115 protein-coding genes, 1 tRNA gene and 1 other RNA gene (2 of these 117 only partly in view) are annotated in these 111,317 nt (G+C 61.1%); 46 read left to right on the forward strand and 71 right to left on the reverse strand.

All coding sequences use genetic code 11. The annotated features are described in order from the left end of the window. From NCHU2750_RS13270 to galE, 12 genes are all read right to left on the reverse strand, one after another. Window positions 1–506 carry the 5' portion of a YceI family protein gene (locus NCHU2750_RS13270; RefSeq protein ID WP_119940929.1) on the reverse strand. It extends 124 nt beyond the left edge of the window, so only the first 506 of its 630 coding nucleotides appear in the window; its start codon is at window positions 504–506; its stop codon lies beyond the left edge, outside the window. A gap of 115 nt (window positions 507–621) precedes the next feature. Further along, on the reverse strand, window positions 622–2,538 hold the full coding sequence (locus NCHU2750_RS13275) for a diguanylate cyclase (protein ID WP_119940930.1): 1,917 nt from the start codon (window positions 2,536–2,538) through the stop codon (window positions 622–624). Between the two features lie 139 nt (window positions 2,539–2,677). Beyond that, window positions 2,678–3,070, reverse strand: a complete 393-nt coding sequence (locus tag NCHU2750_RS13280) for a RidA family protein (RefSeq protein WP_119940931.1) — start codon at window positions 3,068–3,070, stop codon at window positions 2,678–2,680. After that, window positions 3,060–4,484: an aldehyde dehydrogenase family protein gene (locus NCHU2750_RS13285; protein WP_119940932.1), complete on the reverse strand. Its 1,425-nt coding sequence runs from the start codon at window positions 4,482–4,484 to the stop codon at window positions 3,060–3,062. Before NCHU2750_RS13285 ends, NCHU2750_RS13280 begins: the two co-directional genes overlap by 11 nt. A gap of 124 nt (window positions 4,485–4,608) precedes the next feature. After that, the gene (locus tag NCHU2750_RS13290; protein ID WP_119940933.1) at window positions 4,609–6,138 is read right to left on the reverse strand and encodes a DHA2 family efflux MFS transporter permease subunit; all 1,530 of its coding nucleotides are present in this window, start codon (window positions 6,136–6,138) and stop codon (window positions 4,609–4,611) included. Window positions 6,139–6,156: 18 nt separating this feature from the next. After that, the gene (locus NCHU2750_RS13295; RefSeq protein WP_119940934.1) at window positions 6,157–7,326 is read right to left on the reverse strand and encodes an HlyD family secretion protein; all 1,170 of its coding nucleotides are present in this window, start codon (window positions 7,324–7,326) and stop codon (window positions 6,157–6,159) included. A 6-nt stretch (window positions 7,327–7,332) separates the two neighbouring features. Further along, a complete protein-coding gene (locus tag NCHU2750_RS13300; RefSeq protein ID WP_119940935.1) occupies window positions 7,333–7,785 on the reverse strand; it encodes a MarR family winged helix-turn-helix transcriptional regulator in 453 nt (150 codons plus the stop codon). A gap of 157 nt (window positions 7,786–7,942) precedes the next feature. Then, window positions 7,943–8,557, reverse strand: coding sequence for an alpha/beta hydrolase (locus tag NCHU2750_RS13305; protein ID WP_119940936.1), 615 nt, complete (start codon window positions 8,555–8,557; stop codon window positions 7,943–7,945). 168 nt (window positions 8,558–8,725) lie between these two features. Beyond that, complete coding sequence (locus tag NCHU2750_RS13310; RefSeq protein WP_119940937.1) at window positions 8,726–9,655, reverse strand: VOC family protein; 930 nt, start codon at window positions 9,653–9,655, stop codon at window positions 8,726–8,728. A gap of 148 nt (window positions 9,656–9,803) precedes the next feature. Further along, a complete protein-coding gene (gene ung, locus NCHU2750_RS13315; protein ID WP_119940938.1) occupies window positions 9,804–10,496 on the reverse strand; it encodes a uracil-DNA glycosylase in 693 nt (230 codons plus the stop codon). A 12-nt stretch (window positions 10,497–10,508) separates the two neighbouring features. Then, window positions 10,509–10,904: a VOC family protein gene (locus NCHU2750_RS13320; RefSeq protein ID WP_119940939.1), complete on the reverse strand. Its 396-nt coding sequence runs from the start codon at window positions 10,902–10,904 to the stop codon at window positions 10,509–10,511. Window positions 10,905–10,916: 12 nt separating this feature from the next. Beyond that, complete coding sequence (gene galE, locus NCHU2750_RS13325; protein WP_119940940.1) at window positions 10,917–11,906, reverse strand: UDP-glucose 4-epimerase GalE; 990 nt, start codon at window positions 11,904–11,906, stop codon at window positions 10,917–10,919. A 189-nt stretch (window positions 11,907–12,095) separates the two neighbouring features. Here galE and NCHU2750_RS13330 point away from each other — a divergent pair, with 189 nt between their 5' ends. Then, window positions 12,096–12,452, forward strand: coding sequence for a YbaN family protein (locus tag NCHU2750_RS13330; RefSeq protein ID WP_119940941.1), 357 nt, complete (start codon window positions 12,096–12,098; stop codon window positions 12,450–12,452). Between the two features lie 62 nt (window positions 12,453–12,514). On the opposite strand, the gene NCHU2750_RS13335 is transcribed toward NCHU2750_RS13330, so the two are convergent. The 3 genes from NCHU2750_RS13335 to NCHU2750_RS13345 are packed head-to-tail and all read right to left on the reverse strand — an operon-like array spanning window position 12,515 to window position 15,302. Beyond that, complete coding sequence (locus NCHU2750_RS13335) at window positions 12,515–13,297, reverse strand: heme ABC transporter ATP-binding protein (protein WP_119943332.1); 783 nt, start codon at window positions 13,295–13,297, stop codon at window positions 12,515–12,517. A 32-nt stretch (window positions 13,298–13,329) separates the two neighbouring features. Then, on the reverse strand, window positions 13,330–14,400 hold the full coding sequence (locus NCHU2750_RS13340) for a FecCD family ABC transporter permease (RefSeq protein WP_245480244.1): 1,071 nt from the start codon (window positions 14,398–14,400) through the stop codon (window positions 13,330–13,332). Between the two features lie 17 nt (window positions 14,401–14,417). Then, window positions 14,418–15,302 (reverse strand): heme/hemin ABC transporter substrate-binding protein, encoded by an 885-nt coding sequence (locus tag NCHU2750_RS13345; protein ID WP_119940943.1) that lies wholly within the window; start codon window positions 15,300–15,302, stop codon window positions 14,418–14,420. A 166-nt stretch (window positions 15,303–15,468) separates the two neighbouring features. Between NCHU2750_RS13345 and hmuQ the strand changes: the two genes are divergently transcribed. Both hmuQ and hutX read left to right on the forward strand, forming a co-directional pair. After that, window positions 15,469–15,816: a heme-degrading protein HmuQ gene (gene hmuQ / locus NCHU2750_RS13350; protein ID WP_119940944.1), complete on the forward strand. Its 348-nt coding sequence runs from the start codon at window positions 15,469–15,471 to the stop codon at window positions 15,814–15,816. Between the two features lie 9 nt (window positions 15,817–15,825). Further along, window positions 15,826–16,356 (forward strand): heme utilization cystosolic carrier protein HutX, encoded by a 531-nt coding sequence (hutX, locus tag NCHU2750_RS13355; protein ID WP_119940945.1) that lies wholly within the window; start codon window positions 15,826–15,828, stop codon window positions 16,354–16,356. 108 nt (window positions 16,357–16,464) lie between these two features. On the opposite strand, the gene NCHU2750_RS13360 is transcribed toward hutX, so the two are convergent. Further along, complete coding sequence (locus tag NCHU2750_RS13360; RefSeq protein WP_119940946.1) at window positions 16,465–16,653, reverse strand: DUF3008 family protein; 189 nt, start codon at window positions 16,651–16,653, stop codon at window positions 16,465–16,467. Between NCHU2750_RS13360 and NCHU2750_RS13365 the strand changes: the two genes are divergently transcribed. The 5 genes from NCHU2750_RS13365 (at window position 16,652) to treY (ending at window position 23,509) form a co-directional block, all read left to right on the forward strand. Further along, window positions 16,652–17,029 (forward strand): hypothetical protein, encoded by a 378-nt coding sequence (locus tag NCHU2750_RS13365; RefSeq protein WP_119940947.1) that lies wholly within the window; start codon window positions 16,652–16,654, stop codon window positions 17,027–17,029. The genes NCHU2750_RS13360 and NCHU2750_RS13365 overlap by 2 nt on opposite strands. A gap of 204 nt (window positions 17,030–17,233) precedes the next feature. Continuing rightward, complete coding sequence (locus NCHU2750_RS13370; protein ID WP_119943335.1) at window positions 17,234–18,025, forward strand: nucleotidyltransferase family protein; 792 nt, start codon at window positions 17,234–17,236, stop codon at window positions 18,023–18,025. Beyond that, entirely contained in the window at window positions 18,025–18,810 is a 786-nt protein-coding gene (locus NCHU2750_RS13375; RefSeq protein WP_119940948.1) for a metallophosphoesterase family protein, read from the forward strand. Before NCHU2750_RS13370 ends, NCHU2750_RS13375 begins: the two co-directional genes overlap by 1 nt. 334 nt (window positions 18,811–19,144) lie before the next feature. Further along, window positions 19,145–20,956 carry a malto-oligosyltrehalose trehalohydrolase gene (gene treZ, locus NCHU2750_RS13380; RefSeq protein WP_119940949.1) on the forward strand — a complete coding sequence of 604 codons (1,812 nt, stop codon included), beginning with the start codon at window positions 19,145–19,147 and terminating at the stop codon, window positions 20,954–20,956. 6 nt (window positions 20,957–20,962) lie between these two features. Further along, window positions 20,963–23,509 carry a malto-oligosyltrehalose synthase gene (treY, locus tag NCHU2750_RS13385; protein WP_119940950.1) on the forward strand — a complete coding sequence of 849 codons (2,547 nt, stop codon included), beginning with the start codon at window positions 20,963–20,965 and terminating at the stop codon, window positions 23,507–23,509. Window positions 23,510–23,937: 428 nt separating this feature from the next. On the opposite strand, the gene NCHU2750_RS13390 is transcribed toward treY, so the two are convergent. Next, window positions 23,938–24,342, reverse strand: a complete 405-nt coding sequence (locus NCHU2750_RS13390; RefSeq protein ID WP_119940951.1) for a DUF983 domain-containing protein — start codon at window positions 24,340–24,342, stop codon at window positions 23,938–23,940. A 138-nt stretch (window positions 24,343–24,480) separates the two neighbouring features. Further along, window positions 24,481–24,756, reverse strand: a complete 276-nt coding sequence (locus tag NCHU2750_RS13395; protein ID WP_119943337.1) for a hypothetical protein — start codon at window positions 24,754–24,756, stop codon at window positions 24,481–24,483. Window positions 24,757–24,937: 181 nt separating this feature from the next. Between NCHU2750_RS13395 and NCHU2750_RS13400 the strand changes: the two genes are divergently transcribed. From NCHU2750_RS13400 to NCHU2750_RS13425, 5 genes are all read left to right on the forward strand, one after another. Then, entirely contained in the window at window positions 24,938–26,278 is a 1,341-nt protein-coding gene (locus NCHU2750_RS13400) for an amidase (RefSeq protein ID WP_119940952.1), read from the forward strand. A gap of 140 nt (window positions 26,279–26,418) precedes the next feature. Further along, on the forward strand, window positions 26,419–26,928 hold the full coding sequence (locus NCHU2750_RS13405) for a hypothetical protein (RefSeq protein WP_119940953.1): 510 nt from the start codon (window positions 26,419–26,421) through the stop codon (window positions 26,926–26,928). Between the two features lie 427 nt (window positions 26,929–27,355). Next, the gene (locus NCHU2750_RS13415) at window positions 27,356–28,186 is read left to right on the forward strand and encodes a hypothetical protein (protein ID WP_162939617.1); all 831 of its coding nucleotides are present in this window, start codon (window positions 27,356–27,358) and stop codon (window positions 28,184–28,186) included. Then, window positions 28,170–28,748 (forward strand): type II toxin-antitoxin system VapC family toxin, encoded by a 579-nt coding sequence (locus NCHU2750_RS13420; RefSeq protein ID WP_162939618.1) that lies wholly within the window; start codon window positions 28,170–28,172, stop codon window positions 28,746–28,748. Before NCHU2750_RS13415 ends, NCHU2750_RS13420 begins: the two co-directional genes overlap by 17 nt. 92 nt (window positions 28,749–28,840) lie before the next feature. Continuing rightward, window positions 28,841–29,368 (forward strand): hypothetical protein, encoded by a 528-nt coding sequence (locus NCHU2750_RS13425; RefSeq protein WP_162939619.1) that lies wholly within the window; start codon window positions 28,841–28,843, stop codon window positions 29,366–29,368. Between the two features lie 114 nt (window positions 29,369–29,482). Here NCHU2750_RS13425 and NCHU2750_RS13430 read toward each other — a convergent pair whose 3' ends face one another. From NCHU2750_RS13430 to NCHU2750_RS13445, 4 genes are all read right to left on the reverse strand, one after another. Further along, window positions 29,483–29,665 (reverse strand): hypothetical protein, encoded by a 183-nt coding sequence (locus NCHU2750_RS13430; RefSeq protein WP_119940958.1) that lies wholly within the window; start codon window positions 29,663–29,665, stop codon window positions 29,483–29,485. Between the two features lie 427 nt (window positions 29,666–30,092). Further along, window positions 30,093–30,169, reverse strand: a tRNA-Met gene (locus tag NCHU2750_RS13435). A gap of 233 nt (window positions 30,170–30,402) precedes the next feature. Next, window positions 30,403–31,599, reverse strand: coding sequence for a tRNA 2-thiouridine(34) synthase MnmA (gene mnmA, locus NCHU2750_RS13440; RefSeq protein ID WP_119940959.1), 1,197 nt, complete (start codon window positions 31,597–31,599; stop codon window positions 30,403–30,405). Between the two features lie 377 nt (window positions 31,600–31,976). After that, window positions 31,977–33,101 carry a mechanosensitive ion channel family protein gene (locus NCHU2750_RS13445; RefSeq protein ID WP_119943339.1) on the reverse strand — a complete coding sequence of 375 codons (1,125 nt, stop codon included), beginning with the start codon at window positions 33,099–33,101 and terminating at the stop codon, window positions 31,977–31,979. A 97-nt stretch (window positions 33,102–33,198) separates the two neighbouring features. Between NCHU2750_RS13445 and NCHU2750_RS13450 the strand changes: the two genes are divergently transcribed. After that, entirely contained in the window at window positions 33,199–33,633 is a 435-nt protein-coding gene (locus tag NCHU2750_RS13450) for a DUF1810 domain-containing protein (protein WP_119940960.1), read from the forward strand. On the opposite strand, the gene NCHU2750_RS13455 is transcribed toward NCHU2750_RS13450, so the two are convergent. The 4 genes from NCHU2750_RS13455 to NCHU2750_RS13470 all read right to left on the reverse strand — a co-directional run bounded on the left by NCHU2750_RS13455 (window position 33,630) and on the right by NCHU2750_RS13470 (window position 38,856). Then, a complete protein-coding gene (locus tag NCHU2750_RS13455; protein WP_119940961.1) occupies window positions 33,630–34,691 on the reverse strand; it encodes a Tim44 domain-containing protein in 1,062 nt (353 codons plus the stop codon). The genes NCHU2750_RS13450 and NCHU2750_RS13455 overlap by 4 nt on opposite strands. A gap of 263 nt (window positions 34,692–34,954) precedes the next feature. Further along, complete coding sequence (serA, locus tag NCHU2750_RS13460; protein ID WP_119940962.1) at window positions 34,955–36,550, reverse strand: phosphoglycerate dehydrogenase; 1,596 nt, start codon at window positions 36,548–36,550, stop codon at window positions 34,955–34,957. Window positions 36,551–36,641: 91 nt separating this feature from the next. Continuing rightward, on the reverse strand, window positions 36,642–37,823 hold the full coding sequence (locus NCHU2750_RS13465; RefSeq protein ID WP_119940963.1) for a phosphoserine transaminase: 1,182 nt from the start codon (window positions 37,821–37,823) through the stop codon (window positions 36,642–36,644). 205 nt (window positions 37,824–38,028) lie between these two features. Continuing rightward, window positions 38,029–38,856 carry an outer membrane protein gene (locus NCHU2750_RS13470; RefSeq protein ID WP_119940964.1) on the reverse strand — a complete coding sequence of 276 codons (828 nt, stop codon included), beginning with the start codon at window positions 38,854–38,856 and terminating at the stop codon, window positions 38,029–38,031. 231 nt (window positions 38,857–39,087) lie between these two features. On the opposite strand from NCHU2750_RS13470, the gene NCHU2750_RS13475 reads away from it, so the two are divergent. After that, window positions 39,088–40,923 carry a glycoside hydrolase family 15 protein gene (locus tag NCHU2750_RS13475; RefSeq protein ID WP_245480246.1) on the forward strand — a complete coding sequence of 612 codons (1,836 nt, stop codon included), beginning with the start codon at window positions 39,088–39,090 and terminating at the stop codon, window positions 40,921–40,923. Between the two features lie 213 nt (window positions 40,924–41,136). Here the strand turns inward: NCHU2750_RS13475 and glmM are convergent, their stop codons facing one another. The 10 genes from glmM to ybgC all read right to left on the reverse strand — a co-directional run bounded on the left by glmM (window position 41,137) and on the right by ybgC (window position 52,727). Then, the gene (gene glmM / locus NCHU2750_RS13480) at window positions 41,137–42,492 is read right to left on the reverse strand and encodes a phosphoglucosamine mutase (protein WP_119940965.1); all 1,356 of its coding nucleotides are present in this window, start codon (window positions 42,490–42,492) and stop codon (window positions 41,137–41,139) included. A 235-nt stretch (window positions 42,493–42,727) separates the two neighbouring features. Beyond that, the gene (gene ftsH, locus NCHU2750_RS13485) at window positions 42,728–44,662 is read right to left on the reverse strand and encodes an ATP-dependent zinc metalloprotease FtsH (RefSeq protein WP_119940966.1); all 1,935 of its coding nucleotides are present in this window, start codon (window positions 44,660–44,662) and stop codon (window positions 42,728–42,730) included. 102 nt (window positions 44,663–44,764) lie between these two features. Further along, a complete protein-coding gene (gene tilS / locus NCHU2750_RS13490; RefSeq protein WP_119940967.1) occupies window positions 44,765–46,114 on the reverse strand; it encodes a tRNA lysidine(34) synthetase TilS in 1,350 nt (449 codons plus the stop codon). Between the two features lie 15 nt (window positions 46,115–46,129). Continuing rightward, window positions 46,130–47,173, reverse strand: coding sequence for a tol-pal system protein YbgF (gene ybgF, locus NCHU2750_RS13495; protein ID WP_119940968.1), 1,044 nt, complete (start codon window positions 47,171–47,173; stop codon window positions 46,130–46,132). A gap of 297 nt (window positions 47,174–47,470) precedes the next feature. Then, window positions 47,471–48,004 carry a peptidoglycan-associated lipoprotein Pal gene (pal, locus tag NCHU2750_RS13500; RefSeq protein WP_119940969.1) on the reverse strand — a complete coding sequence of 178 codons (534 nt, stop codon included), beginning with the start codon at window positions 48,002–48,004 and terminating at the stop codon, window positions 47,471–47,473. A gap of 185 nt (window positions 48,005–48,189) precedes the next feature. Beyond that, window positions 48,190–49,497, reverse strand: coding sequence for a Tol-Pal system beta propeller repeat protein TolB (gene tolB / locus NCHU2750_RS13505; protein ID WP_119940970.1), 1,308 nt, complete (start codon window positions 49,495–49,497; stop codon window positions 48,190–48,192). A gap of 30 nt (window positions 49,498–49,527) precedes the next feature. Further along, a complete protein-coding gene (tolA, locus tag NCHU2750_RS13510; RefSeq protein WP_119940971.1) occupies window positions 49,528–50,715 on the reverse strand; it encodes a cell envelope integrity protein TolA in 1,188 nt (395 codons plus the stop codon). Between the two features lie 9 nt (window positions 50,716–50,724). Then, complete coding sequence (gene tolR / locus NCHU2750_RS13515) at window positions 50,725–51,186, reverse strand: protein TolR (protein WP_119940972.1); 462 nt, start codon at window positions 51,184–51,186, stop codon at window positions 50,725–50,727. Between the two features lie 29 nt (window positions 51,187–51,215). Continuing rightward, window positions 51,216–51,935, reverse strand: a complete 720-nt coding sequence (tolQ, locus tag NCHU2750_RS13520; RefSeq protein ID WP_119940973.1) for a protein TolQ — start codon at window positions 51,933–51,935, stop codon at window positions 51,216–51,218. A 342-nt stretch (window positions 51,936–52,277) separates the two neighbouring features. Further along, window positions 52,278–52,727: a tol-pal system-associated acyl-CoA thioesterase gene (ybgC, locus tag NCHU2750_RS13525; protein ID WP_119940974.1), complete on the reverse strand. Its 450-nt coding sequence runs from the start codon at window positions 52,725–52,727 to the stop codon at window positions 52,278–52,280. A 122-nt stretch (window positions 52,728–52,849) separates the two neighbouring features. Here ybgC and NCHU2750_RS13530 point away from each other — a divergent pair, with 122 nt between their 5' ends. The 3 genes from NCHU2750_RS13530 (at window position 52,850) to NCHU2750_RS13540 (ending at window position 55,941) form a co-directional block, all read left to right on the forward strand. After that, window positions 52,850–54,070 (forward strand): NAD-dependent epimerase/dehydratase family protein, encoded by a 1,221-nt coding sequence (locus NCHU2750_RS13530; protein WP_119940975.1) that lies wholly within the window; start codon window positions 52,850–52,852, stop codon window positions 54,068–54,070. A 165-nt stretch (window positions 54,071–54,235) separates the two neighbouring features. Beyond that, the gene (locus tag NCHU2750_RS13535) at window positions 54,236–55,063 is read left to right on the forward strand and encodes a glycosyltransferase (protein WP_119940976.1); all 828 of its coding nucleotides are present in this window, start codon (window positions 54,236–54,238) and stop codon (window positions 55,061–55,063) included. Beyond that, window positions 55,060–55,941, forward strand: a complete 882-nt coding sequence (locus tag NCHU2750_RS13540; protein WP_119940977.1) for an NAD-dependent epimerase/dehydratase family protein — start codon at window positions 55,060–55,062, stop codon at window positions 55,939–55,941. Before NCHU2750_RS13535 ends, NCHU2750_RS13540 begins: the two co-directional genes overlap by 4 nt. Here the strand turns inward: NCHU2750_RS13540 and NCHU2750_RS13545 are convergent. From NCHU2750_RS13545 to ruvC, 10 genes are all read right to left on the reverse strand, one after another. Continuing rightward, window positions 55,935–56,378, reverse strand: a complete 444-nt coding sequence (locus NCHU2750_RS13545; RefSeq protein WP_502703791.1) for a hypothetical protein — start codon at window positions 56,376–56,378, stop codon at window positions 55,935–55,937. The genes NCHU2750_RS13540 and NCHU2750_RS13545 overlap by 7 nt on opposite strands. Beyond that, entirely contained in the window at window positions 56,371–56,592 is a 222-nt protein-coding gene (locus NCHU2750_RS13550) for a hypervirulence associated TUDOR domain-containing protein (RefSeq protein ID WP_119940978.1), read from the reverse strand. The genes NCHU2750_RS13545 and NCHU2750_RS13550 overlap by 8 nt, the downstream gene beginning before the upstream one ends. A 315-nt stretch (window positions 56,593–56,907) precedes the next feature. Then, window positions 56,908–57,444: an NUDIX hydrolase gene (locus NCHU2750_RS13565; protein WP_119940979.1), complete on the reverse strand. Its 537-nt coding sequence runs from the start codon at window positions 57,442–57,444 to the stop codon at window positions 56,908–56,910. Further along, entirely contained in the window at window positions 57,437–58,477 is a 1,041-nt protein-coding gene (gene ruvB / locus NCHU2750_RS13570) for a Holliday junction branch migration DNA helicase RuvB (RefSeq protein ID WP_119940980.1), read from the reverse strand. Before ruvB ends, NCHU2750_RS13565 begins: the two co-directional genes overlap by 8 nt. Continuing rightward, window positions 58,474–58,869 (reverse strand): type II toxin-antitoxin system VapC family toxin, encoded by a 396-nt coding sequence (locus tag NCHU2750_RS13575; protein WP_119940981.1) that lies wholly within the window; start codon window positions 58,867–58,869, stop codon window positions 58,474–58,476. The genes ruvB and NCHU2750_RS13575 overlap by 4 nt, the downstream gene beginning before the upstream one ends. Then, a complete protein-coding gene (locus tag NCHU2750_RS13580) occupies window positions 58,866–59,150 on the reverse strand; it encodes an AbrB/MazE/SpoVT family DNA-binding domain-containing protein (RefSeq protein ID WP_119940982.1) in 285 nt (94 codons plus the stop codon). Before NCHU2750_RS13580 ends, NCHU2750_RS13575 begins: the two co-directional genes overlap by 4 nt. Before the next feature lie 60 nt (window positions 59,151–59,210). Then, window positions 59,211–59,825: a Holliday junction branch migration protein RuvA gene (ruvA, locus tag NCHU2750_RS13585; RefSeq protein ID WP_119940983.1), complete on the reverse strand. Its 615-nt coding sequence runs from the start codon at window positions 59,823–59,825 to the stop codon at window positions 59,211–59,213. After that, window positions 59,822–60,253, reverse strand: coding sequence for a type II toxin-antitoxin system VapC family toxin (locus NCHU2750_RS13590; RefSeq protein WP_119940984.1), 432 nt, complete (start codon window positions 60,251–60,253; stop codon window positions 59,822–59,824). Before NCHU2750_RS13590 ends, ruvA begins: the two co-directional genes overlap by 4 nt. Before the next feature lie 4 nt (window positions 60,254–60,257). Then, window positions 60,258–60,509, reverse strand: coding sequence for an AbrB/MazE/SpoVT family DNA-binding domain-containing protein (locus NCHU2750_RS13595; protein ID WP_119940985.1), 252 nt, complete (start codon window positions 60,507–60,509; stop codon window positions 60,258–60,260). A 69-nt stretch (window positions 60,510–60,578) separates the two neighbouring features. Continuing rightward, complete coding sequence (gene ruvC, locus NCHU2750_RS13600; protein WP_119940986.1) at window positions 60,579–61,088, reverse strand: crossover junction endodeoxyribonuclease RuvC; 510 nt, start codon at window positions 61,086–61,088, stop codon at window positions 60,579–60,581. A gap of 184 nt (window positions 61,089–61,272) precedes the next feature. Here ruvC and NCHU2750_RS13605 point away from each other — a divergent pair, with 184 nt between their 5' ends. The 3 genes from NCHU2750_RS13605 (at window position 61,273) to NCHU2750_RS13615 (ending at window position 65,530) form a co-directional block, all read left to right on the forward strand. Further along, complete coding sequence (locus NCHU2750_RS13605) at window positions 61,273–62,637, forward strand: methyl-accepting chemotaxis protein (RefSeq protein ID WP_119940987.1); 1,365 nt, start codon at window positions 61,273–61,275, stop codon at window positions 62,635–62,637. Window positions 62,638–62,772: 135 nt separating this feature from the next. Next, entirely contained in the window at window positions 62,773–63,780 is a 1,008-nt protein-coding gene (locus tag NCHU2750_RS13610) for an LLM class flavin-dependent oxidoreductase (RefSeq protein ID WP_119940988.1), read from the forward strand. 160 nt (window positions 63,781–63,940) lie between these two features. Beyond that, on the forward strand, window positions 63,941–65,530 hold the full coding sequence (locus NCHU2750_RS13615) for an inorganic phosphate transporter (RefSeq protein ID WP_245480407.1): 1,590 nt from the start codon (window positions 63,941–63,943) through the stop codon (window positions 65,528–65,530). 81 nt (window positions 65,531–65,611) lie between these two features. Here the strand turns inward: NCHU2750_RS13615 and NCHU2750_RS13620 are convergent, their stop codons facing one another. Continuing rightward, window positions 65,612–66,358, reverse strand: coding sequence for a YebC/PmpR family DNA-binding transcriptional regulator (locus NCHU2750_RS13620; protein ID WP_119940990.1), 747 nt, complete (start codon window positions 66,356–66,358; stop codon window positions 65,612–65,614). Window positions 66,359–66,538: 180 nt separating this feature from the next. Here NCHU2750_RS13620 and NCHU2750_RS13625 point away from each other — a divergent pair, with 180 nt between their 5' ends. Then, the gene (locus NCHU2750_RS13625; protein ID WP_119940991.1) at window positions 66,539–67,051 is read left to right on the forward strand and encodes a pyridoxamine 5'-phosphate oxidase family protein; all 513 of its coding nucleotides are present in this window, start codon (window positions 66,539–66,541) and stop codon (window positions 67,049–67,051) included. Between the two features lie 21 nt (window positions 67,052–67,072). Here NCHU2750_RS13625 and NCHU2750_RS13630 read toward each other — a convergent pair whose 3' ends face one another. From NCHU2750_RS13630 to NCHU2750_RS13680, 11 genes are all read right to left on the reverse strand, one after another. Continuing rightward, window positions 67,073–67,921, reverse strand: coding sequence for an MBL fold metallo-hydrolase (locus NCHU2750_RS13630; protein WP_119940992.1), 849 nt, complete (start codon window positions 67,919–67,921; stop codon window positions 67,073–67,075). 171 nt (window positions 67,922–68,092) lie between these two features. After that, window positions 68,093–68,458 carry a hypothetical protein gene (locus NCHU2750_RS13635; protein WP_119940993.1) on the reverse strand — a complete coding sequence of 122 codons (366 nt, stop codon included), beginning with the start codon at window positions 68,456–68,458 and terminating at the stop codon, window positions 68,093–68,095. Between the two features lie 92 nt (window positions 68,459–68,550). Then, window positions 68,551–69,375 carry a TIGR00282 family metallophosphoesterase gene (locus NCHU2750_RS13640; protein WP_119940994.1) on the reverse strand — a complete coding sequence of 275 codons (825 nt, stop codon included), beginning with the start codon at window positions 69,373–69,375 and terminating at the stop codon, window positions 68,551–68,553. A gap of 2 nt (window positions 69,376–69,377) precedes the next feature. After that, a complete protein-coding gene (locus NCHU2750_RS13645) occupies window positions 69,378–69,977 on the reverse strand; it encodes a 5-formyltetrahydrofolate cyclo-ligase (protein WP_119940995.1) in 600 nt (199 codons plus the stop codon). A gap of 4 nt (window positions 69,978–69,981) precedes the next feature. Next, on the reverse strand, window positions 69,982–71,253 hold the full coding sequence (locus NCHU2750_RS13650) for a hemolysin family protein (RefSeq protein ID WP_162939715.1): 1,272 nt from the start codon (window positions 71,251–71,253) through the stop codon (window positions 69,982–69,984). 224 nt (window positions 71,254–71,477) lie between these two features. Beyond that, on the reverse strand, window positions 71,478–72,509 hold the full coding sequence (locus NCHU2750_RS13655; RefSeq protein WP_119940997.1) for a sensor histidine kinase: 1,032 nt from the start codon (window positions 72,507–72,509) through the stop codon (window positions 71,478–71,480). 11 nt (window positions 72,510–72,520) lie between these two features. Further along, window positions 72,521–72,961, reverse strand: a complete 441-nt coding sequence (locus NCHU2750_RS13660) for a response regulator (RefSeq protein ID WP_119940998.1) — start codon at window positions 72,959–72,961, stop codon at window positions 72,521–72,523. Continuing rightward, entirely contained in the window at window positions 72,958–74,457 is a 1,500-nt protein-coding gene (locus tag NCHU2750_RS13665) for a sensor histidine kinase (protein ID WP_205583851.1), read from the reverse strand. The genes NCHU2750_RS13660 and NCHU2750_RS13665 overlap by 4 nt, the downstream gene beginning before the upstream one ends. A gap of 395 nt (window positions 74,458–74,852) precedes the next feature. Beyond that, window positions 74,853–75,012: non-coding RNA, 6S RNA (gene ssrS, locus NCHU2750_RS13670), on the reverse strand. A 98-nt stretch (window positions 75,013–75,110) separates the two neighbouring features. Continuing rightward, window positions 75,111–75,488 (reverse strand): cell division protein ZapA, encoded by a 378-nt coding sequence (locus tag NCHU2750_RS13675; RefSeq protein WP_119941000.1) that lies wholly within the window; start codon window positions 75,486–75,488, stop codon window positions 75,111–75,113. 13 nt (window positions 75,489–75,501) lie between these two features. Next, entirely contained in the window at window positions 75,502–75,774 is a 273-nt protein-coding gene (locus NCHU2750_RS13680; RefSeq protein ID WP_119941001.1) for a DUF4164 domain-containing protein, read from the reverse strand. 318 nt (window positions 75,775–76,092) lie between these two features. On the opposite strand from NCHU2750_RS13680, the gene tkt reads away from it, so the two are divergent. Together tkt and gap are read left to right on the forward strand one after the other, a co-directional pair. Beyond that, window positions 76,093–78,066 carry a transketolase gene (gene tkt / locus NCHU2750_RS13685; protein ID WP_119941002.1) on the forward strand — a complete coding sequence of 658 codons (1,974 nt, stop codon included), beginning with the start codon at window positions 76,093–76,095 and terminating at the stop codon, window positions 78,064–78,066. A gap of 185 nt (window positions 78,067–78,251) precedes the next feature. Then, the gene (gene gap, locus NCHU2750_RS13690) at window positions 78,252–79,262 is read left to right on the forward strand and encodes a type I glyceraldehyde-3-phosphate dehydrogenase (protein WP_119941003.1); all 1,011 of its coding nucleotides are present in this window, start codon (window positions 78,252–78,254) and stop codon (window positions 79,260–79,262) included. Window positions 79,263–79,392: 130 nt separating this feature from the next. On the opposite strand, the gene NCHU2750_RS13695 is transcribed toward gap, so the two are convergent. Further along, a complete protein-coding gene (locus NCHU2750_RS13695) occupies window positions 79,393–80,286 on the reverse strand; it encodes a LysR family transcriptional regulator (RefSeq protein ID WP_119941004.1) in 894 nt (297 codons plus the stop codon). A gap of 105 nt (window positions 80,287–80,391) precedes the next feature. On the opposite strand from NCHU2750_RS13695, the gene NCHU2750_RS13700 reads away from it, so the two are divergent. From NCHU2750_RS13700 to NCHU2750_RS13745, 9 genes are all read left to right on the forward strand, one after another. Further along, entirely contained in the window at window positions 80,392–81,018 is a 627-nt protein-coding gene (locus tag NCHU2750_RS13700) for an NADPH-dependent F420 reductase (RefSeq protein ID WP_119941005.1), read from the forward strand. A 360-nt stretch (window positions 81,019–81,378) separates the two neighbouring features. Beyond that, the gene (locus NCHU2750_RS13705; protein WP_119941006.1) at window positions 81,379–82,680 is read left to right on the forward strand and encodes a PQQ-dependent sugar dehydrogenase; all 1,302 of its coding nucleotides are present in this window, start codon (window positions 81,379–81,381) and stop codon (window positions 82,678–82,680) included. Between the two features lie 181 nt (window positions 82,681–82,861). Then, the gene (locus NCHU2750_RS13710) at window positions 82,862–83,860 is read left to right on the forward strand and encodes a LysR substrate-binding domain-containing protein (protein WP_162939620.1); all 999 of its coding nucleotides are present in this window, start codon (window positions 82,862–82,864) and stop codon (window positions 83,858–83,860) included. Between the two features lie 191 nt (window positions 83,861–84,051). Beyond that, entirely contained in the window at window positions 84,052–84,939 is an 888-nt protein-coding gene (locus NCHU2750_RS13715; RefSeq protein ID WP_119941008.1) for an MBL fold metallo-hydrolase, read from the forward strand. A gap of 534 nt (window positions 84,940–85,473) precedes the next feature. Next, on the forward strand, window positions 85,474–87,297 hold the full coding sequence (locus NCHU2750_RS13725) for a potassium/proton antiporter (protein WP_119943345.1): 1,824 nt from the start codon (window positions 85,474–85,476) through the stop codon (window positions 87,295–87,297). 134 nt (window positions 87,298–87,431) lie between these two features. Continuing rightward, on the forward strand, window positions 87,432–88,634 hold the full coding sequence (locus NCHU2750_RS13730; RefSeq protein WP_119941010.1) for a phosphoglycerate kinase: 1,203 nt from the start codon (window positions 87,432–87,434) through the stop codon (window positions 88,632–88,634). A gap of 16 nt (window positions 88,635–88,650) precedes the next feature. Next, window positions 88,651–88,920 carry a hypothetical protein gene (locus NCHU2750_RS13735; RefSeq protein ID WP_119941011.1) on the forward strand — a complete coding sequence of 90 codons (270 nt, stop codon included), beginning with the start codon at window positions 88,651–88,653 and terminating at the stop codon, window positions 88,918–88,920. Window positions 88,921–88,935: 15 nt separating this feature from the next. Further along, window positions 88,936–89,832 carry a fructose bisphosphate aldolase gene (locus tag NCHU2750_RS13740; protein ID WP_119941012.1) on the forward strand — a complete coding sequence of 299 codons (897 nt, stop codon included), beginning with the start codon at window positions 88,936–88,938 and terminating at the stop codon, window positions 89,830–89,832. A 412-nt stretch (window positions 89,833–90,244) separates the two neighbouring features. Then, complete coding sequence (locus NCHU2750_RS13745) at window positions 90,245–91,162, forward strand: PhzF family phenazine biosynthesis protein (RefSeq protein WP_119941013.1); 918 nt, start codon at window positions 90,245–90,247, stop codon at window positions 91,160–91,162. Here the strand turns inward: NCHU2750_RS13745 and NCHU2750_RS30515 are convergent, their stop codons facing one another. Beyond that, window positions 91,163–91,324, reverse strand: coding sequence for a hypothetical protein (locus NCHU2750_RS30515; RefSeq protein ID WP_162939621.1), 162 nt, complete (start codon window positions 91,322–91,324; stop codon window positions 91,163–91,165). 196 nt (window positions 91,325–91,520) lie between these two features. On the opposite strand from NCHU2750_RS30515, the gene NCHU2750_RS13750 reads away from it, so the two are divergent. The 3 genes from NCHU2750_RS13750 (at window position 91,521) to rcdA (ending at window position 93,949) form a co-directional block, all read left to right on the forward strand. Continuing rightward, the gene (locus NCHU2750_RS13750; protein WP_119941014.1) at window positions 91,521–92,792 is read left to right on the forward strand and encodes an MFS transporter; all 1,272 of its coding nucleotides are present in this window, start codon (window positions 91,521–91,523) and stop codon (window positions 92,790–92,792) included. A gap of 2 nt (window positions 92,793–92,794) precedes the next feature. Further along, on the forward strand, window positions 92,795–92,986 hold the full coding sequence (locus NCHU2750_RS13755) for a DUF1192 domain-containing protein (RefSeq protein WP_119943347.1): 192 nt from the start codon (window positions 92,795–92,797) through the stop codon (window positions 92,984–92,986). Between the two features lie 450 nt (window positions 92,987–93,436). After that, window positions 93,437–93,949 (forward strand): protease adaptor protein RcdA, encoded by a 513-nt coding sequence (rcdA, locus tag NCHU2750_RS13765; RefSeq protein WP_119941016.1) that lies wholly within the window; start codon window positions 93,437–93,439, stop codon window positions 93,947–93,949. Here the strand turns inward: rcdA and NCHU2750_RS13770 are convergent, their stop codons facing one another. Then, on the reverse strand, window positions 93,950–94,477 hold the full coding sequence (locus NCHU2750_RS13770) for a P-loop NTPase family protein (RefSeq protein WP_119941017.1): 528 nt from the start codon (window positions 94,475–94,477) through the stop codon (window positions 93,950–93,952). A gap of 123 nt (window positions 94,478–94,600) precedes the next feature. Next, window positions 94,601–94,822: a 50S ribosomal protein L31 gene (gene rpmE, locus NCHU2750_RS13775; protein ID WP_119941018.1), complete on the reverse strand. Its 222-nt coding sequence runs from the start codon at window positions 94,820–94,822 to the stop codon at window positions 94,601–94,603. Between the two features lie 277 nt (window positions 94,823–95,099). Here rpmE and NCHU2750_RS13780 point away from each other — a divergent pair, with 277 nt between their 5' ends. Together NCHU2750_RS13780 and NCHU2750_RS13785 are read left to right on the forward strand one after the other, a co-directional pair. Beyond that, complete coding sequence (locus NCHU2750_RS13780; protein WP_502703848.1) at window positions 95,100–96,887, forward strand: ABC transporter transmembrane domain-containing protein; 1,788 nt, start codon at window positions 95,100–95,102, stop codon at window positions 96,885–96,887. Between the two features lie 110 nt (window positions 96,888–96,997). Further along, complete coding sequence (locus NCHU2750_RS13785) at window positions 96,998–98,254, forward strand: glucoamylase family protein (protein ID WP_119941020.1); 1,257 nt, start codon at window positions 96,998–97,000, stop codon at window positions 98,252–98,254. A gap of 10 nt (window positions 98,255–98,264) precedes the next feature. On the opposite strand, the gene NCHU2750_RS13790 is transcribed toward NCHU2750_RS13785, so the two are convergent. The 4 genes from NCHU2750_RS13790 to NCHU2750_RS13805 all read right to left on the reverse strand — a co-directional run bounded on the left by NCHU2750_RS13790 (window position 98,265) and on the right by NCHU2750_RS13805 (window position 101,523). Next, window positions 98,265–98,483 carry a hypothetical protein gene (locus NCHU2750_RS13790; protein ID WP_119941021.1) on the reverse strand — a complete coding sequence of 73 codons (219 nt, stop codon included), beginning with the start codon at window positions 98,481–98,483 and terminating at the stop codon, window positions 98,265–98,267. A gap of 3 nt (window positions 98,484–98,486) precedes the next feature. Continuing rightward, window positions 98,487–99,518: a peptidoglycan -binding protein gene (locus NCHU2750_RS13795; protein ID WP_119941022.1), complete on the reverse strand. Its 1,032-nt coding sequence runs from the start codon at window positions 99,516–99,518 to the stop codon at window positions 98,487–98,489. A gap of 3 nt (window positions 99,519–99,521) precedes the next feature. Continuing rightward, window positions 99,522–100,592 (reverse strand): flagellar motor protein MotA, encoded by a 1,071-nt coding sequence (locus tag NCHU2750_RS13800; protein WP_119941023.1) that lies wholly within the window; start codon window positions 100,590–100,592, stop codon window positions 99,522–99,524. Window positions 100,593–100,722: 130 nt separating this feature from the next. Then, window positions 100,723–101,523, reverse strand: coding sequence for an inositol monophosphatase family protein (locus NCHU2750_RS13805; RefSeq protein ID WP_119941024.1), 801 nt, complete (start codon window positions 101,521–101,523; stop codon window positions 100,723–100,725). 393 nt (window positions 101,524–101,916) lie between these two features. Between NCHU2750_RS13805 and NCHU2750_RS13810 the strand changes: the two genes are divergently transcribed. Further along, window positions 101,917–102,213, forward strand: coding sequence for a hypothetical protein (locus tag NCHU2750_RS13810; protein WP_119941025.1), 297 nt, complete (start codon window positions 101,917–101,919; stop codon window positions 102,211–102,213). A 31-nt stretch (window positions 102,214–102,244) separates the two neighbouring features. On the opposite strand, the gene NCHU2750_RS13815 is transcribed toward NCHU2750_RS13810, so the two are convergent. From NCHU2750_RS13815 to NCHU2750_RS13825, 3 genes are all read right to left on the reverse strand, one after another. Beyond that, window positions 102,245–103,330, reverse strand: a complete 1,086-nt coding sequence (locus NCHU2750_RS13815) for a tetratricopeptide repeat protein (RefSeq protein WP_162939622.1) — start codon at window positions 103,328–103,330, stop codon at window positions 102,245–102,247. 8 nt (window positions 103,331–103,338) lie between these two features. Then, the gene (locus tag NCHU2750_RS13820; protein WP_119941027.1) at window positions 103,339–103,992 is read right to left on the reverse strand and encodes a thiamine phosphate synthase; all 654 of its coding nucleotides are present in this window, start codon (window positions 103,990–103,992) and stop codon (window positions 103,339–103,341) included. 384 nt (window positions 103,993–104,376) lie between these two features. Continuing rightward, complete coding sequence (locus tag NCHU2750_RS13825) at window positions 104,377–104,553, reverse strand: YdcH family protein (protein ID WP_119941028.1); 177 nt, start codon at window positions 104,551–104,553, stop codon at window positions 104,377–104,379. Window positions 104,554–104,781: 228 nt separating this feature from the next. Between NCHU2750_RS13825 and NCHU2750_RS13830 the strand changes: the two genes are divergently transcribed. From NCHU2750_RS13830 to NCHU2750_RS13855, 6 genes are all read left to right on the forward strand, one after another. Then, entirely contained in the window at window positions 104,782–104,985 is a 204-nt protein-coding gene (locus NCHU2750_RS13830; protein ID WP_119943349.1) for a YdcH family protein, read from the forward strand. A gap of 11 nt (window positions 104,986–104,996) precedes the next feature. After that, the gene (gene purE, locus NCHU2750_RS13835) at window positions 104,997–105,491 is read left to right on the forward strand and encodes a 5-(carboxyamino)imidazole ribonucleotide mutase (RefSeq protein WP_119941029.1); all 495 of its coding nucleotides are present in this window, start codon (window positions 104,997–104,999) and stop codon (window positions 105,489–105,491) included. Beyond that, window positions 105,488–106,567: a 5-(carboxyamino)imidazole ribonucleotide synthase gene (locus NCHU2750_RS13840; protein ID WP_119941030.1), complete on the forward strand. Its 1,080-nt coding sequence runs from the start codon at window positions 105,488–105,490 to the stop codon at window positions 106,565–106,567. Before purE ends, NCHU2750_RS13840 begins: the two co-directional genes overlap by 4 nt. A gap of 129 nt (window positions 106,568–106,696) precedes the next feature. Beyond that, entirely contained in the window at window positions 106,697–106,822 is a 126-nt protein-coding gene (gene ykgO / locus NCHU2750_RS13845; RefSeq protein ID WP_006726873.1) for a type B 50S ribosomal protein L36, read from the forward strand. Between the two features lie 90 nt (window positions 106,823–106,912). Beyond that, window positions 106,913–107,554 (forward strand): tetratricopeptide repeat protein, encoded by a 642-nt coding sequence (locus tag NCHU2750_RS13850; RefSeq protein WP_119941031.1) that lies wholly within the window; start codon window positions 106,913–106,915, stop codon window positions 107,552–107,554. 22 nt (window positions 107,555–107,576) lie between these two features. Next, window positions 107,577–108,617: an alpha/beta fold hydrolase gene (locus NCHU2750_RS13855; protein ID WP_119941032.1), complete on the forward strand. Its 1,041-nt coding sequence runs from the start codon at window positions 107,577–107,579 to the stop codon at window positions 108,615–108,617. A gap of 66 nt (window positions 108,618–108,683) precedes the next feature. Here NCHU2750_RS13855 and pyk read toward each other — a convergent pair whose 3' ends face one another. Beyond that, on the reverse strand, window positions 108,684–110,123 hold the full coding sequence (gene pyk / locus NCHU2750_RS13860; RefSeq protein WP_119941033.1) for a pyruvate kinase: 1,440 nt from the start codon (window positions 110,121–110,123) through the stop codon (window positions 108,684–108,686). Next, window positions 110,123–110,557 (reverse strand): DUF1036 domain-containing protein, encoded by a 435-nt coding sequence (locus NCHU2750_RS13865; RefSeq protein ID WP_502703849.1) that lies wholly within the window; start codon window positions 110,555–110,557, stop codon window positions 110,123–110,125. Before NCHU2750_RS13865 ends, pyk begins: the two co-directional genes overlap by 1 nt. Window positions 110,558–110,828: 271 nt before the next feature. On the opposite strand from NCHU2750_RS13865, the gene NCHU2750_RS13870 reads away from it, so the two are divergent. After that, window positions 110,829–111,317, forward strand: the 5' portion of a protein-coding gene (locus tag NCHU2750_RS13870; protein WP_119941034.1) for an N-formylglutamate amidohydrolase. The gene runs 315 nt beyond the window's last position; only the first 489 of its 804 coding nucleotides appear in the window; its start codon is at window positions 110,829–110,831; its stop codon lies beyond the right edge, outside the window.

A 111,317-nucleotide genomic window follows, 5' to 3' on the forward strand; every position in this document is an offset into this window, starting at 1 on the left:
AAGCCGATCTTCGGCGTCTTTTCCCGCGGCTGTTGGGCCATGGAACCGTTGAACGTTACCATCAGCGTTGCCGGATGGGTCTGCCCGCGCATCGTCAGGTCACCGCTGACTTCGCCATGCTTGTCGCCGGTTATCTTCACCGAGCGGGAGACGAAGCGGATCTCGTCGCCAGCCAAAAACCTTGCCGTCGTACCGATCTCCTTGTCGAAATCCTCCTTCTCGGGAAACGGATAGTTGGTCTGCACCGAGACCGGATCGATGACCGCCGTCACCTTGGAGCTTGCCGGGTCCTCGGCATTCCACACGAGCTCCGCCGACATTTTGGTGAACCGCGCGGTAAAGTTCGACAAGCCCAGATGGTTGACCTTCCAGAAGACGCTCGAATGGGCCGGATCGGACACATAGGTACCGGATGGCGCCGGGGCCGGTTTCTGTCCCGGCTTGTCGGCAGCGAAAGCAGGCGTTGCAATAAACGCGGCCAGGGAAAGAAGCTGCAGGTATTTCATAGGCTTGGATTCCTGAGTTGAATCGGCAGCCTATCCCTTAATGGCTTACGTCAATTTTGTCGCCCGCCCGAACCAGCATGGCAGCCTTTCGCCATAAACAATCATCCGTCACGGGTCAGGACCGGCCGGCATCCGAATGGACGATGCGTGGCCTGCTGGGTTCCCAGGTCTTCACGCAGTCGCGGCCATCCCGCTTGGCAGCGTAAAGTGCCTCGTCTGCCCGCGCGATCAGCCGCACGGCATCCGTGGCAACCGCACCGCGCCCGAGCGCCGCGACCCCGATACTCGCCGTCACCATGCCCTTGTCGCTGCCGCTATGGGGTATATGCAGCCCACGCAGCCTCTCGCAGAATTCTTCCGCAATGGCGAATGCAAGCTTCTCGTCCGTATCCGGCAGGATCAGCGCCATTTCTTCGCCGCCATAACGGGCTGCCCGGTCACCCGTCCTGCGGCCGGCCGCACGCAGGCAGTCGGCAACCATCTTCAGGCAGGCATCGCCCGCTCCGTGGCCATAGGTGTCGTTGAACCGCTTGAAATAATCGACATCGACCATCAGCAGCGCCAGCGAGCCCTCGCCGCGTTCGACCCGCTGGAATTCCTCTGCCATCACCGCATCGAACGCGCGGCGGTTGAGCAGGCCGGTCAGGCTGTCGGTTTCGGCCAGAACGGCAAGCCGGTCATTGAGGTCCTGCAGTTCGAGTTCGTGCCGCTTCGATTCGGTTATGTCCGAGCAGATGACGAAGCAAGCGCCTTCCGGTGTCGGCCGCGTACGCGATTCGATCCAGCGCCCGTCTGCCAGCGGAAACTGCACCGTACCGCCCTGTTTCAGCCGGCCAAGAGCCCCGTCCACCCATTGGGCGGCGATATCCGGCGAAATCCCGATCAGCTCTCCGCGTGCAATCGAGGCATAGAGTATCGCCGATGCCGGCGTGCCCGGCACGCGAAGATCCGCCGTGACCGAGAACATCGACCGGTAGCGCTCGTTGCAGAAAACAAGCGTCATCTCCTTGTCGAACATCACAAGCCCGTCCGAAATGCTCGACAAGGCTTCCGCCGCGCGCCGGTCGCTTTGCGTCAGCGCCGCTTCCAGAAGCTTCTTGTCGGTAATGTCACGGCTATGGGTGATCAGCCCGACACTGCGCCCGTCGATATCGTTGAACGGCGCCTTCAGGGTCGAAAGGTAAGACCTGCTGCCGTCCTGACGGGCGAGGACCTGTTCCTCGACGATGGCCGCCCCGCCTCGCATCGCCTTTTCCTCGTCGGCCCGAAAAGCCGCCGCCACGTCCTGACAGTAAAAGTCGAAATCCGTCTTGCCGATCAGTGCATCGGCATCCTTGGCATGCATCAGTGCTGCCGTTGCCGGATTGGCCATCACGAAACGCCCGTGACAATCCTTCACGTTCAGCGCTTCCGGCAGGCTGTCGATGACACGGCGATACATGTAATTGCGCTCTTCGGTATCGCGCCGGCGCAGCTCGTTGGCAAGTGCGGCGCAGGCCATCAGCGTCGCCATGAAGACCAGCGTCATGAACGGCAGCCGGATCTGTGGGCCGGTATCAATATTCTGCGACCATGCGATGATGAACGCCGGCGCCATGCTGCAAATGGCCATGACCAGAGAGAAGAGCAGGCTTTCCTTCAGCGCCGGGGCCCGTCCGTGCCTGAGACGGTATCCGACCATACCCGCGCAGCATGCGAGCCAGATGCCGACAAGCCCGACCAAGGCACCGCCCCCGCCGAGATAGAGGCGAAAGCCAGAGGCGATGACAGCCGTGATGATGCCGGCGAACGGGCCTCCGATAAAGGCCGACGTGCCGATCATCGTCATTCTGAGATCGATGAGAAAGCCTTCGCTCATCTGAAACGGCATCAGCATCACGCCGATCGCGCCAAGGCCGAAGAGAACACCAAAATCCCAGCCCTTGAGCGAGGCCCGTCGCTCGAATGCCGGCAGGCGGATGTTCGACCACAGCGAGATGATCAGCGCCACCACCGCCATATTGGCAAACAAACCGACCCAGAGACTGTTCAACACCTCAATCCTCGCGGCAATGACACATAAGCCGTATGTGGTTCACTGTACGGCTTTGGAGCAGGCATTGGATCAGCCAGAGGCCGAATCCGGCCCGAAAGCTAAATCCAAAGTTAACAATTTCTCTTCATCTGCCCGCTCAGAACACTTTGGCGGCCGTCACCTCAACCTCGACAAGAAATTCGGCACGGGTGAAGCCGCCGACCACGATCAGCGTCGAAACCGGCTTGGGCTCCAGAGTGAAGCGATCGCGCACCGCCATATAGGCCGGAAAATCCTCGCGGCTGGTGACGAAGCCGGAAATGCGGATGACATCCGCATAGGTCATGCCCGCGTCTTCCAGAATGGCACCGATCGCCTTGAAGCACAGTTCCGCCTGGCTCGTCACATCCGGTGGGATCCTGTCTTCCACCGAAATGCCGAGCTGACCCGAGGTGACGAGCAGGCTCGCCCCCGGAGGGACGAGCAGGCCGTGATTGTAGGAGCCGAACGGCTTGCGCACCGAGGCCGGATTGAAGGTCTTAATTGCCATAGCCGACGACGCTCTTGATCTCGAGGAAATCGTGGATGCCCCAGTCGGCATACTCGCGCCCGTTGCCGGACTGCTTGTAACCGCCGAAGGAGGAGAACAGATCCCAGTCGGGATAGTTGAGATAGACCGAGCCGGCCCGCAGGAACGGCGCGATCTTGCGAGCATGGTCCGGCTCACCCTGCACATAGGCCGCCAGCCCATAAGGCGTGTCGTTGGCGATCTCGATCGCCTGCTCCTCGCTGTCATAGGGCAGGATCGACAGGACCGGTCCGAAGATTTCCTCGCGCGCGATCGTCATGTCGTTGGTGACGTTACCGAACACGGTCGGGCGAATGTAATAGCCGCGATTGAGGTTTTCCGGCCGGCCAGGACCGCCGGTGACCAGCGTCGCACCCTCCGCAATACCCGCTTCGATCAGCCGCTGGATCTTGTCGAACTGCACCTTGCTGACGACGGGGCCAAGATCGATGCCGTCGGCCTGCGGATCGCCGGTCACGAGCTTTTCCGCAGCAGCCTTGGCCACCGCCAGCGCCTCGTCATGCCTCTCGCGCGGCACAAGCATGCGCGTCGGCGCATCGCAGGACTGCCCGGAATTGCCGAAGCATCCCGTCACGCCATCGGAAACCGCCTGGGAAAGATCGGCATCGGGCAGGATGATATTGGCCGACTTGCCGCCGAGTTCCTGCGCCACGCGTTTCACCGTATCGGCTGCCGTCTTGGCAACGATGATGCCGGCGCGCGTCGAGCCGGTGAACGACACCATGTCGACATCCGGATGCCCGGCCATCACCTGGCCGACATCCGGGCCGGTGCCGTTGACCATGTTGAACACGCCCTTCGGCACGCCGGCGGCCTCCATCACCTCGGCGAAGATGACGCCGGAGATCGGCGCGATCTCGGAGGGCTTGAGCACCATCGTGCAGCCGGTGGCGATCGCCGGACCGACCTTGCAGGTGATCTGGTTGAGCGGCCAGTTCCATGGCGTGATCAGTGCCACCACGCCGATCGGCTCTTTCACCACCCGCGTCGTGCCGCGGTCCTCGGAAAACTTGTAGGTTTCGAGCGCCGTGATCGTCGCGCTCAGATGCCCGTGACCGGCCGCGACCTGGCTATCGCGGGCAAAGCCGATCGGCGCGCCCATCTCCCGGCTGACAGCCTGGGCGATGTCTTCCGCCCGCTTTTCATATTCCGCCAGAATGCGTTTCAACAGCGCCAGCCGGTCGACCTGCGACCACTGCGAAAAGCTCTTGAATGCAGCCTTGGCAGCCGCCACTGCTTTGTCGACATCCGCCTTGGAACCGACCGCGATCTGCGTGAAGGCCTCTTCCGTCGATGGGTCGATGACATCGAGCGCCACGGGAACCACCGGCTCCACCCATTCGCCATTGATGAAGAATTTCAGATGATTGCTCATTCGCCTTCCCCTCTCGTCGGTTGAAACACCGGCACTATTGAGCACCGGTGCCCGGATCGCAAGACGCAAAACAAGGGGTAAGGATCAATGGACGCGAAGCGTAGGAAAAGGACCGCGCTCCACCTCAATCCATCGCGGCACTGTGGTCGACCGCAGGCTTGCTGCCCGGCGTGCGCAGGAGAAGGATGAGCGGCATCACCACCATGGCCATGATCATCAGCATCTTGAAATCGTCCATATAGGCGATGATCGTCGATTGCTGGGTGATGATCTGGTCGAGCGCCGCGCGCCCGACCGCCGTCGTGGGATCAAGGCTTTCGGCGGCCTTCGCCTTGAAGGCATGGTTGAACGGCGTCACGTAATTGACGATGTCGGCATGGTTCCGCTGGGTGTTTTCGACGAGCAGGGCAGATACGACTGCAATCCCGACGCTCGATCCGATATTACGCGACAGGTTGTAGATGCCCGTCCCTTCGCCGCGCATGGCAACCGGCAGCGTCGCGAAGGCAACCGTCGTCAGCGGCACGAACAGGAAGCCCAGTCCCGCCCCCTGGACGAAGCCGACCGAAATGATCGTCCATTGCGACACATCCGGCGTCCATCCGGTCATCGCATACATCGCCCAGGCCGTGATCGACAGCCCGCACATCAGCAGGATGCGCGTATCCACCTTGCCGATCAACCGGCCGACGATGAACATGCATAGCATCGTGCCGAGGCCGCGCGGGCCCATGACAAGGCCTGCGGTGATCACCGGATAGTCCATCAGCGTCTGCAGATAGGGCGTCATCAGTGCCAGCGAGGCGAAATAGGTGACGCCGACCACGAACATGAACAGCGCGCTGATGGTGAAATTCCTGTCGAGGAAAAGCCGCGGATTGACGAACGGCTTGTCCGACGTGAACGTATGGACGAGGAAGAGGTAGAAGGCACCGCCGCAGACGATCGCCTCGATAATGATCTCGCTCGAAGAGAACCAGTCGAGCTGCTCTCCACGATCGAGAAACAATTGCAGTGCCCCGATCGCCACCGACAGCATGCCGAAGCCGAGCCAGTCGAGCTTGGCGGCGACATTGACCGCCGTTTCCTTGACGAAGGTCGTGATGCCGAGGAAGGCGATGACACCGATCGGCACGTTGATATAGAACACCCAGCGCCAGCTGATATGGTCGGTCAGCCAGCCGCCGAGAACCGGGCCGAGCACCGGCCCGACCATCACCGACACGCCGAACAGCGCCATCGCGGAACCGCGCTCCTCCACCGTGTAGATGTCGAGCATGATGCCCTGCGACAGCGGCACCAGCGCTGCGCCGAAAAAGCCCTGCAGCAGGCGAAAACCGACGATCTGGTTGAGCGATTGCGCCAGTCCGCAGAGTACCGAGGCGACGACGAAGCCGAAGATTGCGGTCAGCAGCACCCGCTTGCGGCCGAACCGCGCCGACAGGAAGCCCGACGGCGGCGTCATGATGGCGGCTGCGACGATATAGGAGGTGAGCACCCAGTTGATCTGGTCCGACGATGCCGCGACGCTTCCCTGGATATAGGGCAGCGCCACGTTGGCGATCGTCGAATCGAGCGCCTGCATGATGACCGCGAGAATGACGCAGGCCGTGATGGCGCCACGGTTCTCGACCACGGCTGCGGTGTTACTCATGGACGTAACTCTCCAGCCTCAGTCTTGAGCGTTGGCCGAGGAAGGGCCGAAGAGCTTCTGGGCAAATTGCGGCAGGCCGCGCTTGTGGCCGGTATCGACGTCGAGGACCACGCTCATTCCGACGCGCAACGGCGGCTTGCCCTTGGCATCGGCGTCATCGATGTTCACGCGCATCGGAATGCGCTGCACCACCTTCACCCAGTTGCCCGACGTATTCTGCGACGGCAGCAATGCAAAGCTGGCGCCCGATGCCGGGCTGACGCTCGCCACGGTGCCCTTCCATTGCAGGTCGGGATAGGTATCGACCGTGATCGTCACCTCCTGGCCGGGCTTGATATAGGTAAGCTCGGTTTCCTTCGGATTGGCCGAAATCCACATGTTCTTGCTGGCGACCAGCGAGAAGCCCTGCTCGGCGGCATCGAGATAGCTGCCGACCTGCAGGCTGCTGACATTGGTGACGATCCCGTCGAAGGGCGCCCGCACGACGGTATCGTCAAGCTGACGCTGCGCGTCGTCGACGGCCGACTGCGCCGCCAGATAGGTCGGATTGCTCTCGATCGGCTGGTCGGCATTGCCGCCGAGTTCGGCAAGTGTCGCATCGGCCTCGGCCTTGGCTACTGTCACCTTTTCGCGCGCGGCATCGAGATTGTGCTTGGCGTCGTCGAAGGCAGTCTGGCTTGCTGCCGAGCCGGAGATCAGCTTCTGCTGCCGGTCCAGCACGGTTTCGTAATAGGGAATGTCGGTCTGCGCCTGCTGGATCTGCGCCAGCGCCTGCTTGTAGGAGGCCTGCAGGTTCAGAAGCTGGTTGCGCGCCTCGCCGAGCTTGGCCTTGGCGCCGTCCAGCGCGATACGGAAACTATCCTGCTTCAGCGTGAAGAGCACATCGCCCTTTTTCACCTGCTGGTTTTCGTGCACGTTGATGGACACGACGGTGCCGGCGACGTCGGTCGAAACCCCGACCATGTCCGCCTGGATATAGGCGTTGTCGGTGCTCATCACCTGACCGCCCTGAATATAATAGTAGCCGCCAACGACGACCGCGATCGGCAGGAGCGAGAAAAGCACCAGACGCTTGACGCTGCGCTGGCGGCGCATGCGCGTGGCCGGCGTTTCAGCCGCGGCCGGCGCTGCGGTTTCCAGAACGGTGACCTTGTTGTCGTCTAGTGCACGGGGAGACGTTTCGGACATGATTGGCTAATCTTCTTGTGCCTGCACCCGGCAGGCATCGACGAGGTTGATCTTCATTGTAGACAGCATTTCGTAGAGGAGGCCGCGATCGGCCTCGGATATCGTTTCCAGCGCCTCGGCACGGGTTGCCTCACCGATCTTGCGACCGTCGTCGAGCAGGGCGCGTGCCGCTTCGGTCGTATAGAGCAGCGTGACCCGCCGATCCGTTTCATGCGGGCGGCGCTCCACCAGTCCGCGCTCCGCCAGATTGTCGAGAACCCGCATCAGCGAGATCGGAGTGATTTCAAGAAGCTCGGCCAGCGCCTTCTGATGGATCCCCTCGCAATAGGCCAGATAGGCAATCGTCTGCCATTGAGCCCGCGTCAGCCCGATATGCCGTGCATTCTGCTCGAAACGCTTTCGAAGCAGGCGCGCAACATCATTCAGGAGAAAGCCGAGAGTGGGTGCCGGTTTTAGCATCGGGAAATAAATAACATGCTGATGGTTAGCATGTATATCATCGACATATGAATCGCAAGTGGCGCGGCATTGCTGCCGCGCCACAAATTCGAGAACCTGCCCTGCCGATCAGGCATGGGTTACGGGATTACAGCTCACCGCTTGGCAGCAAGACTGATCACGCCCCGTAAGGTGCCAGAAAGCCCTTGATCGCCTCGATCTCATTCGGCCGGATTTCATGGCCGCCCGCATGCCATTCGAGCGTCACCGTATCGCCCTGGCGCTTGAAATATTCAGCAAGATCCAGTGTCATCGGTACAGGGCAGATCGGATCACGCTCGCCTGCGGTGATCAGCACGTGGGCGCTGTCGCCTGCCGGGCGATCCGCCGGTGCAAACGGGATCAGCGGATGCATCAGCACACCGGCCTCAATCAGGCCGGGCTTCTCGATCATCAGATTGGCGAGGATGTTGGCACCGTTGGAAAAACCCAAGCCCAGCACGGTCGAGGATTCGTAACGGTCGCGATTGGCAGCGATGAACTCGGCCATCCGTTCGGTCGCACGCGCTAGGTCGTCACAATCGTAGACGCCTTCCGCCTTGCGCCGGAAGAAGCGGGCCGCCCCATGCTCGGAAACGTCGCCGCGCGGCGAAACGACTGTGGCGCCCGGCATCAGCCGGCTGCCGAAATCGAAGAACTGGTTCTCGTCGCCGCCCGTGCCATGAAAGGTGAACAGGATCGGCGATCCGGGCGCACCGGGGCGCACCCGGTGCAGATAACTGTCGTAACTCATGGAAATCTCCTCAAAGAAAGTCGGGCTGGCGAGGCAGGCTCAATGCCTCGCCGAAGGTCATCACGGCATAGAACAGTTCCAGCAAAAGTGCGTCGCGGTTTTGCGTCCGGAACTGTGTAAAATCAGAGGGATAGAGCGATTTCGCGTCTCGAAGAAAAGCGGAATACTCTAAGCGATCGGCTCCAGATTCTGTTCCAGCGCCTTGCGCAGGTGCTCATGCTGCTTCGGCAGCTTCAGCGCCTCGCCGAGATGGGCGGTATCCTCGTCGCGATCGAAACCGGGCTCGTTGGTGGCGATCTCGAACAGGACGCCACCCGGCGTACGGAAATAGATCGCCCAGAAATAGTCGCGGTCGATCACCGGCGTCACCTGGTAGCCGGTATCCATCAGCGCCTTGCGGACTTCGAGCTGCTTTTCGCGATTGTCGACCGCGAAGGCGATATGATGCACCGAGCCGGCGCCGAGGCGGGCGCTGTTGATGTTCGGCATCGTCTCGACATCGATGAAGTCGGCACCATTGCCTCCGGGCATGCCGCAGCGGATCACACCATCCTTCGCGTCGACCTGCTCATAGCCCATGAACTTGAGAAGCTCGCCGGTAGAACCTTCGTCGCGAAGCCGCAGGGACGCGGAGTGGAACCCACGGATCGCGTCATCGGCGCCGACGCCATTGCCGGTAAAAGGCGCACGATTGTCATCCCTGACTTCAACGAGCGCAAAACCGTCGCCGTCCGGACCGGCAAAATGCAACCGCTTCTCGCCGAAGGCTTCATCGGCCTTCAGCCCATCGGCACCGGCTTTGGTCAACCGGTCGGCCCAGTAACCGAGCGAGCCTTCCGGCACGGAAAACACGGTCGTGCCGACTTCGCCGGTACCCGGACGGCCCTGCGCGATATGCGGAAACGGGAAATAGGTCATCACCGATCCCGGCGTGCCGACTTCGTCGCCGTAATAGAGATGATAGACATCCGGAGCATCGAAATTGACGGTCTTCTTCACCCGGCGCAGGCCGAGCGTATCGGTGAAAAACCTGTTATTGGTGGAAGCACTCGCCGCCATCGACGTGACGTGATGCAGGCCTTTGATCTGGGTAAGCATGTCAAACCCCTTGGTCGTTTCGGGGGCCGCCCATGCGGCCCGCCGTTCATGGGGTGATATTTGGTCGATCGGGCCGGGATTGGATAGACGGACACATCCGAACGGATTGTTCAGAAAACGTTGACGTCAATCGAGCAGCGTTCACTGATCAGACATTTTCCGGCAGGCGCCAGTCGATCGCATCCTTGCCGATCGACTGGAGATATTCGTTGGTCTTGGAAAACGGCCGCGAGCCGAGAAAGCCGTTATGCGCCGACAGCGGCGACGGATGCGCCGATTTCAAGACCAGATGCCGCTCCTGATCGACGAACGCCGCCTTCTTCTGCGCATAGGAGCCCCAGAGAATGAAGACGATTCCGTCGCATTCGTCATTGACGGTGCGGATGACGGCATCGGTAAACCGCTCCCAGCCCTGCCCCTGATGCGCGGCCGCCCTGCCCTCTTCCACCGTCAGCACGCTGTTGAGCAACAGCACGCCCTGTTCCGCCCAGCTTTCGAGAAAGCCGTGCTTGGCGGGCGGAATGCCGAGATCAGCCTGCATTTCCTTGTAAATATTGACGAGCGACGGCGGCGTCTTCACGCCAGGCTGTACCGAGAAGCACAGCCCATGCGCCTGGCCAAAACCGTGATACGGATCCTGGCCGAGGATCACCACTTTCACCTCGTCGAGTGGGGTAAGGTCGAGCGCGCGAAAATACTCGGAACCCTTTGGGAAGATTCGTTTTCCCGCCTGCTTCTCGGCAACGAGAAAACGCTTGAGATCGGCCATGTAGGGATCCGCAAACTCACTTTCCAAAGCGAATTTCCAGCTCTCCTCCAGCTTGATCTCACCCTCTGCCATGCCATTCACCCTTTACTGGAACCTGCTGCCGCGCTGGATCACTTCCGTCTTGTAGCCGTCCGGATCGGTGACGAAGAAGAAATGCGCGAAAACCGCACCATCATGCTTCATCTCGACAAGCTTGCCGACAGTAAGCCCCAGATCGGTGAAACGCCTGTATTCCGCCCCGATATCATCGACCGTCACCGCCAGATGGCCGTAACCGTTGCCGAGGTCATAGGGCTCCGTGCGGCCGGCATTGACCGTCAGCTCCAGCTCGAACCCGGTTTCCGGGTTCGACAGGTAGATCAGCGTGAAGCCGTCGAACGGCACGCGGCTGGCAACCTTGAGGCCGAAAGCCTTGTCGTAGAAATCGACGGACCGAGCCTCGTCGAGGACGCGGATCATCGAATGCACCATCTTGGCCATCGACAAATTTCCTCAGCTCATCACGTGGTTTGAGCGCGAATGCCAGGCCCAGGCGGACTTGATGATATCGGCAAGCGTATATTGCGGCTCCCAGCCCAATACCTCACGCGCCTTGTCGTTATTGGCGACGAGCGAGGTGGAATCGCCCTCGCGGCGACCGACATATTCCACCGGGAACGGCTTGCCGGACACCTCGGAAATCGCCCCGAGCAATTCCTTCACCGTCGTGCCGGTGCCCGTGCCGAGATTGAGCTCGACCATATCGCCACCGGCGAGCAGGTAGTCGACGGCGCGCACATGCGCATCGGCAAGGTCGAGAACATGGATATAGTCGCGCACGCAGGTGCCGTCGCGTGTATCGTAATCGTCACCGAACACCTTGAAGCCCTGGCGGCGGCCAAGCGCTGCCTCGATCGCAAGCGGGATCGCATGGGTTTCCGGCGTATGCCACTCACCGATACGGCCCTCGAAATCGGCGCCGGCAGCATTGAAATAACGCAGCATCACCGACTTCAGGCCCATATACTGCCCGTAATCCTTCAGCGCCTGCTCGATAATGTATTTCGTGCGGCCATAGGGGTTGATCGGCGCTTGGCCATGCGTTTCGTCCATCGGCACCTGCATCGGCAGACCATAGGTCGCGCAGGTGGAGGAGAAGACGAAAGCCTTTACTCCGGCCTTCATCGCAGCCGACATCAGCGTCAGCGCGCCAACCACGTTGTTGTCGTAGAAACCGACCGGGTTCTTGACCGATTCCCCCACCTCGATGAGGGCTGCAAAATGCAGCACGGCTTCCGGCTTGTGCTTTTCGAACACTTCGTCGAGCCGGTCGTGGTCGCGGATATCACCCTGTTCCAGCTCGCCCCAGCGGACGAATTCCGCATGCCCATTCGAGAGATTGTCGAACACGACGGGCTCGTAGCCCTTCTCCGCCAGTACCAGACACGTATGGGACCCGATATAGCCGGCACCGCCCACGACAAGCACTTTCTTCTTCGACATCATGTCCTCAAGAATTGTTGAAGTCGGCGGCACTATAGCCGCCATGGATCAAATGGGAAGGGCGCATGCTGCACATGCACAGCAGCTTAAAATGGCATGCACCAATATGGGATTGCACGTTGACTTTGGGTATGAAGACACGGCATCGGAACTTGTCTATCTTGTTCAGGTTTTCGCCATAGGCCTTTCATGCGCTACGTTTTTCTCTGCCTCGGCTGGCTGTTCGTCGCGCTCGGCGTCATCGGCGCCTTCCTGCCCGTGATGCCGACGACGCCGTTTCTGCTTCTGGCGGTCGCCTGCTTTGCTAGGTCGTCACCGAGGCTCGAAGCCTGGCTGATGAACCACAAGACCTTCGGCCCGTCACTCAGGAACTGGCGCGAGCGCGGCGCGATTTCGAAGCGGGCGAAGATCATGGCGATCTCACTGATGAGCGTCAGTTATGTCGGCTTCTGGTTCGGCTCGCACCCGGCCCCATGGCTGGCGATCCTCGTCGCAGCCTGCATGATCGGCCCCGCCATCTTCATGCTGACAAGGCCGAGCGAGTAGAGCAGTTCCAGCAACAGTGCGTAACGGTTTTGCGCCCGGCACTGCGTCAATTCCTCTGAGGATTACCGGTGTCGCGACTGCGGCAACACGTAAGGAATATGCGCCGCCGGCACCCGCCCGACGGCACCGGCAATGCCATAGACCGAAGCGATGATATTGTCGTTGACCGTCTCGTGGCAGGCGCCCTCCGCCACCACCCGGCCACGATTGAGCACGACGAGATGATCGGCGAATTCCGCCGCAAGGTTGAGGTCGTGCAGGATGGCGAGAACCATGCCGCCGGCGGAGGCGAAGTCGCGGGCCGTCTCCAGCACCGAGATCTGGTGGCCGAGATCGAGGCTCGCCGTCGGCTCGTCGAGGAAGAGCGCCCGCGGCACGCCGTCGACCACCGGCTGCGGCACCTGCGCCAATGCGCGGGCAAACTGGACACGCTGCTGCTCGCCGCCGGACATGGATGGATAGGGCCGGCTTTCGAAACCGCGCAAGCCGACACGTGCAAGCGCCTTGCGGGCCTCTTCGGTCGGGTTGAGCGCCCCCTGCGCCACCGCGCCCATGCGGGCGATTTCGAGCGCCGAGAAGGGAAAGGCCAGCTGCGTCGCCTGCGGCAGCACCGCCCGGCGTCTGGCAAGATCGACCGGCTGGCAGAGATCGACATTCGTGCCGTAATAGGAAACGAGACCGCTATCCGGCTTCATCTCGCCCGACAGCACCTTCATCAGCGTCGACTTGCCGGCGCCGTTTGGCCCGATCACCACGGTGAACTGGCCCGCTTCAAGCCTGATATCGACACTGTCGATCAGCTTTCGTCCGGCCCGCACGACGCTCACATTGTCGGCGACGATCATCGTCTGGGTCATCGCCCCGGTCATCATTGCGCTCATGGCAGATCCCTTGCTCCGATACCGTTCTTGCCGATCAGCAGGAAGAGGAAGACCGGCGCCCCGAACAGCGCCGTGACGACGCCGATCGGCAATTCCGCAGGCGCTGCCACCGTGCGCGCCACACTGTCGGCGATCAGAAGCAGTGCCCCGCCACCAAGCGCCGAACCGGGCAGCAGGAAGCGGTGCGACGGCCCCATGGCGATCCTCAGAAGATGCGGCACGACGATGCCGACGAAGCCGATCGAGCCCGCGACCGCAACCGTCGAGCCGCAGGCCGCAGCGACCGCGATGATGACGATGCGCTTCAGCCGCTGCACCGGAATGCCCATATGGAAGGCCGCCGCATCGCCGAGCACCAGAGCATCGAGCCCGCGCGCGACGAAGGGAATGATCGCAAGCACCACCGCGATGAAGGGCAGGATCGACAGCACCCGCCCATAGGTCGCACCACCGAGCGAACCGAGGCTCCAGAAGGTGATATCGCGCAACTGCCGGTCATCAACCGTGGTGATCAGCAGACCCATCAGCGCCCCCGTCAATGCACCTATGGCAATGCCGCACAGGATCAGCGCCGTCGTCGACGTCCGCCCGTCACGGGTGGCGATCATGTAGAGAAGCCATGTATTGATCAGCCCGCCGAAAAACGCCATCAGCGGCAGAAACTGGCCGCCGAGCAGCATGGCGAGCGGAGCCAGAGCCGCATTGCCCCAGGCGATGGCAAGGACTGCGAAAAGCCCGGCACCGGACGTTACCCCGACAATGCCGGGATCGGCCAGCGGATTGCGGAACAGGCCCTGCATCATCGCACCCGATACGGCAAGCCCTGCCCCGACCAGAAGCCCGAGCGCCGTGCGCGGCAGGCGAACCGCCTCGAGAATGACCCGTTCCTGCGTCGTCAGCCGGTCGCCGTGTCCGGTCAGATAGTCCCACAGGTCGAAAAGCCCGACACCGGTCGGCCCGGCATGCAGGGAGATCAGACAGGCGGCCACAAGCAGGAGCGCAAGCAGGACGAGCACGATGACGCTCTGCCCGGTCCGGTCTCCCTCACGCGCTCTGATGAGCGGCATGGCGAGAGCCCGCAACATCAGTGGATCGCGTCCGGATAGAGCTTGGCTGCAAGCGCACGGGCCGCTTCCGGCGTGCGCGGGCCAAAGCCCAGAAGCAGGAGACCATCCATCGAGATCAGCGTCTTGTTGGCCGCAGCCGGGGTCGCCTGCATGGACGGAAGCGAGAACATCTGCTCCGGCGAAATGGCGTGCTCGCCGGCCTGCATGGTCAATACGGCATCGGGAGCGGCGGCAATCACCGCCTCGTCCGACATCGGCTTGTAACCGGTGACGGTCGGCGCCGCGTTGACGCCGCCGGCAAGCTCTATGATCGCGCCGGCTTCGGTATCAGCGCCCCCAGCTATCAGCCGGCCATTGGCAACCGACAGCACGAACAAAACCTTCTTCTTGTCGCCGGGGATTTTCGCCACATCGGCCTCGATCGCCTTCAGGCCATCGTCGGTCTTCTTGGCAAGCGCGTCGGCCTTGTCGGCAAGACCAACGGCGGCGCCGACGTCACGGATCTTCTGGCCGATCTTGTCGGCCTTCGGCGGCGTCGGAATGATGACGACCGGCACTTCGCTGGCCTTCAGGATATCCAGGACCTGCGGCGGGCCGGAGCCTTCCTCCATCAGGATCAGGTCCGGCTTCTGCGAGAGAACGCCCTCGGCGGAGAGCTGGCGCATATAGCCGACATTCGGCTTCGAATTGGCTTGCTCCGGATAGAAGCTCGTCGTGTCGCGCGCCACGATGCGGTCCTGCGCGCCGAGATCGTAGAGGATTTCGGTGATCGTGCCGCCGATGGAAACGATCCGCTTGGCTTCGGGATTGCCCCTGTCGGCAGCCGATGCACCACCGGCAACCAGAGACGCACCGACCACAACGACGGTGAAAATTTGCCGGAACCCGAACGAGGAAATCATGATGATCCATCCTTTTCGCCGCCGCGGCCCGAAAAGGACGGCAAGGAGGGCGGCGCTGCAAAACCTTATAACTTGAGTTGACTACGCAAGTTTTTTTGGCTTTTCAAGGGGAGAGGCCGCAGATATCTTGAGCCTAAAGTGAAACTTAAAGTGAGGATTTTGATCCATGTATATCGCAATGAACCGTTTCCGCGTCGTGCCGGGCTTTGAAGAGGCTTTTGAAGCCATCTGGAACGGCCGCAAGGGCCGGCTGGCGGAGCTTCCGGGCTATGTCGAGTTTCACATGCTGAAAGGTCCGAAGGCTGAGGATCACACGCTCTATGCATCCCACACCGTCTGGGAAAGCTTCGAGCACTTCCAGGCCTGGACCAAGTCGGAACAGTTCCGCGCCGCCCATGCCAGTGCCGGCGAGAACCGCGGCAAGGTCGAATATCTGTCCGGCCCGCAGTTCGAAGGCTTCGAGGTCATCATCCACGAAGACAAGAATGGCGCACGTCCCGCCGATGCGGCCTGAGGTCTCTTGATGAACGCAGTGTCCGAAATCACGCCTGAACCGGCTGCCGGCCGCCGCGACCGCGCGCTTGCGGCACTTGCCGAAAAGCTCGATGGCATCGTCGAATCGATCGCCGCTTCTGCCGACGTGACACCCGCCGAAATTCTCGAAATCCTGCCTGAGGGTTCGGCCGTCATCGCATCGAAGGAAAGCTTCCTCGATATCTGGAACGAACTCACCACCTGGGGCATCGTCCTCTTCCTCGTCCACACCGAAGACGTGGTGGCTGAGATCGACGGCAGCCTTCCCGTCGGTTCGGAAAGCCATGGCTGGTTCAACATCCACGGCGACAGCCCGATCGGGGGCCACATCAAGAAGGACAATTGCGCCTCGGTGACCTTCGTCGACCGCGCCTTCCACGGCCGCCGTTCCTGTTCCATTTGGTTCATGAACGCCAAGGGCGCACCGATGTTCAAGATCTTCGTCAAGCGCGACGAGGCCCGTGAGCTTCTGCCCGAACAGCTGGCGAAGTTCGAAGCTCTGCGCGCCCGCTACGCATAAGACATACCGACAAGAAAAACGAAAAAGGCGGGCGCCTGCCGTAGCGCCCGCCTTTCCGGCCATTGGCCTCGGGATGTCCGGGTTCGGACCGGAAACATTTTCGACAAGTTAATGGTGAGCCACGTGTTCCGGCTTGCCCTTGTGCTTGGTCGAGGCGAAATCTTCGAGTTGGCTTTCGCTCATCGACTTTTCCATCTCCTTCGAAGCGCCCTTGAGGTCGCTCTTCTTCGCTTCGCCGCGCTTGGCGGCCAATGCGGCACCCGCCGCCTTCTGCTGTGCCTTCGACTTTGCCGGCATGTCTGCCTCCATCGTGATATCTAGGCTTTCCAACCTCCCAACGACGATTTTCGTTCCATTCGACAAGCGCGGAACCTCTGCATCGGCCAAGGGTTTTCCCCGTGAAGCCTGCGGAACCGTCGCGGGCACCGATCTGGCAGAAGAGGAAAAGGCCATGAATGCCGCAGACAATAAGAACAGCAGTGCCGAGGATCTGGAGCAGGAACAGCTCGACACCACCAATCCGGAAGCCCTGAAAGAGGCCGTCCGCCTCGGCAAGGATGACAATTATCTGGTCAAGAGCGATCTCGAAGATGCCGACCAGCGCGAGGGCGAAGACCAGCCCGACGGCCGCCCGAGCCCGCTGGCGAATGCCGACAATCCCGAGGCCGACTGAAGCCTCGACGGAACTTCTTGAACCTCTCGCGTGTTGCTTCTCGACTGGGAGAAATGGAGACACGCCATGGACGCCGACACGATACCGACGACGAAGTCGGAGCCGACGGCCGGGATAGAAGCCGCCGGCAACGAGATGAGGGGCCGAGACAGCAATGGCCCCGACAGTGAACGCGGCAGCCATCCCCTGCACCTGATGCCGGGGATGGAGGTGAAGGCAGCCCCGACGCTTGCCGATGCAGACGCCGAAGCCTTCGTCTCCGAAGCGCTGGAGGATCTTGTCGCCTGCCACATTCCCTTTCTGCTGGCCGGCACATTCGCCATCAGCGCCTATACCGGCATCAGCCGCCCGACCAAGGATCTCGACATCTTCTGCAAGGCCGGCGACTACACCCGCATCCTCGCCCATTTCAAGGAGAAGGGCTACGAGATCGAGGTGGAGGACGACCGCTGGCTCGGCAAGATCCGTAAGGGCCGCCACTTCATCGACGTCATCTTCGCCGCCTCCAACGGCACGATGCCGATCAGCGACAGCTGGTTCGAAAACGCCCGCCAGATCGAGATGAACGGCCACAAGGTGCGCATCATCGCGCCGACCGAACTGATCTGGTCGAAATGCTTCGTCCAGCTCCGCCATCGCTATGACGGCGGTGATATCGTCCACATGATCCTGCGCGCCCATGACGAGATCGATTGGCAGCGGCTGCTGAACCATATGGAAGTGCACTGGGAAGTGCTGTTGATCCATCTTCTCAACTTCCGCTGGATCTACCCGACCGAGCGCGACAAGGTGCCGGACTGGCTGCTCGATGAACTGCTTGACCGCCTGAAGGCGCAGCGTGAACTGCCCTTGCCGCAGATGAAGATCTGCCGCGGCCGCATGTTCAGCCGTGTCGATTTCGAGATCGACGTCAAGGAATGGGGCTTTGCCGATGTCGGCGGCGAAGGCGACCTGCGCGACGGCATCGACGAGGAAACGCGACAAGGAGGCCAATAATGGCGAAGGCACCCGAAAGGAAGCAGGATGCCGGTTCGGCATCCAGGACAAACGGCAGCCCCGACGGTCAAAAGGATGCCAGGCAGCGCATCGCTGCCGTCGGCGACCTGCATGTGAAGGAGCACGGTTCGGCATCCTACAAGGAGCTTTTCACCGAGATCTCCCAGGCCGCCGACATTCTCGTCCTGACCGGCGACCTCACCGATCTCGGCAAGCCCACCGAGGCGGAATTGCTCGCGGCGGATCTGCGCTCCTGCTCCATTCCGATCGTCGGCGTGCTCGGCAATCATGACTATGAATGCGGCCATGTCGACGAGGTGAGAGCCATCGTCAAGGATGCCGGCGTGCATCTGCTCGAAGGTTCGGCGATCGAGATCAACGGCATCGGCTTTGCCGGGGTGAAGGGCTTTGCCGGTGGTTTCGGCCGCTATATGCTCGGCTCCTTCGGCGAGCCGGCCATCAAGGCGATGGTGGCCGAAAGCGTCGAGGAAACGATGCGGCTCGAAAACGCGCTGAGGCAGGTCAAATCCGAACGCGCCATGGTGGTGCTGCACTACGCCCCCATCCAGCAAACCGTGGAAGGCGAGCCACCGGAAATCTTTCCCTTCCTCGGCTCCTCCCGGCTGGCCGAGACGATCGACCGCTTTCCGGTGAAAGCCGTCGTCCACGGCCACGCCCATCGGGGTACCTACGAAGGCCGAACCCCCGGCGGCGCCCCGGTCTACAACGTCGCCTCCCACATCGAGAAGCCGACGGGAAAGGCCTATGCGCTCTTGGAGATGTGAGCAGTGGTGATATCGATTTTCGTCTCTGTAGATGAGAGACAAGTGGTTGATTAAAAAAGCCCCCTCCCAAACCCTCCCCACAAGGGGGAGGGCTTAACCCGGCATCACCGCCGACACTTTCTATTGCCGATCGAGGCAGGAGGCCGCCACGAATCCTCTCCCCCCTTGTGGGGGAGATGGCCGGCAGGCCAGAGGGGGAATCGCAAAGGATGGCAGGCAGCCATCAGGCAAACGACGCCCGCGACGAAAACCTTCCGCCCCATCCCATGCCCATGGAACTCCCAGCCCTTTCGCCCGTTTGCCGCTCTCTTTCACCAGTGGAGGACCGGATTGCATGACGGACGTTGAGGCCGCCGAGGAGTTTCGCGTTTTCCCCAAAACCTGGGGAGCGGAATATGTTGCTGTCGGTGAAGTGCGCTTTCGCCTCTGGGCACCGGGACAGGAGACCGTCACGCTGCGCCTGAACGGCGACGATACCGAGATGAGCGCGGCTCGCGACGGCTGGTTCGAACTCTTGGCAACCGGCGTCTCCGCCGGTGCCGAATACAATTACGTCCTCGAAAACGGAATGACCGTCCCCGACCCCGCATCGCGGGCGCAAAAAGACGGCGTCAACGGCCCCTCCCTCGTCATCGACCCCACCAGCTATGACTGGCAGGACACAAGCTGGAAAGGCCGCCCCTGGGAAGAGGCGGTCATCTACGAACTGCATTTCGGCACATTCACCCGGGAAGGCACGTTTCGTGCCGCTATCGACAGGCTAGACTATCTTGCCGATCTCGGCATCACCATGATCGAGGTCATGCCGCTTGCCCAGTTCGGCGGCGAACATGGCTGGGGCTATGACGGCGTACTGCTCTATGCGCCGCATTCGGCCTATGGCCCGCCGGAGGATTTCAAGGCCTTTGTCGATGCCGCCCATCATCACGGCATCTCCGTCGTGCTCGATATCGTGCTCAACCATTTCGGCCCCGAGGGCAATTACCTGCCGCTTCTGGCACCGGATTTCTTCCACAAGGAGCGGATGACGCCCTGGGGCGCCGGCATTGCCTATGATGCCGATGCCGCCCGCGCCTATATGGCGGAAGCCCCTCTTTATTGGCTGGAGGAATTCCATCTCGATGGCCTGCGCTTCGATGCGATCGACCAGATCGAGGATGTGTCGGACACCCATATGCTGGTCGAGATCGCCGAGCGCATCCGTGCCGAGATCACCGACCGGCCGATCCACCTCACGACCGAAGACTGCCGCAACGTCACCTTCCTTCACCCCCGCACCGAAGACGGGTCCGCACCGCTGTTTACCGGCGAATGGAACGACGATTTCCACAATGCCGTCCATGTGTTCCTGACCGGCGAGACCCATGCCTATTATAAGGATTTCGCCGAAAGCCCGGAAAAGCTCGTCGCCCGCTGTTTGGCGGAAGGCTTTGCCTATCAGGGCGAGGTATCACCGCAATCGGGCCAGAAGCGCGGCGTCGACAGCAAAGGCCAGCCGCCCACAGCCTTTGTCGACTTCATCCAGAACCACGACCAGACCGGCAACAGAGCCCAGGGCGAGCGGCTGATTGTGCTTGCCGGAGACGCCCGCACGAAAGTGTTTCTCGCCACCCTGCTTCTCTCGCCGCATATCCCGCTGATCTTCATGGGCGAGGACTATGGCGAGACGAACCCCTTCCTGTTCTTCACCGATTTTCACGGCGATCTGGCGAAGGCCGTGCGCGAGGGCCGGGCACGGGAGTTCGAAGGCCATGCCGGGCACGGAGAAAAAGTGCCCGACCCGAATGCGAAAAAGACCTTCGAGGCTTCCAAACTCGACTGGAAAAAGCTCGACACGCCTCAGGGCCGCGACTGGTTCGATTTCACCTCCGAACTGCTCAAGCTGCGGCGGGAGATGATCGTCCCGCTTCTGCCAACGGCTGCCGGCGGCACCGGCAAAGTCATCGAAACCGGCCACGGCTTCCTCGCCGTCTCCTGGGATTTTCCGAAAGGCAGATACGCAATCGCCCTCAATATCGGCGATGCCGCACGGCCGCTGCCGAAACTGCCCGGCAAGCCGGTCTACGCCTATCCGAAGAGAGACCACCCCGAACGGGTGACGGACCTTGCCCCCCATTCCATCCTCGTCAGCTTCGAGAAGGTGTGAGCCGCCCTGATGATCCCGACCGCGACCTACCGCATCCAGTTCCGCAACGGCATGACCTTCGACCGCGCGGCAGCGCTCGTGCCCTACCTGAAACGGCTCGGCATCAGCCATCTCTATGCTTCGCCGGTCTTCACCGCCACGACCGGCTCCACGCATGGCTATGACGTCACCGACGCCAGCGGGATCGATCCGGCAATCGGCGGCCGCGAAGGTTTTGACCGGATGGCAGCCGCCCTCAAGATGGAAGGCCTCGGCCTGATCCTCGATATCGTGCCGAACCACATGGCCGCATCGCTGGAAAACCCGTGGTGGCGCGATGTGGTGGAACATGGGCATAAGAGCCGCTACACCCGCCATTTCGATATCGACTGGTCACGCCGCCTCACCCTGCCCTTTCTCGGCGATACGTTCGAAGCAGTCCTCGAGGCGGGCGATATCTCGGTGAAGCCCGATCCGAAGACCGGCAAGCCGTCGCTCGCCTATTATGACAGCTTCTATCCGCTCGATCCCGACACCTATGTCGGCAGTGAGGAAGAGGTGCTGCAGATCAACGACAAGGCCGCAGTCGCCGACCTGCACGACGCACAGCCCTATCGCCTGATGTCCTGGCGGGATGCGCCGCGCGATCTCTCCTATCGCCGCTTCTTCGAGATCACCGGCCTTGCCGGCATCCGCGTCGAGGATGATCACGTCTTCGACGACACCCACCGCCTCATCCTCGACCTCGTCCGCTCCGGCGCAGTCGACGGGTTGCGCGTCGACCATGTCGACGGTCTTGCGGACCCGAAGGCCTATCTGGAACGGCTGCGAAAGGAAGCAGGTCCGGATTGCTACATCACGGTGGAAAAGATCCTCGGCGACGAAGAGGACATTTCGCCGGACTGGCCGATCTCCGGCACGACCGGTTACGAATTTATCGCAGACTTGAGCGACGCGCTTGTCGATGCCGACCAGCTGGGCGAGCTGCAGGCCGCCTATGCAGGCGTGGCTGGCGCCGCACCGGACATGCCTACGGAACTACGCGCCGCCAAATTGCTGATGGCCGACAATAACTTCGCCGGTGAACTTGCCACGCTCGTCAAGCTTGCTGAATCGATACATGAAGAGATGCGCGGCGATGCAGCCGCCCTCTCGCAGACAGCCATCCGGGCCGGCCTGCGCGAACTGCTCGCAGCCTTCCCCGTCTATCGAACCTATGGCACCCCGGCCGGCATGCCGCCCGAGGGCCGGCAATTGCTGCAAAGGGTCGTCGAGCATGTGAGGCGCAACCAGTCCGCTGCCGACCTCTCAGCTCTGCCCCTGCTTGTCACGGTCCTGAATGGCGACGTGCCGGGACAGCTCGCCGAAAAAGCCTCGACCTTCCGCACCCGCTTCCAGCAACTGACCGGCCCGCTGATGGCAAAGTCGGTCGAGGATACGCTGTTCTTCCGCCACCATGCGCTGCTTGCCTTGAACGAAGTCGGTGCCGAGCCCCTGCCGCGTGAATTTTCGCTCCAACGGTTTCACGACCGGATGGCCGCGCGCCAAAGGCTGCAGCCACAGGCACTGTCCGGGACCTCCACTCACGATACGAAACGCGGCGAGGATGCCCGCGCCCGGCTCTATGCGCTGAGCGAGGCGCCGCAGGTCTTTGCCGATGCCGTGGCCCGCTGGCGGGAAATGAACGCCGGGGCCGTGCAGCAGCTCGACGATGGCCCGGCGCCCGAACCGGCTGTCGAATGGATGCTCTATCAGGCGCTCGCCGGTGCCTGGCCGCCAGAGATGGCGGCCGATGATGCCGAAGAACTGGCGGCGCTCGATGCGCGTTTTCAGCCCTATGTCGAAAAGGCGCTTCGGGAGGCAAAGCTGCGCACCAACTGGAGCGACGGCAATGCCGGCTACGAGGAAGCGGTGAAGCTCTACGCCCATCGCCTTCTTTCGCTCGACAACGAGGCATTTCTCGGCGATTTCGCCGCCACCATCCGGCCCTTCATCCGCGCCGGCAGCGTCAATAGCCTGACCCAGACCCTGGTCAAGCTCTTGAGCCCCGGCGTGCCCGATATCTATCAGGGCAGCGAGACGAGCGACCTGTCGCTCGTCGATCCCGATAACCGCCGCGAACCGGATTTCGATGCGCTGATGCAGCAATTGCCGGAAACCACCTCGCCGCTGAATTCCGCTGACGAGGAGGAGTGGCTAAGCGGGCGCCTCAAGCAGCACGTCATCGCCCGTCTGCTGCAGTTGCGGAAGGATCGCCCCGAACTCTTTTCCAGGGGCACCTACCTTCCCCTTTCAGCCACCGGCAAGAGAGCGCGCAATATCTTAGCCTTTGCCCGACAGTATAAGGATGAGGCCGTCATCCTCATTGCCCCGCGTCTCGTGCTTGAGGCACTGGCCAACCTTGCCAATGCAAGCGCCGCCGCCTGGGCCGAAACCGCAGTACCGCTCGAAGCGCCCCTGTCGGGCAGACGCTACCGGGATATTTTCACCGGCCGCATATTCGATTTCAACGATCAGGTCGCCGTCAACTGGGCCTTTGCCGAACATCCTTTCGCAGTCCTCGTCGCGGAGTAAGATTGTGCCCGCCCCTGCGAATCCCGCCAAAAAACACGCCCCTGAAACGACGAAACCGCCCGACCTCACGGTCAGGCGGTTTTCTTCTGCTGCCGCATCTTGTTTCCCGGTTTTATCGAATGCCGAGGAATGACAGGATGGCGAGCACGATCACGACGGCTCCGACGAGCCAGACAATGCTGTTCATGATGCTCTCCTGAAAATGTCTTGATGAATGGGGTTTGTAGAGGCTTCGCTCAGGCAAAACCGACAAGGTTGAGAACCGCGATGACGATCACGACTGCTCCAACCAACCAAATGATGCTGTTCATGACGTTCTCCTTTCGATGTCGCAAAAGTGAACGATCACGCCCCAAAAAGGTTCCCATGTTGCATCGCGCAACAGCAGCCGAAGCCACTGTTGGACAGGAGTATTGTCGAAGAAATGTCTACAGCCTGTCGCGCCTGAGGCCCGAGCCGCGGTCGAGCTTGCCCTGCTCCGCCTTGTAGAAGAACTGGCTCGCGACAAGCCACCCTTTCAGCGGCCTCAAGGGAAGGATGCAGGTCAACAGCAGGAACGGCAGCGATGTCAGAAGATGCACCCAGAAGGGCGGCTGGTAGAAGGTTTCGATCCACACAGCCAGCGCCACGCTCGGCACGCAGGCAAAGCAGATGACGAAGAAGGCCGGGCCATCGGCCGGATCGGCAAAGCCGTAGTCAAGTCCGCAGACTTCGCAGGCCGGCCTGACTGTCAGAAAGCCCTCGAAAAGATGCCCCCGCCCGCAGCGCGGGCAGTGGCCTCGAAGGCCGGTACGACAAGGCGAAAGTGTCGGCCATTGCGCATCATGTCCCATGGGTCCGGCTTCCTCTCGATGTGATCGAGATTGGCGTAACTCCGAACATTAGCATTCATCAAGGCACCAAGTTGTAGCGCGTCAATCTGCCTCTCCGAAAAGCTGCAAACCATCAAGCTGCTGCAACCGTTCCGTAGATCAGTCCCAGAGCGGCTCGGGAATGACGTGCCGTTCGATGATCTTCAGGCTCCTGTCCGGCAAGATGACATAGGTTTCCTGCAATTGCTCGCCCCATTGATTGTAGAAATTATGGGTGAACGTGCTGCCGATCGGCGACTTAGTCAGCTTGGTGCGCGGCTGGCCGCCATAGGTGATGCTGCCCGGAATGGGATTGAGCCCGGCACTGTTCAGGCCGCCGGTGGTGCAGCCCGCCAGTGCGACCGCCACGACAAGCAGGGCGACTGCCTTCTTCATGATCTGATCCTCGATAGGGAACCCATGCGCCGGCCCTTCATCGTCTAAGCCGGATGACATCGACAGATAGGGCATGGCCGATAATTCTGCTACCCTTGACGCAGATATCGGGTAATTCTTTGTCACCCGCCAAACCTGAAAATCATTCAAGGAAATCCTCGTGAGCAGACCCGTTTCCGGCATGTCGATCGCCGAATTGTCGATGTTGATCCACTCTGGCGTGATGAGCCCCGTCGAGATCGCTGAAGCCGTCTTCGACGCGATCGAAACCCATGCCGACAAGGCGATCTTCGTCTCCCTGCTGAAGGATCGCGCCATGGCCGAGGCGCAGGCCGCCGCAAAGCGCGTCAGCGAGGGCCGCTCATTCGGCTGGCTGGACGGCGTGCCGATCGCCTGGAAGGATCTCTTCGACATCGAGGGCATGGCCACCACCGCCGGTTCGACCGTCCTCGCCAGCCAACCCATCGCCACCAGGGATGCCGCCGTCGTCGATTTGGTCCGCCAGGCCGGCATGGTCGCCATCGGCCGCACCAACATGAGCGAATTCGCCTTTTCCGGCATCGGCATCAATCCGCATTACGGCACGCCCCGTAACCCGAAAAGCACCGATGTTCCGCGCATCACCGGCGGCTCGTCCTCCGGTTCTGCTGCAGCGGTTGCCGCCGGCCTCGTCCCCGTCGCGATCGGCACCGATACCGGCGGCTCGATCCGCATTCCGGCAGCGCTGAACGGCATCGTCGGCTACAAGGCAAGCCGCGGCCGCTATTCGATGGATGGCGTCTTCCCGCTGGCACAGAGCCTTGATTGCCTCGGCCCGCTCTGCCGCAGCGTTCAGGATGCGATCTGGGTCGATGCCGCCATGCGCGGCGCCACAAGACCGGACGTGACGCGCGGCACCGACAGCGTGCTTGATCTCGTCGTGCCGGAAAACGCCGTCTTCGACGGCGCCGAGCAAGGTGTCGTGGCGGCCTTCGAGGCAGCCCTCTCGCGGCTGGAAAAGCAGGGCGCGCGCGTCAGCCGCATCCGCATCCCCGCCTTCGAGGCGATTGCCGAACTGATGAAGGCCCGTGGCGCCCTGGTGACGGCCGAAGCCTTCGCCCTGCACCGCGAACGCCTGACCGGCCCCGTTGCCGATGAGATCGACCCGCGCGTCGTCGCCCGCATCCGTCTCGGCGGCAACATTTCCATGGCCGACTATATCGACATCCTCGAAATCCGCCGCCGCCTGACGAAGGAAACCGAAGACCTGCTCGCCGGCCGCCTCGTCGCATTGCCGTCCGTCGCCCATGTCGCTCCACCGAGCGAGCCGCTGCTGAAGGACGACGATCTGTTCTTCGCCACCAATGGCAAGACCCTGCGCAACACCGGCTTCGGCAATTTCCTCGACTGGTGCGGCGTCTCCATCCCCTGCGGCAGCGGCGATGCCGGCATGCCGGTCGGCTTCCTCCTGTCCGGAGCAGCCGGCGAGGACGAAAAGCTTCTCTCAGCCGCATTGCGCTACGAAGAGGTCATCCGCGGCTGATCCCGAGCCGATCCATCTGCCTCCGTAAATCGCGGCTCCTCGCTGCTTTGCCTCACCTTGATGTCCTGCGCTGTCTTGCGCAGGACATCAACACCCGGCATTCTCGGCCATGGCGAATTCATCGCCTGGATGAATGCGCGTTGACGAGCCAGAAGCAATATTCCTCCGACGGCACGAAGATCGGCATCCTGGACGACCAGGGTACGGAAACGGTCATTTCCTTCGACGAGTTCTGCTCCCGCCTTGGCGTCGACGGCTGGGTGCGGCTGCACGGCAGCGATTACAGCGGCCTTGCGGCGCTCGCGACCGAGCTCGTCCACTTCAATCTGGGCGTCACCGACAATGCGGTCGGCAGGCGCTATGCGATGGTCGAGATCCTGCGGCCGGGCAAACGCCTCGCCGACGGCGGCGAGCAGCTTCCGGTCGTCGATATCAGCCGTTACCGGCTCGCAGATTGCATAGAGGTCATCCAGCACCTTCCGCTTGACGACATCACCGCCGAGCAGCTCCGGCACTCCCTGCCCTCGATCCGATCGAAGGCGGAAGTCCGCAAGGCCCTGATCGCCCGCTATCGCCCGATGCTGCCGAAAGCAAGCGAGGACGACCTTTTGGCCCACGGCATAGCACTCAGCCGCTTCAGCTTTATCTGATGGATGAGGAGAGCCTAACGCGAAAATGTCGACGCAAGCCCAATGAACAAGCAAAACCATCGGAAATAAGGTGGAGAAATTTGGTAGCGGGGGACCGCTCCAGTTACTATCACCTACTGGAAACAGGCCAGTTTGTGGACTCGGATCGTGGCAGATCAAGCTCAAGCGGGTTCTGGCTGAGGCCCTGCCGTCCGTATCCCCCCGCCCGCTGCGAACGGCAGCCCTGAGGCATCAAAGAAAAGTTCTAGCTGCCTGGCTGGAAGTGTTGGCTCAAGTGCATGAAGCCGCGCGGCCGCCGGGGACGTATCGGGGGAAAAGGGCAGAGCTATGAGCGAGAATGACGCAATGAGGTGTTAAATTTCACCTACCGTCAACAAAAGCTTTACCGTCACGCGTTAGCCTATAAAATGCTGACGCGAGGCTTAACATGAAATACGCGATGAGACCGGACGAAATGCGAGTGATCATCCGGCCAGCAGATGCGCCGGATGATAGTTCGCGCCTCATTCAGGCTAGCGTTTTCGCGAAAATGTTCAATTCGGTGTTCTCCGCGATCAAGGCGGCAAACAAAGATGCGACCGAAAAAAAGTCCCGAAGCGAATTCTTTATATCTCATTTAAAAATGGGGTCGAACGAGTTTGGCATCCTCGAACACAAACGCACGTCAGGCGATACTCCGTCGCCTTCGATCGACTTGTTTAAACGCTGCGCCACTAGCGTCATCAGGAATGAGTTCGATAGAGTTGACCAGTTTCCAGAGGTTGCAAAAGGCCTTGTCCGCATTGGCGACAAGCTGAATCCAAACTACGCAATTCTTGCGCAGTTCGCGGACATGGAATTACCAATTGATGGTTTTTTCGCCAAGCAAACTCAACGCTACAAGCAGCACCGCAAAGAGCGGCTCGCTCCTCCCTACTTTGCTGGGAATGCGATCGGCTCTTTCGAGGGTGTGATTGGCAATATAGATTATCGAGGTGCCGCATGGACTGGCCATATCGTATTGCCAGGCGGCGCGGGTGTGCAGATCGAGTGTGTCTTCGACAAAACCAAAGGCGAAGACAGCTTTAATCCGTTCGGCAACAAGCGGGTATCAGTGACGGGCAGAGCAATTTACACCGGCGAAAGCCAACTCCCTGAACGGATTGAAGTGATAACCATTCAGGAGATACATTCTGCTAAGTCATACTTGAGCATCCAAGGGTCGCTCACAGGTAAGCAATATCTCGACTGGGATGCATCACTTGAAAACCTGCAGTAGTACGAATCTCTTCTTCGACACGAATGTCCTTTTGAGCCACGCGAATTCCGACGCAGGAAGCGCGGCGCCTGACATAGAGAAGATTCTTGAGGAAGCCTATGCAGGCAAGAGATCGCTCTGGGTTAGCAGCATAATTTTCGCAGAGTTGCGCCCCTCCCTATTCGTCGCTGGCAAGTTCGAAAGTGTGACAAAGCTTGCGTCGTATATTCGGTCGATCGCAACAGTCGTGTCTCCGGATCCCGATATGATGCTGAGGGCCGGGAGACTGCGTGATCAGCGATGGAACAGATCGGGAAGGACCGCGGAAGAAAAGTACCGGACTATGTCTCTTGGTGACGCGTTGCACATTGTTTCAGCGCTTTGGGTGAAAGAAGCGACAAATGTTCCAGATCTTCAGTTTCTCACTTTCGATGATGGTAAATCAAGATCAGACGAGGGTAAGTCGCTTTCATTACTTAGGCTGGAGGAATACACTGATGGGATATCAAATCATCCGGACGTCATTGCCTCAGCCGCCCTCTATCGCACCAGGCCCATACTAAGCCAGACAGCCATGTTTTGACGGCCCTCCCACACACACGGCCCGCTTCGGCGGGCTTTTCTCACAATTGGCAAGTGATAGATTAATTGTTCAATTGCGACGAGGGGGTGAGCATGCCAGATGGTGATAGCTTCATAGGCAAGGCAATATTGGCTGCACTAGGGATTGCGCTGGCAGCCCTGGTAACCTGGATCACGAATACCTTCGTCAAATCCAAACAAGAACAAGCCGATCGGACGAGAATGACGAGCGTGCTGCTCGGCGAGTTGATGAATATCCATAATCACTACTACTACTCACGGGCAGAAATACCACAATTCGCAAAAAGCGCAGATGACGTTCTACAACTAAAGTTTTCCAAATACGGGCCAATGGCTTTTGTTGGAAAAGATCTGGCCCAGTTAGGCTTTTTGAGTAATGATGACATTACTCAGATCATGCAGATAAATCTGATTATCCGAAATACAGACACCGCAATTGACGCGCTTATTGAAATGAGCACGCATAACGATGGCGTAGATACCAGCAAACTGTGGGATCGCATGGGTTACGTGATCGAGACAACACAAAGTGTTGTCGCTCGGATTTTCCACGCCAATAAGAATATCCGATACTTAATCCCTGACGAATTTATTAAATAGCCCCTCTTTCCGCCAGCGTGAAATTGCAGGCCGCTTCGGTGGGTTTTTTTGTGCCTTGTGAATTTGCAACTTGTTGCACGGCCCCAACATATGGGCCGTGCATCGCGTTTACGCTTAGACGGTCTCGGGATCTGCGAGCCTATCCATATAGGTCATGCCGTCGGCCCCAGGCACTAGCGCTTCGAGCGAGATAGTTTTGAACTGATCGAACTCCCGATTGTAGGCCCGGAGGAATTGGGCGGCCTCCTTGTCGATGTTCTCGACGAAAAGCGTGCCTTCCATGACAGCCAGCGACATGGCCCCAGAAGCGGACCCGGCACGACAATTTCCGCAAGCGCGCCAACACACGGAAGGCTACCGACGATGCCAAGGTGGAAATCAGCAAAGTCATTTGGATGATGGTGAAGGATCTCGTCGCCGAGGAGGAAGGGACCTCTTCGGGTCGACCGCGATAAAAATCAGGCGATCCTCGATTCGGTCGACGAACCGGAAAACGTGATCGAGCTGCAGCCGAATGCAGTGAGGCGGTTTCGCGAGAACGTCAACGGCCTAGCGAAGATACTTTCGGGAGGGGGAGAGGTTTCGCCGGGAGTTGCTATTCCTTTCCGGCAGATGGTTACCGCGGTCGTTGTCGAGCCGCGCGCCGCATATGAAACCTATCAGATTGGGATCAAGGGCTTTTTATCTGGTCTCATCAGTGGAGACAAACATTCAGTGAGAAATTTGGTAGCGGGGGGCGGAATTGAACCGCCGACCTCAGGGTTATGAATCCTGCGCTCTCACCAACTGAGCTACCCAGCCACGCCCGACGAAGCTGCTTTGAAAGCGTCTGCCTCGCGGAATGAGCGGCTTATAAAGGCAGGCCGCGAACCTTGTCAAGCACATGACAGGAGAAAAACAGGGGAGTTTCAAACCTGTTTTCTGGCACGTTCGGCGCCGCCTGACGATACGGCAAGACGCACGTCAGGATACACGCATGCCTGCCGTCGCCACCGCGACATCAGGGATCGGGGCAGAGCAAAAGTCCGTTATGTTCAGGCGGCAACCGGCTGAGCCAGCAACTGGCGAAGCGAGGCTTCCGCCGCCTCGGCCCGCTCGGAGCGCTCGATGAAGCCGCCGCCATAGACGCGTGCATCCGGCCCCGGTGCCGAATAGAGCACGCAGGCCTGGCCGGGTGCGACACCAGCCTCGCCGATCGAAAGATCGACATAGATGCCGCGTTCATCGACATGCAGGGTCGCCGGTGTCGGCGGCCGCGTCGAGCGCACCTTGGCAAAGCAGGCAAAGCCTTGGCCCGCATCCTGTTCGAGCGACGAATCGCCGAGCCAGTTCATGTCGCGCAGATAGACCCGGTGCGTATCGAGCGCTTCCTTCGGCCCGACGATCACCCGGCGCGAGCGCGCATCGAGATAGACGACGTAAAGCGGTTCGCCGGTTGCCACGCCGAGCCCCTTGCGCTGGCCGATGGTGAAATGGACGATCCCGTCATGGCGGCCGAGTACGCGGCCGTCCATATGGACGATATCGCCGGCGAGCGCCGCATTCGGCTTCACCTTGTTGATGATGTCGGCATATTTGCCGGCCGGCACGAAGCAGATGTCCTGGCTGTCGGCCTTCTTGGCGACGATCAGGTCCATGTCTTCGGCAAGCACCCGCACATCGGCCTTCGACATGCCGCCGAGCGGAAAGCGCAGATAATCGATCTGCTCCTGCGTCGTGGCAAACAGGAACCAGCTCTGGTCGCGGTCGCTGTCGATTGGGCGATAGAGCGCCCGGCGGCTCGGATTGTCCGACGTCGGGTTGGCGGAAGAGCGGATATAGTGACCGGTCGCCAAGGCGTCGGCTCCGAGTTCGCGCGCGGTTGCCAGGAGATCGGCAAACTTGACCGTCTGGTTGCAGGCAACGCAGGGAACAGGCGTCTCGCCCATCGCATAGGCTTCGGCAAACGGATTGATCACCGTCTCGCGAAAACGCTTTTCGTAGTCGAGGACATAATGCGGGATGCCGAGCGTTTCGCAAACGCGGCGCGCATCGTCGATATCCTGCCCGGCACAGCAGGAGCCCGCGCGGTGGACGGCAGCACCGTGGTCGTAGAGCTGCAGCGTGATGCCCAGCACGTCATAGCCCTGCCGTTTCAAAAGCCCGGCCACGACGGACGAATCCACCCCACCCGACATGGCGACAACCACGCGCGTATCTTCCGGCTTCTTGTCAAAATCCAGCGTATTCACGGGACAACTCTCGCAGCAATCTCTTGTGCCTTGCCGATCACCGGTGGCACTTCGCGCCCGAGGCGGGTTCGTCCGCCTGCCGGGCAATGTTGCTCGGATATAGAAACTATTCGTCCGACGTGCAAGCAGCGCAACCGAAACAGCGACCGGGGCGCGTTTCGCCCGCTATTTCGACGGCCTGTTCATGTCCCACACGACCCAGCGGAAGAAGAGGTAGATACAATAGAAAAAGAACAGAAGGGGAAGCAGATGCTGCAGTTGCGTCATAATAAAGTCCGAACGTCACCCGCCCATGGCGGGTGACGCGGCTTACGCAATGCTGCCGCCAAAATCGAGGCGGAAGATAATCAACTATCAGTTATCCTGTGAATGAAGCATCACGATTGCAGCGCTGCATGCTGGGCGGCGGAGTGCGCTGCGGCCATGTCGGCCCGGTCCAACTGCCGGTCGGTGCGCACCTTCGGCAGCGCCTGCGGATAATCGCGCTGGATGAATTCCACCAGCTTTTCGCGCATCTCGCAGCGAATGTCGAAAACCTTCGGCGCGCTGCTGGCCGAGACGAGAATGCGGATTTCCATCACGCTCTCGCGGAAATCCGTCACCTGCACATTGACCACCCGCTTGTCCCAGAGCTTCGACGCAGCGGCGATCTCCTCCACCTTGGAGCGCAAGGCGGAAACGGGCACCGTATAGTCCAGATAGATCATCACCGTACCGATCAGTGCCGAGCTTTCGCGGGTCCAGTTCTGGAACGGGTTCTCGATGAAATAGGACAGCGGCAGGATCATCCGCCGCCAGTCCCACAGCTTCACCACCACATAGGTGGAGGTGATCTCCTCGACATTGCCCCACTCCCCCTCGACGATCAGCGCATCGTCGATGCGGATCGGCTGGGTGATGGCAAGCTGAATGCCGGCAAACAGGTTCTTCAGCATCGGCTGTAGTGCCAAGCCCAGCACGATACCTGCGACACCGGCCGATGCCAGCACGCTGACCCCGTATTGCTGCACCGCCGGAAAGGTCATCAACATCGCCGCAACAGTAAGAATGACGATCATGAAGCCCGCGATGCGCTCGGCTATCCGCGACTGGGTGACGTGGGTGCGCGCAAGCAGGTTGTCTTCCGCATCGAGCTTGAACCGTCTCAGATAGACCGTCGTCCAGATATGCAGAACGGTCTTCGTCGCCCAGCCGACAAGGATGATGAAGGCGAGGAGCAGGATATGGCGGAAAAGCTCGGCGGGCCCAGGAGCGAGCGGCGCAAGCGTGACGGCGAGCGACAGCGTGAAGGTGAGAATACCGAGCCGGAGCGGCCGCTTGCCTCTTGAAACGAGCGATCGCCAGAACAGATCCTTGTTCTCGACCACGCGGGTAAAAAGGCGGAATGCGAACCGATGCACCATGAGCCCGATCAGGATGGCTGCGGCCAGCACGGCAAGACTGACCACCCAGTTCGGCAGCCAATCGGTATATTGGCGGAATTCGGCGATGAAAGCGTTCATCGCATCGCAGTTAGGGTGCAATGCAGCATCGGAAAGGCCGGTCGCAAAAATATCATCTTTGTCCGCCTTCATGCCGCAATTGGGTGAGGAGAAAATCATGAACGAGCGATCCGAGGTTTTCGATCTCACGCGTTTCGTCGAGGCACAGGCGGAGATCTACAATCAGGTGATCGCCGAACTGCGCGACGGGGAGAAGCGAAGCCATTGGATGTGGTATATTTTCCCACAGTTCACCGGGCTCGGCGCCTCGGCCATGTCGCAGCGTTTTGCCATCAACTCGCGGGCCGAAGCCGTCGCCTATCTTGAACACCCGCTGCTTGGCTGGCGGCTTGGCGAATGCACGGCGGCCATGCTGTCCCACGAAGGTCGCAAGCCAGGCGAAATTCTCGGTTCTCCTGACGACATGAAATTCAAGAGCTCGATGACCCTGTTCCACATGGTCAGCGAAAAGGGCTCGCCTTTCGAGCGAGCCCTTCATGTCTTCTACAAAGGGGAGCACGACGAACGAACCGTCGCGCTCCTGAGGCTTTAAGCCGCCGACTGGATGGCGGAAAGCTGCCAGTCATTGGCCGGCCTGCGCACGAAGGTCCATACTTCGACCGTCTCCGTCTCATGGTTCGGATCGCCGTCGACGACCTTGCCATTGTTGCGGTCGCGCAGGAAATCGATCGACGAATAGCGCATCGCCACCGTCGCATATTCCTGGCCGTTCTCGCGCCATGCTTCCGACAGGTCGCCCTGCAGCAGCTTGACGTCCTTCACCTCGTTCTTGACGCCATTGGTGGCGTTCTCACCGAGTTCCTCGGCGAGATAGGACATCGCTTCCGGCGTGGTGAGGCTGCGCAGCTTGGCATAGTCCTCGTCCGCATAGGCGCCCTGGATCTCCGTCAGCAGCTTTTCGAACTGGCTGAGATCGCGGTTGGTGATGCCGATCTCGTCGGTATCCGGACCTGCCTGACGCGGGGCAGCCTGATAGCCGCCGCCGAAGCCGGCCGAAGAGGCCCCGCCACCGCCGATCTTGGGGATCTGGAAACCACCCTGCCCCGGCTGCTGCGACTGGTAGGCATTGTTCTGCGGCTGATTGTAGTCATCCGCACCATAGCCGCGTGCATTGCCGGCCGGACCTGCGGCCTGCTGCTGGCGGCGGGCGAAGAACCGCAGCGCCAGCATGGCCAGACCGGCGATCAGCGCGATCTGCAACAGCATGCCCATGAAGCCGGCCATGCCGCCGAAGCCCGTGCCCATCAGCATGCCGAACAGGCCGCCAAGGGCCAGACCGCCGAGAAGGCCACCGAACATCCCGCCGAACATGCCCGGACGGCGCGGCTGCGCGGCCTGTCCCATGCCGTTCGAAGGTGTGGTTGCGTTCTGCTGGGTATTCGGCGTCATCGAACGATTGATACCGCCGGCGGCGCCCGGTGCCGTATTGGTGGTCGGCGGAGCGGAAAATGTGCGCGTGCCGCGGCTGCCGAAGCTCGAACCGCCGCTCGCGCGACGTGCTTCCGCCATATCGACGGCAGTTAGCGAAACCGCCATCCCGACCGCAAGGATCGCGAAGAGTTTCTGGAAACGCCGAAGCTTGGATAACATCAATTTCTCCTCTGGCCGCCCGATGCGGTCCGTGACCCTGATATGGGGAATGCCGGACGAAATTTTAGAGGCTCCGCCAATTTTTCCCGCTTTAGTAGTTACAGAACTTGATCACGGGAGCCAATCTATACATTTACAACCATTAGATGTTTTTCAACGAGTCCCGATCACAAAAACGGGAGCGGAACGGAAAAGGGCCCGATGCACGCGCATCGGACCCTTTTCTCTTTCCCGGGAGGAAATTCACTTTGAAGCTGGCGACCTCAGTCGACGTTGAACACCAGCGGGCGTGCCTGGCGGATGGCCGGGTTGGCGGTCAGTTGAGAGAGAACGTCTTCCGATACCGGTGCATCGACATAAAGCAGCGCGATCGCATCACCGGATTCCTTCTCGCGGCCGAGCTGGAAGTTGGCGATGTTGACGCCGGCATTACCGAGCGTCGTTCCCATGAAGCCGATCATGCCGGGAACGTCGGTGTTGGAGATGTAGACCATGTTGGCGCCGACATCGGCATCCAGGTTGATGCCCTTGATCTGGATGAAGCGCGGCTTGCCGTCGGAGAACACGGTACCGGCAACGGAACGGGTCTGCTTGTCGGTCTTCACCGTCAGCTTGATGTAACCGTCATAGACACCGGTCTTGTCACGCTTGACCTCGGAAAGGACGATGCCCTTTTCCTTGATCATGATCGGGGCCGAAACCATGTTGACGTCGGCCACCTGGTTGCGGATCAGACCGGCGAGCAGGGCCGAGGTCAGCGCACGGGTGTTCATGTTGGCGGTGGCGCCATCGAACAGGATCTCGATTTCCTTGATCGGATCATCCGAAACCTGGCCGACGAAAGCGCCGAGAACGTCGGCGAGCTTGATGAACGGCTTCAGGATCGGCGCTTCCTCAGCGGTGATCGACGGCATGTTGATGGCGTTCGAGACGGCACCCTTGACGAGATAGTCCGACATCTGCTCGGCGACCTGAAGGGCGACGTTTTCCTGCGCTTCCGTCGTCGAAGCGCCGAGATGCGGCGTGCAGACGACGTTCGGAAGACCGAAGAGCGGGCTCGCGGTAGCGGGCTCGACTTCGAACACGTCGAAACCGGCGCCAGCGACATGACCGGACTTGATGGCGTCGGCAAGCGCTGCCTCATCGACCAGACCACCGCGGGCGCAGTTGATGATGCGCACACCGGGCTTGGTCTTGGCGAGGTTTTCGCGCCCGAGAATGCCGCGGGTCTTGTCGGTCATCGGCACATGCAGCGTGATGAAGTCAGCGCGGGCGAGCAGATCGTCCAGCTCGACCTTTTCAACGCCCATTTCCTGCGCCCGTTCGGCCGACAGGAAGGGATCGTAGGCGATGACGTTCATGCCGAGACCAATGGCCTTGCGGCAGACGATGCCGCCGATATTACCGGCACCGATGACGCCGAGCGTCTTGCCGGTGATCTCGACACCCATGAATTTCGATTTTTCCCACTTGCCAGCCTGGGTCGAGGCATCGGCCGCAGGCAGCTGGCGGGAAACGGCAAACATCAGCGCGATGGCGTGTTCGGCCGTCGTGATCGAGTTGCCGAACGGCGTGTTCATGACGATGATACCGCGCTTGGAAGCCGCCGGAATATCGACATTGTCGACGCCGATACCGGCGCGACCGATGACCTTGAGATTGGTCGCGGCAGCGATCAGCTTTTCGGTCGCCTTGGTGGCCGAGCGGATGGCAAGACCGTCATAGTTGCCGATGATTTCGGCGAGCTTGTCCTTGTCCTTGCCGAGCTTCGGCTGGAAATCGACTTCGACGCCGCGATCGCGGAAAATCTGGACGGCGGTTTCCGACAGTTCGTCGGATACGAGTACGCGAGGTGCCATGGTCTGGGCTCCTGATAAAGGGTTCAGTCTCTGAATGCGGGATGAAACGGTGCCGCCCCCGATGCGGGGATACGCGGCACCGGAAATCGGATCAGGCAGCAGCCTTGTTGAGCGTCGCCTTCTGCGTTTCGAACGCATAGGTCAGCCACGGCATCAGGGCCTTCATATCGGCCTCTTCGATCGTGGCGCCGGCCCATATGCGAAGACCGGACGGAGCGTCACGGTAAGCGCCGATGTCGAGGGCCACGCCTTCCTTTTCGAGGATGGACACCATCCCCTTGGCGAATGCGGCCTGCGCATCGGCATCAAGTGCAGCAACCTCGGCGTCTGCGATCTTCAGGCAGACGGATGTGTTGGAGCGTGTCTCGTCGACCTGCGCGAGATTGGCGATCCAGTCGTTTGCCGCAACGAAATCAAAGATGACCTTGGCATTGGCATCGGCACGAGCGATCAGCCCCCTGAGGCCACCGACCGACTTTGCCCAGTTGAGCGCATCGATATAGTCCTCGACGCAGAGCATCGACGGGGTGTTGATCGTCTCGCCCTTGAAAATGCCTTCGGAAAGCTTGCCGCCCGAGGTCATGCGGAAGATCTTCGGCAGCGGCCAGGCCGGAACGTAGGTCGTGAGACGCTCGACGGCACGCGGGGAAAGAATGATCATGCCGTGACCACCCTCGCCGCCCAGAACCTTCTGCCAGGAGAAGGTGACGACGTCGAGCTTGGCAAAGTCCATGTCCTGCGCGAATGCGGCCGAGGTCGCGTCGCAGATCGTCAGGCCCTTGCGGTCTGCCGGAATGAAATCGGCGTTCGGAACACGCACGCCCGAGGTCGTGCCGTTCCAGGTGAAGACGACGTCACGGTCGAAATCGACTTCCTTGAGGTTCGGAAGGAGACCGTAATCGGCCTCGAACTTGCGAACATCCTTGAGCTTCAGCTGCTTGACGACATCGGTGACCCAGCCGGAGCCGAAGCTTTCCCAGGCCAGCATGTCGACGCCGCGCTCACCGAGCAGCGACCAGAGCGCCATTTCGACAGCGCCGGTATCGGACGCAGGAACGATGCCGATGCGGTAATCGGCCGGCACGTTCAGCACTTCGCGGGTGAGATTGATGGCCTGTGCCAGCTTGTCCTTGCCAACCTTGGCGCGGTGCGAACGACCGAGCGGGGCATCGGAAAGCGCTTCAAGCGACCAACCGGGACGCTTGGCGCAGGGGCCAGAAGAAAAATGAGCATTATGCGGACGTACGTCCGGCTTCGCGGCGGCATTGGCCATATGTATACCCTTCCAGGTAATTGGCTCCTCGTTGGGGAGGAGTGTCCCGCCGCCGTGAATATGCCTGTCGCCGGGAGCAGTCAAGCGGGCCCGTGTCGCAAGCGGGAAAAATTCTATCCCGCCAACGCCCGATCGCCGCGCCGACACGCAGGGCAGAACGCAAAAAGCCGCCCGAAGGCGGCTCTGAGCTCAGGATGCAAATGACTTACTTGTAGACCGGCAGCGCTGGTGGCGGTTCGTAGGCCACCGGGGTCTGGCATCCACCGAACGTGTAGCGGGCACCGATTCGCGCTTCGTGAGAGGCAAAGCCCTTGTCGCGGCCCGGGCCGCCATTTTCCTCGTAACCGAACATGTCGCCACCCAGGATGCGGCGATAGCGATAACCGATATCCGCCTTCAGATTGCAGGTGATGTCGATAGAGGTACCTGCCATGAACGCATAGCTGAGGCGCCACTTGCTCTTGCCGTCGTGATCGGTCGTGTAGCATCCGGGCACCGACGGATCGTCGCAGATCGTGTTGTGCAGCTTGCTCCACTTGACGTAGGAACCACCGATACCGGCGCCGACATACGGCGTGAAATAGCCATAGGTGCCGAGATCCACATAGGCGTTCGCCATCAGCGTATACGCCTTCATGTTGGCCCGGTCATCGGACGTACAGGCCACCGTGCCGCAATAGCCGCTGGTGCCGCCCTTGAAATCGGACTTGCCGAGATAGTCGAAGGTCAGATCGGTGCGCAGATAGTTGTTGATCTGGTAACCGACGCCGCCGCCGAGAATGAAGCTATCCTTCAGGTCGGTATGGCTGAAATCGACGAGATTGGAATTCGACCCCTGGAAATATTCCGCTCCGCGGATGCGGTTGAAGGAGTAACCGGTATCGCCGCGCAGATACCAGCCGCTCGACTGCTGCACCGTAATTTCCGGCGCGTCCTGCAAAGGTGCCGGTTGCGGTTCGACGAGATCGGCGGAATGGGCAACTCCCACCGACAGCATCGCTGCGGCAAGCGCGGCTGCAATGCGCTTTTTCATAGTTCGGTTCTCCAAGCTTCATGGCGGAGGGTGGCGCTCCTCGCGCAGCACCGTATTGGTCATGAAGAATAAAGATTAAAGGTTAAGCCCCAATTAACTATAGCTATTTACCGACCTGTCTCACTCCAAGACAGCGACGTTACTTGCCCCGCTCACGCAAATGTCACCCCTTCCGCAATGGAGCAGATCGCCCTCTCTCGCGTTGACATGCGCAACGAGGAAGGAAGACCTGTGAAGCATTCGAAAGACGACGCGGGCAAGTCGATCGTGAAAAGCGTCGATGTGCCCCGCCCCATCGCCGAACACGGCGCCATCGGCAATATGCGCACCATCGCGCTCGTCGCCCGAGATTGCGCCATTGATTATCTCTGCTGGCCGAACTTCGATAGCCCGACCATCTTTGCAGCACTGCTCGACCCGCAAAAGGGCGGGGCCTTCGAGCTGGAGCCGAAGATTGCCAATGCGCGCCGCCTGCAGATGTACATCCCGGAAAGCAACGTTCTCCTCACGCGATGGCTGGGCAACGACAAGAGCGCCGAGATCACCGATCTGATGCCGCTGCCGAAAAGCGACAAGGAACCCTCCTCGCTCATCCGTCGCGTTGCCGTCACCCGCGGCGAAGTGACATTCCGGCTGAAATGCTGGCCGCGCTTCGACTATGCCCGCCAGACACCGAAAGTGGTGACCCGCAAGGGGCATGCTTATTTCCATTGCGGTGATCTTACCCTGCGCCTCTCCGGCCCCGTGACATTCCACGGCAAGAAGGGTGCGGCCAGTGCTGAATTCACCTTGAAGAGCGGTGAGAGCATCGACTTCGTCCTCGACGCGGACGAGACGCCGCATGCCCCGAACCGCGACACGATCGATGCCGCCATTCGCGACACGACAGGCTATTGGCAGGGCTGGGCGAAGAAATCGACCTACCGTGGCCGCTGGCGCTCGGCCGTTACCCGCTCGGCGCTGGCGCTGAAGATGCTGACCTCCGCCGAATACGGCTCGATCGCCGCAGCCGGCACGTTCGGCCTGCCGGAAGCACCCGGTGGGGAACGCAACTGGGACTATCGCGCCACCTGGATCCGTGACGCATCCTTCTCGATCTATGCCCTGATGCGCCTCGGCTATCTCGATGAGGCCAACGCCTTCGGCCGCTGGATCACCCAACGGACAGACCGCTCCGATGGCCATGTGCAGATCATGTACAACATGGATGGCAGCCGCGTCGCCAGGGAGGATGCGCTCGACCACCTGTCAGGTTACGGCGGCGCCCGCCCGGTGCGGATCGGCAACGACGCTGCGGGCCAGGTCCAGCTCGATATTTACGGCGAACTGCTCGATTCCATCTACATCAGCAACAAATACGGCGGCTCGATCTCCCACGAGAACTGGCTCGCAGTCCGGAATACCGTCGACCATGTCTGCGAGATCTGGCGCAATCCCGATGCCGGCATATGGGAGGCCCGCAGCGAGCCGCAGGAGCATCTCCATTCGCGCCTGATGTGCTGGGTGGCCGTCGACCGGGCCCTGAGGCTGGCGCAGAAACGCTCGCTCGCCGCCCCCTTTGCGCGATGGGTCGAGGCCCGCAACGCCATCACCGAGGATATCTGGCAGAATTTCTGGAACGAGGAACACGGCCATTTCGTCCACGCCAAGGGTGGAACCCAGCTCGATGCGTCGATGCTGATGATGCCCCTCGTCCGCTTCATCAGCGCCACCGACCCCAAATGGCTGGCGACACTCGATGCCATGTCCCGCGAGCTCGCCGATGACAGCCTCGTCATGCGCTACAAATGGCAGGACGGACTGGACGGACACGAGGGCTTTTTCGGCGCCTGCTCGTTCTGGTTCGTCGAATGCCTCGCCCGCGCCGGCCGGCTGCAGGAGGCCGAAATCAATATGGAAAAACTGCTGCTCTTCGGCAACCACCTGCAGCTCTATGCCGAAGAATTCGATCCGCGCGGAGAATTCCTCGGCAATTTCCCCCAGGCCCTCACCCATCTCGCCCTGATCAGCGCCGCCTTCTATCTCGATGGCGCCCTCGACGGCAAGTTCAGGGAATGGCGGCCGTAGGAACCATCTCGAGCAGCAATAGCACATGGGCAAGTCCCCCTCTGGCCTGCCGGCCATCTCCCCCACAAGGGGGGAGAAAACTTGCGGCAACCGCCAGCCTCAATCGAGCCGAGGCAGTGCAGCCAGGTTAAGCCCTCCCCCTTGTGGGGAGGGTTGGGAGGGGTTCTTGTTGAGGTGCGTCATCCGTTCCGTCAGGACGTGGATAAAATCTTATCAAGCTGCTTCCGAACGCACGTTGCCAATCACGTCGATCAGGCCGTTGACGATCTTTTCCACCTGGGCCCGATCGTCGCCTTCCGCCATCACCCGGATCAAAGGCTCGGTGCCCGACGGGCGGATGACAAGGCGGCCCTTTGAACCGAGTTCGCCCTCCGCATCGGCGATCGCCTGACGCACAGCCAGATCTTCCAGCGGTTTGCCGCCGGAGAAGCGGACATTCTTCAAGAGCTGCGGCACCGGCTCGAACCGGCGGCAGACTTCGCTCACCGGACGGCCGAGCTTCTTGACGCAGGCGAGGATCTGCAGTGCAGCCACGAGGCCATCGCCGGTCGTGCCGAAATCCGAAAGCACGATATGGCCGGACTGCTCGCCGCCGACGTTGAAATCATTGTGGCGCATATGCTCGACGACGTAACGGTCGCCGACCTTGGTGCGCGCCAGCGTCAGGCCCTTGGAGCCGAGGAAGCGTTCGAGCCCGAGATTGGACATCACGGTTGCAACGATGCCGCCGCCCGTCAGCCGCTGATCCTGTGCCCAGCTTTCGGCGATCACCGCCATCAGCTGGTCGCCATCGACGATCTCGCCATGTTCGTCGACGATGATCACGCGGTCCGCGTCGCCATCGAGCGCGATGCCGATATCGGCCCGCACCTCATGCACCTTCTTCTGCAGGCGCTCGGGGCTCGTCGAGCCGCAATCGAGATTGATGTTCGTGCCGGTCGGCTCGTTGCCGATCGTCACCACTTCCGCGCCGAGTTCCCACAGCACGGACGGCGCCACCTTGTAGGCCGCACCATTGGCGCAATCGATCGCCACACGCAGACCCTGCAGGGTCACGTCGCGCGGCAGGGTGCGCTTGGCATGTTCGACATAGCGGTCATGCACGCCGTCGATACGCTTGGCCCGGCCGATGTCGACCGACTTGGCCAGCTGCGACGTCAGGTCCTGCTCCAGCAACTCCTCGATACGGCCCTCGATCTCGTCGGAAAGCTTGTAGCCGTCGGGACCGAAAAGCTTGATGCCGTTATCCTCGAAGGGATTATGCGAGGCGGAAATCATCACGCCCACATCGGCGCGCAGCGAGCGCGTCAGCATGGCAACCGCCGGCGTCGGGATCGGGCCGAGAATGAAGGCATCGAGGCCGGCTGCGGTAAACCCGGCCACCATCGCGTTTTCCAGCATATAGCCCGAAAGCCGGGTATCCTTGCCGATCACCACCCGGTGGCGATGGCTGCCGTTGCGGAAGATCGTGCCGACGGCAATGCCCACCCGCATCGCAAGGTCGGGCGTCATCGGAAAGACATTCGAATGTCCGCGAATGCCATCGGTACCGAAATAACGGCGTGCCATGTAATCTCCTTTTTCGTCGCGCGACCTGCGCGCTGCGGATCAGGGCAGGCCTGTATTTCCGCTGCCGCGTCATCAAGGATCGGCGTTTTCCGGCTCATGCCACAGGTCCGGGGCACAAGCACTTAAATTAGCGTCAAAGCCGATCATATCCCGTGACCGGATAAGTGTTCGTTAACATAAAAGGCCGCCGGACCTGGGTCCACGGCGGCCTTTTGAAGTTTTGTTAAGCCAGGTTTCAGTGCGGCTGCGGCTCAAGCCCGCCTTCGGACTCTCCACCCTTGGACTCGTCCTTCTTCGCACCGGTGCTCGGCACAGCCGAACCGCGTGTCGGCGGCGAATCGTCGCCAAGGTCGCGGGCAGGCTTTTCGCCCTTGATCAGCGCCTTGATTTCTTCACCCGTCAGCGTCTCGTATTCGAGCAGGCCTTCGGCAATCGCGACGAATTCGTCGTGATGGTCGGTCAGAATACGTCGAGCCTCGGTATAGGCTTCCTCGATCAGGCGGCGCACTTCGTTGTCGATCTTCTGCGCAGTCGATTCCGACACGTTGCGAGACTGCGACATCTGATGGCCAAGGAACACTTCCTGCTGGTTCTCGCCATAGGCGACCTGACCCAGCACGTCGGAAAAGCCCCACTGCGTCACCATCGCGCGGGCAAGCTTGGTTGCCTGCTCGATGTCGGACGATGCGCCGGACGTGATGTTCTCTTTGCCGAAGGTCAGCTCTTCCGCCACGCGGCCGCCCATCATGATGACGAGGCGGGAGACCATCCACTTGTAGCTCATCGAATAGCGATCGCCTTCCGGCAGCTGCATGACCATGCCGAGCGCACGGCCGCGCGGAATGATCGTCGCCTTGTGCAGCGGGTCCGCAACCGGCACCTTCAGCGCGGTGATCGCGTGGCCGGCCTCGTGATAGGCGGTCAGCTTCTTTTCGGCCTCGGTCATGGCGGACGAACGACGTTCGGCGCCCATCATGATCTTGTCCTTGGCGTCTTCGAACTCCTGCATGGTGACGAGACGCTTGTTGCGGCGCGCAGCCATCAGGGCAGCTTCGTTGACGAGGTTCATCAGGTCGGCACCGGAGAAGCCGGGTGTACCGCGGGCAAGCGTCTTGAGATCGACATTCGGAGCGAGCGGAACGTTGCGGGCATGAACCTTGAGGATGCGCTCGCGGCCGACGATATCCGGGTTCGGCACGACGACCTGGCGGTCGAAACGGCCCGGACGCAGCAGCGCGGGGTCGAGAACGTCCGGACGGTTGGTCGCGGCGATCAGGATGATGCCTTCATTGGCCTCGAAACCGTCCATCTCGACAAGCAGCTGGTTGAGCGTCTGTTCGCGCTCGTCATTGCCACCGCCGAGGCCCGCGCCACGGTGACGGCCGACTGCGTCGATTTCGTCGATGAAGATGATGCAGGGCGCATTCTTCTTCGCCTGCTCGAACATGTCGCGGACGCGGCTTGCGCCGACGCCGACGAACATTTCGACGAAGTCGGAACCGGAAATGGTGAAGAACGGCACATTGGCTTCGCCGGCAACCGAGCGGGCAAGCAGCGTCTTACCCGTGCCCGGAGGGCCTACGAGCAGAACGCCGCGCGGAATACGCCCGCCGAGACGCTGGAATTTCTGCGGGTCACGCAGGAATTCGACGATTTCCTCGAGGTCCTGCTTGGCCTCGTCCACACCGGCGACGTCTTCGAACGTCACACGGCCATGCGCCTCCGTGAGAAGCTTGGCCTTGGACTTGCCGAAGCCCATCGCGCCACGCGAGCCACCCTGCATCTGGCGCATGAAGAACAGCCAGACACCGAGGATCAGAAGCATCGGCAGAAGCGTGCCGAGATAGCTCAGGAAGCCGGACGAACCGTCGGTTTCCGGGCGAGCCACGATCGTCACGTTCTTTTCCTGCAGGCGCGTGATCAGCGAGTCATCGATCACGGGCGAATAGGTCTGGAATGACTGACCATTCTCAGAATAGGTGCCCATGACACGGTTGCCCGTCACCACGACGTCACGCACACGACCCGAGTCCACATCCTTCAGGAACTGCGAATAAGGAACATCGCGGGAACTGGATTGCGTTGGCGCCGTCTGGAACATGCTGAACAGGGCGATCAGCAAGAGGGCTATGATAGCCCAGAGGGCAAAATTACGAAAGTTTGGGTTCATCGAACTCCCCGGACTGCAACGGCCGACGCTTGAGCGGCCGCCTTAATTGCCCATAACATAAGGTTGCGTCTCGCCCTTGCCAAGGCAAGGCGGCATCGCGGTTTAGCTTTTCCGCTCGAAAACCTTAATCTTGGCGGCAGGAAGTGCATCGCATCCGAACAATTCCCCAAGCTCGCGCCCTAGAATAAGATCGAACTGCGGCAAAAAACGGTCGAATGGGGCCAGCAGAGGCGTAATCATCACACTCGGTTTATCGCCCTCAGGCAGCATCGAGGCTGCATGCGGCAGGACCGGAATTACCCGCATGGCGATGGCCGGCGGCACATCCGGGAACATCTCGGCCGAAACTGCCCGATCGCCCACGGACGCTGCGACCACGATGTCCTCGTCGGACATGTTGCAAATCCGGTAGCGGGCATCCCAGATGCCATGCTCGCCGGCCGCCAGGCACACGCTCGGCAGATCGCGGTTCTCCCTGTGCATGAAAAGCCCCTGCCGGCGCAGGTCGAAAATCACCCGGCCGACCGTCATGCGCCCCATCCGGCGCCCTTCGAGCATGGCCATGACCCGATCCATTGCCGCGGCGGCGGGAAGATGCGTCCTCCCGCCGAGGATCGCCGTCAGCACGGCGAGCAGATGCCGAAGTGCTTCCACGTCCTCGTTATGCGCCTCGAAGGCAAGTTCGGCGAGCACGCCATGGCGAATTTGCAGGTGGCGACGGCAGATCATGGCGGCATCTTCGGAAAGCCGCTCCCGCCGCCGGCCCGCGCTCTCGGCCAAATCAGCCTGCTCCGGGACCTCTGCGGACAGGGCCCGGCGCACGCGCACCCGTTCATAATGCTGTTCATCGGCATTGCTGGGATCGTCCACCCATCCCCTGCCCTCGGCTCTGAGAACCTCGCGGATCGCCTCGCGACGCACCGACAGCAATGGGCGAAGCAACCAGCGGCGACGGTCGAGAAGCACCGCCTCCGCCATGCCCGCCAAGCCGAGATTGGCCTCGGCCTCACTGCGGGCTGCCCGCATAGCGATCGTTTCCATCTGATCGTCGAGCGTGTGGCCGGTGATGATCACGTCGGCGCAAAGATCATCGGCAGCCTGCATCAACAGCCGGTAACGGGCCTCGCGAGCGGCGGCCGAAATGCCCGACGCGGGCTTTTCGCCCTCCCAGCGCAGAATGGCATGCTGTATGGAAAGCTCACGACATAGCAGCCCCACCGCCTCCGCTTCGGCGGCAGCCTCGGGCCGCAGACCGTGGTCGATCGTCGCTGCAACGAGGCGATGGCCGGCAAAGCTGCCAGCGGCAAGCATCCGATGAAGGAGGACGAGCAATCCGGCCGAATCACTGCCGCCGGACACCGCGACAAGGATCGTCGTGGGTCCCGTCAGCCTGTCGATGAAACTGTTCAACGCATCGGCCGGCGCGACGGGCGGAACCGGGTCCTTGGTCACGGCGGCATTACCCGATCAGCAGCCGAGGCGCTTCTGCTCGCTGCTGACCTTGGACAGCACGGCTTTCGCGGCGGTCGGATAACGGCGCGGCACTTCCTTGAGCGTCGCACAGGCCGTGTCGTTATTGTCGAGCGCGGCGAGCGACATGCCAAGCTTCAACAGCATTTCCGGAGCCTTGGGCGACTTGCCATAGGTCTGGTGGGCATTGAGGAAGGTCTTGGCCGCGTCGTTGTACTTGCCCTGCGAATACTGTGCTTCGCCCAACCAGAAATTGGCGTCGGCCAGCCTGCTGCTCTTCGGATAGGAGGCGATGTAGCCGGAGAATTCACTTTCGGCGAGCTGGTAGTCGCCGGTCAACACATGCTCATAGGCAATCTTGTAATCATCGGCTTCGCTGCCGGTACCGAGCGAGGCAGTCTGCTGCTGGTCCTTGGACCCGGCCTGACCGCCACGCGAGGCGCCGGTATCGACGCCCGGAAGGGCGGAAGAATTGCGGGCCGTATCATTGCGGCTTGAGCCGATAGGATTGCCGTTCTGGTCGAACGTAACCGAGCCGAGCGTCGACGGCCCGGGCGCCGTGTCGCTGCCCTGTGCACCGCCAGCAGACGGCGGCTGATCGATCACACGAGCGACATCATCGCCGCCGGACGGCGCATCCGAAGCTTGAGAGGGCGAAGAGGAAGGGCGGCTGGACGCCACGGCCGGTTGCCCGCCCGTGTCGCCCAAATCGCTTCTCTTCTTCTTTTCCAGCTCCTGGAAGCGGAATTCGTTATCTTCCTGCGCCTTGCGCATCTGCTCCTGCATCTGCAGCAGTTGATAACTCATTTCCTCGATCCGGCCGTTCAACTGCCGGACCTCGTCCTGGAGCTGCTGGATACGAACGGCATCATTGCTCTGCGCCAGGATCACTTGGCCTTGTTCAGGGGCCTGGTCGTTCTGCGCCTGTTGCGGAGCGCTCTGCTCGCCGTGGAAGAGTTTCGGCAACGAAAACTGGAAGGCCCCGGCAGGGCCAGTCATTGCCGCCAGCCCCAGCATTGCTGCCAAGACAATTTTCTTCATGTCGTTCGTCCTGCTCTCCGCGCATCGACCCAAAAGCCAGGATGGCTTTTGGAAAGTACGATGCGCAACTTAGATTCTACAGCGTCCCTTGTGCGCCGGCCCGCCGACGCACGGAGCTGTAGTGCGCCGGATTGGCGCGAAACGGATTCTTTATAACTGCCGCCAAAAAGCAACCAAGTCCGCCTTCAAAATCGAGATAATCAGGGCCAAACTAAGGAAAAACAAAAAGGGTGGCCCGAAGGCCACCCTTTCTTAACGAATTGTCATCTTCGGGCACCCTTGCGAGGCCGCCGCAGATTACATGCCGGCGCCACCGAGAACGGTCACAGCGCGACGATTCTGGTTCCAGCAGGAAATGTCGTCGCAAACGGCGACCGGGCGTTCCTTGCCGTAGGAGATCGTCTTCATGCGGCCTGCCGGAACGCCGCGCGAAGCGAGGTATTCCTTGGTGGCGGCTGCACGGCGTGCGCCAAGAGCAAGGTTGTATTCGCGCGTGCCGCGTTCGTCGGCATGGCCTTCGATCGTGATCGCATAGTTCGGGTAGCGGGCAAGCCACTGGGCCTGACGGTCGAGCGTCTGCTGGGCGTCTGCACGGATCGAGGTCGAGTCGGTGTCGAAGTGGATGACGTCGCCGACATTGACGGTGAAGTCCTGGCTGGAGCCCGGCGTTGCCGAACCTGCACCGCCGAGGCCAAGTTCGCCTGCGCTGTTCGGCAGGTTCTTCTTGCTGGCGCAGCCCGCCAGCGCCAGCGCCAGCGTGAGTGCGATAACGGCAGGATTGCGAGCGAGGGTCTGCATACGGCTCATCGCCGGGGTATCAGTGCGGCTCATGGCCGGTCTCTCCTTAGGATCATGAATAATCAGAGTTGCCAGACTGTAACCGGCTTCGGTTAACCATGTTCAAATGGCTATGGTTAACCAAATCTTCCGGTGTCCCTTATCTGCCCCATTCCCGCGAGATTGGGGCAGCAAAGAGGCGAGAACGCCTCACGCTTGATTGCAGCTGTTTATACACGCTATTCCAGCAGCGGCGACCATGCCGGGTCGGACGCGTAGGCCGGCGTCTTGACGACCTGATCGTTGTAACCGGTCAGGTCGATCGAATGAAGCTGCGGGCCGCCGGCACCGGCCTCCTGGCGGAAGAACATCAGCACGCGGCCGTTCGGCGCCCAGGTCGGACCTTCGTTGTGGAAGCCGGTCGTCAGGATGCGCTCGCCCGAACCGTCCGGCTTCATCACGCCGATCGAGAACTGGCCGCCAGACTGCTTGGTGAAGGCGATCAGATCGCCGCGCGGAGACCAGACAGGCGTCGAATAGGCACCGTCGCCGAAGGAGATGCGCTGCTGGCCGGAACCATCCGCATTCATCACATAGATCTGCTGACGCCCGCCACGGTCGCTCTCGAACGTGATCTTCTGGCCATCGGGCGAGTACGAAGGAGCCGTGTCGATCGCAGCCGTCGAAGTCAGCCGCGTCGTCGTGCGCGAGCGCAGGTCCATCGTGTAGATATTGGCATTGCCGTCCTGCTGAAGGCTCATGATCACCTTCTGGCCATCCGGTGAGAAGCGCGGCGAGAACGTCATGCCGGGGAAGTTGCCGACCACTTCGCGCTGTCCTGTTTCCAACTGCAGCAGGTAGACGCGCGGCTGGTTGCCCTCGAACGACATGTAGGTGACTTCCTGCCGGTTCGGCGAGAAGCGCGGTGTCAGCACCAGGTCCTTGCCGTTGGTCAGCATGCGAACGTTGAAGCCGTCCTGATCCATGATCGCGAGCTGGCGGACGCGCTGCGTCTTCGGACCGCTTTCGGAGACGAATACGACGCGGGTATCGAAATAACCCTTTTCGCCGGTAATGCGCTCATAGATCGCGTCGGCGATGATATGGGCGAGACGACGCCAGTTGTCCGGTTGGGTGAAGAACTGCTGCCCCATCATCTGGCTGCCGGCATAGGTGTCCCACAGGCGGAACTCGGCGCGCAGGCGGCCATCCGCTTCACGGCTGACACGGCCGACGACAAGCGCCTGAGCGTTGATCGCCGTCCAGTCCTGGAAGCGCGGCGCCTTGTTCGGGTCGGCGATCTTTTCGATGAAAGCTGCCTTGTTGACCGGCGCAAAAAGACCCGAGCGCTGCAGGTCGGCGGCAACCACCTGGGAGATCTGTGCCCCCATCTGGTCGTTCGACATGAAATCGGTGATGGCGATCGGCAATGGCTGAACATTGCCCTTGTTGATGTTGATTTCCACCGCCGCTCGAGCTGGAGTGGAAAGCGTCATCGCCATTCCGGCAATCGCCAGCATGAGACCGATGAGGGAATGTCTGATCATATCGCTAAAGCCTTTCAGCTACTTGATGTCCTAGAGCCCCAGATCGCTGGGATCGAAATTGACGGCGACCTCGCTCCAGGCGTCGTATTTGTCGGCCGGCAGGCCCTTGAAGGGTTGCGACTTCAGGACGGCGCGCAGCGCACTGCCCTCCATCGTCCGGCGCGCCATGGAAGACCCGCCGGTCGACGTGACTTCCGGATCGCCGATGATCATGCCTGACTTGTCGAGCTTGAAGGTGACGCGGATCACCATGCCCTGCAGTCCTTCGATGCCGGCAATGGTCGACCAGTTGTTCTGGATCTGACCCTTCAGCGCATCCATTTCGCTGAGGCTGAGCTTCGAACTTGTCGACGGCTTGGTGCTGCCCATCGAGGCCGCCGAAGCGGAGCGCTTCGCGCCGCCGCCGGCCGCCTCCTGCTTGTTGAGCAAGGCCGCGATCTGATCCTCGTTGAAGTCGCTCTTTTGCGACGAAGCGGACTTGGCCATCTCCTGCTTCTTGCCTTCCTTCTTGTCGGTCGGCTTGGCAGTTTCCTTGGCATCGGTCTTGTCGGTCTTGGCCGTTTCTGTCGGCTTCGGATCCGGCTTTTTCTCCACCGGCTTTTCAGGCGGCTTCTCGACCGGCTTCGCTTCCTGTTTCGGTTCTTCCGGCGGCTTCGGCTTGGCAGCCGGCAGCGGCACGGCCGATGGCAACGGCGCTTCCTCCGCCTTGGTCTCCGTCGGAGCAGGCGCCGGCTCGGGCGTCGGGGTGGGAACCGGTTCGGGCTTCGGCGGCGTCGGCTCGGGCGTCGGTTTCGGCAGCGAAGCCATTTCGGTCGGCTTCGGCGCGGTCTCTTCCTTTACGACGTCCTTGACGTCGTTCTGCTCGGGCGTCGGGGTCGGAGTCGGCCGTTCAGTCGGCTTCGGCGCCGCCGCGGTCTCAACCGGCTGCGGCTTCTTCGACGGCGTCGGCGGTGTCTTCAGGTCGACGTCGTTCTCGCCGGCATTCTCGGCGTTCTCGACGACCTTCTGGTTTTTCGTCTGCTTCGGCGAAGGCTTGTCCGACATCGGAGCCTTCTTGTCGCCCTGCTGCATTTGCGTCAGGGCAGAGACCGGCACGATATCGACCGGAAGTGCCTCGACGTCAGCGACAGTCAAGGGCGCCGGCGCACTGAGCGTGACAAGCGCCCAGGTCAGAACCAGCGTATGAAGAACCAGCGATGTGCCGAGGCTTCCCTTCATGGCACCCGATCACTTATCCGTTTCCTGGAGCGTCACGAGGCCGATATTCTTGTAGCCTGCCGCGGATATGCGGGCCATGACCTTCATCACGACGCCATAGGCTGCAGCCGTATCGCCGCGGACATAGATGCGCTCGTTATAGCCGGTCGTGGCGATAGCCTGCAGCTTCGGCACGATCTCGTCGATCGCGATCGGCGTTTCCTGCAGATAGATCTGCCCGTCGGTATTGACCGAAACGGTGATCGGCTGGGTATCGGAATTCATCGCCTTGGCCTGCGTTTCCGGCAGGTCGATCGGCACGCCGACCGTCAGCATCGGCGCGGCCACCATGAAGATGATCAACAGCACGAGCATGACGTCGACCAGCGGCGTGACGTTGATCTCGCTGATCACGCCGCCACGGTTGCGACCGCCGCGACGGCCGCGACGACCACCGCCCGATGCTCCACTTGCTCCGCCAGACATGCCCATGTGTCAGATCTCCTTCGACTGTCGACCCGTTACTGTGCCGCCTGACGCGGCTGCAGCTTTTCGTCGATCTGGCGTGAGAGGATGGCGGAAAACTCGTCGGCAAAGCCTTCCATGCGCGAATGCAGCTTGCCCGCTTCGGACATGAACTTGTTGTAGGCGATAACTGCGGGAATAGCGGCGACGAGGCCGATGGCGGTTGCGAGCAGCGCTTCGGCGATACCCGGCGCCACGACCGCGAGGTTGGTCGACTTCGAACCGGCAATCGCCTGGAACGAGGTCATGATACCGACAACCGTACCGAAGAGGCCGATGAAGGGGCCGGCAGAACCGATCGTCGCCAACGATCCGAGACGGGCCGCGTAGGATTCGCCTTCGCGCGCCATCGTCACGTCCATCGCCCGGTCGATGCGCATCTGCAGCCCGATAGGCGAGCGTGCGCCGCGCTCGAAGCTTTTCTTCCATTCGCGCATCGCGGCAACGAAGATTGCGGCAAGGCCGTTGTTCTGACGCTCGCCGAGCGTCCGGTAGAGTTCTTCCAGCGACTGACCGGACCAGAACACCTGCTCGAACTGGTCGAACTGCTTCCGCGCCTTGGTGAAGTTGATGTATTTGTCGATCACGATCGCCCACGTCCAGATCGACGCCCCGATCAGCCCGACCATGACGAGCTTGACGATAATGCCCGCCTGCATGAACAGCGACCACAGACTGACGTCATGCGTCGCGGCTTCCAAAGCTACCTGTTCCATCAACTATCCCCGAATCCAAACGCCCGGCGTGGTGACCGGGCGGGTTCCAAAGCGCATGCTCGCGAATATCTGTCTGACCACCGAGAGCGCAGCCCTAACCCCAAGATGTCCTGAGTTTATGCTTGGCTTCTCGCCTTCAAATTTGGTCAAAGGAAGGCGTGCGTTGCACAAATTCCTCACCGGCGAGTAAGACACCATTATCGTTAATAATGGGTTACAACGCAGCGCTCTATCTCATTGGGAAGACTCAAAAACCCCGACTTCTTTGCAGAGTGCGGGACCGCCTTAACAAAGACCGTCGCCCGGACCGGCATCCCTCAAGGCGAATCAGTCTGCCACCTGTCAGACCGGATGACCGAGGAATTTCTCGGCGATCGTCTCGGGCAGACGCCGCGGCCGGCCATGCTTGTTGATAACCGCAATGACCACCTTGGCGGCGATCAGCAGCGTCTCGCCGCGGCGGATCTGCTGGTTGAGCACCATCTTGGCCCCCCCAGCTTTTTCGGTCGATGTGGTGATGGTGATGACGTCGTCCATCCGCGCCGGCTGCTTGAAATCGATCTCCATCCGGTGGACGACGAAGACCAGCCCCTCCTCGTCCGCCTCGATCAGCGCGCTCTGTTCGCAACCGAGGCAGCGCAGATAGTCGCTGCGGCCGCGCTCGAGGAAATGCAGGTAGCGGGCGTGATAGATGAGGCCGGAGAAATCGGTGTCTTCATAATAGACGCGCTGGACGAGCTTATGGCCATTCTCGGTCAATTCGCCCGCCAGCAGAAATTTTTCACTATCCATGTGGCTTGCCTTGGAAAAACCTTATCGTCCACTGGATATTGGGAACACGGTGCCCCACTATCCAAAGGGCGTCATATTTCCTCCCTAACAGGAATGTTTCAGAAAGCCACTGGAGAATTTTTATGAAGATAGCGGTCATGGGCGGCGACGGTTTCATCGGTTGGCCGACGTCCCTTCACCTGTCGAATGCAGGCCATGAGGTCCACATTCTCGACAATCTGTCCCGCCGCTGGATCGATACGGAACTGGGCGTGCAGTCGCTGACGCCGATGGACAGCATCCAGGAGCGCACCCGCATCTGGCATGCCGAAACCGGCCGTCGCATTCACTTCAACCTGATCGACCTCGCCAAGGATTACGAGCTTCTGAAGAACTGGCTCTCCGAAAACCGGCCGGATGCGATCGTTCATTTTGCCGAGCAGCGCGCAGCCCCCTATTCGATGAAGAGCGACCGCCACAAGAACTACACGGTCAACAACAACGTCAACGCTACCCACAATCTGCTGAACGCGCTGGTCGAGCTCGAACTCGACACGCATCTCGTCCATCTCGGCACGATGGGCGTCTATGGCTATTCGACCGTCGGTGCGGCGATCCCCGAAGGCTACCTGCCGGTCGGCATCGAGACGATGGCCGGAGAGACGGTCTCGCAGGAGATCCTCTACCCGTCGAACCCCGGCTCGATCTACCACATGACCAAATGCCTCGATCAGCTTCTCTTCGCCTTCTACGCCAAGAACGACCGACTGAGGATCACCGACCTGCACCAGGGCATCGTCTGGGGCACCCATACGGCCGAGACCCGCATCCACGAGCAATTGATCAATCGCTTCGATTATGACGGGGATTACGGCACGGTCTTGAATCGTTTTCTCATCCAGGCGGCGATCGGCTATCCGCTGACCGTGCACGGCACCGGCGGCCAGACCCGCGCCTTCATCCACATCCAGGATTCGGTGCGCTGCATCGAGATCGCCCTCAACAATCCCCCCGCCCGCGGTGGCCGGGTGGAGATCTTCAACCAGATGACCGAGACACATCGCGTCCGCGACCTGGCGGAGATGATCTCGAAAATGACCGGCGCCCGCATCGCCTGGCTTCCGAACCCGCGCAAGGAAGCGCCTGAAAACGACCTCGTCGTCAAGAACGAGAAGTTTCTCGGCCTCGGCCTCGAGCCGACGACGCTCGGCGAAGGTCTTCTGTCGGAGATCGTCGACGTTGCGAAGAAATACGCCTATCGCGTTGATCGGACCCGCGTTCCCGCCGTCTCCGCCTGGACCAAGGATATCGCCGCAACCGTCGAGCGCGACCCGGAAGGCAAGCGGCTGAAGTCGGTTTCGTAACGGACACGGCGCGGCGTCGATGATGCCGCGACCAATCATACCTTCTCCGTCATCCTCGGGCTTGCCCCGAGGATCTGCCTTGGTCGAAGATGGACTGAACGGCAGTGGATCCTCGGGACAGCCCGAGGATGACGACGGCAAGCAACGTCACAAGCGACAGACGCCATGAAAAACGCCTTCGTCACCCTGGTCACCAATGCCGACTACGTCATGGGCGCCACCGCCCTCGTGCATTCGTTGCGCCGCACGGCAACCCGGGCGGATATCGTCATCCTCCACACCCATGCCGTAACGGCCCAGCAGCTTGAATACCTGCAGTCTCTGGGCTGCCGCATCATCGCGGTCGATCACCTGCCCCTTTCGGACGATTTCAACCAGCGCCATGCGCGCAAGAACCTGCATGGTGCCGCCCCCTTCACCAAGGGCCGCAAGCCGGATTTTCACACGCCGCTCGACAATTTCTGCAAGCTGCGCCTTTGGCAACTGACGGAATATCGAACGGTCGTCTTCCTCGATGCCGATATCGTCGTGCTGAAGAACATCGACAAGCTGTTCGACTATCCGGAATTCTCGGCCGCGCCGAATGTCTATGAAAGCCTTGCGGACTTTCACCGGCTGAATTCCGGTGTCTTCGTTGCCAAGCCGTCGACGGATACATTCGAGCGCATGCTGGAGGCCTTAGATCAGCCCGACGTCTTCTGGCGCCGCACCGACCAGACGTTTCTCGAAACCTTCTTTCCCGACTGGCACGGCCTGCCGGTGACGATGAACATGCTGCAATATGTGTGGTTCAACATGCCGGCCCTGTGGGACTGGAAGAGCGCCGCAATCCTCCACTACCAGTATGAAAAGCCGTGGGAAGCTGATCATCCGAAAGCAGAAAGGCTGCGCCCGCTGATCGACCTCTGGCACGCCTTTCACGAAAACCGCGACATTCCCGACATTGCGGGACTGCCCAATCCCTCAACAACGTCGGCCGGAGCTATCGCGTGAACATTCTCGTCTCGGGCGGTACGGGACTTGTCGGCCGCTATATCGTCGGGGGTCTTCTCGCGGCCGGACACTCGGTCACCGTCGGCGGACGCAACCCGCCCGCCGGGAACCTGTTCTCGGCACCCGTGCCGTTCCTTCGCCTCGACCTCGATCCGCGACGCAACCAGATAAACGCCTTTGCCGGGATGGATGCCTTCGTCCATGCCGCATTCAATCACCTGCCGGGTAAATATCGGGGCGGTGAAGGGCGCGACCCGAAGCGCTTTCGCCGTCTCAATCTCGACGGCTCGGTCAAGCTTTTCGAAAGCGCTAAGGCAGCGGGGGTCACTCGGGTCGTCTTTCTCTCCAGCCGCGCGGTTTATGACGGGCTTGCCGCCGGCACGCTGCTGACCGAGGATCTGGCACTTTCGCCGACCTCTCTCTACGGTGAGATCAAGCTTCAATGCGAACAGGCACTGTCCGCCCTCTCAGGCCCGGGTTTCGTCACCGCCTCGCTTCGGGCAACCGGCGTCTATGGGTCACTGCTGCCCAACAAATGGGACGAGCTGATTGCCGATGCCCTTTCGGGCAAGCCGCTCGCGCCGCGCGCCGGGACGGAGGTCCATGGAGACGATGTCGCGGCCGCCATACGCCTGATGATCGAAAGCGCCCCTGACTCGGTCAATGGAGAAAGCTTCAACCTCTCCGACATCACCATCGACACCCGCACGATCGTCGAGCGTCTGGGTCTGTCTGCACAGCTTGTCGCGCTCTCGGCGCTGTCTGCCAATATCATGGACACCGCAAAAATCCGCCGCATCGGCTGGAAGCCCGGAGGGATGCGGCGGCTCGATGAAACGGTCGGGGTGTTGAAACACTCCCTCGACGCCGATCACTGATGCGGCGAGGCATGCCGCTGGATATTGCCGTCCTTGCCATGCCGTTCCGGCGGACGGCGATCCTTCTTGCGTGCCTCGATGAGCTTTGCCTGCTGCTCTGCCCATTTCTGCCCGGCATCGCCGCCCCATAGAAGCCAGGCGATATAGCCGGTCGAGGGATCCTCGTCGCTGCCGAAATTCTCCGCCCGCTTGTCCACCTTATGGCGGGCGAAATAGCTGACCATGCGCTTAACCGTCAGGTCGGAAAGCGACTTGCGATGCTGCAGGTCGCGGGCCCGCGCGATCCCGACCGTGGTGCCGCCGCGGCGGAATTTGGCCCTGAGCTTGAGCCCCTTTTCGGCGGCAGACGCCACCTCGGCCGGCGGCCGGTTATCGGCAGGAATATGATCGGGAGTACGATTGTGTGACGAGCGGTTCTCTGTGGTTCTCTCAGCCATGAGCCCTCCGGATTTCCGACTGGCTCTTGAGCACACGATCACCATCCTCCTGTTCGATCAGGAAGGCGGGCTTGTCACGATCGGCCTTGCGGCTGATCGTCTTGCCCTTGATCTTGCGTGTCACGTCTGCCGTGAATGTCCGGGTGACCTTGCCCTGCGCCCTGGAGCGCCCCCATGTCCATTCGACATTGGTTCCGACTTGGATTTTCTGCATCAGCGGCTCCTTTCCTCATTGGGAAACTCAAGCAGCCGGATGATGTTCCGAAATCAGCCTTTAGAGCCTTTCCTGGTTAAATTGAAGCGCTCTGCCGGAGCAGGTTTTCGACAGGGCAAAGGCGATTGGCGACGGGCATACCCTACGGTACGTCCGAGCCGATCGCGTTTGATCCTGGCGGAAAGATGCCCGGCCCTTCGGGTTGGCTGAAGCGGGCCGCCTGATCGACCGGCCGGCTTGGCCGTAAGCTTTGGCTACGACGCGCGCCGGCCGGTCGACCATGCGACTCCGCTTGAGCCAACAGAGCGTTTCAATTTAACCAGGAAAGGCTCTAAGATCGAGATCGCCATCTCGCTGGACGACATGGCGGGGCGTGGCCGGCAGATCCTCGATCTCCTCGGCAATGAAATAGGGCGGGATGTCGAGTGCCCGCAGGGCCTTCGTCGTCGCCGGCACCCATTTGAACTCGAGATCATGGGTATCGACGACCCGGTGGACTATATCGGTCGGATGGAAGGGAAAACTCTCCGGCAGTTCCATGCGATAGTAGAAGCCCAGTTCGTGCCAGTCCTCGCCCTCGTAGTGGAAGAAATTCTCCACTACCCACAGGAGCGGACCGATCCCGGCCGTCACGCCGAGTTCCTCGACCATCTCTCGCGCCAGCGTTTCTTCCGACGTCTCGCCCACTTCCGCCCGCCCGCCGGGAAAGGTCCAGAACGCCTCATGCGTGGCGCGATGGACGAGCACATGGTCATTTCGGAAGGCAAGTCCCGCAATCCGCATCTGGAAGATGCGCTTCGGCTTGAACTTCATGCGGATACGCAGGTCCTGCGGCACGGTCTTCTCACTCATCGTCAAGGTTCATGCGGAACTGCGCCGCCTCCATTTCCTTCGGCGGCTGCAGGCCGAGATGTTTCCAGGCGATCGCAGTCAGCACCCGCCCGCGCGGCGTGCGCTGGATGAAACCTTGCTGGATCATGTAGGGCTCGATAATATCCTCGATCGCATCGCGCGGCTCCGACAGTCCCGCCGCGATCGTCTCGATGCCGACCGGTCCGCCGGCGAAATTCACCGCGATCATGTTGAGGTAACGCTTGTCGAGCTGGTCGAAGCCGGCATGGTCGACATTGAGGCGTGTCAGCGCCTCGTCGGCAATCTCCTTCGTCACCGTCTCCGCCCGCGCCACCTCGGCGAAATCGCGCACCCGGCGCAGCAGGCGGCCGGCGATACGCGGCGTGCCACGCGCCCGCCTTGCAATCTCGCGGGCACCATCATCGCTCATATTGAGGCCCATCAGCCGCGCCCCGCGCCGTACGATGCCCTCAAGCTCCTCCACCGTATAGAAGGAGAGCCGGACCGGAATGCCGAAACGGTCGCGCAGCGGCGTGGTCAGAAGCCCGATACGGGTCGTTGCCGCAACGAGGGTGAATTTCGACAGATCGATCTTCACCGACCGCGCCGCCGGCCCCTCGCCGATGATCAGGTCGAGCTGGAAATCCTCCATCGCCGGATAGAGGATTTCTTCGACAGCCGGATTGAGCCGGTGGATTTCATCGATGAACAGCACGTCGCGTTCTTCGAGATTGGTGAGGAGTGCGGCGAGATCCCCCGCCTTGGCGATGACCGGACCGGAGGTCGAGCGGAAATTGACGCCGAGTTCCTTCGCCATGATCTGCGCCAGCGTCGTCTTGCCGAGCCCCGGCGGCCCGACGAAAAGCACGTGGTCGAGCGCTTCGCCACGGTTCTTCGCCGCCTCGATGAAGATCTTCAGATTGGCCCGCGCCTCAGCCTGGCCGGTAAATTCGTCGAGCGACTGCGGCCTGAGCGCCGTATCGATATCCTCGCCACGCTTTTCCGGCGAGATGAGGCGGGTTTCATCGGTCATGCGAGAAGTTCCATTCCGGGTATTCTTCGGGCTGCTGCCTTATCGAATGTAACAGTATGCCCGCAACCGGCGCGTCGCGCCGCCCAGGCGATAAGATAATCGGGCAGATCGCCGGCGACATCGCCCTGGCTGAACAGCGCATCAAGTTCCTCTGTATGCTCGACCAGCAAACAGTCTGCGGCGAGCAGATCCTGCAATACCTGAACGATGGTCGCCATGGGATATCTCATCCGCCTGTTGAGCACCCACACCGTTTCCGCCAGAACCACCGCACTGATATAGGCAGGGCTGTCGGCCGACCGTTCGCTGAGAAAGCGCCGGGCTGCCTCGCTTTGCTCGGATTGCTCATCAACAAGAAAGCGGACCAGGACATTGGTATCGATGCCGATCACCCGTCCCGCTCCGTCGGTTCACCCATGATGCGTGCATCATCATCCGCCGCTGCCTGCCCGATGGCATCGCGCATCTCTTCAACGGTCAGGTTTTCACCGGTCGGCGGCTTGCCGAGAATGCCGGCAAAATCCATCAGCTTCTTGTTCCTCGGGATCGCCACGACCTGACCATCGCGCGCGGCGACATAAAAACGTGTACCGGGCAGCAGTTGCAATTCATCGCGAACGTCGCTGGGGATCGTGATCTGCCCCTTGGAGGTCATGGTGGTAAACGAGCCCATTTCTTACCTCGACAAATTTTTCTTACATTTCTATATCAGTATTCCGCGAAGGAACCAATCTTACCGAGCCAGTTCCTTCAGTCCCAGTCGGATCAGCTTGGCGCTGTCAGCCCCTTCGCCTGCCGTCTTCATCGCTGCAGCCACGGCATTGGCGGCCTGGTCGCGCGAATAGCCGAGATTGGTCAGCGCCGAGACCGCATCGGAGACCGGCGCGGAGGCGACCCCTTCGCCGAGTTCCTGCTTGAGCCCGATATTGGCAGACGCCTCGCCCGCAAAGGCCGGCGCCTTGTTCTTCAGTTCGGTAACGATGCGCACGGCAACCTTCGGCCCGACCCCTTGCGCCCGCGAAACGGCCGTCTTGTCCTGCAGCGCGATCGCATTCGCGAGTTCCGATGGCGTCAGCGTCGAAAGCACCGCCAGCGCCACCTTTGAGCCCACGCCCTGCACGCTCTGCAAAAGGTTGAACCACTCACGCTCCAGCGCCGAGACGAAGCCGAACAGCTTCAACTGGTCCTCGCGCACATAGGTCTCGATGAACAGCACCACCGCTTCGCCGACATTGAGCCGCGACAGCGTACGCGACGAGCAGAATGCCTCGTAACAGACGCCATGCACGTCGACCAATGCATAGTCGTCGCCGATCTCGTCGATAGTGCCCTTGAGCTTGCCGATCATGTTTGGTTTCCTGAAAGAGGATGCGTGTCGGGTGCGATCACATCGATACCCGGAAAATAGCTGCGATAGCCGGATGGGTCACGCGTCAGCAACGTATATCCACGGATCGTCGCATGCGCGCCAATCAGGAAATCCGGCAATACACGCTCACGCCGTCCGCCGGCGGACCGATACCGGCGAAAGGCATAAGAGGCCGCGAACGCCGCTGACCAAGGCAGGTTTTCACGAATGAACTGGTTGCGCGGCAAAAGCGCATCCACGGTTTCAAACCTATCGTATCGATAGGAGAATTCCGAAAAGATGATTTGATTGATCACCACGCTGCCGCGCGCCACGGCCGCCAGCAATTGCCGTCGCGACCATTCAAGCCAATGCGGATCGCGCACCGCAAGGTCGACGAGAATATTGGTGTCGATGAGCGTTACCATGCCGTTATCGATCGCGCGTTATCCGCATCAGCTCATCGGCATCGACAGCCTGGTCGCCGGTCCCGCCCAGTTGATCGAGCGTGGTGATGAAACGATCAAGCCGCGCACGGTCTGCGTCTGCGGTGGTTCCATTTTTGGGCGTAAGAGTAATCACGCCACCTTCCACGCCGAAGATCACCTCGCTGTTCGGCCCGATGCCCACCAGCTCGCGAAGATCCCGCGGTATGGTCACCTGCCCTTTGGATGTCACACGCATGACCTGTTCTCCTTTGAGTAAGAAAATATCTTACCTTGAGAACAAGTCAAGAACAACGCCACTTGCGGCCTATCCCGCCAGAGCCTGCCGCATGCGGTGTCCACCACGATTATGGGCGTGGCAGATCGCGATCGCCAGCGCATCGGCCGCGTCATTGCCCTTGAATTCCACTTTCGGCATGAGGATTTTCAGCATCAGGTGGATCTGCTGCTTTTCGCCGTGACCGACACCGATCACCGATTTCTTCACGGCGTTCGGCGCGTATTCGGCAACCGGCAGTCCCGCCCGCGCCGGCACCAGCATGACAACGCCGCGCGCCTGACCGAGCTTCAGCGTCGCGACCGCATCCTTGTTGACGAAAGTCTGCTCGACGGCCGCCTCATCGGGCTTGTAGGCATGCACCACCTCGGCCAGCCCGTCATGCAGCTGGCAGAGACGCGATGCCAGGTCGAGATCGCCATCGGAGGTCACCGTCCCCGAGGCTACGAACTTCAGACTGTTGCCGATCGTGTCGATGACGCCCCAGCCGGTGCGGCGCAGTCCCGGATCGATACCGATGATTCGAATGATGTCTGCCATGGCCTACCCTACCTTCATACGCCTTTGAGTGCCATCGAAATATGAACAAAACAGAAACATCCACATGCGGATGAGGTTTACCATCTGCTAACCATGACCCGAACCATTTCCGGTCACAATGCAACGCCCAACACCCCTCTGCGTTGTGTCGATGCTCGAATGATTCGAGAGGGAGGTAGAGGCGATGTTCAAACGTCGTTCGTTGTTCAGCACTGTTCTCGTTCTACTTTTGGTTCAGAACGGGATTCTGGCGATCCTGGCATCGCATCTCATTCCCGATTGGACGGCGGTCATGATGATCGCGCTGGCAGCGGGCGTTATCGTTCTTTCGGTAGCGACGGCCATGATGGCCACCCGTATTGCCGGCCCCGGCGCATCCGCCCGCATATCGGCAGCCATGCCGCCGGCAAGTCACCAGAAAAAGCTGCAGATCAAGAGCGTGGCTCTCGACAGCCGTTCACGGATGCCGCCAAACCCCGCCGAGAAGCGGATTTCCTCTGCCGAACCCATAAGGCTGAAGCTGGAAAACACCGGCGGAGAAAGCGATCTCTTGCGTCTGCGCGCCGCCGAGGGAGCCCTCGATACTCTCGACACCGGCCTGCGGCGGCTCGCCGCTGGCGATCTCGGTGTCCGCTGCGAAACGGAGTTCCCGCCACAATTCGAAGGCCTGCGATGCGATTTCAACCGCGCACTCGATGCGCTTGATGGGAGCATCGCCGAAATCACCCTCTCGGCCAGCGCCCTTCATGGCGAATGTGCCGAGGCAAGGCTTCGCCTGATGCAGGAACGGTCCACCGCCGCCGGCGAACTGTCGCAATTGTCGGCTGCCGGCAACGGATTGAAGGATATCGCCGATCTTCTCAACCGGCACGAAGCGGCTTTGACGCAGGTCTTGCAAATGGCCTCTGCGGCCCGCCAGTCCCACGTCGGGCAACAGAGCGCCGTCGAGACAGCCGCCAGATCGGCCACGGCGCTTGCCGACAGTAAGTCTGCCGCCGCATCCGTTGCCGAACTCATGCGGGATGTCGCCTTCCGCACCAATATGCTCGCCGTCAACGTCAACCTCGCAGCGGCCGAGCCCGCACCGGGCCAGGCCATGCTCCGCGCCTTTGCCGCAGAACTGCAGGCAATCGTCGAGCAGGGGGCGAATGCAGCGCGCGATGTGTCGATCCTCGAACGGGAAATCGCCCGATCCGCAGCCTCCACCATATCCGCCTGTGCCAAGGTGGGTGCAGAACATGAAAAGATCGACACCGACCTTGCCGAACTGGAGACGACGCTTGCGACGATCAGCGAAGCCACGGCCCCGCTGTCGGATCTTGTGGCACGCACCGCCACGATCGTCGCCTCCAACGCGCATTCGGCCAACCGCCGGCGCGACCTCGACCATGTTCTGGATACAGTCCTCGCGCGCATGGCCCAGGATCTGGCAACCATCAACCGTCATTGCGGAAGGTTCATCCCCGTCACCTTGCTGCGGGAAAATGGCCCGCCCACCGATGACCGGCCACCCCGCCGCCGCACTCATCTCCAATTGATCAAGACCTGAGAGGAGAATGGTGGCTCAGTACCTTTTTCACGGCCGAAGGGTCGCATGAGGTCAAGCGGGTGCCTAGATAGAGGCGAACCAAATATCGATTGCCCTTTATCGACTACCCCTCATTGATTTGCCAAGGTAGGCCCCATGATCCCGTTTTCGATCCTCGACCTCTCGCCGATCGGCGAAGGTTATTCCGTCCGTGACGCACTCGACCAGTCTCGCCGCATGGCGATCAAGGCCGAGGAACAGGGCTACAGGCGCGTCTGGCTCGCCGAACACCACGGCATGCCCGGCATCGCCAGCGCCGCAACCTCGATTGTTATCGCCCATGTCGGCGCCGCCACGAAGACGATCCGCGTCGGCTCCGGCGGCGTCATGCTGCCCAACCACTCGCCGCTGGTGATCGCCGAACAGTTCGGCACGCTGGAAGCCCTGTTGCCGGGACGTGTCGATCTCGGCCTCGGCCGGGCGCCGGGAACGGACATGCGCACCGCAAGCGCGCTTCGCCGCAACATGGATGCCGGGGCGGAAAATTTCCCGCAGGATATAGTCGAGCTGAAGCACCTTCTCGGCACGCCGATCGAAAACCAGGCGATCATCGCCGTCCCCGGAACCGAAGCGAGAGTTCCCCTCTGGCTTCTGGGATCGAGCCTCTACAGCGCCCATCTCGCGGCAGCGCTTGGACTTCCCTATGCCTTTGCCTCGCATTTTGCCCCGGACATGCTGATGGATGCGATAGCCATCTACCGCGATCGTTTCCAGCCGTCGGACGAGCTTGAAAAGCCCTATGTCATGGTCGGTGTGATGGGTGTCGCCGCCGATACCGACGAGGAGGCCGAGCGGCTCTTCACCTCCTCGCAGCAGCAGTTCGTCAATCTGCGCAAGAATGTCCGCACCCGTTTCCCCAAGCCGCTCAACAGCATGGATGGCTTCTGGACGCCGATGGAAAAGATGAGCGTCGAACACACGCTGCGCTACGCCGCCGTCGGCGCACCGAAGACTCTGGAGACAAAACTCGGACACTTTCTTGCCGAGACGCAAGCCGACGAACTGATCGTCTCCATGCCGATCCACGACATCGACAAGCGCCTTCGCTCCGTCGAGTTGTTTGCCTCTCTGTCGCTGATGGAGAAGGAAAAGCTCGTCGCCTGAACGGCAGCCCGCGACCGGCAATCCTGACACTCCTCCTCCGTCGGCAACGGCATGATGCCGGCGGCGCTTTGGCTTTAGCCCCTGTCACAACAGGTTCACCGCCCGCGGTTAGCATTTGTTAACTTTGGCAACGTGTGGAGTATCGAACGTGACAGATGCCATCGCCCAGGGGGGCACTTCCTCCTCCGCCCATCCGCTTGAAGGCCGCAGTCCGATCGGCAAGTGGTTCCTGCCTATCTTCGGCCTGCTGTTGCTCGCCGGCCTCGTTTATGTCGGCGCGTCGCTGGCCGGCGATCTTGAGGTTGCCAATTCCGTGCCCTGGGCGCTGCTCGGCATCGCGCTCCTGATCGCGCTGGGCTTCGAATTCGTCAACGGCTTCCACGACACCGCCAATGCGGTTGCGACCGTCATCTACACCCGCTCCATGCCGGCGGAACTCGCCGTCGTCTGGTCGGGGGTCTTCAATTTCCTCGGCGTTCTTCTTTCCACCGGCGCCGTCGCCTTCGGCATCGTGGCGCTTCTGCCGGTCGAGCTTATCCTGCAGGTCGGCTCCGGTGCCGGCCTTGCCATGGTCTTTGCGCTGCTGATCGCCGCCATCGTCTGGAACCTTGGCACCTGGTATCTCGGCCTGCCCTCGTCGAGTTCCCACACGCTGATCGGCTCTATCATCGGCGTCGGCCTTGCCAACCAGTTCCTCGCCCCGCAAGGTTCGGCGACAAGCGGTGTCGACTGGTCGCAGGCCGGCAATATCGGCATGTCGCTGCTCGTCTCCCCGATCGTCGGCTTCGGTCTCTCGGCCGTGCTGCTCCTGGTGATGAAGGTGCTGATCCGCAACAAGGCGCTTTACGAAGCACCGAAGGGCAACCAGCCGCCGCCATGGTGGATCCGTGGCCTGTTGATCTTCACCTGTACCGGCGTCAGCTTCGCCCATGGCTCCAATGACGGCCAGAAGGGCATGGGCCTGATCATGCTGATCCTGATCGGCCTCGTGCCCACCGCCTTTGCGCTCAACCGAACCCCCGATCCGCAATATCTGCAGGCTTACGATCAGGCCTCCACCAATGTCGAGACCGTGCTGGCCAAATACGCCAAGCCGGGCATCACCGTCGCCGACGCCAAGGCTGAGGTATCGAAGGCGGTCAAGAGCAAGACCTGGACCGATGAGACGACCGTTGCCCTGCAGCAGTTCATCCATTCATCGAGTGACCAGATCTCGAAATTCCCGACGCTCGAAGCCGTGCCGACCGCGCTCATCGGCAACATCCGCAACGACGTCTATCTGATCGGCGAAGCCTTGAAGCTGATCGACAAGAACAAGCTTCTGCCCATGCAGGCGGGCGATCTCGATGCGGTAAAGGCCTATCATGGCGCCGTCGACAACGCGACCAAGTTCATCCCGCTCTGGGTCAAGGTCGCCGTAGCACTCGCGCTCGGCCTCGGCACCATGGTCGGCTGGAAGCGCATCGTCGTCACCGTCGGCGAGAAGATCGGCAAGACCCACCTGACCTATGGTCAGGGCGCCTCCGCCGAAGTCGTCGCCATGCTGACAATCGGCGCCGCAGATCATCTCGGCCTGCCGGTCTCGACCACCCACGTCCTGTCCTCTGGCGTCGCCGGCACCATGGCCGCCAATGGCTCGGGCCTGCAATGGTCGACGGTGCGCAACATGATCATGGCCTGGGTGCTGACCCTGCCCGCCTCGATCGGGCTCGCCTTCATCCTGTTCATCGTGCTGCGCCAGGTATTTTAGCAAGCCGGCATGGCGTACCTAAAACGGAAACGGCACCGGATCTCTCCGGTGCCGTTTGCAATTGCATCAGTGGCGGTTGAATCAGGCCGAAAGCTTGGCCAGGACCTCTTCCGACACCTCGAAATTCGAATAGACGTTCTGCACGTCGTCATCGTCTTCCAGATTGTCGATCAGCTTCATCAGCGAGGTCGCCTTTTCCTCGTCGACTTCGATCGTGTTTTGCGCCTTCCAGATCGCCTTGACCGTTTCGGCTTCACCGAGAACCGCTTCAAGCGCCTTGGACACTTCGTTCATGTCCTCGAAGCCGCAATAGATGGTGTGGCCTTCCTCGTCGGTCTCGACATCGTCGGCGCCGGCTTCGATCGCCGCTTCCATCACCTTGTCGGCATCGCCGACGGAGAGCTTGTAGGTGATTTCACCGACGTGATCGAAGGAGAAGGAAACCGATCCGGTCTCGCCAAGCGCACCGCCGGCCTTGGAAAAGATCGAACGGACGTTGGACGCGGTCCGGTTGCGGTTGTCGGTCAGAGCCTCGACGATGACGGCCGTGCCACCCGGGCCGTAACCCTCGTAGCGTACGGAATCATAGACCTCGGCATCGGCGCCGGAAGCCTTCTTGATCGCGCGATCGATATTGTCCTTCGGCATCGATTGTGCCTTGGCATTCTGCACCGCAAGGCGCAGCGCCGAATTCATCGCCGGATCAGGCAGGCCCGTCTTGGCAGCAACGGTGATTTCACGCGCGAGCTTGGAAAACAGCTTCGAGCGAATGCCGTCCTGCTTGCCCTTGCGGTGCATGATGTTTTTGAACTGTGAATGGCCAGCCATGGCACCCCTGATAGTTTTGCCTGTTTGGGAATGGGCGCCTTATAATTTCGAAGACGCGCCCGTTCAAGGCATTTCAGCCATTCGCCCGCAATGGCCGCTTCTAGAGCAATGCCGGCAAGGGAACAAACCCCGCCCCCTGTCGTTTGGCTATCGAGTAAAACAGCAGAGGAGAAGAACAGAATGGCAAGCCTCACCGACGCTAAAAAGGCCCCCGAACGCCAGCTCTGGGACGAGATCAACGCCGTCCACGCCGGCATGCTGGGTCTGGAAGGTGCCCATTTGCACTTCCAGCCTATGGCTCCCAATCTCGACATCAAGACCAACACGATCTGGTTCTTCACCAAGGCCGATACGGATCTGGTGCGCGCCATCGGCGCCGGCTCGCGCGCGCATTTCTGCGTCACCGGCAAGAACCACGACTATCACGCCTGCCTCTCCGGCCTGATCGAAGTGCGGCTCGACCCGGCAAGGCGCGACGAGTACTGGAGCGCGGTCACATCCGCCTGGTATGAACACGGCAAGGACGACCCGCTTCTGACCATGCTCGCCTTCCACGTCGAAGACGCGGAGATCTGGGCTTCGACCGGCAGCACGCTCAAGTTCGGCTGGGAAGTTGCCAAGGCCAACATGAAGGACGAAAAGGTGCCGGAAGTGGGCGTGAAGCAGCATCTCAGCTTTTCCGCCATGCACTGATACGGCCTCGCTGCGGGACCTTTATAGGCCCTGCGGCACCAATATGGTCGGCTTTTTCGGCAGGCTGCGCATCGAGACTGTGATGGTCTGCTGCTTGGCATAGGCAATGTCGAATTTTCCATCGAACATGGCAAGAAACGTCTCGAGCGGCGGCCCGAACCGGTGCATCGGCAGGATCAGCGACGAGCGCAGCCGCTGCACCACCCGGCTCATGCTCTGCGCCCCCATGGTCAGCCCGCCGTCGACCGGCACCATCAGCACGTCGAGCCGACCGATCTCCGTATATTGCGCTTCGTTCAGTTCGAAATGCAGATGTCCGAGATGGCCGATGCAAAGCCCCGCCACCTCAAAGATGAAGATCGAATTGCCGTTCTGTTCGATACCGCCGCTCCAGGTGCGGATATCGGTAACGACATTGCGGATATAGACGTCGCCGATCATCTCGTGGATATCGGCCTTCTCGCCCGGCACATCGCTCCAGCCATGCAGCACATGCCTGATCGCGGGATCGGGGTTCAGCGTGTAATGGGTCGAATGCGCGTGGTTCATCGTTACCACGTCGGGCGTCCGGTAGGGTTGGTATACGCCGCTATAGTCGGTAGCGATGCCAATGCCTTCTGGCGTCTCGATGAAATAGGTCGAGTGCCCGACAAAGGTGATCTTCACCTCTTCCCGCTCCGCAAGACTGCGCTTGGTGCCTGATTGCGTCAGCTGCACGCCGGATGGCCGGAAGCTTGCAAACTGCGCATGCGGCAGGTTCTGCGCGATCGCCTGGCACTGGCTGACCGGAAGGCCGCCATCCTGTGCCATGGCTGAAAATGCGGAAAGAAGGAGACTTGCGAAGGCGAATGCGAGATTTCGCAGCATCATGCCACACCCCGGAAACTGCGTTCATTCTCATCCTGGGTTGCAAGGATGCGGGAAGCTCCGGGAACCGTCCAGCGCGCAGTGCTGTACACGCCTCACAATCATGTCATGTCGCAGCTCGGCCGACACCACGGTCGGCGAGAAAAACCCGGTGCCTTCGGGCGAAATGTTGCCTCAGACGATCAGCACGCGATGGCCGAACGGTGTCTTGTCGTCGAAATTGCGGGTGCCGATGCGATCGCTTTCGCCAGACAGCCTTTCCTCGTCCGGATTCTCCTCGCTCTCACCAGACACATCGGCGCCGGAGGCGTCGTGGCGCTTGTGCGGGTGGCGGTCGTCCAACGTATTGCGTTCTGCCTTTTCCTCGCGGTTGGTTTCCGCTTCATCGCGGGCCGCTTTAAGCGCCGCCAGATCCGCATTGACCTGCGACTGCCGGGCATCGGCCCAGGCATTGTCCGGCTCAGCAATCGAGAAACTGCTCTCCACCTTGACCGGCGCGGAAGCGGCCGTGGCGGCAACGGGAGTGACCGGATCAACCATCGACTTTTCTCCAGCGGGCGCATTCCTGCGCCCCTGGATTGAGGTGCAGAAAACTGCTCACCCTCAGGATATGGTGATCAACCCGCCTGCGATCAACGCCAGAAGCTCGGGATGTTCTCCGCAAGCCGCGGCCCGATCCTCAAGGGCTCGATCTTTTCGGCAAGCCCGGTGCGGTCCGAGATCTCGATGCCGACGCCGCAGATCGTCGCCGGACCGCTCGCCACTTCGAAACGGCTCTTCGGCATCTTGGAAATGAACCGGTTGAGCGGCTCTTCCTTGTCCATGCCGAGCGATGAATCGTAATCGCCGCACATGCCGGCATCCGACATGTAGCCGGTGCCGCCATTGAGGATCTGGCAATCGGCGGTCGGCACATGCGTGTGCGTGCCGACGACGAGCGAGGCGCGGCCGTCGACGAAATGGCCAAAACACTGCTTTTCACTGGTCGCTTCCGCATGAAAGTCGAAGATGATCGCATCCGCCTGATCCTTCAGCGGTGCGGCTTCCAGAATGGTCTCGCCCGCCTTGAAGGGATCGTCGAGTTCCGGATGCATATAGACCCGGCCCATGATGTTGGCGACGAGCACGCGCGCCCCGTTGCGGGCATAGTAGAGCCCAGAGCCCTTGCCGGGCGTGCCGGCCGGATAATTGGCCGGGCGCAGGAACTGGTCGTGGCGGCCCGCAAAGCTCACCGCCTCCTTCTGGTCCCAGACATGGTTGCCGGTGGTCACCACGTCGGCGCCGGCATTGATGGTCTCGATAAAAATGTCTTCGGTAATGCCGAAACCGCCCGCCGCGTTCTCGCCGTTGACGATGACGAAGTCGAGTTTCAGGTCGGAGATCAAGCCCGGCAGCTTTTCCCATACGGCCGTTCGGCCGGTCTTGCCGACCAGATCACCTAGAAAGAGAAGGCGCATTCCTATCCAATCTTCGCAATGGCTCCATCGGACAGGTCGCGAAAGCCGCTTTCCGTCAGAATGCCATGAAGCCTGATATCATGAGGTTCTTCCGGCACTGATGCCACTTCCTGGCAGTCGAATGCAATGCCGATCAGCCGAGGATTGCGCCCTTTTTCATGCAAACGGTGAATGGCGCGGTCATAATAGCCGCCGCCATAGCCGATCCGGTGACCTCTGCTATCAAATGCCGCAAGCGGCACGAGCATGATCTGAGGTTCGAGTTCGGGCACATCCGGCCCCGGCCCGACGGTCCCGAACACGCCGGACACCAGATCAACACCCGGCGTGAACGCGCGGAACACGATCGTCTCCTTGTCGAGAACGACTGGCACGCAGAGCCGACCGCCTTCGTCGCGCAGCACGTCCATCAGCAAGCGAACATCGACTTCCGAGCGAATCGGCAGGAAGCCGGACACGGTGGTCCCGGCATCGAGTTCGATCGCGGCAGCGCCATACGCGGCAATCGACCGGCTCTTGTCCAGCCGGTCGGCCACGCCAAGCGCATCACGCGCAGCAAGCCTCTCGGCCCGCATCTGCGCCTTGATGGACTTGTTCTGCATGAAATCAGGCCTTCTCGTTCGCCCGCGAGACGAGCAGCTTGTCGATACGGCGCCCGTCGAGATCGACGACCTCGAAGGTCCAGCCATGGGTCGAAAACTTCTCGCCGAGATCCGGCAGGTGCTTCAACTCGTCGAGCACGAAGCCTGCCACCGTCTCGTAGCCCGGATCGTCCTCGATCGAAATACCCATCTGCGCGCCGAATTCGTCGACCGGCATCCAGCCGGCGACAAGGTAGGACCCGTCGTCACGCGGCACGATCGCAGGCTCTTCCGTCTCGTCTTCCTGGAACACGCCGGTGATTGCCTCAAGCACGTCACCCGAGCTGATGATGCCTTCGAAATGACCGTATTCGTCATAGACCAGCACCATATGCGCCGGCGCCCGGCGCAACGCCTGGATCACGTCTAGCGCGCCGGTGAGGTCGGAAACGACAGGCGCCTCGCGCATGGCGCTCTGTATGTCGAAATGTCTGCCGCCAGCCATGAAGTCATAGGCATCCTTGACGAACAGCACGCCGAGGATTTCGTCGGAGCTTCCCTTGCGCACCGGCAGGCGCGAACGCGTCGTGGCACGCAGCTGGGCGCGGATTTCCTCCGGCTCGTCCTCGGTATCGACGACCTCGACATCGCGGCGCGGCGTCATCAGGCCACGTGCGGTTCGGTCGGCCAGGCGCATTACGCCGGAGATCATCTCGGACTCGCCGCTCTCGATGACGCCGGCGCTCTGCGCTTCGGCAAGCACCGTGCGGATTTCCTCGTCCGTCACCCTGTCGTCGGTCTCTCCCCGCTGGCGAAGAATCGTCAGCACGATGCGGCCGGAAATATCGAGAAACCAGACGATCGGCGCACCGAATGTGGCGATCAGCTTCATCGTCGGCGCAACCCGCGCGGCGACGGCCTCAGGCGCGCGAAGCGCGATCTGCTTCGGTACGAGTTCGCCGAGGATGAGCGACAGATAGGTGATGACGACAACGACGCCACCGACGCCAAGCCAGTCGGCCACGTTTTCATGCAGGCCCTGGGCTTCCAGCCATTGGGTCAGACGCGTGCCGAGCGTTGCACCGGAAAAGGCGCCGGAAAGAACGCCCACGAGGGTAATGCCGATCTGTACGCTAGAAAGAAAACGGCCCGGGTCTTCCGCAAGCTTGATCGCGGTTGCGGCCCCCCGGTTACCCTGTTCGGCCATGACTTTCAGGCGCACGGGGCGAGAGGAAACGACGGCAAGCTCCGACATTGCCAGAACACCGTTGAGGACGGTGAGTGCAATGACGATGATGATTTCGGTTAACAAAAGTTGCTCTTGAGCTGGGACAATATCCTGCGCGCAATAACGATCGCCGCATCGGGCGGCAGCCGTTCCATTCCTTCAAAGTGATCTCGCGCACAGTTCGGAAAACCGGGAGCCGGTTCTCGGAACTATGCACCTTCATCAGAGGCTGGAATGATAGGGGCCTGTTGGCGCTATTGCAATGGCTGGAACAATTGAAGTCGGAACTTCGCTCATAACGCGATATCGAGAATGATCTCCGCCCGTGTTCCGACCGGACGCACGACATACTCAATCGACGAACCGAGCGTGGAGGCCATCGACTTGACGATCCGGCTTCCGAGCCCGGTCCCCTGCACCGTGTCGCCTTCCTTCCAGCCGATCCCGTCATCCTCGACGGCAAGCAGCGCTTTTCCGTCGGGCTGGTGCTTGAACAGCACCCTCACCTCGCCGTCGCGGCCCGGTTCATAGGCATATTTGACCGCATTGGTCAGAAGTTCGGTGACGATCATACCGACGGAGACGGCCCGGTCGGATGTCAGCGCGATACAGTCGGCATCGAGCCTGATCGACGGTCCCTGGCGATCGACGACCGTTCCCTGAACCTCGTTGACCAGCGTACCGAGATATTTGTCCATCTCCACCTGCCGCACGTCGTCCGACGTGTAGAGGCTGCGATGCATGCCGGCGATCGCGGTGATGCGCGCCTGCGTCTCGGCCAGCGCCTCCTTCACGTCCTCGTTCTTGCTGCTGCCGGCCTGAAGCCGGATCAGCGCCGCGACCAGCGCCAGACTGTTGGCCACCCGGTGATTGACCTCGGCCAGCAGGACTTCCGCCCGCTCCTTGCCAAGGCGGATTTCCTGCTCTGCCTTTTCCTTCTCGCGGCGAAGGTTTGCATTGCTGATCGCCTGGCCGATCGCATTCTGCATCAGCGGCCAGAATTCCTCGCCGACCGTCTTGATGACGTAGTCGGACGCGCCGTTCTTCATCGCCTCGATGGCGATCGTCGCGTCGCTCGATCCGGTTACATAGATGACCGGAATGGTCGCATCGTGCTCCCGCAGGCGATGAAAGATATCGAGACCCGTCTCCGCCCGCAGGTAATGATCGAGAACGACGGCATCGATGCCGCCCTTCTCCATCACCGTCATGGCGCTTGCGCCATCGGTTGCAGGGATTACCTCATAGCCGGCACGACCAAGATGGCGTTCCGCGAGACGGGCAAGCGCGACGTCGTCGTCAACATACAGGATCGTTCGCGGCATCTCTTCTCGTATTATCCGGGTATCTGCATCACCGAGAAGAACAGACCGAGCTGTCTTATGGCGTGCGCGAAGTTATCGTAATCCACTGGCTTGGTAATATAGACATTCGCGCCGAGATCATAGCAGCGCTGAATTTCCCGCTCATCGTCCGTCGTCGTGAGGATCACTACGGGCAGTCGCTTCGCATGAGGGTTGGACTTCACCTTCTCGAGGATGTCAATACCCGACATATCGGGCAGGTTGAGGTCGAGCAGGATCAACAGGTAGCGGTCGTGATTGATCGATCCGGAGCGATCCGGCCCCAGAATGAAGTCGAGCGCCTCGGTACCGTTGGTGAAGGGCACGATGTCGTTGTTGACGCCGGCCCGCCGCACGTTCTTTTCGATCAGGCGGGCATGGCCCTCGTCGTCCTCGACCATGACGATCGTGACTTCCTTGCCGGCTGCTTTCATGACCCGTTACTCCTGACATACTGGGACAAATCGAGGGGCAGGCGAATGACGAATGTCGATCCGCCGCCCAAGGTTGACGTCACAGTAATTTCGCCGCCTAAATTTCTGACTAATGAGCGGACATGGGCAAGCCCGATCCCCTCACCCGCCTTATCCTGCACGCCGGCCCGCCGGAACAGTTCAAAGACGCGCTCCTGGTCTTCCTGAGCGATCCCCCGTCCGTTGTCGGCAACTTCGATCCTGACGGCGCTGCGCCCCATGGGTTTTGCCTGGACTGACAGGGCGAGCGGCCGGTCGGGATGCTTGTATTTTACCGCATTGTCGAACAGGTTGCCGAAAATCTGCTCCATCGAGAACCGGTCGGTCACCAGACCGCGCGCCGCATCGACGGAAATGGACACCTCCCCGCCCGCATCACTGACCTGATGATAAACGCTTGCGGCCGTCGCTTCCAGCAATTCGCCGAGATCGATCCGCTCCGGCTTCAATTCGCGCCGTCCGTCGCGGGAGATTTTGAGGATGGCGTTGATCAGACCGTCCATCTTCTTCGTCGACGACCGTATGAAGCCGATCGCCTCCGGCAGATCCTCCTCCACCGCAAGCCGCGCCTCGCGCACCTCGTCTTCGCTCGGCTGCGCGCCATCGGCAAGCACATAGGTGCTGATCGATTTCAGCGACGCGTCGAGCTCACTGGTAAAACCCATGATGTTGACGAGCGGCGCCCTGAGATCATGCGAGACGATATAGGCGTAGCGCTGGATTTCCCGGTTTGCCTGGATCAGGTCTTCGGTGCGCTCGGTGACGCGCTCCTCCAGGCCGACATTCAGTTCCTCGACTTCGCCACGTGCCTTGTCGAGTTCGCGCACATGCTGCATGACGACGGCAATCGCCCCGCCGACCACGAGGATGATCAGCAACCCGCCACCGATCGTCACATATTGCAGCGACGCGGCGCTGTCGCGCAGATCACCGATACCCCCGACCAGATGCCCGTCCAGCTCGTCGATCAACTTGCCGAGCGTATCGCGAAGCTGCTGCATGACGAGGAAGCCGGACTGGTTGCGCACGATCGCCAGCGCATCCCCAACCCGCCCCTTGCTCGCAAGGTCGAGCGTCGACTGCATCTCGGTCACTTTCTCGGCGATCAGGCGGCGAATGTCGGCAATCGGAACCTTGACGGTCGTCTGGTTTCCCGCGACGCGCTCAAGCCTGTCGACCTGCGTCGGCAGTGCCTGGAGCGCCTTTTCATAGGGCTGGAGAAAGCCGTCATCCTGAATGAGCAGATAGCCACGCTGGCCCGATTCGGCCGAATTCATCAACAACAGCATGTCGGCCGCAGCCGAGCGCACCGCCCTCAGCTTCGTCACCTCGTCAAAATATGTATGCGTCATCCGTGCCAGGAAAAAGGACGACAGGACGATGGCCATGAGCAGTCCCGCACCGATCAAAAGCATCAAAAGCGACGATCGGGTGAAGGTTCTGTTCGATAAGGGCATGAAGCAAACCGTCCTTTGAGATTGACGGCATGAACTTGGCGACGAGGCCCCGATTGTCAAGCCGGAACAGCTTTGTCCGTCCGACACGCCTCACCGAGCCATTCTTGCGACCTTTTGCTCGATGCCAGCCTGTCACGAGGCTTTGATAGAGCGGAGACGAGCGAACACCCCCGCGTCCAATCGCCTCCGCCTGTCGTCAAAAACAATTGCCTCCGTCTCGACGGCTGGATAACAGCATGAAGTGTCCGGCGGCGAAAGAGCATACGGCGCATGGTACGGTAGCGTACGCAAGTCGGGGAGGAAGGCGCTTTGCGCGGGAGTGCCGCACAAACCCAAAACATCATTCGCTGCACAGCAGCGGTTTTATCCGAAGAATTCTGTCTGGAAAGAAAACAGTGCGATCCACCCTTCCGATGGTGACGTTCGATCCTGGGCGCCTACAAACGTAGGTGGGCGCCGTGTGCCCAAGCCCACGGGCCTGGACAGGGACAGCTCCCTTAGGATCGGGTATGGCCCCGAGGATTCAGTTGTTCCTGTCGGGAAGCGCAGACCGCAACAGCAATATATGGTCGAACCGCAATTCGCGCCAGTGGCTGGTCAGACGATTTTTGTGGTCTGTCACCTTTCCGGCCGGCTGGTCGCCCGGTGGCCGCTCAGTTCGCCTGTGCGGGCGTGCGGCCATTGAGTTTTGCCGCCAGTCCCTCGATGCGTGCGGCAAGCTCGCCGATCGTCGAGACGAGCACCTGCTCGCTCTGCTGCTGGTGTTCGAGCGATCCGTCCCGGTTGGATCTGAGGGCATCCACTTCCGCCTCGAGCGCCGACACCTTGCGGGTCATCTCCGACAACTCGTCCATGATCATGATGCCGGCCATGACCGTGATCCTCAGGTCGCCGATCTCGCCGAACTGGCTCTTCAGATGGCCGACATAACGGTCGAGCCGGTCCGCGAGCTGGCTCAGGTGATCTTCCTGTCCCTCTTCGCAGGCCATGCGATAGGCCTTGCCGTCGATCGTGACTGTTATCTGGGCCATTTGAAACCTGTCCTTACCGATCCAGCACGGCGCGTATCGTCTCCATCGCCGTCACCAGCCGCCGCGAAACCTCGCGATTGACCTCTTCCAGACGATTGGCGCGAAATTGCGACTGGTCGAGTTCCTGCGCCAGACGCGCGCGGTCGGCATGGACGCGGCGCACTTCGCCGTCGACATCGCGGTTCTCGCGCTGTCGCTCTATGCGTGCATCCACGGCATTCTCCAGGCTGCCGACCGCCGCACGCAGTTCTGAAAGCGCCATCTCAACCGTCTTGTCTGCCGGCATTCATGATATCCCGCTGAGAATGCGAGTTCGGCCGAATCGGCCACTGGTTCTCGCCCATTGAGCGGCAAGATTATTCACCGCAATAATGCCGGTCAACAAACGACCACCCTTCCGGCCTCATCGACTTGTGGATCAAGCGCCTTATATTGTGTTTGAACGTTCCTGCTCAAACATGAGGCGGCTCCACCTAAACTTGCTCATTTTCTGGCGCCCGCCTCCCGCATTTGTTGACTTGCCCGTTCCACCTGATATGGATCAGGCGCTCCCTCAAAAGGCCCTTGAAGGGCTCCGACCGACACCGGATACAGTGGATTAGCCATGACTTCTCGCGAACAAAACGACCGGATGGCAAATGCAATCCGTTTTCTCGCCATGGATGCCGTCGAAAAGGCCAATTCCGGCCACCCAGGCATGCCGATGGGCATGGCCGACGTTGCAACCGTCCTCTTTTCCAAATACCTGAAATTTGACCCGACGAAACCGCATTGGCCCGACCGCGACCGCTTCGTGCTGTCGGCCGGCCACGGTTCGATGCTGCTTTATTCGCTGCTCTATTTGACCGGTTATGAAGACATGACCGTCGAGGACCTAAAGCAGTTCCGCCAGCTCGGCTCCAAGACCGCAGGTCACCCGGAATACGGCCATGCCACCGGCATCGAGACGACCACCGGCCCGCTCGGCCAGGGCATTGCCAATGCCGTTGGCATGGCGATCGCCGAACGCAAGCTGCGCGAGGAATTCGGCGCCGACCTGCAGGATCACTACACCTATGTGATCAACGGCGACGGCTGCCTGATGGAAGGTATCAGCCATGAGGCCATCGCCCTTGCCGGCCACCTGAAGCTCAACAAGCTGGTCCTTTTCTGGGATAACAACTCGATCACCATCGACGGCGCCGTCTCGCTCTCCGATTCGACCGACCAGATTGCCCGCTTCAAGGCGGTTCACTGGAACACGATCGAGATCGACGGCCACGACCAGGCTGCGATCGCCGACGCCATCGAGCAGGCCCACAAGTCCGACCGCCCGACCTTCATCGCCTGCAAGACCGTCATCGGCTTCGGCGCCCCGAACAAGGCCGGCAGCCACAAGGTTCACGGCTCTCCGCTTGGCGCCGAGGAAATTGCCGCGACCCGCAAGGCGCTGAACTGGGAATACGAACCCTTCATCGTCCCGAACGACGTGCTGTCCGAATGGCGTGCCGCCGGCACCCGCTCGGTCGATGCCGTCAAGGCCTGGGAAGGCCGCCTGGCAAAGTCCGACAAGAAGGCCGAATTCGACCGCCGCTTCGCCGGTGATCTGCCGGCCGGCTTCGATGCCGCCATCTCCGACTACAAGAAAAAGCTCGCCGAGACGAAGCCGACGATCGCGACCCGCAAGGCTTCCGAAGACGCGCTTGAAGTCATCAACGGCTTCCTGCCGGAAACGCTCGGCGGTTCCGCCGACCTGACGCCGTCGAACAACACCAAGACCAGCCAGATGCATTCGATCACGCCGACGGATTTCGCCGGCCGCTACATGCACTGGGGTATTCGCGAACACGGCATGGCTTCGGCCATGAACGGCATCGCGCTGCACGGCGGTCTGATCCCCTATGGCGGCGGCTTCATGATCTTCTCCGATTATTGCCGCCCGCCGATCCGCCTTGCCTCGCTGATGGGTATCCGCGTCATCCACGTCCTGACGCATGATTCGATCGGCGTCGGCGAAGACGGCCCAACCCACCAGCCGGTCGAGCAGATGGCATCCCTGCGCGCCATCCCGAACCTGATGATGTTCCGCCCGGCCGATGCGGTTGAAACCGCCGAATGCTGGCAGATCGCCGTCACGACCAAGGATCGTCCGTCGGGCCTGGCGCTCACCCGCCAGAACCTGACGACCGTGCGCACCGAATATTCAGAAAAGAACCTCTCGACGCTCGGCGCCTATACGCTCGCCGGCAGCGCCGACGCCAAGGTGACGATCTTCGCCTCGGGATCCGAAGTCGAACTCGCCGTCGCGGCCCGCAAGACGCTTGAGGAAAAGGGCATCTCGGTCCGCGTCGTCTCCGTTCCCTCGACCGAACTGTTCTTCGAGCAGCCGGATGCCTACCGTGCCGAAGTCATCGGCAAGTCGCCGGTCAAGATTGCCGTCGAAGCCGGCGTTCGCGAAGGCTGGGATGCGTTCATCGGTCCGGAAGGCACCTTTGTCGGCATGAAGAGCTTCGGCGCTTCCGGTCCGGCCAAGGACGTCTTCAAGCATTTCGGCATCACGGTCGACGCCGTCGTCGCCGCTGCCGAGGCAAAAATTTAATTCTAAAAGGCTGCCCTAGATCAAAGTGGGGCAGCCTTCATACGCGCTAGAGCAGTTCCAGCAAAAGTGCGTAGCGGTTTTGCGTCCGAAACTGCGTCACATCAGGGAAGTAGAGCGATTTCGCGATTCGGAGAAAAGCGGAATTGCGTTGAAACACAGCCCCAATATCAGGGAGTAAAGCTCATATGACTGTAAAGGTTGCCATCAACGGCTTCGGCCGTATCGGCCGTAACGTGCTTCGCGCCATCGTCGAATCCGGTCGCACCGACATCGAAGTCGTTGCCATCAACGATCTCGGCCCGGTCGAAACCAACGCCCACCTGCTCCGCTACGATTCGATCCACGGCAAGTTCCCGGCCGACGTGAAGGTCGACGGCGACACGATCTCGGTTGCCGGCGGCAAGCCGATCAAGGTCACCGCCGTCCGCGACCCGGCTACCCTGCCCCACAAGGAACTCGGCGTCGACATCGCTCTGGAATGCACCGGCATTTTCACCTCGCGTGAGAAGGCTGCGGCCCACCTCACCGCCGGCGCCAAGCGCGTCATCGTTTCCGCTCCGTCCGACGGCGCAGACCTGACCGTCGTCTTCGGCGTCAACCACGATCAGCTGACCAAGGACCACCTGGTCATCTCCAACGCGTCGTGCACGACGAACTGCCTCGCCCCCGTCGTCAAGACACTGGATGATGCGATCGGCATCGACCACGGCTTCATGACCACGATCCACTCCTATACGGGTGACCAGCCGACGCTCGATACCATGCACAAGGACCTGTACCGCGCCCGCGCAGCAGCCTTGTCCATGATCCCGACCTCGACCGGTGCCGCAAAGGCTGTTGGCCTGGTTCTGCCGCACCTGAAGGGCCGCCTCGACGGCACCTCGATCCGCGTGCCGACCCCGAACGTCTCGGTCGTCGACTTCAAGTTCGTCGCCAAGAAGAACACCAGCAAGGAAGAAGTCAACGAAGCCATCATGGCTGCCTCCAACGGCAAGCTGAAGGGCATCCTCGGCTATACCGACGAGCCGCTGGTTTCGCGCGACTTCAACCACGACAGCCATTCGTCGATCTTCGCCGTCGACCAGACCAAGGTGCTCGAAGGCAACTTCGTCCGCGTCCTGTCCTGGTACGACAACGAATGGGGCTTCTCCAACCGCATGGCCGACACCTCGGTCGCGCTGGGCAAGCTCATCTAAGACGACCGGCACAAACGCCGAACCATTGACACAAGGCCCTCTCCTTCGATGAAGGAGAGGGCTTTTGTTTGTCTGGGTCGTATCGGTGGCACGGTAAGAGGGGCCGCCCGGCCTCGCAAATGGCCCCGGCTCAGGCCCGACCGAATTCTTCGATGACCGCCTGCACGAAGCTTTGCACCTTGACGGTCGGTCGCCGTCCGGCCGGATAGATGACATGCATCGGTCGGGAAGGCCCCTCATAATCCGGCAGCACCCGGACAAGCCGGCCGGCTTCTATCTCGGGATTAAGCACATTCTCCGGCCCGAGAGTGATGCCATAACCTTCCATTGCCGCACAAAGCAGTGTCTTCCAGTCATTGCTGCGCATACGTCCTGTCGCCCGGACCTCTTCCGTTTTGCCGTCGCGGGTAAAGCGCCAGCGACAGGGAATGGAAGGCGACCAATAGGCATAGGCAAGACAATCATGCTGCCTCAATTCCGCCGGGGTCCGAGGCATGCCCCGGCGGGCAAGATATTCCGGCGATGCGCAGGCAATCATCTGATACGGCGCCAGAGGATGTGCGATGAGCGACGTGTCGCTGACGTCGCCGATGCGTATCATCACTTCGAACCCCTCTTCGAGCGGATCGACGAAACGATCATTGAGCGTCAGGTCGATCTGCATGTCGGAGTAGCGGCCGAGATAGCGGGTCACGAATGGCGCCAGACTGAAGGTGCCGAAAGTCAGCGGAGCATTGACCCGCAATACTCCCTTAGGCTTTGTGCGCATGTCCTGCGCCACGGCTTCGGCCGCGTCGACTTCCAGAAGCAGATGCTTGCAGCGATCGTAATAGGCTCTCCCGACATCGGTCAGGCTCTGCCGCCTTGTTGTCCGGTGAAGGAGCGCGGTGCCCAACCGATCCTCGAGGAAAACGACATGCTTCGCAACCATTTGCGGGGAAATCCCCATCGCGTCCGCAGCCGCGGCGAACGACCCCAGATCGGCGGCCTTGACGAAGATCGTCATGCTTGTGAACCTGTCCACAATTCCCTCCGTCTGGTTGGTAATGTCATTCAATAACGGATATTTATCGATTTTTATGAGCCAATTAAATCCCTCCCGTCGCATAATCGACATGGAGAAGCAGAGATGAAAATCGGTATTATAGGTGCAGGCATAGTCGGCCGCGCCATCGGCAAGCTTGCACTGGCCGCGGGCCATCAGGTCATGGTGAGCAATTCGCGCGGGCCGCAGACACTTTTCAGTCTTGGCCGCAGTATCGGCTGCGAGATCGGAACGGTGGAAGAGGCTGCCGCCTTCGGCGACATCGTTGTCGTGGCAATTCCGCTTGCAGCCTATCGGTCTGTCCCGGTTGAACCACTGGCGGGCAAGTTGGTGATTGATACGGACAACTACTATCCTGAACGGGATGGCAACGTCCCCGAGCTTGATTCGGCTTCAACCACGACAAGCGAATTGCTGGCGCGCCACCTGCCGCGTTCGCGGATCGTCAAAGCCTTCAATGCCGTCGCCATGAGCGACCTCGAAAAGGACGGACGCCCCGAAGGTTCATCCGATCGGCGCGCCCTGCCTCTTGCGGGAGACAGGGTCGATGACAAGGCGATCGTGGTTAAGCTTTATGATGAGTTCGGCTATGACGCAGTCGATGTCGGCCCACTATCCGAGGGATGGCGGTTTGAAAACGGACGACCGGTCTACTGCATTCCCATGAACGCCGCCGAATTGAAAGCCGCTCTGGCGCAGACCACGCGCTGAACCGCTACGGAAGGGGCCGTATCGTCGCCCTCTGACGAGGCAAGTTTCGAAGCCTTCTCGTCCTGTCCTGGTACGACAACGAATGGGGCTTCTCCATCCGCATGCCCGACACTTCGGTCGCGCTGGGCAAGCTCATCTAAGATGGCAGGCGGAAACGCCGAGCTATTGAGACAAGGCCCTCTCTTTCGGCGAAGGAGAGGGCCTTGTCGTTTCGAGGGGATGGGGAAGCAAGGCATCGCGCTCCTCGGCAATCGGCACCGCAAGGTTGATAATTTTCTCCACCATCCCCTAGTGCTTGCCGCATAAAGTCTTTAGCGTCCCGGTCTCTCCTCACCCCGCGCTCATTGCTGGAGACGACCCATGGCCGAACCCTCCCTCTTCGCTCGCCTCATCGCCCTCATTGGACAAGGCACCGTGCTGATCCGTCACTCCGGAGATGCCCCGCGCGATCCAGCCTATGGCGGCGCACCTGCCATTCCGGCCGCCAAGCCGCAGGGCATGATGCCGACCTTGAAAATGCCGACTGCAAAGGGCTGGGAAGGAAATCACAAGCCGACGGCAGCACCGGGCCTGAAGGTCAACGCCTTTGCCCGCGATCTCGTTCATCCGCGCAACATGCATGTCCTGCCCAATGGCGATGTGCTGGTGGCCGAATCGATGGGCGAGAGCGGCAACCCGCGCAGCCTCTTCGACCACGCCATGTCCGCCACCATGCAGCGGGCCCGCGCCTCCGGTATCAGTCCGAACCGCATCACGCTTCTGCGCGATGCAGACGGCGATGGCGTCGCCGAGGAATGCCACCGTTATATCGAGAACGTCAGGCAGCCCTTCGGCATCGCGCTGATCGGGGAAACGCTTTATGTCGGCGCAAGCGACGCGCTTTTCGCCTATCCCTACGAGCAAGGCGCGACGAAAATTACCGCGAGCCCGAAAAAGCTGATGGATCTGATCCCCGGTGGCCATTGGACCCGCAACCTGATCGCTAGCAAAGACGGTACGAAGCTCTATGTCGCTGTGGGATCCCTCAGCAACATTGCCGACGAAGGCATGGCCGCGGAAGAAAACCGCGCCTGCATTTTCGAATATGACCTGGTATCGGGGCAATCGCGCATCTTCGCCGGCGGATTGCGCAATCCCGTCGGCATGGCATGGGAGCCCGAGGAAGGCCTGCTCTGGACAGTCGTCAACGAACGCGACGGGCTGGGCGACGAGACCCCGCCCGACTACCTGACATCGGTACGCGATGGCGGCTTCTACGGCTGGCCTTTCTGCTATTGGGACCGGGTCGTCGACGATCGCGTGCCGCAGGATGCCGCAAAGGTGGCCGCAGCGCTGCAGCCCGACTACGCACTCGGCGGCCACACCGCCTCGCTCGGGCTCTGCTGGCTGCCCGAAGGAACGCTGCCGGGCTTTCCCGCAGGCATGGCCATCGGCCAGCACGGCTCGTGGAACCGCTCGAAGCTTTCGGGCTACAAGCTTGCCTTCGTCGCCTTCGAAAACGGCAAGCCCGTCGGCATGCCGCGCGGAATCCTCACCGACTTCCTGTCGCCCGACGAGAAACATTCCTACGGCCGCCCGGTGGGCGTCGCACTCGCCGCCGATGGCGCGGTCCTGATGGCCGACGATGTCGGCGACGTCATCTGGCGCGTGACGGGGGCGTGAGCCGGCCGACGTCCAGATCTGCCTATTGCAACTGACGGCCCTACTTGCCGGTCGGCGATCGTGGGTAGACACCACCCTACTGGACGGCTTTGCGACAGCCGCATAATCTTGGGAAAACGGCCTCCGGTGCACCGGGCGCGGTTCGATGGCATTGCCGCCTTGCGGCCGAGAAAGCAGCAACGTGTTGGACAACCAAAGCCTCTCGGCGATCTTCCTGACATGTGTCGAGTCACAGAGCTTCGCCGCGGCGGGCAGGAAGCTCAACCTGTCCCGGTCATCCGTCGGCAAAGCCATCGCGCGGCTGGAGCAGGATCTCGGGATCCGGCTTTTCCACCGGTCGAGCCGGGTTCAGGCCTTGACCGAGGACGGACAGATCTATCTTGACCATGCCAGGCGGGCACAGGCCGAGCTGGAAGCCGCCCGCCAGATCTTTGCCTCGGGTCGGCAGGTGCCGAACGGCATCCTGAGGGTTGCGCTGCCCGCCACACTCGGCCGGCATTGCGTCGGCCCCTTGCTGCTCGGCATGGCCAAGGATTATCCCGACCTCAGATTGGCGATGTCGTTGAGCGATCGCCCGGTGGACCTGGTCGATGGCGGCTTCGACCTTTCCATCCGGATCGGTGCCGCGCTCGATTCCGCCGGCATCATGCAGCGCAAGATTGGCGTGCAGGTGATGAGCCTCTATGCGGCACCCGGCTATATCGAACGCCACGGCGCGCCACGCGGTGCAGTAGATCTCGACGAGCACAAAATGGTCATCTATTCGCGAGGTCGCACGCTTCGCTGGCGCCTACCCGATGATGGCCCGGACGGGGCAATGATCACCGGCGATGCAAAGGCGCAGATCGATGATCTCGACCTTCTCGCGGATGCGGCCCGCCGCGGCTTTGGCATAGCCTCCCTGCCCTGTTGGCTTGCAGGGCCAAGCGTCAGGGCCGGTGCACTGGTGCAACTTGCCATGAGCCGGCCGCGCGCATTCGACATCACCGCCCTGTGGCCGCAAACCACCCATCTGCCGGTGCGCACACGCGTCACCATCGATTATCTCGCCGCCCGTCTGCCGGCGCTGCTGTCCGACCTTTCAGGGAGTCCGGATATGGATTTGGCCAGCCTGACGGATCCGACAGATCATCCGCATCTCCACGTAGAAGCCAGGGATGGGCGTCCATCCTCATTGTAGCGGTTCTCGCGACATTGGCGCTCCCAAGCGGCGCGCCCGCTTTCCGGCATACCACCTATATTGCCCTCGCCGGCGCACAGCGCTGCACCGGATACAAACCGATATTTGAAAGCAAGATCACGACCGGCGTCCGGTCGTCGATCCAGGCCTTTCGCGGGGCCTGTTGCTGCCCCGCATTCAGGAGATAGTTTATGAATATGCCAATGCCATTCCAGACGCCCGGTCTCAATCGTGTCAAGGTTGGAGACATTCTGGTCACCATTCTGAGCGATGGATATCTCGACGTGACTTTCGATCTTCTGAGCGGCGTCGAGCCGGCCGAGGCCGAAAAAATTCTCGCCGCATACAACGCATCGAAGCTGCCTCGCATCAATATCAATGTCTATATCGTCCAAAGCGCTGGCCGGACCATCATGATCGACAGTGGTGCAGGCGGCATCAACGGATGGGGCGGCCGCCTGCCGGTTGCGCTCTCCGCAGCCAATATCGATCCACTCAGCATCGACACGATCCTGCTGACCCATGCCCATCCCGATCACGTCGGCGGACTGGCCGGGCCGCTCGCAACGCCGCTGTTCCAAAATGTCGACAGGCTTTTCGTCCACCGCGACGAACTTGGCTTCTGGAAGAATGACACGATCCGCGCCGGCGCGCCGGATGCAGTCAGACCCTATTTCGACCTCGCGGGAAATGCCTTCGATGCCTACAGGGATGTACTGGTGCCATTTGCCGGCGAGGATAGCCTGGTACCGGGCATTCATTCCGTTCCATTGCCGGGCCATACGCCCGGGCATACCGGCTATCTCATTGCCGACAAGGGCCAGTCACTGCTGATCTGGGGAGACATCGTGCATTTTCCTCATATCCAGGTCACCCGTCCTGACGTGACGATCGCATTCGATGGCGACGCGACGCAGGCTGCGGCCTCGCGTGCCAAGATCCTCGATCGTGTCGCGGCCGAGCGGCTGCAGATCAGCGGCATGCATTTCAATTCGCCGGCCACGGGACGGATCGAAAAGAGCGGCGGCGGCTTCCGGCTTGTCTACGATGGCTGGATACCGGCTATCACGACAAACTGACGAAATCTGGGCCTGCTGCGAGCTCGCTGCATCACGATGGAGAGGCAGCAGGCCCTTCTCGTTTCCAATAGAGGCTTCAACAGCGGAAATTTTGACCAAGCGCTGAATCCGCAGAGCTTGGCAATTTGCTCGAAGCAATTCCTGCAGGAGCTTCAGGCATCAGCCAAGAATCGCAAAATCTTCTTCGATGGCCGGTATCCGTCCAAAGCCGCTTCCGCGTGGTAATACCTCCAGCACGCAGGCGCCCCCTTCGATGAAGCCCCATCCCGTCTCCAGCCTGGCGGCAGATCGTCCATGGGTCCGGGTGCCCAGAGAAAAACCGAAGGCACCAAGGGATGTTTCCGTCTTTTTTCCGCCTCGCCCTTCTCTTGCCGGAATTGTTGATGCCTAATTGGCGACCGTAACGATTCGCTCCGGCTCCTGCCGGATCTGCCCCCGCTCCGACACCTGATCCGCGGCCTTCAAACGGTTCCGCGATTGCGATCTGTTGTCGAAGCAGGGATGCATGGCGGCAAACTGAAGAGGTCGGGGCCGTTGGAGGCTTTCTATATCGTCTTGTTGATCGGCACCCTTCTGGTGCTTGTGTCAGCCTTCTCAAGTCTTCTCGCCTTCCGCTTCGGTGCACCGCTTCTTCTCGTCTTCCTGTCGATCGGACTTCTGGCAGGGTCCGACGGGCTCGGCATCCAGTTTTCCAACTATCCCTTCACCTTCATGCTGGGCTCGCTGGCGCTGGCGATCATCCTGTTCGATTCAGGCTTCATCACGCCGGTTCACTCGTTCCGCATCGCGGCCGTTCCGGCGCTGACGCTCGCCACGATCGGCGTGCTTCTGACCGCCAGCATCTTCGCCTTCGCCGCCATGCTATTCCTCGGCTTCGGTTGGCTGGAGGGCATGCTGCTCGGCTCGATCGTCGCCTCGACGGATGCGGCCGCCGTGTTCTTCCTCCTGCGCATCGGCGGCATCAACATCCGCGACAAGGTGCGTTCCACGCTCGAGGTCGAATCCGGCACCAACGATCCGATGGCGATCTTCCTCACCATCGCCATCGCCGAACTGGTCGGCACGGGCGAACGCCTGTCCGGCATCGACATCCATTTCTTCCTCACCTTCTTCGAGGAAATGGGGCTCGGCGTCATCTTCGGCCTGCTCGGCGGCATGATGATCGTCTGGACGCTGAACCGCTTCACCTCCGACCGCGGCCTGGCCCCGATCTTCGGCCTGACGCTGGCGCTCCTGGTCTTCTCCTTCACCGGTGCCATGGGCGGCAGCGGCTTCCTCGCCGTCTATGTTGCCGGCATGTATGCGGGCAATCGCAAGATGTTCGCCAAGCAGCAGATCACCCGCTTCAACGAAGGGCTGACCTGGCTTGCCCAGATCATCATGTTCCTCGTGCTTGGTCTGCTCGCCACGCCGTCGCAATTCCCGAGCATTCTTTTGCCCGCCGTCGGCCTGGCGCTGTTTTTGATCTTCTGTGCCCGCCCCATCGCCGTGTGGCTGAGCCTCCTGCCCTATGACTTCACCCAGCAGGAAATCGGCTTCGTCGCATGGGTCGGCCTGCGCGGTGCCGTTTCCATCCTGCTCGCCATCATGCCGATGCTGAGCGGCGTGGAAAATGGCGAGCTTTATTTCAACGTCACCTTCATCATCGTGCTGGTCTCGCTTCTCGTCCAGGGCTGGACGATCAAGCCGGTCGCAAACTATCTCGGCCTGATCATTCCGCCCCGCATGGGCGCCGTGGACAAGATCGAGCTCGACCTGCCCGGTGCCGCCCAGCACGAACTGATCTCCTACAAGGTGATCAAGGACAGTCCGCTTTTGAGTGGCGAGCGCATTCCGCGCTGGGCCATGCCCTCGCTCGTCATCCGCGACGGCAAGAGCATGCGCTACCAATATGCCGGACGACTGCGCGAGGGCGATCAGGTCTACCTCTTCGTCGCCCCCGCCTATACCAAACTCCTCGACCGTCTGTTTGCCGCCCGCGCCCCGGTGGAAGAGACCGACGAGGAATTCTTCGGCGCCTTCGCCATCTCGCCCGCCCGCCCCGCCAAGGAACTCGACGCCGCCTATGGTCCGGGCCTCCTCTCGGCCGCCGAACAGGCCATGACGGTCGGCGAACTGCTGGTCACCCGGTTGAACGGCAAGGCCGAATATGCCGATCGCATCCGCTTCGGCTCGATCGTTCTGATCGTCCGCGAGGTCGACGAGATGAACAAGATCAGCTCGGTCGGCGTGTCGCTGGAACCGGTGGAACCGACCACCAAATTGCCGATCTTCATCAACATGCGCGAGATCGCTCACCGCGTGCGCGACCTCATCCGCAAGTACCGCGGCAAGCCGGTACCGCAGCAACGTCACTAGCCCCGGCCACCCCATACTGCGGCTGTTGGTGCCCTTGCGTCGGCCGGCAACCATAGTATGGTCCGGCCAGTTCCCTTGGCCGGGCAGACATGCCGCCCGCGCCAGTCTTAAGCACTCAAGGAGTGGACCAGCCCATGCCGGCATTCAAGACCATTGACGACATCAGCAACCCCGCGGACAAGCGCATCCTCGTGCGCGTCGACCTCAACGTGCCGATGGCCGACGGCAAGGTTACGGACAAGACCCGCATCGAGCGCGTCGCCCCCACCATTCTGGAACTGTCGAAGAAGGGCGCCAAGGTCATCCTGCTCGCCCATTTCGGCCGCCCGAAAGGCGAGCCGGTCGCCGACATGTCACTGTCGCTGATCGTACCTGCCGTCAACGAAGTCCTCGGCACGAAAGTGCTGTTTGCCGCCGATTGCATCGGTCCGGATGCGGAAAAGGCCGTCGCCTCGATGAAGGCCGGCGATATCCTGCTTCTGGAAAACACCCGCTTCCACAAGGGTGAGGAAAAGAACGACGCGGAATTTACCGAAGCGCTGGCAACGAACGGCGATATCTACGTCAACGACGCCTTCTCCGCGGCCCACCGCGCCCATGCCTCGACCGAGGGCCTTGCCCATCACCTTCCGGCCTATGCCGGTCGCACCATGCAGGCCGAGCTCGAAGCACTCGAAAAGGGCCTCGGCGCACCGGCCCGCCCGGTCGTTGCCATTGTCGGCGGCGCCAAGGTGTCGACCAAGATCGACCTCCTGCAGAACCTCGTGAAGAAGGTCGATGCGCTCGTCATCGGCGGCGGCATGGCCAACACCTTCATCGCTGCACAGGGCATCAATGTCGGCAAGTCGCTCTGCGAACATGACCTCGCAGAAACCGCCCGCCAGATCATGCTCGAAGCAGCCAGCGCCCAATGCGCCATCGTGCTGCCTGTGGACGGCGTGGTCGCCCGCGAATTCAAGGCCAATGCGGCAAATGAAACCGTCGCGGTGGAGGCTATCCCCGCCGACGCGATGATGCTCGACGTCGGTCCGAAGTCGATCGAAGCCGTCAATGGCTGGATCGGTCGCGCCTCGACGCTGGTCTGGAACGGCCCGCTCGGCGCCTTCGAGATCACACCTTTCGATACCGCCACCGTCGCGGCCGCCAAATTCGCTGCCGAGCAGACCAAGGCCGGCAAGCTCGTCTCCGTCGCCGGCGGCGGCGATACCGTCGCAGCCCTCAACCACGCGGGCGTTGCCGACGATTTCACCTATGTCTCGACTGCAGGCGGCGCCTTCCTCGAATGGATGGAAGGCAAGGAACTGCCTGGCGTCGCGGTTCTGTCCAAGACCGCCTGATCATTGATGCTCGTGGATGCGCGAGATCCTTCGCGCATCCACCGATCATGACAGTTTTAAAAATATTCAAAATTTTAAACGATTGAAATCATTTCAATCGTTTCAGCTATTTAAACGCACATTCCCCTTTAAAAAAACTTCTGTTATCGCCGGGTTGTCGCTTCCGGAGAGCGTTGAAATATCCGGGCGTCTTGACGATATTGATCCGGGAATTGACCAGTTCGACCTTGCCGGTTGGTCACAGGACCTGCAGAACATACGCGAGCACGGACCGCGGCATTTTTAGGGATAGGAGTAAAATATGGTGGACGCGAAGATGTTGAACAAAATCAGCTCGGCGCCTGGTTTCATTGCGGCGCTGGATCAGAGCGGTGGTTCGACACCTGGAGCGTTGCGCCTCTACGGCATTGCCGAAACCGACTACAAGGGCGACGAGGAAATGTTCGGCCTGATGCATGCCATGCGCGTTCGCATCATGACCGCCCCCGCCTTTACCGGCGAGAAGGTGATCGGCGCCATCCTGTTCGAGCGCACCATGGACGGCGATGTCGAAGGTCAGCCTGTTCCGTCCTATCTGTGGGAAAAGCGCGGCACCGTTCCCTTCCTCAAGGTCGACAAGGGGCTGCTCGCCGAGGAAAACGGCGTTCAGCTGATGAAACCCATGCCGGATCTCGACGCGCTCCTGTCCCGCGCCGTCAAGAAGGGCATTTTCGGTACCAAGATGCGCTCGGTGATCGCCAATGCCGACAAGGCCGGCATTGCAGCCGTTGTCGCCCAGCAGTTCGAAGTCGCCCGCCAGATCATCGGCCACGGCCTCGTGCCGATCATCGAGCCGGAAGTCTCGATCAAGAGCCCGACCAAGGCCGAGGCGGAAGCCATCCTGCGTGACGAGATCGCCGCCCAGCTCGACAAGCTTCCGGCCGGCGACAACGTTATGCTCAAGCTCACCATCCCGACGGTCGCCGATTTCTACGCGCCGCTGATCGCCCACAAGTCGGTCGTGCGCGTCGTCGCCCTCTCGGGCGGCTATACCCGCGCCGATGCCTGCGAAAAGCTCAGCCACAACCACGGCATGATCGCCAGCTTCTCGCGTGCACTGACGGAAAACCTGCGCGTCTCGATGAGCGACGCGGACTTCGACGCAAGCCTCGGCGAAACCATCGACGAAATCTACGCCGCCAGCGTCAACAAGGCCTGATCGGCCTTTTCAAACAGGATCGTTGCAGCCGGTCCGCCAGCCTGGGAGGGCGCGGATGCTGCAGGGAGGGAGAAAACCGCGTCGTGAATGGCGCGGTTTTTCCCGTTTATAGGCCTGGCAACAAAGATTGGCACCGTCACAAAGTTTGGCTGGCGACGCAGCATCTCCCCATTTAGCCTCAGCCCGTTTCGTTGCAGATGAGAGAAGACCCCTCCCCACCCTCCCCATACGGGGGAAGGCTTAACCTGGTCGCGGCGCCGAGGCCCGATTGAGGCAGGCGGTGGCGGAAGGTTTTCTCCCCCCTTGTGGGGGGCTCGAAGAGCGGGTTGAGACACGCGGCTCAACCCGGGCAGGCCGGCAGGCCAGAGGGGGACTTTTAGCCCGCAATAGCCGGATCTATAGGGAGAGTTGCATGCCGACCGTCGAATTCGTTACCGTCGATGTCTTCACCGCCGAGCGCTTTACCGGCAATCCGCTGGCCGTCGTCACCGATGCACGCGGCCTGTCCTCCGATCAGATGCAGCAGATCGCGGCCGAATTCGGCTACTCCGAAAGCACCTTCGTGCTGCCCCCGGAAGATCCCGCCAACACCGCTCGGGTCCGTATCTTCACGCCCACCGTCGAAGTGCCCTTTGCCGGCCACCCGAATGTCGGCACCGCCTATGTACTCGGCCAGCAGACAGAGATTTTTGGCAAACCGGTCGGCGATAGCCTGCGTTTTGAAGAGCACGCGGGAATAGTCGAGGTCGATCTTTCCCGTGAGGCCGGAGCAGTCCTCTCCACCTCGATCCGGGCTCCGCGGCCGCTCACGACAGGCGAAACGGTTTCCGCCGAACTCGTTGCCCGCTGCATTTCGATAGATGTGAAAAACGTGCTGACGGCCAGGCATGAGCCGATCTTCGCCTCGGTAGGCCTCGCCTTCGTGTTTGGCGAACTGGATGGGCTCGATACGCTTGGCCATACGGTGCCGGACTTTGGCGCCTTCCGAGAGGCCGCAGCCCGATATCCGGGCGACGGCCTCGGTTTCTCGCTGTTTCTCTATGTCCGCGACAACGCGAGGCCCGGCCACATCCGCGCCCGTATGTTCGCACCGCTCGACGATGTGCCGGAAGACCCGGCGACCGGCAGCGCCTCGGCGGCCCTTGCCGCCTATCTCGTCGCAAGCATGCCCGAGGACGATGCAAACCAGCACCTGACCATCGAGCAGGGTGTCGAGATGGGCCGCAGGAGCATCATCGAACTGGACGTGGTGAAGAGAAAGGGCGAGGTGACGGATGTGCGCATCAGCGGCCGCTCGGTCTTCGTCATGCGCGGCACGATCGACTGCTGATCAGGAAAACTCGCGCCCCAGAAGCGCCACCGTCCAGATTGCGAAGGCGAACAGGGCGATCTTCCAGAAATCCCTTCGCCGCCTTAGGCCCGGAAGACCGAGCGGCTTGAGGATATGGACGCCCATGGCGACGATCAGCAGGATGGCGAGTACTTTGGTCATTTCTCATCCGGCAACGGTTGGTTCCCGCCGCCACGGGGTAGACATTTTTAAACTCCACCACAGATAGTCACGAGGGGCGGAGATAAAGTGATTGATGGTTCTTCCCCTCGTTACCGTTCTCCTTTGCAGGGCGCAACTCGCCAGGCTCAAGGAAGCGCGGCCGCCGATTGATTGAAACAGTTACATTTGTGAGACGATGAGACGAAACCTGCTTCCCGTCCTCGCCCTTTTGACCGGTACTCTTTTCCTCTTCCTCGGCAATGGCCTGCAGGGCCTGCTCCTGCCCTTGAGAGGCACGCTCGAGGGTTATCCCAACGAAACCCTTGGCCTGCTTGGCACAAGCTGGGCCGCCGGCTTCGTCATCGGCTGTTTCGTCGCCCCGAATGTCGTGCGCCGCATCGGCCATGTCAGGGCCTTTTCCGGCTTCCTCTCGCTGATCTGCCTGAACGTCCTGTTGACCGGCCTGATGGTCGACCAGACCGCCTGGCTGACGCTGCGTGCGATCACCGGTTTTTGCACTGCCGGCACCTCGATGATCATCGAGAGCTGGCTGAACGAACGCGCCACGCCGGAAAGCCGCGGCACGATCTTTTCCTTCTATATATCCATCACGCTCTTCGGCGTGGTCGGCGGGCAGATGATGGTGCCGTTCTCCGATGTCACCGCGCCGACGCTGTTCATGATCTGCGGCATTCTCTACAGCATCGCCGCGCTGCCGACGACGCTGTCCAAGGCCGCCTCGCCGCAACCCTTGAAGCGTGCCAAGCTGGATCTGAAAGGCCTGTTTCGAAATTCACCGATCTCCTTCGTCGGCATCTTGCTGATCGGCATCGCCAACGGCGCCTATGGAACGCTGTCCGCGGTCTTCGCCAGCCGGGCGGGACTGTCGCAAGGCTCGGTGGCCGCCATGGTGACGATCACCATCTTCGCCGGCGCCATCATGCAGTTTCCCGCCGGCCGCCTGTCAGACCGCATGGACCGCCGCTACGTTCTTGCCGGCCTGTCGGCGGCAGCGGCACTCGCGGGGCTGGTCGTCGCCCTCATCCGCCCGACTGATACCTACAGCATCATCGTGCTGGTGGCGATCTATGGTGCAGCCGCCAACTCCCTCTATCCGATCGCCGTTGCCCATGCCAACGACTTCGCAGCACCCGAGGATTTCGTCAAAGTGTCCGGCGGCCTGCTCCTGCTCTACGGCATCGGCACGATCATCGGCCCGACACTCGGCGGCCCGGTCATGACCTCGGCCGGCCCTTACGCCCTCTTCCTCGTCACCGCCGTCTCGCATATCCTGATCACCGCCTATGCGATCATACGCAGCCGCCAGCGTGCGGCGATCCCGGCCGAGCAGCGCGACTCCTACACAGTCGCACCCGCCGCGACATCGCCGCTCACCACGCCGGAAAGCATCGCTCTTGATCCGCGGGCTGCAACGGCGGAAAACGCCATGGAAGAGCGGAGGATATGACCATGAGCCTTTTCGACGACGACCGCCCGGCAAAGAAAACCGTCCACGAGATCGGCTCGGATCTCTCTCTGCTTTCGGTGGGGGACCTCGACCTGAGGATAGCCCTTCTGCAGCAGGAAATCGAAAGGCTCGAGGCGGACAAGGTAAAGAAACATGCCGGCCGCATGGCAGCCGACAATCTGTTCAAGAAATGAAAAAACCCGCCAAGCCGAAATCGGCATTCCACCGGAATCCCTAAGTATTTCCTGTGGAATTTAAGCGGATATTAATCATTAACGGACATTATCAAACCGTCCAGTTTTGCTGGGCTCAGACAGTTTCACCACCCGGCGAATGGTCTGATTTCTCCCTGTTTTACCTTGAGAGCCGCCTTTCCGCGGCTCTTCTTTTTTTGATCTGCCGTGAAAACAGCATGATCGGGCGCCTCAAGCACCATTTCCCCTCCCTTGCCTCCACAGAAAATCTGTTCCAAAACAAGAACATCCGCACAGGTTTACCGCTTCTTGTGGGTATTAACCTTTCCTTAATAAACGCCTTGCGGATTTCAATTATAAGGATCATGTTCAAGTCAATGAGGGCTGCGATGGAACTTTTCGCCCCACGCCGCCATTGCCTCATCGTGATGCGTTAGCAGGATGACTTTCATGCAGGAACAGGGTTTGAATACCGTCAATTTCGCAGGCCGCGCCGCGAATTCCTCGCAGTTCAAGACACTTTACTCGGAAGGCATGTCGCTGGTTGAAGAAACCGCGACCTACCTCGACGGTACCGGCCGCGCTGCATCCAAGGTTCTGCCCCGCATCGCTTCGGTACTTTATGCAGCAGAATCCATGCGCCTGACCACCCGCCTGATGCAGATGGCCTCCTGGCTGCTCCTGCAGCGCGCCGTCAACAATGGCGAAATGTCCCGCGATCAGGTGCTTGCCGAAAAGAACAAGGTTCGTCTCGACGGCTTCAATGTCGATCGCAACGCGCCGGGCTGGAACGATCTGCCGGAAGGTTTCCGTGATCTCGTCGAGCGCTCGCTGCGCCTGCAGAACCGCGTGGCCCTTCTCGACCGCGAGATCTACCGCCCGTCCGACGCCGTTGTCATGCCCGACAATGAAAACAGCGTCCGCGCCCAGCTCAACCTGCTTCATACCGCTTTCAGCAACTGATCAGTTGCTCGACAACCTGTCTGCATAAGCGGAAATTTCAGTGCGGCTCCTCAGCCGCACTTTTGCGTATTGGAATTCATTAAACAGCCGCTGATGCGCCTCGAAGGAATTCCAGTTGTTCACTCGCTGCCGATATTTCGACACCCAGTCGATCAACTCGGCGAAATTTTCGTCACTTTCGCGATACTGCTTGCCGCGCGCCTTCACATTGGCCACGCATTCGTCTTCCGGAAGATCGAGAAAGATCAGCAGGCTCGTGCGCGGCACCAGCACGTCGATCAGCCAGCCATAGACGCCTTCGACCAGCCATTCGGGGGCACGCGAAAGCCGCCTCACCTCCTCGGCAACCACGGCTTTATCCCGCGCAGCAGAGCCGAAACGCTCCGGCTGCCAATAGACATCGTCGAGATGAACCGGTGCACGCTCGAGACAGAGAGCAAGGCGCTTGGCGAGCCACGTCTTTCCCGAGCCGCCATTGCCCATGATTGCCACCCGGCTGAAGACGCCATCTCCGACATGTCGAGCCATTGCCTGCTCCTTCGCGACACGCCCGGGCATTGCTCACCGAGACCGCCTGCCGCCAGCGCCATGCAGAAAACGAAAAAAGCCCGGCTTGCGCCAGGCTTTTTTTGGGTCCGCCTACGGTTCGGCTTAGAGGCCGAGGCCGCCGAAACGCTTGTTGAACTTGGAAACGCGGCCGCCGCGGTCCATCAGCTGCTGGTTGCCGCCGGTCCAAGCCGGATGGGACTTTGGGTCGATTTCAAGGTTCATGACAGCGCCTTCCGAACCCCAGGTAGAGCGGGTTTCGTATTCGGTGCCGTCGGTCATGACGACCTTGATCATGTGGTAGTCGGGATGAATGTCAGCCTTCATGTCGATATTCCTGCTCTGCGGGGTCTCCATGCCGCTTTAGCGATCACCGACCCTCTTTAATGAATGAAGCCGCAGACCGGTGCGGTCACGGCTTCCCAATTCGATGCGGAGCCTATACAGGAAGGTCGCGACAAGCACAAGTACCCGCAAGGGTAAGATAACCGGGCCCCAAACGCCTTTTTATCCGGCGCCGACAACGCAGGAACGAAGGCCGTCATACCGGAGCCAAAGTATCGTGCCAGGGCACGATGCGCCAGCAGGAGATCGCGTGGCAGACATGTCCGAGACCGAAAAGAAGAATCGCAGCCTGAAGCCCCTCGCCAGACTGATACCCTATCTCTCCCGTTATCGAAGGCTTGTCGTTTCGGCGATTTTCTTCCTGGTTCTCGCGGCGGCCACGACGCTCGCCCTGCCGCTTGCCGTCCGCCGCATGATCGATCATGGCTTCGCCTCCTCCGACGGCCATTTCATCAACAACTATTTCGGCATGCTCCTGGTTCTGGCCGTGCTTCTCGCGATCGCCAGTGCCATGCGCTATTACTATGTGATCACCATCGGTGAGCGCGTCGTGGCCGACCTGAGGCGCGAAGTCTTTGGCCATGTCACCCGCCTCTCCGCCTCCTTCTTCGACGTCAACCAGTCGGGCGAAATCGTCTCGCGCCTGACGGCCGACACGACCCAGATCAAGTCGGCGCTCGGGTCTTCCGCCTCCGTGGCGCTGCGCAACACCATCATGTGCCTCGGCGCAATCGGCATGATGATCTATACCAGCCCCGGTCTTTCGGCGCTGGTCCTCTGTGCCATCCCGGTCATCGTCTTCCCGCTCGTCGGCTTTGGCCGCAACGTCCGCCGCCGGTCGCGTGCGGCGCAGGATACGCTGGCCGGGTCGTCTGCCTTTGCCTCCGAGATCGTCGGCGCAACCCGAACCGTCCAAGCCTTTGGTGAGGAGCCGGAAGCCGCCGCACGCTACGGCCGGGCGATCGAAAGCGTCTACGATGCGGCCCGTGCCGCCATCCGCGCCCGCGCCCTGCTGACCGGTTTTGCCATCCTTCTGATCTTCGGCTCGATCGTCGCCGTCCTTTGGTACGGCGCCCAGAGCGTCCTGTCGGGCGCCATGAGTGCCGGCACGCTCGGCCAGTTCGTGCTCTATTCGGTAATTGCCGCAAGCTCGCTCGGCCAGCTTTCCGAAGTCTGGGGAGAACTCTCCGCCGCAGGCGGCGCCGCCGAACGCCTGACTGAACTTCTGCAGGAAATCCCGGCCGTGCGGGACCCGGAAAACCCCGTCGCCCTGCCCCAACCAGCCCGCGGCGAGGTCGAATTCGAGCAGGTTTCCTTCGCCTATCCCGCCCGTGTCAGCGCCATCACGCTGAATGCGCTTTCGCTGAAGGTAAAGCCGGGCGAGACCGTTGCCATTGTTGGCCCGTCCGGCGCCGGCAAGAGCACCATCTTCTCGCTCCTGATGCGCTTCTACGATCCGCAGAGCGGCAACGTGAAGCTCGACGGTGTCGAACTGCGGCAGGCAAGGCTCACCGATATCCGCTCCCGCATGGCGATCGTGCCGCAGAACGTGACCATCTTTGCCGCCTCGATCCATGACAACATCGCTTTCGGCACGCCGGGCGCCAGCCGCGAGGCCGTGCGCGAGGCTGCGATCGCCGCCCAGGCCGACGAGTTCATCTCAAAACTCGACCAGGGCTACGACACGATGGCAGGCGAGCGCGGCATCACACTTTCGGGCGGCCAGCGCCAGCGCATCGCAATTGCCCGCGCCATCCTCAAGAATGCGCCGGTCCTGCTTCTCGACGAGGCCACCTCGGCACTCGATGCCGAAAGCGAAACGCTGGTCCAGCGCGCGCTCGACGGACTGATGAAGGACCGCACCACGCTGGTAATCGCCCATCGCCTTGCGACCGTGCTCAAGGCCGACCGCATTCTCGTGCTCGACAATGGTCGTGTCGTCGAGGAAGGCACGCATCAGAGTCTCGTTGCCCGTGGCGGCCTCTATGCCAAGCTCGCCCGGCTCCAGTTCCATGACCTGGAACAGCCGAGCGCAGCTGCCGTGTAAATGACGCATGTTCCCCTGAACTGGCCATCGGTTTCGGGGAATACGCCTGAAAACAAGGACAGCAGGCACGCCGTGCTTGCCCAAATGAAAGACTGGCAAGGGAAAACCGGATGATTGTCGAGCCGCTGGATCCGGATGCCCCGATCGATACCTTGCTGGAGGCGGTTCAGCGCCAGACCTTCCTGTATTTCTGGGATGGCGCACATGCGGAAAGCAAGCTCGTCTACGACAAGCGCTGGGTCAACGGCGCGATTGCCACCAACATGATCTCGATCAGCGGCACCGGCTTCGGCATCATGGCGATCATCGTTGCCGCCGAACGCCAATGGATCAGCCGCGCCGAGGCGCTGGACCGGCTCACCCTCATCCTCGAACGGCTGATGCTTGCCACCCGCTATCACGGCGCCTTCCCCCACATGGTCGATGGCGCCACCAGCGAGACCATCCAGTTCTCGCAATATGACGATGCCGGCGATCTCGTCGAAACGACGCTGCTTTTGCAGGGCCTGATCTGTGCCCGCGAATATTTCACCGGCGCGTCCGAGCAGGAACAGACGCTGCGGACCACCGTCACCCGCCTGTTTGACGAGGTGGAATGGAACTGGTTCACCCGCGGCAATGATGCCGGCCCGCTCTACTGGCACTGGAGCCCGACCCATGCCTGGGCGATGAACCTGCCGATCCGCGGCTGGAACGAGGCCCTGTCGGCCTATGTAATGGCTGCGGGCTCGCAGACCCATCCGATCGACCCCGAAAGCTATTCTTCCGGCTGGTCGCGCTCCGGCACGATGAAGAATGGCGAGACCTATCTCGGCACCATGCTGCCGCTGGGAGAGCCCTTCGGCGGCCCGCTGTTCATGTCGCAATATTCTTTCTGCGCGCTCGATCCGCGCGGCCTCTCCGACCGCTATGCCGACTACTGGCAGCAGGCGGTGGCGCATACCAGGATCAACCGCGACTATTGCATGACCGTGCCGGCCTATGAGCAATATGGTGTCTGGGGCCTCACCGCTTCGGAAGCGCCGAACGGCTACAATGCCAATTCACCGACCTCAGACACCGGATCGATCGCCCCGACGGCAGCGCTGTCGAGCTTCCCCTTCCTGCCCGAACAAGCGGAGCAAGCCCTGCGCGCCATGCTGCGTTACGAGGATGGCAAGCTGTTCGGCTCGTTCGGCTTCGTCGACGCCTTTGCCCCGGCGATCGACTGGTTGGCTCCGACCTATCTGTCGATCGACCAGGGCCCGATCGTCGCGATGATCGAAAACCATCGCACCGGCCTGCTCTGGAACCTGTTCATGAAGGCGCCGGAAATAAAGCGCGGGCTGGAGCGGCTGGGCTTTTCCTCAGACCGCTACATGGCGTGAAGACGGGCGGTCAGTCCGCCCGCTCGAACACCCATTTCACCACATATTTGCCATTCGGCTTCAACTTGGTCTTGGCCCTCATCGTGACCGGGCCGCCAAGTGCCGCTTCCGCCTTGTCGAACATCTCGCGTGCTTCGGCCATCGCCTGATGATAGGCGCTGTTGTCGCGGCGCGGCGTATCCGCCACCGCCTTGATCAGGGCGTTGATCTCGTCTCTGTCGGAGGCCATCGATCAGCGTTCCGTCAGCTTCAGTTCGATACGACGGTTCTGCGCCTTCGCTTCAGGCGTATCGCCCGGAGTGATCGGCTGGAACTCGCCGAAACCGGCCGCAACCAGCCGGTTGGCCGGTACGCCCTTGGAGATCAGGTACTTGACCACCGATGTGGAGCGCGCCGACGAAAGCTCCCAGTTGTCACGGTAGCGGCCCGTGCCTGACAGCGGTGAATTGTCGGTATGCCCGTCGACCCGCAGAACCCAGTTGATCTCGGCGGGGATTTCCTTGGCGAGATCGAGAAGTGCGGCCGCAAGCTTGTCCATCTCCGCGCGCCCGGCATCGTCCAGTTCGCTTCCGCCGACCGGGAACAGCACTTCCGACTGGAACACGAACCGGTCGCCGACGACGCGGATATTCTCCCGGTCCGACAGGATCTCCCTCAGGCGGCCGAAGAAGTCGGAACGATAGCGATTGAGTTCCTGTACCTTGGCGGCAAGCGCCACGTTGAGACGCCGGCCGAGATCGGCGATCTGCGCCTGCGAATTGACATCTTTGGCCTCCGATGCCTGCAGCGCCTGTTCGACGGCGGCGATCTGCGCCCTCAGTGCGGCGATCTGCTGGTTCAAAAGCTCGATCTGGCTTGCCGCCCGCTGGCTGATCTGCTGCTGCTGGGTGAGCTGGGTCGTCAGTTCCCCGACCTTGGCATTAGCCGCATCGCTGGCGCCTGCCCCCTGGTTGAGCAACTGTTGCAGCCGCGACCGGTCACTCTCGACCGATGCGAGCGAGGATTGCAGGTTGGCTAGCTGATCCTCGAGATCCTGGTTGCCGCTCTTTTCCAGGGAGAGAAGGTTGGTCAGTTCGGCGATCTGGCTGTTCAGCCGGTTCAGCACCTCGTCACGGCCGGTGATCTCACGGCTCAGCAGAAACTGCGCCAGCACGAAGACCGTGAGCAGGAACATGATGGCCATGAGAAGCGTGGACAAGGCATCCACGAATCCCGGCCAGAAATCGACGCTGCGTTCGCGGCGGCGGTTCTTGGCAAGCGCCATCGCTTATTTCCCCCCGATCTTGTCGGCCGCGATCTTGTCGGAGAGACGATCCAGCGTGCGGCGCATCGCCTTCGATTCCTCCTGCTGCGCCTCGATCCAGTCGCGCAGCATCTGCTGCTCGTTGCGCATGTTCTTGACGAGGCCCTGGATCCCCTCGGCGAGATTGGCCATCGCCGTCATCGACCGCTCGTTATCGGCACCGTCATGGGAGGCCTTAGCCTGTGCGGCGGCAAGCTTGCGCAGTTCCGCCGTCAGCGCCTTCAACTCCTCTGTCGCACCATTGCCATTACCCTCGCCATCGGCGATCGGCCCGTCGTAACCGACATCGGTGACGGAGGAGAGCCAGTTTTCCAGTTCGGTATAGAAGCGGTTCTGCGCCCGGCCCGCCTGCAGGTCGAGAAAGCCGAGGATGAGCGAGCCGGAAAGGCCGAGCAGCGAGGACGAAAACGCCGTGCCCATGCCGGCAAGCGGCTTGGCCAGCCCGCTTTTGATCGCGCCCAGAATGTCGCTCGATCCGTTGGAAGACGGGTCCAGCGCGCCGATTACGTCGCTGATCGAGCCGATCGTGCCGATCAGGCCCCAGAAGGTGCCGAGCAGGCCGAGAAACACCAAAAGGCCGATGAGGTAGCGCGAGGTGTCGCGCGTCTCGTCAAGCCGCGTTCCGATCGAATCGAGGATGGAGCGATAGGCGACCGTCGACAGCGACACCTTGCGGCGGCGGCCGATCAGCGTGCGCATCGGAGCAAGCAGCCGCGGTTCGCGCCCCACCTTTTCGGCATTGCCGCCGGCTGCACGATAAGCATTGAACCAGCCGACTTCGCGCGCCAGGCTGATCACCTGCACGAAGACGAGCAGGATGCCGATCGCCAAAACGCCGAGAATGAGGCCGTTGAGGCCCGGATTGGTCTGGAAGGCATGCTGCGCCTGCCGGTAGAGAATGGAGGCGACAAACCCGACGAGGATCAGGAAGATGAGCATCGTCCAGAGGAAGGATGCGGGATTGGAGAGCCTGTGCTTGTAGCCGCCCCGGCCCGTCTCAGACTCGTCCAGATCATCCACCGTCGCATTCGCCATAATACGCCTCGACTCCGCTTAACTGAACCGGAGGCTAGTGGAAAATTACGACGAATTGAAGTGTGCAGACATGCGAAATCAGTGCGCTACCGATGAGCAAGCACTGAATTTCTTCGGATCTTCCGGTGACTTATCGGCTCGGGATCGGCCGGTTGATCACTTCAACCATGGCCTTCTGGATCAGCTCGTTGCCGGCAACCACGTTGCGGCTTTCGAACATGTCGGTCGTGCCCTTCATGTCGGACACGAAGCCGCCGGCTTCACGGATCAGCACCAGTCCGGCTGCCATGTCCCAGGGCGAAAGATCCATTTCCCAGAAGCCGTCGAGGCGGCCTGCAGCCACATAGGCGAGATCGAGCGCGGCTGCGCCCATCCGGCGCACGCCGGCGACTTCGCCCATCACGTGGCGCAGCTCGACGAGGAACTTGCCGTGATTGCCGCGGCCGAGATGCGGTACGCCGCAGCCGACGACGCAATCCGACAGCACGCGGCGGGCAGCCACGCGAATACGGCGATCGTTGAGGAAGGAACCGCCGCCCTTTTCAGCCGTGTAGAGCTCGTCCGTTGCCGGATTGAAGATCACGCCGGCAACGATCTCGCCATTGCGCTCCAGCGCGATGGAGACTGCGAACTGCGGAATGCCGTGGAGGAAGTTGGTCGTGCCGTCGAGCGGATCGACGATCCACCGATGCGCGCCGTCGGTGCCCTTCTCCTCGCCACCCTCTTCGCCGAGGAAGCCATAGGTCGGGCGCGCCTTCATCAGCTCGTCGCGAACGATCTTCTCGGCCTTGAGGTCTGCCTGCGAAACGAAATCGCTCGGTCCCTTGACCGAAACCTGCAGGTTCTGCACCTCGCCGAAATCCCTGGTAAGCGATTTGCCTGCCTTCAAGGCAGCCTGCACCATGACATTGAGAAGCGCTGAACGGGCCATTTCGGAATCCTTGAGCCCCGGAAACCGGCTGACCGGGAGAGCGGGCTAGACTGATTTTGTTGATTGGGCGGCTTCAAGACCACAAATTGCCGGTAAATTCAAGTCGTCCAAGTGGACCGCACAGCATCGGCCCGAAAATCCGAATCGATTTTCGCGGAGCACGATGCGCAGATTTGAAAAATTTGGATCATCCTTTGTGCGTCCATTCGCATGCACAAAGGATGATCTACAGCATGTCTCCCGAAAGTGGTCACCGGTTTCGGGATAAAGACATGCCAAAAACAGACAGCTAAAGCACGGTCAGCGAATCTGAAAGATCGCGACCTGCTTTAGTGTTGTCATTCGCCGCACAGCCTGCGAAAGGAAGACAAACAGACGTCGGAGACTTGGCCAATGCGCATGCCCATCCCCTTTTTCATCAGCCTCGGAATGTTCGTCATCATGACATTCCTGTCGCTCGGGCTGTGGTCGGCACTTCCGGCGGCTTCCGCATCGCTGTTCGCCCTGCCGGCAGCAATGCTGCTCGCAACCGCCATCTTCTTCATCGTACCGATGATCAATCCCAATGCGCTGAACCATCAGGGTCGCTATGCCTTGATCTGGCTCGCCGTGATCTTCGCCTTGACGATCGGCCACGGCCTGATCATCCGTCAGGCGCTCTTTGCGCTGGCCGCGGCTCACCCCGCCTGATGGTGAATTGAGACGATCACTTACGCTGGAATCACTTGCGCTGGAACTTGTTGGCCAGGTCGATCGCCTGCTTCTGCTGATCGTCCTCGATCCCGAGGAAAAAGTCCTCGAGACCGGCATCCTGCAACCCCGCCCGGCGCGACAGCACATACCACTTGGCCGCCTCGACCGGGTTGGGTCGCGTTCCGAGCGCGTTGATATAGAGATAGGCGAGCTTGTTCTGGGCGACGACATTGCCGCGCAGCGCCGCGATCCTCAGCCACTCGAAACCCTTGTCATAGTCCCGCTCGCCGCCGACACCATTGACATACCAGATGCCCATGTCGAGCTGTGCCGTGTCGTAGCCGGCCTTGGCGGCACGCTCCAGCCACATGCGCGCCTGCGCCTTCTTTTCCGGCGGCACGCTTTTCAGGCTGCTATAAAGCTGCGACACCGCATATTGCGCATCGGCAACGCCCTGCTCGGCGGATTTCTCGTAAAAGGGCAGCGCCAGTTCGAGGCCTCTATCTCCGGGATTTTCCGAAATCAGGATCTGTGCCCAGTTGAATTCGGCCGATGAATTGCCAGCCTCGGCGGCGCGACGCATGTAATCATCGGCCTTCTTCTTGTCCTGGGGGACGTCACGCCCGCGCATCAGCACAAGCGCGTATTCGAACATTCCCGCCGGGTCGCCGTGTTCCGCCGCCTGCCCGTACCAGAATGCGGCGGACTTCGCGTCGCGCGCAATGCCGAGCCCGCGCGTCATCATCTCCGCAACCAGTGTCTGGGCCGTGGCGTCGCCCTTCTGCGCCCGGTCAAGCGCCATTGCCAGCGCCGTCACGTAGAGCCCGCGCTGATAGGCACCATAGGCCTCGTCGATCGGGCCCGTATATTTCTTTTCCGGCGGCAGCGGCGGCAGGGTCGCGCCCATGCGCTCGTAGAGGCTGACACCACCGGAAGGCACGATACCATCCGGCTGTTCGTCCTGCTCGATCTTGCCGGCCTGCGATTCGAGAGGTCGTGTCACGGCACGATTCGATTGCGGCTGCGCATGCGCCGATGTCCCCGCCATGGCGAGGATTGACAGGACTGCAGCGATCGTCAGCGGACGTGACGAGGGGTGAAGGTTCGATGGCATGCGAACCATCAATCCTCAAACCGTGGCGCTTTTTCGTCGAGCAGCGCATTGGCGCGCGCAACGGCTGCAGCAGGGCCTTCCGGGTGGGCAAAAACCGCCGTCCGCAGCGCCACGAATTCTGCACCGCTCTCAGCCGCAACCACCACCGATTCGGCATCGCTGCCGCCCATCACGATGCAGGGGATCTCGATCATCGAGGCCCACCATTCGGCAAGCGCGACATTCTTCGGATGCGCTTCCGGCTTGATGTCGCCGTCGAACCGACCGAAGAAAATGTAGTCCGGGCGCAGCTCGCCGATTTCCAGCGCCGTATGACGCTCGCTCGCACCGCCTGCCCCGACGATCAGCTTGGGCGTAAACTTCTCGATCGCCTCGCCGAGTTCCTCCAGCGAACCGGCAAGATGGAGGCCATCCGCCTTGGCGCGCCCGGCAACCCGGCTGTCGCCGGAAATGATCGCGGCAGCGCCTGCATCTTGGATGATCGACACGAGAACCTCTGCCCGCTTCTGGAACGCCTGGTCATCGAGATCATATTGCGGCAGCATGACGGAAGCGACGTCACCACCCGACAGTGCCTCGGCAAGCAGCTTTGCCTGACGATCGGCATCGGCATCATCCGGTACGATCAGCACGAGGCGGCAGCGGTCTTCCGGTTCTGTCATGTTCTTATCCGATCATTCTCAGCGCAGCGCGGGAAAATGCCATAGGCCCCCGCTCCGATTTCTTAGCGCCAATTCGATAGACCGGACAGGGTGAAGGATCAACACCCCCTCACCGCTGGCCGGCAACAGAGGCGTCTGGCGCATCGTTCTCTTCAGGTGGGATCGTCCTGCGCAGCGTGGGCTCGATCTCGGTAACGGCAAAGACAGAACGGCTCGAGAATAAAAAAGTCGGGATATGAGTGGTGCGCATCGCGCAAAACCAGGCCCTGAAACGATTCTGGCCGTGGCCCACATGAACCACGACCAGAAAAGGTTGGGTTTTTTGGCCGCCCTGTGGATCTCATCCAAAACATCGAGATCGGCGGCAGGCTCTACTAGCTGGCCTTAATGGCGCGTTGTCGCCTTCAGCCGCTGCATTTGGTCTTTGATACGCAGCTTGCGGCGCTTGAGATCAGCAATCTTGTGATCATCGGTGGAGGGAGACGAAAGAATCGTCTGGAGCTCCTCCTCAAGAGCGCCATGCTTCTTTTCAAGCGATGCTATATGAGCCTGGATGGTCATGTGGCATGTCCTTCCTTATTGCCTGCTCCGGCCATCCCATCGGCCGAAGCTTCAGGTTTACGACGGGAGTGTGACACGATCGGCCGCGTTTGTCGAAGGTGTTTTCGTGACAAGAGCGCGGCAAATTCGTGGCTTCAGCTAACTTCCAGTTAACGCGGTTTGATGGTAGGAGCTTGCGCATTAAGCCGGGCCGGGTCACAAGCCCGGATCTTTATGGGGACCAAAGACATGGCCGATCAGGAACAGGCGGATATCCGGCTGGCGCTGGCAAAGCTCCGGCAGGAGCATGAAGATTACGATGCCGCCATCAACGCCATGGTTCAGGTTGGCTGCGATGCTCTGCGCGTCCAGCGCATGAAGAAGAAGAAGCTCGCCATCAAGGACAAGATGAGCCAGCTCGAAGACCAGATCCTGCCCGACATCATCGCCTAGGAACGTTTGACATGGCCGAGACACCACCCGTCGCCATCATCATGGGAAGCCAGTCCGACTGGGAAACCATGAAGAACGCTGCCGAAACCCTCGATGCGCTCGAGATCGACTACGAGGCACGCATCATTTCAGCACACCGCACGCCCGAGCGCCTGTTCAATTTCGCCAAGGGCGCGCGCGACGAGGGCTTCCAGGTCATCATCGCCGGCGCCGGTGGCGCCGCTCACCTGCCAGGCATGGCCGCCTCGATGACGCCGCTGCCGGTCTTCGGCGTGCCGGTCCAGTCCAAGGCACTCTCCGGCCAGGACAGCCTGCTCTCGATCGTCCAGATGCCGGCCGGCATTCCGGTCGGCACGCTCGCCATCGGCCGCGCCGGCGCGGTCAACGCCGCCCTTCTAGCCGCCGCCGTCCTAGCGCTCTCCGACGAGGACATCGCCTACAGGCTCGATGAATGGCGCGCCCGCCAGAGCGCAGCGGTCGCCGAATACCCGATGGATGAAGCATGAGCATGCAGACGATCGGCATTATCGGCGGCGGCCAGCTCGGCCGCATGCTCGCCATGGCGGCGGCAAGGCTGAACCTGCGCACCATCATTCTGGAGCCGCAGGCCGACTGCCCGGCAGCCCAGGTCGCCAACGAACAGATCACCGCAGCCTATGACGACATAAAGGCGCTCGCCGAACTGGCCGAACGCTGCGATGTCGTCACTTACGAGTTCGAGAACGTACCGGTCTCCGCCGCCCAGACCCTGGAACGCGGCGTGCCGGTCTATCCGCCGTCCAAGGCGCTCGAAGTCGCGCAGGACCGGCTGGTCGAAAAGCGTTTCCTCAACAGCTGCGGCATCGCGACCGCCCGCTTCCATGCCATCGATAGCCAGCAGGATCTCGAAGCAGCCCTTGCCGATTTCGGCGGCAAGGGCGTGCTGAAGACCCGCCGCCTCGGTTATGACGGCAAGGGCCAGCGCGTTTTCCGCTCGGCCAGCGACTCACCCGCCGGCGCCTATGAGGCACTCGGCTCCGTGCCCCTTATCCTCGAAAGCTTCGTGCCCTTCGAGCGCGAAATTTCGATCATCGCCGCCCGCGCCAAGGACGGCACGATCGAAAGCTACGATCCGGCCGAAAACGTCCATCGCAACGGCATTCTCGACACCTCCACCCTGCCGGCCAATATCAGCTCTGCTACCGCGAAGACGGCCCGCGAGGCCGCCGAGAAGCTGCTGGCCGCACTTGATTACGTCGGAGTCATCGGCATGGAATTCTTCGCCATGGCCGACGGCACGCTGATCGCCAACGAGATCGCCCCGCGCGTCCACAATTCCGGCCACTGGACGGAGGCCGCCTGTGTCGTCTCGCAGTTCGAGCAGCATATGCGCGCGGTTGCAGGCTTTGCGCTCGGCAATCCCGACCGCCATTCCGATTGCGTCATGACCAACCTGATCGGCGACGACATTCTCGCCGTGCCGGAATGGCTCGGGAAGAAGGACGTGCTCGTTCATCTTTACGGCAAGGCGGAAGCCCGTCCGGGCCGGAAAATGGGGCATGTCACCGAACTGAAAGGCCGGAAAACCTCGTCACAAGGTTGACATGGACAAAGCCTCGGGTTATCTGCACGCCAACCTGAGGCGCGCCCTTGATCTTAAGGACTAGGCGGCGCGCTTTCGATTGTTAGAGACAAGCGGCTCTTTGAGCCCACAGACTGCTGGACCAGTACAATGAAGATCAAGAACTCGCTTAAGGCGCTGAAGGCTCGTCACCGCGACAACCGTCTGGTTCGCCGTAAGGGCCGCATTTACATCATCAACAAGCAGAACCCGCGCTTCAAGGCTCGCCAGGGCTGATTGCGACTGCCGGCTTCGGCCGGCAATCAAATTGTCGATAGAGCGACAATTCTGCTTTGACCTTTAGCGCATCCGGATTAGCTTATCCGGATGCGCTATTTGCTTTTGGGCACCCCATTCCTGATCCTGACGACACTGGCGTCGGCTGCCCATGCACAGGCGCCGCAACCATTGCCGCCTATGGTAAGCGGTCAGCAGTCGCCCACACCAGAATCGCCCGTACCAGAATCGGCTGACACGACCGCGCAGGCGCAAAAACCTCTCGACAAGCTCTTCGAGGCGCTGAAGCGCGAACCCAATGCGGAAAAAGCGCGCAATATCGCCCACCAGATCATTGCCGAGATGAACGATTCGGGCAGCCCGACGGTCAATCTGCTGATGCAGTGGTCTGCCGATGCCATCAAGAAGAAGAACAACGCGGCAGCGCTCGATTTCCTCGACCGCGTGACGCTGATCGATCCGGATTATGCGGAAGGCTGGAACCGGCGCGCGACGCTGCATTACGCCATGGGCGACAGCCGCAAGTCGATGGCCGATATCGCTGAAGTGCTGAAGCGCGAGCCACGTCATTTCGGCGCCCTTGCAGGCATGGCAGCGATCCTCACCGAAGCCGGCGACGACCAGCTCGCGCTCAAGGCCTGGGAACGCTATCTCGACGTCTACCCGGCCGACAAGGACGCACAGGAAGCCGTCGACAAGCTGTCCGAAAAGATCGCTGGTAGCCGCACGTGAGCGCCATACCGGCCCGCCCAGCATGATCGTCCTGCTTGCCATTCTTATAATCATCATCCTCGCCGGCCTCGCGTTCACCGCCTTGAAGTCCGCCGGCATCTCCGGTCGATTCCCCAGACACGGCGAACTGACAGATCTCGGCACCTTCAGCATCAACGCGCAGCATCTGCCCGGGCCGCCCTCCCCAACGCTTCCACCGATCGTCTTTATCCACGGCGCCAGCGGCAATCTGCGCGACCAGGAGGCAGCCTTCCGCAGCGCGTTGGAGGGCCGAGCCGAGCTTCTCTTCGTCGATCGCCCCGGCCACGGCTATTCCGAGCGTGGCGGCCCGGAAAACGGCTTTCCAGACGGGCAGGCGGCCGCAATCGCGAGACTGATGGAGAAGAAGGGCATCGACCGCGCCATCATCGTCGGTCATTCCTTCGGCGGCGCGATTGCCGCAAGCTTTGCCGTCTTCCATCCGGAAAAGACCGCAGGCCTACTCTTCCTCGCGCCCGCCACGCATCCCTGGCCGGGCGGCGTCGACTGGTATTACCGGGTCGCGGCAACGCCCGTTCTCGGCTGGTGGTTCACCCGCCTCATCAGCCTCCCCGCCGGCCTGATGCGCATGGATGCGGCGACCAAGGCCGTGTTCAGCCCCAACCGCCGCCGCGATTGCTATCTCGACGAAGGCGCCCCTGCTCTTGTGCTGCGGCCGGAAAACTTTCGCAACAACGCCATCGATGTCGCCAATCTCCACGGCTACGTCACCCGCATCGCGCCGCGTTACCGCGAGATCAAGGCACCGACCGTGATCATCACCGGCGACAGCGACCCGATCGTATTGCGAGAAATCCATTCGGAGGGCCTGGCCCGCGACATTGCCGGCTCGCAACTGGTCACCGTCCGCGGCCTTGGCCACAAGCCGGATTACGTCGTGACCGACCTCGTGGTCGCCGCCATCGAAAATTTATCGGGTGAGCCTCATGATCTTGACGGCCTTGCCCGGGAGGCCGAAGCAAGGCTGGCCGGAGGTGCTGCCACGGAGCAGATCGCGATCCGCTCGGCGTTAAAACAATCCTGACCTGCCCAACAAAAAAACGGCCGGATTGCTCCGGCCGTCTTTCAATCTCTTCGCATCGAGGCCTGATCAGGCGCCGGTCACGCCATCGGCACCGATATAGGCGATACGCAGCATGTTGGTGGAGCCCGGCGTGCCGAGCGGCACACCGGCCGAGATGATGATGCGGTCGCCCGGCTTGCCGAATTCTTCGCGCGCGGTGATGCGGCATGCGCGGTTCACCATGTCGTCGAGATCGGTTGCGTCATGGGTGACGACACAGTGCAGGCCCCAGCAGACGGCGAGACGGCGAGCCGTCTTGACATTCGGCGACAGCGCCAGGATCGGCACGTTGGGACGTTCGCGCGAGGCGCGCAGGCCGGTCGTGCCGGACGACGTGTAGGTGACGATTGCGGCAGCCTTCAGCGTTTCGGCGATCTGGCGGGCCGCAAGCGAGATGGCATCGGCACCGGTTGCTTCCGGCGTGGCACGCTGCGAGTAGATGATGCTCGGGAAAAGCGGATCCTGCTCGACCTGGCGGGCAATCGACGCCATCATCGACACCGCTTCGACCGGATACTGACCGGAGGCCGATTCCGCCGACAGCATGACGGCGTCAGCACCTTCGAAAACGGCGATCGATACGTCGGAGACTTCAGCGCGGGTCGGAACCGGCGCGGTGATCATCGATTCCAGCATCTGGGTGGCGACGACGACCGGCTTGCCGACGCGGCGGCAGGCGCGGGTCAGCTGCTTCTGGATACCGGGCACCATTTCGATCGGCATTTCGACGCCAAGGTCGCCGCGGGCAACCATCACGGCATCGGAAAGCTCGATGATCTCATCGATGCGCTCGAGCGCCTGCGGCTTCTCGATCTTCGACATGATGCCGACGCGACCACGGGCGATCTTGCGCACTTCGGCGAGATCTTCCGGACGCTGCACGAAGGAAAGCGCGACCCAGTCGGCATCTTCGGTGGCGAGAACGGCATCGAGATCGGCGCGATCCTTGGCGGTCAGAACACCGGCTGTAAGAATGGTGTCGGGCAGGCTGACGCCCTTGCGGTCGGAAATGCTGGTGCCGGCAACGACGGTGCAGACGATCTTCGTGCCGTCCGCCTCGACAGCCTTCAGTGCCAGCTTGCCGTCGTCGATCAACAGACGGTGGCCGGGCTTGACGGCTTCGAGGATTTCCGGATGCGGAAGGAAGACGCGGGTTTCGTCACCCGGCTCGTCGCGGTTGTCGAGCGTGAACGTCTGGCCCGGAGCGAGCGTCACTTTCGTGTTGGCGAACTTGCCGACGCGGAGTTTCGGTCCCTGCAGGTCGCAGAGGATGCCGATCGGTCTGCCGGACTTCTTCTCAACAGAGCGGATGCGCGAGATCAGGGTGCGCATCATGTCATGGCTGGCATGGCTCATGTTGATGCGGAACAGGTCTGCCCCTGCCTCGTGCAGCTTCAGGATCATCTCCTCTTCGGAAGATGCCGGGCCGAGCGTGGCAAGGATCTTTACTTTGCGGTTACGCCTCATCAATTTTGGCCTTCTTGCGTACCGGGCGTGTCTGAAAGCTGGACCATCCAGCTTCCCTGACGACCCGTGTCATACTCTTTGAAACCCATGCGCTGGTAGCCACGGGTGAAACAATCGTTTACGCCGACGATTTTGAATTCATTCTCGGCGACGCACATATTGATATTGCCGGTCCACCGCCCGCCTCGGGCAGCATCCTCGGCATAAAGATAATAATATCGTGACTTCAGTTCCCCTTCGATCAGCGTCGCGCAGGTGGAAGCAGGAACCTGCCACCATCCTTCGGTATTCCAACCATCTTGGGCACGATAGCCGATAGCGACGCCGACAAGGTTCTGCGTGCCATTGCAAACGCGGAAATCCGCGTGAGCTGGAGAAGCCAGTAGAAGCGGGCCACCAGCACATAAGGCAAAAGCACCCGCCGGAACGGAAATGAGCGAACGGAGATAAATTTTGATGGATTTTATCGGCACGGTTTCCGTCAGGACTCCATGGTTATCGTGGAGGCACTTTCTCGCGCGGAAGGGGCAGAAAGTCAACGAAGCTCTGGTTGATTGCGGCGCCCTGACGCTGGACCTGTTCAAAATTGCTCTATAGCCCTGCATGCCCTTGCTTTTTGGCAGTTTCAGGCCTCTGCTCTTGCGCCTGAACCGGTGCCATGCGATCACCGAAGTCACAAAATAATCGTTTGAATTGAACGCCAGCATGCAAAATTTCCAATCTTTCGAAATTATAGACGGCGACTATGACAAGGGCATGGTGCTTCTCGCCGACCATGCGATGAACCGTCTCCCGGCCTCCTATGGCAGCCTCGGACTGCCCGATAGCGCCTTCCTCCGCCACATCGCCTATGACATCGGCGTCGAGGGCATGACCCGCCGGCTGGCCGCCATGCTCGGCGTTCCCGCCGTACTCGGCTGCTTCTCCCGCCTGCTGATAGACCCGAACCGCGGCGAGGACGATCCGACCCTGATCATGAAGATTTCCGACGGCGCGATCATTCCCGGAAACCATCCGATCACCGACGAGGAATGGCAGCGCCGGCTCGACACCTATCATCGCCCCTACCATCAGGCGGTCGACAACACGATCAGGGCGACGGCTGCCGCATCCGACAGGGCACCGCTTGTGCTCTCGCTGCATTCCTTCACGCCCTTCTGGAAGGATTTCGCCCGTCCCTGGCATGCCGCCGTC

It is taken from the genome of Neorhizobium sp. NCHU2750 (genome assembly GCF_003597675.1).
Lineage (GTDB): Bacteria > Pseudomonadota > Alphaproteobacteria > Rhizobiales > Rhizobiaceae > Neorhizobium.

Bases quoted from the DNA above. Each gene is read 5' to 3' on its own strand.
- NCHU2750_RS30515 (WP_162939621.1), bottom strand. From the start codon at position 91,324: ATGACCAAAGTACTCGCCATCCTGCTGATCGTCGCCATGGGCGTCCAT.
- NCHU2750_RS13295 (WP_119940934.1), bottom strand. From the start codon at position 7,326: ATGTCCGAAACGTCTCCCCGTGCACTAGACGACAACAAGGTCACCGTT.
- NCHU2750_RS13745 (WP_119941013.1), top strand. From the start codon at position 90,245: ATGCCGACCGTCGAATTCGTTACCGTCGATGTCTTCACCGCCGAGCGC.
- tolA (WP_119940971.1), bottom strand. From the start codon at position 50,715: ATGAAGGGAAGCCTCGGCACATCGCTGGTTCTTCATACGCTGGTTCTG.
- NCHU2750_RS13770 (WP_119941017.1), bottom strand. From the start codon at position 94,477: ATGGCTCGACATGTCGGAGATGGCGTCTTCAGCCGGGTGGCAATCATG.
- pyk (WP_119941033.1), bottom strand. From the start codon at position 110,123: ATGAGGCGTAACCGCAAAGTAAAGATCCTTGCCACGCTCGGCCCGGCA.
- NCHU2750_RS13700 (WP_119941005.1), top strand. From the start codon at position 80,392: ATGAAAATCGGTATTATAGGTGCAGGCATAGTCGGCCGCGCCATCGGC.
- ruvB (WP_119940980.1), bottom strand. From the start codon at position 58,477: ATGACCGATGAAACCCGCCTCATCTCGCCGGAAAAGCGTGGCGAGGAT.
- NCHU2750_RS13305 (WP_119940936.1), bottom strand. From the start codon at position 8,557: ATGAGTTACGACAGTTATCTGCACCGGGTGCGCCCCGGTGCGCCCGGA.
- NCHU2750_RS13290 (WP_119940933.1), bottom strand. From the start codon at position 6,138: ATGAGTAACACCGCAGCCGTGGTCGAGAACCGTGGCGCCATCACGGCC.
- NCHU2750_RS13425 (WP_162939619.1), top strand. From the start codon at position 28,841: ATGCCAGATGGTGATAGCTTCATAGGCAAGGCAATATTGGCTGCACTA.
- NCHU2750_RS13810 (WP_119941025.1), top strand. From the start codon at position 101,917: ATGCGCATGCCCATCCCCTTTTTCATCAGCCTCGGAATGTTCGTCATC.
- NCHU2750_RS13335 (WP_119943332.1), bottom strand. From the start codon at position 13,297: ATGATCGTCGCCGACAATGTGAGCGTCGTGCGGGCCGGACGAAAGCTG.
- NCHU2750_RS13300 (WP_119940935.1), bottom strand. From the start codon at position 7,785: ATGCTAAAACCGGCACCCACTCTCGGCTTTCTCCTGAATGATGTTGCG.
- NCHU2750_RS13565 (WP_119940979.1), bottom strand. From the start codon at position 57,444: ATGAGTGAGAAGACCGTGCCGCAGGACCTGCGTATCCGCATGAAGTTC.
- NCHU2750_RS13330 (WP_119940941.1), top strand. From the start codon at position 12,096: ATGCGCTACGTTTTTCTCTGCCTCGGCTGGCTGTTCGTCGCGCTCGGC.
- ybgF (WP_119940968.1), bottom strand. From the start codon at position 47,173: ATGAAGAAAATTGTCTTGGCAGCAATGCTGGGGCTGGCGGCAATGACT.
- NCHU2750_RS13580 (WP_119940982.1), bottom strand. From the start codon at position 59,150: ATGGGCTCGTTTACCACCATGACCTCCAAGGGGCAGATCACGATCCCC.
- NCHU2750_RS13635 (WP_119940993.1), bottom strand. From the start codon at position 68,458: ATGGTTGATCCGGTCACTCCCGTTGCCGCCACGGCCGCTTCCGCGCCG.
- NCHU2750_RS13715 (WP_119941008.1), top strand. From the start codon at position 84,052: ATGAATATGCCAATGCCATTCCAGACGCCCGGTCTCAATCGTGTCAAG.
- ruvC (WP_119940986.1), bottom strand. From the start codon at position 61,088: ATGGCAGACATCATTCGAATCATCGGTATCGATCCGGGACTGCGCCGC.
- NCHU2750_RS13285 (WP_119940932.1), bottom strand. From the start codon at position 4,484: ATGAGCAATCATCTGAAATTCTTCATCAATGGCGAATGGGTGGAGCCG.
- NCHU2750_RS13310 (WP_119940937.1), bottom strand. From the start codon at position 9,655: ATGCTTACCCAGATCAAAGGCCTGCATCACGTCACGTCGATGGCGGCG.
- NCHU2750_RS13840 (WP_119941030.1), top strand. From the start codon at position 105,488: ATGAGCATGCAGACGATCGGCATTATCGGCGGCGGCCAGCTCGGCCGC.
- NCHU2750_RS13820 (WP_119941027.1), bottom strand. From the start codon at position 103,992: ATGACAGAACCGGAAGACCGCTGCCGCCTCGTGCTGATCGTACCGGAT.
- tkt (WP_119941002.1), top strand. From the start codon at position 76,093: ATGACTTCTCGCGAACAAAACGACCGGATGGCAAATGCAATCCGTTTT.
- NCHU2750_RS13590 (WP_119940984.1), bottom strand. From the start codon at position 60,253: ATGGTAACGCTCATCGACACCAATATTCTCGTCGACCTTGCGGTGCGC.
- NCHU2750_RS13815 (WP_162939622.1), bottom strand. From the start codon at position 103,330: ATGCCATCGAACCTTCACCCCTCGTCACGTCCGCTGACGATCGCTGCA.
- NCHU2750_RS13610 (WP_119940988.1), top strand. From the start codon at position 62,773: ATGATCCCGTTTTCGATCCTCGACCTCTCGCCGATCGGCGAAGGTTAT.
- NCHU2750_RS13830 (WP_119943349.1), top strand. From the start codon at position 104,782: ATGGCCGATCAGGAACAGGCGGATATCCGGCTGGCGCTGGCAAAGCTC.
- NCHU2750_RS13805 (WP_119941024.1), bottom strand. From the start codon at position 101,523: ATGGCCCGTTCAGCGCTTCTCAATGTCATGGTGCAGGCTGCCTTGAAG.
- ykgO (WP_006726873.1), top strand. From the start codon at position 106,697: ATGAAGATCAAGAACTCGCTTAAGGCGCTGAAGGCTCGTCACCGCGAC.
- ftsH (WP_119940966.1), bottom strand. From the start codon at position 44,662: ATGAACCCAAACTTTCGTAATTTTGCCCTCTGGGCTATCATAGCCCTC.
- NCHU2750_RS13735 (WP_119941011.1), top strand. From the start codon at position 88,651: ATGCGCGAGATCCTTCGCGCATCCACCGATCATGACAGTTTTAAAAAT.
- NCHU2750_RS13850 (WP_119941031.1), top strand. From the start codon at position 106,913: ATGCGCTATTTGCTTTTGGGCACCCCATTCCTGATCCTGACGACACTG.
- NCHU2750_RS13730 (WP_119941010.1), top strand. From the start codon at position 87,432: ATGCCGGCATTCAAGACCATTGACGACATCAGCAACCCCGCGGACAAG.
- NCHU2750_RS13625 (WP_119940991.1), top strand. From the start codon at position 66,539: ATGGCAAGCCTCACCGACGCTAAAAAGGCCCCCGAACGCCAGCTCTGG.
- ybgC (WP_119940974.1), bottom strand. From the start codon at position 52,727: ATGGATAGTGAAAAATTTCTGCTGGCGGGCGAATTGACCGAGAATGGC.
- NCHU2750_RS13390 (WP_119940951.1), bottom strand. From the start codon at position 24,342: ATGGGACATGATGCGCAATGGCCGACACTTTCGCCTTGTCGTACCGGC.
- NCHU2750_RS13320 (WP_119940939.1), bottom strand. From the start codon at position 10,904: ATGGCCAAGATGGTGCATTCGATGATCCGCGTCCTCGACGAGGCTCGG.
- NCHU2750_RS13785 (WP_119941020.1), top strand. From the start codon at position 96,998: ATGATTGTCGAGCCGCTGGATCCGGATGCCCCGATCGATACCTTGCTG.
- ung (WP_119940938.1), bottom strand. From the start codon at position 10,496: ATGGCAGAGGGTGAGATCAAGCTGGAGGAGAGCTGGAAATTCGCTTTG.
- NCHU2750_RS13530 (WP_119940975.1), top strand. From the start codon at position 52,850: ATGAAGATAGCGGTCATGGGCGGCGACGGTTTCATCGGTTGGCCGACG.
- rcdA (WP_119941016.1), top strand. From the start codon at position 93,437: ATGCAGGAACAGGGTTTGAATACCGTCAATTTCGCAGGCCGCGCCGCG.
- NCHU2750_RS13620 (WP_119940990.1), bottom strand. From the start codon at position 66,358: ATGGCTGGCCATTCACAGTTCAAAAACATCATGCACCGCAAGGGCAAG.
- NCHU2750_RS13780 (WP_502703848.1), top strand. From the start codon at position 95,100: ATGTCCGAGACCGAAAAGAAGAATCGCAGCCTGAAGCCCCTCGCCAGA.
- NCHU2750_RS13360 (WP_119940946.1), bottom strand. From the start codon at position 16,653: ATGCCGGCAAAGTCGAAGGCACAGCAGAAGGCGGCGGGTGCCGCATTG.
- NCHU2750_RS13630 (WP_119940992.1), bottom strand. From the start codon at position 67,921: ATGATGCTGCGAAATCTCGCATTCGCCTTCGCAAGTCTCCTTCTTTCC.
- NCHU2750_RS13365 (WP_119940947.1), top strand. From the start codon at position 16,652: ATGTCTGCCTCCATCGTGATATCTAGGCTTTCCAACCTCCCAACGACG.
- NCHU2750_RS13680 (WP_119941001.1), bottom strand. From the start codon at position 75,774: ATGCCGGCAGACAAGACGGTTGAGATGGCGCTTTCAGAACTGCGTGCG.
- NCHU2750_RS13545 (WP_502703791.1), bottom strand. From the start codon at position 56,378: ATGGCTGAGAGAACCACAGAGAACCGCTCGTCACACAATCGTACTCCC.
- NCHU2750_RS13705 (WP_119941006.1), top strand. From the start codon at position 81,379: ATGGCCGAACCCTCCCTCTTCGCTCGCCTCATCGCCCTCATTGGACAA.
- treZ (WP_119940949.1), top strand. From the start codon at position 19,145: ATGACGGACGTTGAGGCCGCCGAGGAGTTTCGCGTTTTCCCCAAAACC.
- NCHU2750_RS13280 (WP_119940931.1), bottom strand. From the start codon at position 3,070: ATGGCAATTAAGACCTTCAATCCGGCCTCGGTGCGCAAGCCGTTCGGC.
- NCHU2750_RS13675 (WP_119941000.1), bottom strand. From the start codon at position 75,488: ATGGCCCAGATAACAGTCACGATCGACGGCAAGGCCTATCGCATGGCC.
- NCHU2750_RS13450 (WP_119940960.1), top strand. From the start codon at position 33,199: ATGAACGAGCGATCCGAGGTTTTCGATCTCACGCGTTTCGTCGAGGCA.
- NCHU2750_RS13665 (WP_205583851.1), bottom strand. From the start codon at position 74,457: ATGCCCTTATCGAACAGAACCTTCACCCGATCGTCGCTTTTGATGCTT.
- NCHU2750_RS13400 (WP_119940952.1), top strand. From the start codon at position 24,938: ATGTCGATCGCCGAATTGTCGATGTTGATCCACTCTGGCGTGATGAGC.
- NCHU2750_RS13605 (WP_119940987.1), top strand. From the start codon at position 61,273: ATGTTCAAACGTCGTTCGTTGTTCAGCACTGTTCTCGTTCTACTTTTG.
- tolQ (WP_119940973.1), bottom strand. From the start codon at position 51,935: ATGGAACAGGTAGCTTTGGAAGCCGCGACGCATGACGTCAGTCTGTGG.
- NCHU2750_RS13370 (WP_119943335.1), top strand. From the start codon at position 17,234: ATGGAGGTGAAGGCAGCCCCGACGCTTGCCGATGCAGACGCCGAAGCC.
- NCHU2750_RS13640 (WP_119940994.1), bottom strand. From the start codon at position 69,375: ATGCGCCTTCTCTTTCTAGGTGATCTGGTCGGCAAGACCGGCCGAACG.
- glmM (WP_119940965.1), bottom strand. From the start codon at position 42,492: ATGGCACGCCGTTATTTCGGTACCGATGGCATTCGCGGACATTCGAAT.
- NCHU2750_RS13430 (WP_119940958.1), bottom strand. From the start codon at position 29,665: ATGTCGCTGGCTGTCATGGAAGGCACGCTTTTCGTCGAGAACATCGAC.
- NCHU2750_RS13415 (WP_162939617.1), top strand. From the start codon at position 27,356: ATGAAATACGCGATGAGACCGGACGAAATGCGAGTGATCATCCGGCCA.
- NCHU2750_RS13790 (WP_119941021.1), bottom strand. From the start codon at position 98,483: ATGGCCTCCGACAGAGACGAGATCAACGCCCTGATCAAGGCGGTGGCG.
- NCHU2750_RS13825 (WP_119941028.1), bottom strand. From the start codon at position 104,553: ATGACCATCCAGGCTCATATAGCATCGCTTGAAAAGAAGCATGGCGCT.
- NCHU2750_RS13645 (WP_119940995.1), bottom strand. From the start codon at position 69,977: ATGCAGAACAAGTCCATCAAGGCGCAGATGCGGGCCGAGAGGCTTGCT.
- pal (WP_119940969.1), bottom strand. From the start codon at position 48,004: ATGAGCCGCACTGATACCCCGGCGATGAGCCGTATGCAGACCCTCGCT.
- NCHU2750_RS13375 (WP_119940948.1), top strand. From the start codon at position 18,025: ATGGCGAAGGCACCCGAAAGGAAGCAGGATGCCGGTTCGGCATCCAGG.
- NCHU2750_RS13855 (WP_119941032.1), top strand. From the start codon at position 107,577: ATGATCGTCCTGCTTGCCATTCTTATAATCATCATCCTCGCCGGCCTC.
- NCHU2750_RS13465 (WP_119940963.1), bottom strand. From the start codon at position 37,823: ATGGCCAATGCCGCCGCGAAGCCGGACGTACGTCCGCATAATGCTCAT.
- NCHU2750_RS13470 (WP_119940964.1), bottom strand. From the start codon at position 38,856: ATGAAAAAGCGCATTGCAGCCGCGCTTGCCGCAGCGATGCTGTCGGTG.
- NCHU2750_RS13455 (WP_119940961.1), bottom strand. From the start codon at position 34,691: ATGTTATCCAAGCTTCGGCGTTTCCAGAAACTCTTCGCGATCCTTGCG.
- NCHU2750_RS13395 (WP_119943337.1), bottom strand. From the start codon at position 24,756: ATGAAGAAGGCAGTCGCCCTGCTTGTCGTGGCGGTCGCACTGGCGGGC.
- NCHU2750_RS13660 (WP_119940998.1), bottom strand. From the start codon at position 72,961: ATGAAAGCAGCCGGCAAGGAAGTCACGATCGTCATGGTCGAGGACGAC.
- NCHU2750_RS13795 (WP_119941022.1), bottom strand. From the start codon at position 99,518: ATGGCGCTTGCCAAGAACCGCCGCCGCGAACGCAGCGTCGATTTCTGG.
- NCHU2750_RS13535 (WP_119940976.1), top strand. From the start codon at position 54,236: ATGAAAAACGCCTTCGTCACCCTGGTCACCAATGCCGACTACGTCATG.
- NCHU2750_RS13750 (WP_119941014.1), top strand. From the start codon at position 91,521: ATGAGACGAAACCTGCTTCCCGTCCTCGCCCTTTTGACCGGTACTCTT.
- hutX (WP_119940945.1), top strand. From the start codon at position 15,826: ATGAACGCAGTGTCCGAAATCACGCCTGAACCGGCTGCCGGCCGCCGC.
- NCHU2750_RS13445 (WP_119943339.1), bottom strand. From the start codon at position 33,101: ATGAACGCTTTCATCGCCGAATTCCGCCAATATACCGATTGGCTGCCG.
- rpmE (WP_119941018.1), bottom strand. From the start codon at position 94,822: ATGAAGGCTGACATTCATCCCGACTACCACATGATCAAGGTCGTCATG.
- NCHU2750_RS13550 (WP_119940978.1), bottom strand. From the start codon at position 56,592: ATGCAGAAAATCCAAGTCGGAACCAATGTCGAATGGACATGGGGGCGC.
- hmuQ (WP_119940944.1), top strand. From the start codon at position 15,469: ATGTATATCGCAATGAACCGTTTCCGCGTCGTGCCGGGCTTTGAAGAG.
- NCHU2750_RS13800 (WP_119941023.1), bottom strand. From the start codon at position 100,592: ATGGCGAATGCGACGGTGGATGATCTGGACGAGTCTGAGACGGGCCGG.
- tolB (WP_119940970.1), bottom strand. From the start codon at position 49,497: ATGATCAGACATTCCCTCATCGGTCTCATGCTGGCGATTGCCGGAATG.
- serA (WP_119940962.1), bottom strand. From the start codon at position 36,550: ATGGCACCTCGCGTACTCGTATCCGACGAACTGTCGGAAACCGCCGTC.
- gap (WP_119941003.1), top strand. From the start codon at position 78,252: ATGACTGTAAAGGTTGCCATCAACGGCTTCGGCCGTATCGGCCGTAAC.
- NCHU2750_RS13755 (WP_119943347.1), top strand. From the start codon at position 92,795: ATGAGCCTTTTCGACGACGACCGCCCGGCAAAGAAAACCGTCCACGAG.
- tolR (WP_119940972.1), bottom strand. From the start codon at position 51,186: ATGGGCATGTCTGGCGGAGCAAGTGGAGCATCGGGCGGTGGTCGTCGC.
- purE (WP_119941029.1), top strand. From the start codon at position 104,997: ATGGCCGAGACACCACCCGTCGCCATCATCATGGGAAGCCAGTCCGAC.
- galE (WP_119940940.1), bottom strand. From the start codon at position 11,906: ATGTCGAAGAAGAAAGTGCTTGTCGTGGGCGGTGCCGGCTATATCGGG.
- ruvA (WP_119940983.1), bottom strand. From the start codon at position 59,825: ATGATCGGCAAGCTCAAGGGCACTATCGACGAGATCGGCGACGACTAT.
- NCHU2750_RS13340 (WP_245480244.1), bottom strand. From the start codon at position 14,400: ATGCCGCTCATCAGAGCGCGTGAGGGAGACCGGACCGGGCAGAGCGTC.
- NCHU2750_RS13345 (WP_119940943.1), bottom strand. From the start codon at position 15,302: ATGATTTCCTCGTTCGGGTTCCGGCAAATTTTCACCGTCGTTGTGGTC.
- NCHU2750_RS13740 (WP_119941012.1), top strand. From the start codon at position 88,936: ATGGTGGACGCGAAGATGTTGAACAAAATCAGCTCGGCGCCTGGTTTC.
- NCHU2750_RS13595 (WP_119940985.1), bottom strand. From the start codon at position 60,509: ATGCGTGTGACATCCAAAGGGCAGGTGACCATACCGCGGGATCTTCGC.
- NCHU2750_RS13655 (WP_119940997.1), bottom strand. From the start codon at position 72,509: ATGCCGCGAACGATCCTGTATGTTGACGACGACGTCGCGCTTGCCCGT.